Below are 110,670 nucleotides of genomic sequence, written 5' to 3'. Positions count from 1 at the left end.
TCGAGCCGGTCGAGCACCCGGTCCAGGTTGTCCGGGGGCAGCGCGACCACCCGGTAGAGGCCCTGACCGTCGCCGGTCCAGTAGGGCAGGTCGTCGAGCGCTGCCTCGATCGCGTCCGGGTCCAGGGTGGGTGTGGTGGTGGAGGCGCCCACCAGGCCACCGCCGGCCTCCGGCGGGTTGAGCAGGTCCCGCAACCCGTCGGGTACGTGCAACGACTCGACCAGGTCGCCGTCCTGTGCGGCGAGCGCGGCGATCGTCGCCTCCGCCTGGTATCGAGCCTGCTCGGGGGTGTTGCCGCTGATCCGGCCCACCTCGGCCAGGAAGCCGGGCAGGTCACGGTGCCGCTCGATGCCGTCCACGGGCAGCACGTCGTGCAGCGAGTTCGGGACCGCGGCGAGCAGTCGTTGCCGCTCGGCGGCCTCCAGAGCGAAGGCCAGAACCAGCACTGTCGCCTCCGCGCCGACCTTGGCCGTCTGGAAGTCCACGCCCGCCCGGCGCCCCACCTCACCGACCAGGTCCTGGTAGCCCACGCTGCTCACTCCGGCCGCACCGACCGGCGGGGACGGTTGCGGCCTCGGATTGTCGGCGCTGCCGACCTGCGGTGGTGCCGGCCCGCCGCGCGTACTGTCCGGCTTGTGCGGCCCGGCCGGCGGTGGGCCGGCCCGCTTGCCCTGGTCGAGGCTCGTGAGCTGCTTGGAAGCGCTCAGGCTGGCACCGATCTCGCTGGGCTGGCGATTCTGTTCGCGGGCCTGCCGGGCCAGCGCCCGACGCCGCTGGTTGTCGCCCTCCATCTGCTTGCGCATGGTGGCACCCCTTCCGCTGGGGATCGTGGCTGTGCCAGTCGCCTTCCCGCCGCCCCGGGAGCCGAAACGGGCGCCGCCGGGCCGGGTCGGCCCGGTGTCCGCGACGCTTCATCCGGCGGGGGTGAGGGGCGCTCACCCACCCGGCCCGCATGCTCAGGTCAGGACCGAAGTTCTTCCGAGGTACGCGGAAGGAAGGTCGTCATGAAGCAGATCGTCGAGATCGTCCCCGCCCGCCGCGGCTGGTATGCCCGCTGGCAGCTCACACCGGAGGTCACCAGGTGTTACCCGGTGAGCCTGTGGGCGCTGCTGGAGGAGGCCGACGGGACCGGCCGTGAGGTCATCGGGATGGACTGCATCGGCCAGTGGCCCGGCGCGGACGACAACGAGGCGGGTGGGCAGTTCGTCCGCTACCTGTATCAGACGCCCGATTCGGGGGAGCCCGAGGACGTCGATCCGCCCCCGACCGGCGAGCTGCGCGAGGACGGGCCCCGGCTCCAGCCGATGACGACACCCTAGACATTCCTCCGGCCCCCGACCCCAGGTCCCAGGGTCGGGGGCCACCCCGGCTGGCCAGGCTCCGGACGACGCCGTCGAATCGCCGGTCGCCGGTCGCCGGTCGCCGGTCGTCGCCCGGAGGCGGCTCCGGATCAGCCGATGGCGCGCACGTCGTCGGCGGCGTGCTCCGTGGTCAGCAACTCGGTCAGGCCGGTGCGGTCCAGCATCCGTTGCAGGTGCGGGCGGGCCCCGGTCAGCCGGATCGCCCCGGCGGCGCGATACACCACCAGCAACGCGCTGAGCCCGGAGGAGTCGCAAAGACTGACACCGGTCAGGTCGATGAGCACCTGCTGGTCGTCGCGCAGGTCGGCGGCCACGGCGATCAGCTCGGGCGCGGAGGCGTAGTCGAGCTCGCCGGTCAGCCGCAGTCGGACGTGCCCGGCATCGAGCCGGGTTGTCTCGATCGTCAACAGCTGGTCGGACATCCCACCATGGTCCCAGCCGGGCGGACGAACGCAAATCGGGGGCCGACAACACTTCCGCCCGCCCCCGCCCCCGCCCCCGCCCAGGTGCTGGTGACGGTGCCTCGGCAGCCGCGCTGGGATGCCGCTTTCCGTCTACCGGCGTAGGCTGGCCGCAGAGTTTTGACCATAGACGCCGGTTCCGGTACGGGTTCGGGTGGATGACAAGGAGTGAGGCTCAGCTGGTGACTGCTTCCGACGTCAGGGACTGGGACCCGGGCGACGGACGGCTCTCCACGCCGAGCACACCCCGCTCTGCGGCGTGGCCCGCCGACCGGTCGCCCCACCCCGGCGCGGCACAGCCGCCCCACCCCGGCGCGGCCCTGCCGCCCCACCCCGGCGCGGCCCTGCCGCCCCACCCCGGCGCGGCCCTGCCGCCCCACCCCGGCGCGGCGCAGCCGCCGATGGACCTCGCGCGTGATGCGGCCGCGCCCGACTGGTTCGAGGTCGTCGAGCACCTCCGTGAGGGCCTGGTGGTCTGCGACGCCGACGGCGTCGTGCGGCACGTCAGTCCGGTGGCCGAGCGGCTGCTACCCGGCGTACGGCCCGGCGAGCTGCTCAGCGCGGCCGGCGTGCCCGGCCTGAGCGCGGGCAACCCCGGCGGCTTCACCTATCGCGGGCGTCGACTGACCGCCCGCCCGGTGGCGCTCTCCGACGGCCGCTGCTGCTGGTACGTCCAGGACGTCACCGACAGCGTCCGCCGCGCCGACGCGCTGCTCGCCGAGCGGGCCCGCTCGACCTTCCTGGCCGTGGTCGGCGACAAGCTGGGCAATCCGCTGCACCCCGACCGGGCCGCCGCGGCGGTCGTCCGACTCGCCGTACCGACCCTGGCCGAGGTGGCCGTCCTGGTCCTCGCACCGCGTGCCGGTCGGGCCCGCTGGTGGCGGGCCACGCGCACCGACGACGAGGCACCGCCGGTGGAGCACGGGGTGCTGCCCGGCGGCGACCTGCCCGGCGCCGTCGCCGACGGGCTGACCGGGGTCGAGCCGCACGCGGTGGACTGGCTGGTCGAGCAGGCGGTCGACGCCGGCTGGCTGCCCGAGTCCGCCGAGATCGGCACCGCCGCACGGGTCGTCCCGCTGCCGGGCCGGGACGCACCGGTCGGCGTGCTGCTTGTCGCCCGTCGCGCCTCCGGCTCGTACGACGAGGCCGACGTGGAGCTGGTCCGCGCGTTCGCGGCCCGTGCCGGCGCGGCGCTGACGACAGCTCTGCTCTACCGCGACCAGACCGAGGTGGCCGACACCCTCCAGGCCAGCCTGTTGCCGGTCGAGCCGGCCGAAGCCGCGGGCGTGCAGTGGGGCACCGCGTACCGGCCCGCGCAGGCGGGACTGCGCATCGGGGGTGACTTCTACGGCTCGCACCGGCTCGCCGACGGTGGCTCGGTGTTCTTCCTCGGCGACGTCTCGGGCAAGGGGGTCGAGGCGGCCGTCTTCACCGGCCAGTTGCGCCAGTGCCTACAGGCGCTGCACCGGCTGGAGTCGCACCCCGGGCGGCTGCTGCGGCTGCTCAACGACGCGTTGCTGGAGACCACCCAGGCGCACGGCCAGGGTCGCTTCGCCACCATCGTGCTCGGCGTGGCCCGTCCACAGCGCGACGGGGGCCTCACCCTCACCATGGCCGGCGGTGGGCATCTGCCACCGCTGGTGCTGCGGGCCTCCGGTGCGGTGGAGTCGGTGCCGCTGCGCGGCATGCTGATCGGGGTGGTGCCGGACCCGCGCGTCGGCGAGGTGACCGTGCGGCTGGCACCGGGGGAGACCTGCCTGCTCTACAGCGACGGGGTGACCGAGGCCCGTGGTGGCCGGCGCGGCGACGAGCAGTTCGGCACCGAACGGTTGGTCGCCGCCGTGACCGACTGTCAACGGATGCCGGCCCCAGCCCTGGCCGAGCGGGTCGAGCAGGTCACCTGCGACTGGTTGGCGCAGGGCGACCACGACGACATCGCGGTGCTGGCGCTGCGGGCGACCGGCCCGGGTGGGCGCGCGTCGCGGCACCTGCACTCGGTGCCCGTCTCGCCCGGCGCCGACCAGCGCGGCGAGGTCGACGCGACAGCCACTCCGACGGCCAACGACCCGGGCGACGCGTGACCGCCGCCCCGGCCCGCGGCGACAGGCGCGGCGAGGTCGACGTGACCGCCGCCCCGACCGCCATCGAGCCGAGCGACGCGTACCTCGGCTACCTGGACCACCTCGCCGACGCCGACGAGGACGCCGCGATCGATCTGGCGATCGGCCTGCTCGACGCGCGCGTACCGGCGGAGCGGGTGTTGCTCGACCTGGTCGCGCCCGCCCAGGCCGAGGTGGGTGAGCGGTGGGCGCGCAACGAGTGGAGCGTCGCGCAGGAGCACGCGGCCACCCACATCAGCGAACGGGTGGTGGCGGCGGTGGCCGCGCACGTCAACCCGCGCCCGACCGGCGGTCGGGTCGTGGTCGCGTGCATGGACGGCGAGTGGCATGCGCTGCCGCCCCGGCTGGTGGCCGAGGTGCTGCGGTTGCGCGGCTGGCAGGTGACGTTCCTGGGTGCCAGCGTGCCCGCGGCGCACCTCGTGTCGTACCTGCACCGTTACGACGCGCACGCGGTCGCGTTGGCGTGCGCGCTGCCGATGCGCCTGCCGTACGCCCACCGCATGATCGAGGCCTGCCGCCGCTCGGACGTGCCGGTGGTGGTCGGTGGGCGCGGGTTCGGCACGGACGGCCGGTGGGCGCGTCGGCTCGGCGTGGCCTGGGCACCGGACGCGCCCTCGGCCGCTGAGTTGATCGCCGACGAGCGGGCGTTGCGGGGGGTGCCGCCGGCTCGGTTGGCCCACCTGGCCGACGACGAGTACGCCAGCCTGGTGCGGCGTCGTGCCGAGCTGATCGACAGCGCGTTGGCCGACCTGCGGGAGCGGGTTCCGGTGGCGCGCACGTACACGGCCAGCCAGCTCGACGCCACGGTCAGCGACCTGGGTCACGTCGTGGATTTCCTGGCCGCGGCGGTCTACGTCGACGACGCCTCGTTGTTCACCGAGTTCGTCGAGTGGCTGTCGGAGATCCTGCGTAGTCGGGGTGTGCCGGCGGGGGCCGCGGCCCGCCCGCTGGAGCACTACGCCGTCGCGCTCCGCGACTTTCCCCGGGCGGGGCACGTGCTGGCAGCCGGCCGCGCCGCGCTGTCCGACGCCGGCCGCTGAGCGTCCACCCGTCGACGCCGGTGTCGATCACCGCGCCCTGCGGTTCGCGGGGCGACCCTGCTTATACTTGCCGCACCGCAAATGTCCCACCCGCGGGTGGAGCGAGGGGGAGAACGGTGACGTTCAGCGTCAGCTACGTCGAAAGCGACGGCGGTGGCGCCTGCCTGCGTCTGGCGGGCGAGCTGGACATGAGCACGGCCCCCCAGTTGACCGCCGCGATCGACAGCCTCACGGCCGACGGCGAGTCCCGGGTGCTGCTCGACCTCACCGACCTGACGTTCTGCGATTCCACCGGGATGGCGGTGTTCGTCCGGGGGGACAATCGGGCGGCGGCCGACGGTGGCTGGCTTCGGCTCGTCGGTGCCAACGGCCGCGTCGAGCGGGTGTTGCGGATGACCGGCCTGGCCGACGTGTTGCGCTACGAACCGGAATCGGTCGACCCCGCGTCCCGCAGCGCCCCCTGATGGGCTAGATTTCCCCGCCAACGCGGTGACCGTCAGGTCCCGTCCCCGCCGACCCGAAGCAGGTAGTGATGGGCGTAGACAGCCCGCAGCCGGTACGCATCCTGGTGGTCGACGACGACCCGGGCGACGTCCTGATGATCGAGGAGGCGTTGGCGGATTCCGACGTCGAGAAGGTCATCGACGTGGTCAGCGACGGCGAGGAGGCGATGGAGTTCCTGCGCGCCGAGGGCCGCCACGAGGACGCCCGCCGGCCGGACGTGATCCTGCTGGACCTGAACATGCCCCGGATGGACGGCCGGCAGGTGCTCGGCGCGGTCAAGCAGGACGAGGACCTGCGGACCATCCCGATCGTGGTGTTGACCACCTCCAACGCCGACACCGACATCGTCGGCAGCTACACGCTGCAGGCCAACGCGTACGTCACCAAGCCGATCGACCTGGACGACTTCAACGACGTGGTCCGTCGCATCGACGAGTTCTTCGGTCGGGTGGTCGTGCTGCCCAAGCGCGCCTGACGCGAGCCCTCGCACGCGCATGCTGAACATTTTTCCCGAACCCCCTCGGCCGTCGCGGTCGCGGCCGAGGATCCAGGTGGGGAAGTAACAGCAGCTGCCTGGGGGGCGACAGTATGAGGTTCTCCGTCGTTGAGACCGGTTACGACACGCGGCAGGTGGATTCGTGCCTGGACGAGTTGGGGATCCGGTTGTCCCGGCTCGCGGCGCGTGCCGAGGGCGCCGCCGAGGCCTCCCGTGAGTGGGACGAGATCCGGCAGGAGGCGGCCTGGCTCAGCGGGCTCCTGCAACGGCTCGACCTCGGCGGCACCGCCGGCACCCGGCACCTCGGCGACGCCGCCGGCACCCGGCAACTCGGCGACACCGCCGGCACCCGGCACCTCGGCGACGTCGTGCCGCGCGAGGCCGCCGAGATCCTGGCCCAGGCCCGCGCCGAGCTGGACGAGGCCCGCGCGGAGGCACGACTGGTGCGGGAACGGGCGTACGAGGAGGCCGTGCGGGCCCGGCGCGACTTCGAGGCGGCGCTGTACCTCCGGCGGCGGCGCGAGGCCCGGGTGGACGAGATCCTCGCTCAGGTGACGCCGGATCAGGTGCCCGCCGACACCCCGACCGCCGCTGCCGGCGTACCGGGGAGCCGGGTGGTGGCCGGCGGGCTGGATCCGGGCGCGGAACCGCCGTCCGGCCGTCGCTGAGAGAACGAGCCTCAGGTGAGCGCCGCCGCGACGGTGGCCGCCCGATCCTCGTGCTGGGCGTACGCGTCGGGGTAGGCGGAGATCTGCACGGCCTGGGCGGCGGCGGTGACGCTCATGTCCTGCCAGCCCGGGATCTCGTTCAGCGCGCTGTAGAAGGCCCGCGCGGCGTACGACGGGCGCATCAGCTCGGCCACCGTGCCCCAGCCGCTGCTGGGCCGCTGCTGGAACAACCCGAGCGAGTCGTGGTCGGAGCCGCTGCCCTGGTTCGGGTAGTCGGCCGACTCGGGGAGGACGTCGCTGGCCAGGTTGTAGAGGTTGCTCTCCTGCATGGCGGTGGCCAGTGCCACCACCAGGGCGCGGCGCGGCATCTTCATGCCCAGGCCGACGTCCACGATGATCTTCGCGTTGTCCATCTGTGCCTGGTCGAGGCCGGCGACCGGTCGGGGTCGGCGGGGCTTGACCGGCTTCTTGGGCGCCTTGCGGGCGACGGTCGGCGCGGGGGTGGGCGGCGCCGTCGGGCTGGGGAGGATCCGCGCGGGGGCGAGGTCACGGTCCAGCGAGCGGGAGGCGCGTTCGTCGGCGATGGCGGCCCGGTCGGCCACCGCCTCGGCGAGCGGCTCCACCGTGCGGGTCGGGTCGTCGTCGTTGCCCCGGGCGGTGGCGACCGCGACGAGGCTGAGGCAGCAGGTGACACCGGTGGCCAGGGCCACCCGGACCGGGGTCGAGCCCAGCAGGGACCGCCGGGGCGGTTCGGGGACGCGGTGACGGCCAATCGTCCGTTCGGTTGATGCGGCGTCGCCGGAAGGGGTGGTCGGGCGCGCGTCGGTCAGCTTCTGGTCGGCGGGGTCGTCGGGATGCACCTGACGAGGCTAGAGAAGCGACCGCCCGATGCCATCGGCCCTTACGGTGGCATGCGCCACAATTTGCCCCGATCGTGGCGACTTCAAGCACCAAAAGCGGAGCAGCACCCGCAACCCTCGCCGATCGGACCAGACGGTTATTCCCGATTTGCCGGTCAGTTGCGGTCGGGCATTCGCGCCTGCCGTCGAGAATCCAGCCGCGCCCGCCGGATCCACCGATTGCCCGATGTCGACTCCACCGAAAGGTCAGCACCGCCTCACGCGGTCGCATGATCGTGCTCGATCCTGGAAAGAGGGGCCGCAACGACGAACGATGCCACGACAACCAGGATCGAGCACGATCATGAGGCAGGGCGGCCGAGTGGGGCCGGGGCGTCGGCGAGCGGTGGATCTCAGTGTCGGCCGTTCTCCGCGGGCGTGACAGTGAGTCGATGCCGGCTGGCGTCGCCGCTGGAGAACGGCCAGAGCCGGTCGGCGTACTCGACCAGGTCGGCCAGTTGGTCTCGGCTCAGACCGGCCGAGGAGATCGAGGCGTGCACGTCGGCCCGGTACCGGCCGTCGTCGTCGCGCCCCAGCTTCGCCTCCGCCCGCACCTGCACGGTGTGCGCCTCGTCGGTGATCTCCCCGGCCGCCTCCACCGCCGCGTGGTGCAGGCAGGACGCGAAGGCGGCGGCCAGCAACTGCTCTGGTCTCAGCCCCGTGCAGTGCGCCGCCAGCGGCGAGGCCAGCGGGGTGGAGAGCCCTCCGTCGTCGGTGCGTACGTGACCGCCCTCGGCGGTCGCTGTGGCCTCACGCAGCCAGGAACTCTGATCCGGCATCGCGTTCTCCCGTCGCTCACCGGCTCGGCTACCCGGCCGCCGCCCGCCGAAACGCCGTCGAGCCCATCGTCAGCGCCCGGAGGCCCCGTTCGGCTCGTCGAGCAGGGCCACCGCCTCGGTCACCTCGGCCGCCGCCCGTTCGGTCCACGGCGACGTCGGGGTCGTCCGGCGGGGCGCCGGGATCGTCATCGGGACGTACACCCGGGCGTCCACGGCCTCGGCCAACAGCAGTGCCGCGACCATGCTGGTCGGGCGCTGGGCGGGATCGTCGGCCAGGCAGGAGTGGCACAACTCGGCCACCTCCGGCGGGAGCCCGTCGATCTCGGGCAGCGGGCTCGGCGGCTGCTCACGGCGTACGCCGAGCAGTTCGGTGGTGGTGGCCGCGTGGTACGGCAGGCGGGCGGTGAGGCAGTAGTAGAGCAGCACACCGAGGGCGTACATGTCGGCGGCGGGGGTGGCCGGCGCCCGCTGCAACTGCTCGGGCGCCAGGTAGGCCGGGGTGCCCAGCACCATGCCGGTCGGGGTCGGATCGGGTGCGCCGGCGGGGACGGCGATGCCGAAGTCGAGCACCTTCACGCCCGACGGGGTGAGCATGACGTTCGCGGGTTTGACGTCGCGGTGCACGATGCCCTCGGCGTGCGCGGCGGCCAGCGCCGCGGCGACCTCCGCGCAGACCCGCACCGAGATCCGCCAGTCCAGTGGCCCGGCCCGCAGGTGCGCGGCGAGCGTCTCGCCCTCGGCCAGCTCCATCACGATGTAGGGCACCGCCCGCCCCGGCCAGGTCGAGGCGGTGCCGAAGTCGTGCACGCTCGCCACGTTCGGGTGCACCAGGCGGGCGGCCGACCGGGCCTCCGCGCGGATCCGGTCCACCGGGCCGCCCTGACTGTGCCGGCCGTCCTGGTCGTCCGGACCGGGCAGGATGAGCTTCACCGCGACCGGCCGGTCCAGCACCTGGTCGTGCGCCCGCCACACCTCGGACATGCCACCCACGCCGATACGCTGCTCGAGCTGATACCGCCCGTCCAGTGTGCGCATCGACCACTCCTCGCCCTCACTCCGCCGACGGCGGGTGCTCCGACCGCGGTACCCGGCCGCCAAGCTGGGCAAACCGACAGCGCACCGGCCCGGCGCACCTCGCTGCGGCGCGACGACGGGTGCGGTAACTTGCGAGCCAGAGCCGGTGTCACCGATTGTGCCGGCACGGTCACCCGAGGGGGCGCCGCGATGAGCGAGGTCACCGTGCGCTTCGTCGGCGGTCCCGCGGACGGCCTGGTCCGGCTGCTGCCGGCCGGGTCGGACGGCGCCCCGCCACAGCGGTGGATCATGCGGCACCCGGACGGCACCGGTCCGGTGCAGCCCGGCCCCGACCACCTCTACGAACGCGACAGGCCCGACGACGCGGGCGGTTGGAGCATGCGGTTCGTGCGCACCGACGCGTCCGGGGTGTCCGAGTGACCACGAGGCGGGGCTGACCGGTGGTGTCGTCGGCATCGCGTCGGGCCGGCCACACAGCTGGCACACAGCTCCCGCAGGGGCGTGGCACAGACGTCACGGCCACGATGGGGGCCATGGTCACCAACGGGCAGGTCGCGCCGAGCCGGATCGAGTTGCGTCGCCCCGACGGCGAACCCGTCCGGGTGCTGGTCGTCGACGACGAGGCGACGCTCACCGATCTGCTGTCGATGGCGCTGCGCTACGAGGGCTGGCAGGTGCGCAGCGCCGGCGACGGCATGGCGGCGTTGAGCGCCGCCCGACAGTTCCAGCCGGACGCCGTGGTCCTCGACGTGATGCTGCCCGACCTGGACGGCTTCCAGGTGCTGCGCCGGCTGCGCGAGTACGCCCCGACCGTGCCGGTGCTCTTCCTGACCGCCCGCGACGCCGTGGAGGAACGCATCGCCGGCCTGACCGTCGGCGGCGACGACTACGTGACCAAGCCGTTCAGCCTGGAGGAGGTGATCGCCCGGCTGCGCGCGCTGCTGCGCCGCTCCGGCTTCGCCGTCGCCGCCCGGGAGGACGCCGTCCTCACCGTCGGTGACCTCAGCCTCGACGAGGACAGCCACGAGGTGCGCCGCTCCGGCCACCTGGTCACCCTCACCGCCACCGAGTTCGAGCTGCTGCGCTACCTGATGCGCAACCCGCGCCGGGTGCTCAGCAAGGCGCAGATCCTCGATCGGGTGTGGCACTACGACTTCGGTGGCCAGGCCAACGTGGTGGAGCTGTACATCTCGTACCTGCGTAAGAAGATCGACGCCGGTCGGGCGCCGATGATCCACACGCTGCGCGGTGCGGGCTATGTCCTCAAACCCGCCGAGTAGCCGCCGCCCGCTGCGCGCCGCCCGCCGGTGGCTGGCCGGCCGCTCGCTGCGTACCCGACTGGTGTTCGCCCTGGTCGCGCTGCTGGCGGTGGTCAGCGTCGCCATCGGTGGCCTCACCACCGTGGCGCTGCGGCACGTCCTGATCGACCGGCTCGACGCGGAGCTGGCGCCCGCCACGGTCATGCGGGGTGACCGTCCGGGACGGCCGGCCTTCCCGGGCGGCGGACCGGCCATCCCCGCCGGCTCTCCGTCCGGCACGGTGGTCGCCGAGATCGTCGACGGTCGGGTGACGAGCGCACGGACCCTGACCAAGAGCCCGTCCAGCGACGATCCGTTCCCCGACGAGCAGACCGTTCCCGTCGCGGAGGTCGCCACCCTGGCGGACCTGCCGATCGGCGTCGAACCGCGCACCGTCGACCTCGGCGTCCGCGGCGACTACCGGGCCGTGGCCCGGCAGTACTGGGACGGCAGGGTACGCGTCGTCGCCGTCCCACTGGCCGGCGTGCGGGAGACCGTCCGGCGACAACTCGCCGCCCAGGCCGGGGTGGCCGCCGTCGGGCTGCTGATCGCGGGTGCCGTCGGCGCGCTGATCGTGCGGGCCACGCTGCGCCCACTCAACCGGGTGGCCGCCACCGCCACCCGGGTCACCGAGCTGCCCCTGGACCGCGGCGAGGTGGCGCTCGCCGTCCGGGTCCCGGCCGTGGACACCGATGCGCGCACCGAGGTCGGCCAGGTCGGCGCCGCGCTCAACCGGATGCTGGAGCACGTCGCCGACGCGCTGTCCGCGCGGCAGGCCAGCGAGACCCGGGTACGCCAGTTCGTCGCCGACGCCAGCCACGAGCTGCGCACGCCCCTCGCGGCGATCCGCGGCTACGCGGAGCTGGCCCGCCGTGGCCGCGACGAGGTGCCCGCCGACGTGGCGCACGCGCTGCGGCGGGTGGAGTCGGAGAGCACCCGGATGACCAGCCTCGTCGACGACCTGCTGCTGCTGGCCCGCCTCGACACCGGCCGGCCGCTCGCGGTCGACCCGGTCGACCTGACCGCCCTGCTGGTGGACGCGGTCAGTGACGCGCACGTCGCCGGCCCCGACCACCACTGGCGGCTCGCTCTGCCCGAGGTGGCGATCCGGGTGCCCGGCGACGCCGCGCGGCTGCACCAGGTGGTGGCGAACCTGCTGGGTAACGCCCGGGTGCACACCCCGCCCGGCAGCACCGTCGTCACCACACTGGCCGTCGACGCCGACAGCGCCGTGCTCACGGTCGCCGACGACGGGCCCGGGGTGCCGGCCCCGTTGCGACCGGAGGTGTTCGAACGGTTCGCCCGGGGCGACAGCTCCCGGTCTCGCGAGCACGGCAGCACCGGGCTGGGCCTGGCGATCGTCGCGGCGGTGGTGGAGGCCCACCACGGCACCGTCACAGTGGACAGTCGCCCCGGCCGGACCGTGTTCACCGTCCGGCTGCCCCATCCCAGCGCCGACGCGTAGTCGGCGTACGGACCCGCCCGGAGGGTCAGCCGCGCAGCACCTCGGCGAGGACCTCGACGACGCGTCGGGTGTGGCGTCCGTCGGGGTCCTCGTCGGTGTTCAGGTCGGTCACGCTCATCCCCAGCAGCCGGTCGGCGCGGGCCAGTGGGGTGACCAGCGCGATCAGGTCCGCCCAGCGGGGCCCGTCCGGCTCCGGGTAGGTCACCGCCGGCAGGTCGCGCGGGTCCACCACGTCCAGGTCGAGGTGCAGCCACGCCGGGCCGTCCCCGTCGGCGGCCAGGCCCGCCCCGACCGCCCCCGCGCCGCGACGCAGCAGCTCCGCGGCGGGCACCTGGTGGATCGCCGGGTCGATCCGGGCCGCCTCGACAGTGCTGCTCTCGTCGGTGGGCGGGCGGTGCCCGAGCAGGTGTACGCGGCTCGGGTCGAGCAACGCGCCGTCGGAGGAGATGGCGGCGGGGCCGTGCCCGGTGACCACCGCGAGGTCCATGTCGGCGGCCTCGCCGGTCGGTGAGGTCACGCCGTCGAGGAAGTCCGGGTGCGCGTCGACGAACCACAGCACGGTCGCCGCGGGCAGGGCCGGGCAGATGCCGGGCAGGATCGCGCAGTCCCCGCCGAGCACCAGCGGCCGGCGGCCGTCGGCGAGCACCGCGGCGACCCGTGCGGTGATGGCCGCGCCCGCCCGGCGCAGGCCGGCGGCACCGATCACCCCGCTCGCCGGATCGCGGACCGGGTCGCGCAACCACGCCTCGTCGACCCGCCCACCGTCGTCGGCGGCGAGCGCGTCCAGCAGGCCCGCCCGGCGCAGCGCGTCGGGCGCCCGTTGCTCGCCGCGCCCGGCTCCGGAGGAGTCCAACGGCGCGTCCACCACCACCCAGCGCACGTCCGCAGCGTACCGGCGGGGTGGGTCTCCCGGTCGCATTCTGTGGCGAGGCTGGGAGTCCACGAATGTGCCCGCGACGCGGATGGCGATCAGCGTACGGTGAGAGACAAGTCCGGCTATCTAGGTCAAAAGCCTCATTGGTGTACGCCTGGGACCGGGGTCAGGACGGGCGAGGGCAAGGAGCGATCGGTGAGACATCTGGCCTACCTGGACGCGGGATCCGGCAGTCTGATCGTGCAGGCGGTCGTCGGCGGGGTGGCCGGCGCCGCGGTCGCCGCCAAGCTCTACTGGCGACGCCTCGTCGACCGGGTCCGCCGGCAACCGACCGACCAGCGGTGAGCGGGCCGACGATGGCGATCTCACCCACCGAGGTACGGCCCGAGCCGGCCTCCTTCCGCGACCCGGCCAACCGCGTCTTCCACGTCGGCGACGAGGTGCTGCGCGGGCTGGACCCCCGGGCCGCCGAGCACTGGCGGGCCCTGGCCGGCAGCACGTTCTTCCCGGCCCTGGTCGCCGCGCGCAAGGTCTGCGCCACCGAGGACGCCCCGTCGACACTGGTGCCCGCCACGACCGGAGCCGGGTGGGCCGCCGTGCTGCGCCACGAGCGCATCCCGTTCGTCTCCCACCCGTACGAGTGGTCGTTCACCATGCTGCGCGACGCCGCCCTGCTGCACCTGGAGATCCTGCGCGCCGCGCTCACCGACGGCTTCACCACCAAGGACGGCTCGGCGTACAACCTGCAGTGGCGTGGCGCCGAGCCGGTCTTCATCGACATCGGCTCCTTCGAGCCGGCCCGCGACGGTGAGCCGTGGGCCGGCTACCGGCAGTTCTGCCAGACCGTGCTCTACCCGCTGATGCTCACCGCCCATCTGGGCGTCGACTTCCAACCGTGGCTGCGCGCCCGGGTCGACGGCATCGAGGCCGACGAACTCCGGCCGCTGTTCGGCGGGGTCCGCCGGCTGCGCCCCGGTGTGCTGACCCACCTGCACCTGCACGGCGCCATGCAGCAACGCAACGCCGCCGCCAGCACCACAGACGTCCGCGACCAACTGCGGGCCGCCGGCTTCTCCCGGGAGTTGCTGTTGGCCACCGTACGCGGCATGCAGAAACTGGTCCGCAAGCTGGACCACCGCCCGGCCGAGAGCCACTGGTCGGACTACCAGCGCACCTGCGGCTACTCGGCCCGGGAGCGGGTGGCGAAGGAGCAGTTCGTCGCCACCGCGGTGGCCGCCGGCACCCGCCCCCGCCTGGTGCTCGACCTCGGCGCCAACGACGGCCGGTACTCCCGCCTGGCCGTCGGGCACGCCGACTACGTGGTCGCCGTCGAGCAGGACCCGGCCGTGGTCGACGAGTTGTACCGCAAACTGCGCGCCGAGGGCCAGCGCCGGATCCTGCCGCTGGTGCTGGACCTGGCCGACCCGTCGCCCGGCGGAGGCTGGCGGGGCGTCGAGCGGGCCGGCTTCGCCGAGCGGGCCCGCGCCGACGTGGTGCTCGCCCTGGCCGTGGTGCACCACCTGGCGATCGGGCGCAACGTGCCGCTGTCGGAGGTCGTCGACTGGCTGGCCGGGCTGACCGTGCCCGGCGGGGCGCTGGTGGTGGAGTTCGTCGGGCCGGAGGACCCGATGGCGGAGCGGCTGCTGGCCAACAAGCCCGCCGGCCTCTTCCCGGACTACCGGCGCGACACCTTCGAGGCGTTGCTCGCCGCCCGGGGCCGGATCACCGACCGACTGGAACTGCCCTCGGGCACCCGCACGCTCTACCGGACGGTGATGGGTGGCTGACCGGCCGGGCTCGGTCTCCGGGCGGTCAGACCGGGGCTGGCGGGACGAGCTGGGCCGACTGCTGGAAATCGTCGCGCTGGTCGGGCTCGTCGTCACCCAGCCACTGCTGGACGTGCTCGGCCGCAGCCCCGACTTCTTCCTCTTCCACCGCGCCGACCCGGCCCAGATCCTGCTGCTGACCGCCCTGGTGGCGGTGCTGCCCACGACCGCGGTGGCCCTGCTCGGCGCGCTCGGTCGACTGGCCGGCCGGACCGCCCGCGCCCACATCCACACCGGGCTGGTCGGGCTGCTGCTCGCCGCCCTCGCCGTGCAGGTGGGCCGACACGTGACGCCGCTTCGGGGCGTACCCCTGCTGGTGGTGGCTCTGGCGGTCGGTGCCGGCGGGGCGGTCGCACACCGGCGGTGGCGGGCGCCGCGCCGGGCGCTGCGACTGGCCGCCGCCGGGCCGGTGGCGTTCGTGGCGCTGTTCCTGCTCGTCTCACCCACCTCGGCGGTGGTGCTGCCGCGCGGCGACGGCGGCGCGGCCGGCACCGCGCAGGGCGCCGGCGTGCACCCGCCGGTGGTCATGCTGATCCTCGACGAACTGCCGCTGGTCAGCCTGCTCGGTGCCGACGGGCGGATCGACGCGACGAGATACCCGCACTTCGCCGAGTTGGCCGGGGCCTCGACCTGGTACCGCAACGCCACCGGGGTCAGCGGCTGGACACCCAACGCGCTGCCCGCGATGCTCACCGGCCGCTATCCGGCGCGGCAGGTCGCCCCGCACTACTCGCAGTACCCGGACAACATCTTCACCGCCTTCGGCGGCCTGTACGACATCCGCGCCGAGGAGACCATCACCCGGCTGTGCCCGCCCAGCCGCTGCGAACAACCGGTCGCCCCCGAACAGGGGCTCGGCGTGCTGGTCCGGGAGACCGGCAAGCTGCTCGGCCGGGTCGCCGGGCCCACGGAGAGCGCTGTCGACCCGGAGGACTCCTACCGTGAACAGACCCGGGCCGAGGCCGGTCTGGACGCCGCCGAGCCGGTGCCGGCCGACCCGAAGTTCCGCTGGGACAGCCTGGACGACAACCAACCGGCCCGGTTCACCCGCTTCCTGGCCGGGCTGCAGCCGACGACCCGGCCCACCCTGCACTTCCTGCACCTGCTGATGCCGCACTCGCCGTGGACGTACCTGCCGTCCGGCGCACGCTACGACGCACCCGAGGACCTGCCCAACGACGGCGCCGGGTGGATCGACCTGGCCCGGCAACGCCACCTCGCCCAACTCGGCTACACCGACCGGCTGATCGGCGAGACCCTGCGCACGCTGCGCGCCAGCGGCCTCTACGACCAGGCGCTCGTCGTGGTGACCGCCGACCACGGGGTGAGCTTCCGGCCCGGGGCGCAGGGCCGGGGCCTGGACTCGCTCAAGGCCGCCGCCGGTGAGGTCGCCTGGGTGCCGACGTTCGTCAAGGAGCCCGGGCAGCAGGCCGGCCGGGTGGACGACCGCAACTGGGAACACGTCGACCTGCTGCCGACCGTGGCCGACGAGGCCAACATCCGGCTGCCCTGGCAGGTCGACGGGCGTTCCGCCCGGCAGGCCCCCCGCACCGACGGTACGAAACACTTCTACGACCGCCCAGGCGTTCCGGTCACCTTCCCCGGTGGGGTGCCCGCCGCACCGCCACCGCCGACACCGCACCCCCTGGTCGGCACCGAGGTGCGCGCCGGCCCGGCCGGAGGCAACGCCCGGGTGGCCGACCTGGCCGCGTTCACGGCCACCGACCCGGACACCGGCACCCTCCCGGCGCTGGTCTGGGGGGACGTCCCGGACCGGATCCCGGACGGCACACTGCTGGCGGTCGCCGTCAACGGCCGCATCGGGGCCGTCGTACCGGCGGTGCCGGCCGACCCCGGCGGACGCCGGTTCGCCGCGCTGCTCACCGACGACAGGCTGTTCCACGCCGGCAACAACCAGCTCGACGTCTTCCAGGTCACGACGGACGGTACGCTGCGGCGCCTCGCGCTGTCCTGAGTCGGTGCCTCGGGGTCCGGTCCGGCGTGGCTCCCGGGTCCGGTCCGGTCGTGTCCCGGCTGGCGGGACGTCGGGTTTCCCGGCGGCCCGGTCGGGAATCGGGTGACGCATACCTCACCGCCGAACCACGGCGGGCGTTGTCCCCAGAGCCGCAATTACGGTAGAAGCGAAGGCAATTCAACGTAGATCTGCCGGCGAAGCGAGGAACCACATGACGGAAGTCAAGCTCGATCACCCCGGTGGGCAGCTGTCGATGCCGGTGCACCCAGCGGTCGAGGGCCCCGCCGGCATCGGGGTGAGCAAGCTGCTCAAGGAAACCGGGATGACGACGTACGACCCCGGTTTCGTCAACACCGCGGCCGCCTCATCGGCGATCACCTACATCGACGGCGACGCGGGGATCCTGCGTTACCGGGGATACCCGATCGAGCAGCTGGCCGAGAAGTCCTCCTTCCTGGAGGTCTCCTACCTGCTCATCTACGGTGAGCTGCCGACCGAGCAGCAGCTGGCCGAGTTCAGCGAGTGGATTCGGCGGCACTCGCTGCTGCACGAGGAGATGCGTCGCTTCTTCGACGGCTTCCCCCGTGACGCCCACCCGATGGCGGTGCTGTCGTCCGCGGTCAGCGCCCTGTCCACCTTCTACCAGGACAGCCTGGACCCGTTCGACTCCGAGCACGTGGAGATCTCCACGGTCCGGCTGATGGCGAAGGTGCCGACCATCGCCTCGTACGCCTACAAGAAGTCCATCGGGCAGCCGCTGCTCTACCCGGACAACTCCCTGGGGTACGTGGACAACCTGCTGCGGATGACGTTCGGCGTGCCGGCGGAGCCGTACGAGGTCGACCCGGTGATGTCGAAGGTGCTGGACATGCTGTTCGTCCTGCACGCCGACCACGAGCAGAACTGCTCCACGTCGACGGTCCGCCTGGTCGGCTCCAGCAACGCCAACCTGTTCGCCTCGGTCTCCGCCGGCGTGAACGCGCTGTTCGGCCCGCTGCACGGCGGCGCCAACCAGGCGGTGCTGGAGATGCTCCAGCAGATCCACGCCGGCGACGGCGACGTCCGCTCCTTCGTCCGCAAGGTCAAGAACAAGGAGGACGGCGTCAAGCTGATGGGCTTCGGCCACCGGGTCTACAAGAACTACGACCCGCGGGCGGCGATCGTCAAGAAGGCCGCGCAGGACGTGCTGGGCCGGATGGCCAAGCCGGACCCGCTGCTGGACATCGCCATGGAGCTGGAGGAGATCGCCCTCGCCGACGACTTCTTCGTCTCCCGTCGCCTCTACCCGAACGTGGACTTCTACACCGGCCTGATCTACAAGGCCATGGGCTTCCCGACGAAGATGTTCACGGTGCTCTTCGCGCTCGGCCGGCTCCCCGGCTGGATCGCCCAGTGGCGCGAGATGATCGGCGACCCGGAGACCAAGATCGGCCGTCCCCGGCAGGTCTACGTCGGTGCCCCCGAGCGGGACTACGTCCCCTTCGCCGAGCGCTGACCGTTCGTCCCCAGCACCACCGCAGGCCGTCGACCCCTCCGGGTCGGCGGCCTGCCGCCTTCCCGCGCGGTCTGGCGCATTTCCGCGCGGTCTGGGAGTTGATCAACTCGGTTTTCAGAAAGCCGGGGTGTCCGGGTGCGGTGGATGGCCCGACTTCCTGAAAGCCGAGTCGATCACGCCGCGGCCCGCTGGTTGGCGGGCCCCAGGTGACACGCCAGGCCCCCGACGGACAGGTGCGGCAGCGCGCTCGGGCGTGACCACTGCGCGGTCACCTCCGGGCGGCGGATCAGCTCCAGAGCGATCGAGGCGGCAACCGGAAAGGCGGAATCCAGGGCGTCGACAGAACGAGACATCCGCACATCCTGGCAGGCGCCGGCCGGTCCGCGCCGGACAGCGAGGCACTGACGGACCCGGCCGGCCCGCGCCGGGCACCGGCTTGATCGACTCGGGTTTCAGGAAGTCGGGGGGTCCTCAGCACCGGGACACCCCGACTTCAAGAAAACCGAGTCGATCAAGGAAAATCAGCGTGCGGCGTGGGGCGTGCAGCTCGGGTTAGCGCAGGCCGGCGGCGGCGAGCAGGTTGCCCTCGGGTAGCGCCGGGAGGGCGCGGCCCTGGGACATGCGCTGCTCGGCGCGTTGGGCGGTGAACGCGGCGTCGGTGGCGATGGCGGCGGCGTAGCTGGCGGCGGTGCGCTGGGCGATCGCCGTCCAGCCGTACTGGTCGTGGACCATGCGGCGGGCGCGGCGGGCCAGCACGCGGGAGCGGTCGGGGTCGGACAGCAGCGCGTCGACGGCGTCGGCGAGCCCGTCGGGGTCGTGCGGGCGGAAGGTCATCCCGGTCACGCCCGGCTCGACGATCTCGGCGAGGCCACCGGTGGCGGCGACGGCGAGGGGTGCGCCGGCCGCCGCGCCCTCCAGGGCGACCATGCCGAACGGCTCGTAGATGCTCGGCACGGCGAAGCAGTCGGACGCGGCCATCAGCGCCGGCAGGTCGGTGCCGCCGAGGAAGCCGGGCATGGTGACCATGCCGCCGAGGCCGCGGCGGTGCACCTCGGCCTCCAGTTCGGCGCGGTACGGGCCGTCGCCGGCGATCACGGCACGCAGGCCCGGGTGCCGCTCGCGCAGTCGGGGCAGTGCGGCGATCAGGTGCTGGACGCCCTTCTCGTACACGAGGCGGCCGGCGAAGGTGACCAGCGGGCCGTTACCGGCGAACCGGGCGCGGGCGGCGGCCACCGCGCGGGCGGGCACCCGCCAGCGGTGCGGCTCGACGCCGTTGGCGACCACGTCGACCCGGGCGGCCGGTACGCCGAACAGGGCGTTGACCTCGTCGCGCATGTAGCCGGAGCAGACGATCACCCGGCCGGACTCGCTGGTGAGCCACTGCTCGATGCCGTGGATGGTGCGGTTCATCTCGTCGGGTAGCCAGCCCTGGTGTCGCCCGGCCTCGGTGGCGTGCATGGTGGTGACCAGGGGCAGGTCCAGGTGCTCGGCCAGGGAGACGGCGGTGTGGGCGACGAGCCAGTCGTGGGCGTGGATGACGTCGTACGAGCCGGCTTGGGTGGCGCGTAGGGCGGTGCGGGTGAGGGTGTGGTTGAAGGCCATGGTCCAGGCCAGCAGGGAGCTGGTGGCGAGGGGGAAGGCGACCGGGTCTTCGGGGGCGCGCAGGATGCGGACGCCGTCGGCGTACTCCTCCATGGGTGCGCCGTCGGTGTGGCGGGTGACGACGGTGACCTCGTGGCCGGCGGCGGCGAGGGCGACGGAGAGGGCGTGTACGTGGCGGCCGAGGCCGCCGACGAGCACCGGCGGGTACTCCCAGGACAGCATCAGGATGCGCTGGGTCTGCGGGGGCACCCCGGGACCGGGCTGCGCCGGCACGGTCGTGCCGGGCTGCGCGGAGAGACCAGGCAGACCGGGCTGGGTCGGGAGCGGGGACCGGGAGGTCAGGGTGGGCCGGTGGGCCCGGTCCAAGGTGGCTGTGTGCTGCTCGTCGACCCGCAGTGTCACATCAATCTCCGTCCATGCATGGTGATACGCCGACGTCAGTGGCGGCGGAGTGAGGTGTAAGGGGTGGCGGAGGGCCTGGCGGAACGCGCGTGAACGCTTGTCCCCGGTCAAGGAAAGTGCATCGGGCCCGAGAACGCACCTCGAAAAGGGTCATCGTGACGGAGGACACCTGAGGGTGTTGCCCGCATCAGACGGGTCGTTTTCGCACACCGCCTGAAAGGATGGATTGGCGCTGCCGGGCGGGGGGCAATAGCTGCGTGCGCGCGGGCATGCGTCGGCCGGTGCGGGCACAACCATGGTCTAAGGAGCAACATGCAGGTCTGGCCGGGCGAGCGGTATCCCCTGGGCGCCACCTACGACGGGATGGGCACCAACTTCGCCATCTTCTCCGAGGTGGCCGACAGGATCGAGCTGTGCCTCTTCGACGAGTGGGACACCGGCGCGGAGCGCCGCGTCGAGCTGCGTGAGGTGGACGCCTACGTGTGGCACGCGTACCTGCCGGGCATCGAGCCGGGGCAGCGCTACGGCTACCGGGTGTACGGCCCGTACGACCAGGCCAACGGGCTGCGCTGTAACCCGCACAAGCTGCTGCTCGACCCGTACGCGAAGGCCATCGACGGTGACGTGCAGTGGGACCCGGCGGTCTACGACTACGACCTGAACGAGCCGGAGAAGATGTCGGAGACGGACTCGGCGCCGTTCATGCCGAAGTCGGTGGTGGTCAACCCGTACTTCGACTGGGGCAACGACAAGCCACCGCGCACCCCTTACCACCACTCGGTGATCTACGAGGCGCACGTGCGCGGGCTGACCATGCGCCACCCGGACATCCCGGAGGAGCTGCGCGGCACGTACGCGGCCATCGCCTCCCCGCCGATGATCGACTATCTGACCCAGCTCGGGGTGACCGCGATCGAGCTGATGCCGGTGCACCAGTTCATCCACGACAACCGCCTGGTCGACCTGGGGCTGCGCAACTACTGGGGTTACAACACCATCGGGTTCTTCGCCCCGCACCACGGCTACTCGGCGCTGGGCCGCACCGGCCAGCAGGTGCAGGAGTTCCGGGGCATGGTCAAGGCGCTGCACGCGGCCGGCATCGAGGTCATCCTCGACGTGGTCTACAACCACACCGCCGAGGGCAACCACCTCGGCCCGACGTTGAGCTTCAAGGGCGTGGACGCGCCCAGCTACTACCGGCTCAGCGAGGAGGACCGCCGCTACTTCGTCGACTACACCGGCACCGGCAACAGCCTCAACGTGCGCAGCCCACACTCCCTGCAACTGATCATGGATTCGCTGCGCTACTGGGTGACCGAGATGCACGTCGACGGTTTCCGCTTCGACCTGGCCGCCACCCTGGCCCGCGAGTTCTACGAGGTGGACCGGCTGTCCACGTTCTTCGAGGTGGTGCAGCAGGACCCGGTGGTCAGTCAGGTGAAGCTGATCGCCGAGCCGTGGGACGTCGGCCCCGGCGGCTACCAGGTGGGCAACTTCCCGCCACTGTGGACGGAGTGGAACGGAAAGTACCGCGACACGGTACGAGACTTCTGGCGCGGCGAGCCCGCCACCCTGGCCGAGTTCGCGTCGCGGATCTCCGGCTCGGCCGACCTCTACCAGGACGACGGCCGCCGCCCGTTCCACAGCATCAACTTCGTCACCGTGCACGACGGGTTCACGCTCAACGACCTGGTGTCGTACAACGACAAGCACAACGAGGCCAACGGCGAGGACAACCGCGACGGCGAGAGCCACAACCGCTCCTGGAACTGCGGCGTCGAGGGCGACACCGACGACGAGGCGGTGCTCGCCCTGCGGGCCAAGCAGCGGCGCAACTTCCTGGCCACGCTGATGCTGTCGCAGGGCGTCCCGATGATCGGCCACGGCGACGAGCTGGGCCGCACCCAGCACGGCAACAACAACGTCTACTGCCAGGACAGCGAGCTGGCCTGGGTCGACTGGGACAACGTCGACGAGCAGTTACTGGAGTTCGTCCAGACGCTCACCGCGTTCCGCAAACGACACCAGGCGTTCCGCCGCCGCCGCTTCTTCACCGGCCTGAAGGTGAACGGGCGCGGCACCGACGAGCCGCTGCCCGACCTGGCCTGGCACACCCCGGACGGGCGGGAGATGACCGGCGAGGACTGGGGCAACGACTTCGGCCGCTCGGTGGCGCTGTTCGTCAACGGCGAGGGCATCCGCGAACGCGGCCAGTACGGCCAGAAACACCACGACGCGTCGTTCCTGCTCTGCTTCAACGCCCACGACGCGCCACTGGACTTCACCATGCCCGGTTCCGAGTACGGCCAGAAGTGGGAACGGGTGATCAGCACGGCCGAACCCGAACCGGGCGACGCCACCGTGATCAGCGCGGGCGGCACCCTCCGGGTGCCGGACCGGTCCCTCGTGGTGCTGGAGAGGACGATCTGACATGCCGGCCACCCCTCCGAAGGCCACCTACCGCGTCCAGGTCCGCCCCGGCTTCGACCTGGACGCCACCGCCGCGATCGTCGACTACCTCGCCGACCTCGGCGTCAGCCACCTCTACACCGCCCCGCTGCTGGCCGCCACCCCCGGTTCGCAGCACGGCTACGACGTGGTCGACCACCGGGCGGTCAACCCGGAGCTGGGCGGTGAGGCCGCCCGGCAGCGACTGCTGGCCGCGCTGCGGGCCCAGCAGCTCGGCCTGGTCGTCGACATCGTGCCCAACCACGCCGGGGTCGGCGTCCCACCGGCCAACCCCGCCTGGTGGGACGTGCTGCGCCGGGGGCGCGACTCGTCGTACGCCGACTGGTTCGACATCGACTGGGACCGGGGCCGGCTGCTGCTGCCGGTGCTCGCCGACGACCCGGCCGCCCTGGACGACCTCAAGGTGGTCGACGACGAGCTGCGCTACCACGAGCACCGCTTCCCGATCGCCGACGGCACCGGCGACGGCACCGCGCGGGAGGTGCACGACCGGCAGCGCTACGAGCTGGTCTCCTGGCGTCGGGGTGACACCGAGCTGACGTACCGCCGGTTCTTCGCCATCGCGGGCCTTGCCGGTCTGCGCGTGGAGGACCCGGCGGTGTTCGCCGCCACCCACGAGCTGATCCTGCGCTGGGCCGCCGCCGGGGAGGTCGACGGCATCCGCGTCGACCACCCCGACGGGCTGCGCGACCCGGCCGGCTACCTGACCCGGTTGCGGGCCGCCGCACCGGACGCCTGGCTCGTGGTGGAGAAGATCCTGGAGTACGGCGAGGAGCTGCCGGACTGGCCGGTGGACGGCACCACCGGCTACGAGGCCCTGGCCGCCGTGAACGGCCTCTTCGTCGACACCGACGCCGAGGGCGACTTCACGGTGCTGGACACCCGACTGACCGGGCGGCGCACCACGTGGGAAAACCTCACCCACACCACCAAACTCGCCGCCGCCACCGGGCTCCTCGCCGCCGAGCTGACCCGGCTCGCCGCGCTCGCCCCCGAGGTGCCCACTGAGCGGGCCCGCGCGGCGCTCGCCGAGCTGGCCGCCGCGTTCGCCGTCTACCGCGGCTACCCGCCGCACGGCGCCCGGCACCTCGCCGCCGCCCGCTCCGAGGCCGGCCGCCGCCGCCCCGACCTGGCCGGCGCCCTGGACGCGGTCACCCGCCGACTGCGTAACCCCGACGACGAGCTGGCCCGACGCTTCCCGCAGCTCACCGGCGCGGTGATGGCCAAGGGCGTGGAGGACACCGCCTTCTACCGGTGGACCCGCTTCGTGGCCCTCAACGAGGTCGGCGGCAGCCCCGCCCACTTCGGGGTGCCGCCGGCGGAGTTCCACCGCTTCGCCGGCGCCCAGCAGGTCCGCTGGCCCGCCAGCATGACCACCGTCTCCACCCACGACACCAAACGCGGCGAGGACGTCCGCGCCCGCCTCGCCGTGCTCAGCGAGTTGCCGGGCCGCTGGGCCGAGCAGGTCAAAACCTGGATGGAGTACGCGCCGCTGCCCGACCCGGCGTTCGCCCACCTGCTCTGGCAGACCGCCGTCGGCGCGTGGCCGATCGAACGGGAACGGCTGCACGCGTACGCCGAGAAAGCCGCCCGGGAGGCCGCGGCCTCGACCAGTTGGGCGGACCCGGACCCGGCCTTCGAACAGGCCATGCACGCGGTCATCGACCGCATGTACGACGACCCGAGCCTGCACGACGAGCTGACCGAACTCGCCGCCGCCATCACCCCCGCCGGCTGGTGCAACTCCCTCGGGCAGAAGCTCGTGCAACTCACCATGCCCGGTGTGCCGGACACCTACCAGGGCACCGAGCTGTGGGACAACTCCCTCGTCGACCCGGACAATCGGCGCCCGGTCGACTTCGACGTACGCCGAGAACTGCTGGCACGCCTCGACGGCGGCTGGCGTCCCCCGATCGACACCGACGGAGCGGCGAAGCTGCTCGTCGTGTCGCGGACCCTGCGGTTGCGGCGGGCGCACCCGGAGCTGTTCACCGGCTACCGGCCGGTGCCGGCCCATGGGCCGCAGGGCCGGCACGCGGTGGCGTTCGACCGGGGTGGCGCGATCACCGTCGCCACCCGCCTGCCGCTGGGCCTGGCACGCGCCGGTGGCTGGTGCAACACCGCACTGTCGCTTCCCGTTAACGAGGTTAAGGACCTGTTCACCGGTCGGGTCTACAGTGGCGGGGAGACACCTCTGGACGATCTTCTGTCCGACTATCCCGTCGCACTGCTGGCCCCTCCCACCGCTGCCGTGGAGGCTGCGTCATGACCGAATTCTCCGTGTGGGCCCCGGACGCCACCCGCGTGCGACTGCGCCTGACCGGCGACACCGACCACGAGATGCGCGCCGCCGCCGACGGCTGGTGGCGCGTCGACGTGCCCGACGCCGGCCTCGACTACTCCTTTCTGCTGAACGACGACGACACCCCACTGCCCGACCCCCGCTCCCCGTGGCAGCCTGCTGGTGTGCACGGACCCAGCCGCCGCTACGACCACTCGGCCTTCGCGTGGTCCGACACCTCGTGGACCGGCCGGCAACTGCCCGGCAGCATCCTCTACGAGCTGCACATCGGCACCTTCACCCCGGACGGCACCTTCGACGCGGCCATCGACCGCCTCGACCACCTGGTGTCACTCGGCGTCGACCTGATCGAGCTGCTCCCGGTCAACGCCTTCAACGGCGAACACAACTGGGGGTACGACGGCGTCTGCTGGTACGCCCCCCACCAGCCCTACGGCGGCCCCGACGGCCTGAAACGGTTCGTCGACGCCGCGCACGCCAAGGGGTTGGGGGTGATCCTCGACGTCGTCTACAACCATTTCGGGCCCTCCGGGGCCTACGCGCCGCAGTTCGGGCCCTACCTGGCCGAGCAGAGCAACAGTTGGGGCCGCTCGATCAACCTGGACGGCCCGCACTCCGACGAGGTACGCCGCTACATCATCGACAGCGTGCTCATGTGGCTGCGGGACTACCACGTCGACGGGTTGCGGCTCGACGCCGTGCACGCGTTGCCCGACTCGCGGGCGGTGCCCATCCTGGAAGAGCTGGCGGTTGCCGTCGAGTCGCTGTCGACGCATCTCGGGCGGCCGTTGTCGCTCATCGCCGAGTCCGACCTCAACGACCCGCGGCTCATCACGCCTCGGGAGGCTGGCGGGTTCGGGCTGCACGCGCAGTGGAACGACGACGCGCACCACGCGCTGCACACGTTGCTGACGGGGGAGCGGCAGGGGTACTACGGGGACTTCGGCTCCCTCGAAACGCTGTCCGACGTGTTGACGGGTGGGTTCTTCCACGCTGGCACCTTCTCCAGCTTCCGCAACCGGCACCATGGGCGGCCTGTTGACCCTCGGGTGCCTGGGCACCGGTTCGTGGCCTACTTGCAGAACCATGATCAGATCGGGAACCGGGCTGCCGGGGATCGGATCTCTGCCTCGCTGTCGCCTTCGTTGCTGCGGGTTGGGGCCACGTTGCTGTTGACCGCGCCGTTCACTCCCATGCTGTTCATGGGGGAGGAGTGGGCTGCTTCTACGCCGTGGCAGTTCTTTACCTCGCACCCGGAGCCGGAGTTGGCTTCTGCGGTGCGGACCGGGCGGCGGCGGGAGTTCGCGTCGCACGGGTGGCCGGAGGGGGACGTGCCGGACCCGCAGGACCCGGAGACGTTCACGCGGTCGCGGTTGGACTGGGCGGAGCTGGACAAGCCTGAGCATGCTTCGATGCTGGCGTTTTACCAGCGGTTGATTGGGCTGCGGCGGTCTCGCCCTGACCTGTCGGATCCTCGGTTGCAGGCGGTTTCGGTGCAGCATGGGGACCAGTTTTTGGTGATGCGGCGGGGGGACACGCTTGTGGTGGCGAACCTCGCGGGGCGGGGGCAGGGGGTTAGCCTGCCTGGGGTGGCTCGGCGGGTGTTGCTGGCTACGGGGGAGGGGGTCACGGTGATGCGGGACCGGATCCAGTTGCCTGCGGAGACTGCGGCGATCGTGGCGCTTTAGCTTGCCCATGGCGAAGCTCGGCTCATCTCGGAGACGCTGCCTTCGTAAGAAACGATCATGAACCTAATTCTGAATCATCAACGAGGCGACTCGGTTCCCCCCGAAAGCGCTACAGAGATTGAAAGGCTGACGTCTCTCGACGTGTCTGCGTGATCTGCGTCGATGGTTTGGGTAGGTCGGGGTGATGAGGTATCCGGCTGGTGGTGGCATGAACGCGGCAGCCCGGGTCCGGCGTGAGAAGGTTCGGGTCCAGGCCGCGACGATGTTCGAAGAGTCCAAACCGACGACGCAGATCGCTTCTGAGCTGCGGGTTTCCGAGAAGTCTGTCCGTGAGTGGCGACGTAAGTGGGTAGCTGGTGGAGCCCAAGCTTTGGCGTCGGCCGGGTCGGGTGGTTCGGATTGCAAGCTCTCCGCTGACCAGCAGGAAGAACTCGCGGAGATGCTCGATGACGGTCCTCTGGCCCACGGCTGGGAGGACGCCCGCTGGACCCTGGCCCGTGTCGCCGAGGTCATCGATCGCCGCTTCGCGGTCAACTACACGCTGCGTGGGGTGTCCTATCTGCTGCACCGCATGGGCTACAGCCAGCAGGTCCCGACCCGCCGGGCGGTCGAACGTGACCCCGAGGCGATCGCGAGTTGGCATCGTAGGCGGTGGCCGTCGGTAAGAGGTTAGCCGCGGCGCGGGGCGCCTGGATCTGCTTCCAGGACGAGGCAGGCCAGGTCCTGCGACCGCCGGTGGCCAAGACGTGGGCCCGGCGTGGACACACGCCCGTCGTCGAGGTCTGCGGCAAGGGCTCCGGTCGGGTCTCCATCGCCGGTCTGGTCTGCCTCAAGCCCGGACAGCGCGGCCGGTTGATGTGGCGAACCCGGCTGCACCGCGGTCGCGCCGGGGAGCGTGGCAGTTTCAGCGAGGACGACTACATCGTCTTCCTCGACCAGGCCCACCAACGCCTACACGCACCGATACTGCTGATCTGGGACAACCTGAACACCCACGTCAGCCACCGCATGCACGCCCTGATCACCGCCCGACCGTGGCTAACCGTGAGCCGGTTACCCGCCTACGCCCCGGACCTCAACCCCACCGAAGGCGTCTGGCGCTGGATGAAACGAGGCCTGACCAACACCGCCGCCCGCAGCGTCGACCACCTCGCGCAACTGATCAAACGTCGACTACGCGCGTGTCAGCAACAGACCGATCTCCTCGCCGGCTTCCTCGCCAGCACCGGCATGACCCTCGAACCAGAAACACCGAGATAACCCGAACCCTGGCCTTTCAACCTCTGTAGCCCTCACCTTGTGACCTAACAAATTCTGGTCGAGGATTCTCTGCCTCCCCTTGGGTCGCTGGCGGCGGTAACCTGTCGCGTCGGAGTGTTGTTGAGTTACCTTTGACATATTCCGTATCCCGATTAGAGGTTATGCGGGTAAGCGCCACCCCTTCTAGGAGTAATTGTCTGAGCTGTTCAACCATCTCATGCAATTCGTATCCCGGTTCAGTGTCGCTTGGCCACCATTCATATACCACGGAAGAGAAGGCGAGCACCCATGCCCCGAGGGGGGCGTTCGGGGTCAAGTGATATGCGCGATTGCCAGCTTCAGTGATAGACGCCAATGCCCTCCGGTCCGCGTCAAGTGGAGACCAGGAGCCGATGTCATCCAAATCGTTTACACGATTCGCGATTCGTCTGAAGTGCTCCTGGATATTCCTCCGAAGTCGGAGCTCAGCGGATCGCGTACCTATTTTTCTGGCGGCTTCTTCCGTTGCAGGAAGGGGAGTAGTGGAAGTCTGGATACCATCGCGGATTGGAGATATCGCAGAATCTAATTGGCGTATATTTATTATTGCACCGTCGAAACTTGAGCCTTTAATCATTGCAAGGCTTAAGTCGCAGCCTGCGAGGTTGGCTCCGTCGAAATTCGCCGCTTCCAGATTCGCCCGCTGAAGGCGAGCTCCCTTAAGGTCCGCCTCGGTGAGCTGGGCGCCGAGGAGGCTGCACCCTTCCATGCGAGCTTTCATTAAGCCTGCCCGGTGGAGTTTGGCACCATGGAGATCGGCATTATCAAGGCGTACCTGGAGAAGGTTGGCCCAAGAGAGTTCGGCGGCGAATAGTGATGCTCCCTGGAGCCGAGCCCGAGACAGGATAGCACCTTCAAGATTCGCCCCAAAAAGCTGACTTTTTTGCAGGTTGGCTCCCAGTAAGTTCGACCTCTCCAGGTTAGCTTTTGATAGGTCAACTTCGGACAGGATGGCCATACTGAAAGAGCAGTTCTTCAACTGTGCTCCGAACAAGTTTGCGCCCGTCAAGTTTGCATTCGAAAAATCTGCGCCATCTAACCGCGCTCCAGTCAAGTCGGCACCACGCAAGTGAGTTGCGGAGAAATTTAGACGCCTCTCTTCAACTCTCATTGGACGGCGTCCCATAACAGTAAGGGCGGCCTGAATATCAGACGTAACCTTCCTATTGCCATCCGCAGCTTCAGGTAGTCTGGCGGTCTCGCGTATGAACGTGGAGAGTATTTCCACAACGGTTTGATGGTCGCGAGGGGACTCCCGCATGAGATGGTCAAGGGCGTGGATAGCCCCGAGACGTTCAGTAAGTTGTCCGGACGCAAGGTGGGCGATCGACTTTGTGTAGCGGTCTGTCTGCTGTCCTCGCCTGGTCAGGTAGTACGTGCTGCCGGTGAAGATGAGGCCGATAAGCGCTACCGAGCCGGCTGCTGCAGCCAGGAATGTTTGCCGTGTACTGTTTAGGGCGGCTGCCCGATCCTTGCTGCCTGGCGTTGCAGTGTCGGATATCGGACCTAGGAGTAGTAGTAGCGCCAGGATCACCATTAGGGAGGCGGAGCTGATTACGATTGCGGCTCTTCCGCCACTCAGCCAGCGATGCATCCTGGAAGCCTGACTGGATAGATCGAGGCATGCAAGGACCTTTAAGAAGTTTTCTGTGCGCGATCTAGGCGGCCCGCGTCGGGGGCCACTCGCTGCCGAACCTAGGCCAGGCCAGGCCATGGCCTGGCGCCGCGCCTCTGGCCGTCGGCTGCCAGCGCCGTCGGTGTTAGCCCGCCGACGGGTGCGGCGCACTAAGGACTTCTGCCACATGGGTTACCGGCAATTTCAGGGGTAGCCATGTATCAGTTGGCAGGGAGACTCAGTGTCGAGCAGGGGTGACCGATGGCCACGAGGGCGAGGGATGCCGTCGGCCGCGCCTGTGCAGATGCTATGCGCCGTATGTGATGCGCTCCTGCGTTTGTCTCAATATGCGAAGACGTCGGGCCAACCGCCAACCTCGAGTCGTACGCGGGACGGGATGAAATCCACGCATCGATCGAAAAGTTCTTTAAGCCCTGCCGACTTCAGATTTTCGCTTAAGTCGTCCAATAACTGAAGAAGATACTCTACATCTGTCGCGGCGTAAGCAATCTGATCGGCAGTCAGTTCCGGCGTTAACCAATCGGTCAGTCGTTGGTCCTTGCTGATCCAAACTCCAAGCCGTTGTTGCAAGAGATTCTGGAGTGAGTGGAGCTTGTTTTCCGCATCAGGGTTGAGGATTTTCGATGCGATCTTGGTGCAGGAGATGTTTCTTGGTGTGACACCCCAATGGCTCGCAATGAACCTCAAGTCAAACATCGCATGGTGAAACACCTTTTGAATTCGAGCATCTTCTAATAGTAGGCAGAGTTGGCGAGGAGCGTTGCCTTGAACCTGAAGGATCACAGAGCCAACCTCCGGTGCGAAGATCTGCACTGTGCCAATGCGGTGCTCAAGTGGGTTCAGGCCTGAAGTCTCGATATCGCATGCGAACCTGCCGGCTCCTGTGATCTTTTGGCAAATCCACTCGTCCAGGTCTTGTTTAGTAATGTAAGTCGCCACAGTCATTGTTCCGTTCCTCTCGTTGCCTGAGTAACTGTCGCTGGGTTTCGTAGTGCTGGACTTACTGGCCTGCTCTCGTCGCGAATCGCTCGCAGTTCGTCGTAAACGAACTGAAAGAGCGAACCACCTGATTCGCACATTATGGTAGGAAGAATAGGCGATCTGCCTTTATTGTGTTTATACATCGACATGATGGCGCGGTTGTCGAAGCGGTAGAAGGTGTAGACCCGGTCGCCCGGCCAGAAAAAGACTTCAACTGAAGCGCCCCCCGAGACGCGCAATTCTTCAAAACCTTCTTTAGTAGCCCATATGCGGCGTCGAAGCTCCTCGGGCTCTGTGCCAAACCTGTTTGAAAGCGTGACCATAGTGGGGGCATCTTCAGGATCCGCCAAATATATACGTATACGACCCTTCGAGCGCGCGGCCACCTTCTGCAGCCTGGCGAGATTCATATTGCGCCAGGTTTGCGCGTAAGCCGCAAATATGTCCAATTTTTCGACCCCTTTAAAGCACTGTTCCCAGGCGGCATCATCGAAAAATTGGGTACTGATTCGCTTAAGTCCAGAGGCTTCAATCTCGGCCGAGATGCGCATGTCCTCGAGTACCTCTTGGGCGAAGGCTCGCTTGCCTACGAGCTCCCATAGGGTTGAAAGCAAGGAGGAGACGATGAGAAGGCCGCCGAGTTGCTCCATGAGTGTGCGGAGGCTCTGGTTGCTGCGCCAAAAAGACGTTTCCTCTCCTCCGAGGTAGAGGCAGTAAACCCCGAGGAGGAAAACGGTGCCGGCGGCAAGTGCGAACTTTTGGGTAGTCAACGTCCGATATGGCTTCTCGCGCGCTTCCTTGGCCACAGGTGCCTCCGTCATGGCTTCAGGCTATGTGGGGGGTGAGACAAGTTACTCTGTCGATGGCTTGGATCGACGTCCGCGACACGCCGAGCGGCTGATTGCCGACAGTTGCTTGACACCTTCGGTCCTCATCAGAGTTCTGGGATCGAAGCAGGAGTGATTGACCTGCAACAGTGCAGACAGTGGCAGCTATGCCGGACCGGCACCAGGACGACTGCCACCAGCCCGTGGCGGGGGGCGGGCTTGAAGTACGCAGCAGAGGGGTTTTATCTAGGCGAGCCGGTGAGGCAGAATCGGTGATGCTCTCACTGATGGAGGTAGCAGCGGTGGCGGATCCGGCACAATTTGATCATGACCGCCTCGGTCACCTGCTGTCTGATCGACTTCTCAAGGTTCCACGGTTCCAGCGCAGCTACGCGTGGGACGGGAGCAACGTAGAGGAATTCATCGATGACTTAGAGTCTGCCCGCAACGCAGGAAACTCATACTTCATGGGCACCATCGTCTTGGCTGAGGATGCCGAGGATCCAACTCGGCAGCTCATTGTTGACGGGCAGCAGCGCCTCACGACGACGGCGGTGCTCTTGGCCGCAATCCGTGACAGGTTGCGGGATGTTGGTCGTGAAGATCTAGCTGATTCGGTGGATCAAAAGTATCTTCAGGCGTTTGAACTCGACCAAGAGGAGCGGGTTACTCGTTTGGTCCCCAATCCGGTCGATGTTGTCACCTATGAAAGCATGCTCGGCGGAAAATTGGACACGGCCCAAAGCGTGGCTCTCGTTCGGAGCTACGAATTGTGCCGCAGATACACCGAACGAGTTGCGCCCACGGCAACGCAATATCGCGAGCTTGTGAATATTGTTACCCAGCTCGACAAGGACGTCCAAGTTCTACTTGCCGTAGCAGCGAACGTCTCGGAGGCGTATGTCATTTTTGAAACGCTGAACGATCGGGGAGCTGACCTAACGACGGCGGATTTGTTGAAGAACTATCTCTTTAGTCAAGCCGGTGCCTATTTGGCTGCGGTTGAAGGAGCTTGGTCGAGAATCAGTGGTCGCTTCGACCGGCCGGATGATTTGGTCAAGTTCATCCGCCACGACTATTCTTCAAGAAATGGCAAAGCAACAAACAGGCAACTCTACAAGTCGCTTCAGCGCAACATAGGTTCAGGACCTCGCCGTGTGCTGGACTATCTTACTCGGCTTGAAAAGTCGCTGGACGTCTATTTGGCCCTCCGGGATCCCGACCATCCGCGCTGGCAGGCTCTGAGCTTCGATGTCCGAGACTCGCTACTCGCCTATAGAAGGTTTGGCTTCGAATCCAGTATGCCGCTACTGCTAGCCGCTGCGGACTTGTGGAGCGACGAGCGGGCTGGTCGTCTGATCAATAAAGTTGCCGCTTGGTCCGTGCGCGCGGTTGTCGCCGGCAGGCTCGGTGGAGGCCAAGCGGAAGAGGCGTTCTGTGAAGGAGCTCTCGCCGTCGCTACGGGCCAAGCGCAGACGCAGGATAAGGTGCGGGACAAGTTGACTCGAATTATCCCAGACGACACAGATTTTGCTCAGGCATTTCTTAACTATGGGGCGATCACCTCGACTCGGGCTAAGTATCTTTTGGCATGTTTGGAGCGCCAACTTGTTGCGAGTCAGGGAGGCGGCACCGAGGCACTCCCCGATTGGAGTAGTAAAGCGGTAACAATTGAGCACATCTGTGCTCGATCTTCGAGCCGGGACGTCTTCGACTCGGATCAAGACTATGACAGGTTTCGGGCAACACGAGACAGCCTCCAGAATCTAACCTTGATTGAGCGGACGATAAACCGCGGCTTGGACGACAAGCCTTTCGTGGAGAAAAGGGAAACGTATCTTCGGTCCCGTTTCGCTCTAACCCGTGAGCTCGGCCAAGTCGATGAGTGGTCTATCACGAATGCTGATTCCCGTGGACGCGCGCTCGCACGACTCGCCGTAAGTGCATGGCAGATGTGAGGCTGGCACCTTAGGAGTGTGGATTATGGCCAGAAAGCCTGACACCATCGGTGCCAGGATCAGATACTGGCGGATGCGCCGTGGCGGCATGACTCAGGCCGTCCTCGCGGGGCTCGCTGGCGTCACCCAGTCGTACGTGTCGCAGGTCGAGTCGGGTCGTAAGACCATCGACCGTCGCTCCACCCTGGTAGCTCTCGCTGCCGCACTCCAGGTCACGGTGGCCGATCTGCTCGGCCAGGGCACCGAGTCTGGTGATCCGGCCCGCGAGAGCGCCGCCGAATGGGTGCCGGCGATCTGGTCGGCCCTGATCGAGACCGAGGATGGCGAGCGACGTCCGTCGACCTACACGACGGAACGCCTGACGGCCGAGATTGCCCGCGCCGAGCAGCTCCGCACCTCGTGCAACTACCCGGCAATGGCTCGTATGCTTCCCAGCCTCCTGCTCGAAGCCGCCGCCGTGGGCGGCACCGTGCTCGTCCAGGTCGCCTACCAAGCCGCCACCTGCCTACGAAACCTCGGCTACCGCCACCTGGCCCTCAATGCCGCCCGGCTCGCCGGGGCGGTCGCCGAAGACGCCGAAGACCCGGCGTGGATCGCGGCGGCTCGCTTCGCCTACGCCCAGAGCCTGCCGATCGAGTCGGCCTCAGTCGCGGCCCGCGCCGCCGACCGATCACTGACCGAGCTGCAAGCTGACGCCGCCGACGAGCGGGTACGACAGATGCTCGGACAGCTCCACCTTTCGGCCGCGTTGACGTCGACGGTCAGCGGTCGACTGGACGTAGCTCGCGATCACCTGGCCGAAGCAGCCCGCGAGGCGGCAACGCTCGGGGATCCGGTCGACGGGGCCGGCTTCAACGGCTGTGGGTTCGGGCCGACCAACGTTGGGCTCTGGGAGATGTCCATCGCCGCCGAGCAGGGCGAGTCCGGCCGTGTCATTGAGCTGTCGCGGACGGTCCGACCGCAGGTGCTCGCAGCGTCGATCCGCCAGCAGTCCTACTGGCTCGACCTCGGTCGCGCCCTGGCGGATGGCGGTCGCCGAGACGTTGAGGCCCTCACCGCATTCGTGCAGGCCGAGCAAGCAGCACCGATCCCGTTCGCTATCAACCCTCTCGCCCGCGATGCCGTGGTGACGCTGGCGCAGCGCGCCCAGCGCCGAGCCATCCCCGACGAGCTGCGCTTGCTCGCCGGCCGTATCGGCATCAACCTGGCTGCATAACGGGAAGCTGGCACACGTTCGGCCGTTCAGCCCTGCATCCCGATTGGGAGCTGCGCGCCGGCTGATGAGGTCTGACGGGGTGCGGCCTTTGGCATAACCCGAGGATGGCTGAGAGGCAGAGGCACGCCGTGGCACTCAGCGTCACCGATGCGGTGCTCTGCGGGTGTAGCGTCCAACCGGGCGGGGGTAGCGGGTTCAATGCCAATTCGGTCCTCTAACCGGGAGTAGGCATGGTGACGAAGCCGAACACCATCGGTGCCAGGATCCGGTACTGGCGAATGCGTCGTGGCGGCATGACTCAGGCCGTCCTCGCTGGGCTCGCTGGCGTCACCCAGTCCTACGTGTCGCAGGTCGAGTCCGGCCGTAAGATCATCGACCGCCGGTCCACCCTGGTCGCTCTCGCTGCCGCACTCCAGGTCACGGTGGCCGATCTGCTCGGTCAGGGCACGGAGTCCGGCGATCCGGCCCGCGAGAGCGCCGCCGCGTGCGTACCGGCCGTCTGGTCGGCGCTGATCGAGATCGAGGACGGCGAGCGCCGCCCGTCGACCTACACAGCGGATCAACTGGCGGCCGAGATCGCCCGCGCCGACCAGCTCCGCAATTCGTGCCACTACCCAGCGATGGCCCGCGTGCTCCCAACTCTGCTGCTGGAAGCCGCTGCCGTGGGCGGCACCGCGCTCGCTCAGGTCGCCTACCTGGCCTCCACCTGTCTCCGGCACCTCGGCTACCGCCACCTGGCCCTCAACGCCTCCCGGATATCCGTATCGGCTGCCGAGGACGCCGAAGATCGCGCCTGGATCGGCGCATCCCGGTTCGTCTACGCGCAGAGCCTGCCGATCGAGTCCGCCCGCCTGGCGGCCAGGGCCGCTGACCGCTCGCTGGCGGAGCTTCAAGGAGACGCCTCCGACGTCCGGGTGCGGCAGACGCTTGGTCAGCTTCACCTCATGGCAGCGCTGGCCTCGACCGTGGACGCTCGCCCGGACGTTGCCCGCGACCACCTCGCCGAGGCCGCACGCGAGGCGGCGAGTCTGGGAGATCCGGCCGACGGCGGTGGCTTCAACGGCTGCTGCTTTGGGCCAACCAATGTGGGGCTCTGGAAGATGTCCATCGCGGCCGAGCAGGGCGAGTACGGGAAGATAATCGAGCTGTCCCGGACGATCCGACCGCAGGTGCTCAAGGCATCCAATCGCCAACTGTCGTACTGGCTCGACATTGGGCGAGCGCTTGCGGACGGCGGTCGTCGGGACTCCGAGGCCCTCGCCGCATTCATCCGGGCCGAACAGGCCGCGCCAATCCCGTTCGCCATCAACCCGCTCGCCCGCGACGCCGTGGTGACGCTGGCGCAGCGCGCCCAGCGCCGAGCCATCCCCGACGAGCTGCGCTTGCTCGCCGGCCGCATCGGCTGCGTCGACGTTTTCCTCATGCCCAGAGGTCGTCCGGCGCTGGGCTTCCGCGCATCGGCGCCACCTCGCCAGCCCATCAGCGTCGTCCCCCGCAGGCGGGGCTCCCGTACGTGACCGAGCGCATCCTGCGCGGGTCCCTGCCGTTCCCGCACGTGTTGGGGCTTGCCAGGACGGTCCGTGTCTCGACGCTCTGCGGCCGGTCTTCCCGCATCCGCGCGATCTTTTGTCCCTGTCTGTCTACACCGCGTTAAAGCGGGCCGAATAGAGGGACGCTCACGACGGTTAGAGCGCGATGGTGGCTCACCTAAGCGACCCCACCCTGTCGCGAGTACCGTCTATGACTGCAGGATTGCCGACCGTAGCATCACCCTGCGGGCCTGTGAGAGCTAGGAGTGCCGTGATGCCCCCTCGCGCAAGCACAATCGTTGATCCACGCTTCGCGGTTGAGCTGCGTCGACTCCGGGAGGCTCGGGGTATCTCCCTCCGGCAACTCGCCGCCGCTGTCAATCATGGTAAGAGCCTCGTTCACCAGTTAGAAGCAGGACAGACGAAGCCGACGGTAGACGTGGCGGTCCGGCTCGACGACGCCCTGCAAGCGAACGGCGCTTTGGCGGCATTGGTCATTGATGCTCCCGACGGCGGCGACCGCCTGGCGTACGTGCGGGTGCGTCCTCGCAGGGTTGATCGTGCGGCCGCGGATGCTCTTTCCGACCTTCTCGGTGGCTACCGCCGGCTGGAGGACGCCGTAGGGTCAGGCCCGATCATGGGGCCGGTCCGTACCCATCTCAGCACCGTGACCGACTTGCTGCGGGAGGCCCCACAGGACTTGCTTCCCCGGATTGTCGATGTCGCTGGGCAGTGGGCGCAGTTCGTAGGCTGGTTGAGCATTGCGCGGGGTGAGGTGCGCGCTGCCACAGTGTGGAACGCGAGGGCTCTGCAATGGGCCACCGAGGCCGGCAACACAGATCTGATCGCCACCGTGCTGTCCTTCCAGGGGCACCATGCCGAGTTGCGCCACGACCTCCCGACCATGATTGAGCTGTCGCGGGAGTCGCGGCGGGACGAGACCGTGAACACGGCCCTACGCGCCTACTGCGCAGGGCAGGAGGCCAGAGGTCTTGCCATGGCCGGTGCTGCCGCCACGGACGTGCTCGCGCGTTTGTCCGAGGCGTCCGACCTTTCAGCTCAATCGGTGGAGGAACCACTGTCCCCTTGGGGCTACTGGTACACACCATCGTTCTTCGCCGTCCAGCAGGGGAGCGTCTGGCGGTATCTCGGTGCTGCGGACAGCCGTGCGAACGATCGCGCGCTGGAACTGCTGACGGCCGGTGTCGCCGGCGTCAGCGAGGAGGCCGGCGGTGCGGAGTGGCACGGTCGGAACCTGGTGCATCTCGCCGTCGCGCAGGCGCAGGCTGGCGACACGGCAGCGGCTCGCGAGACCCTGTCGACGGCAGACTCCATCGCGCTTGCCGTAGCGTCCCGAGAACTTGCCCGCGAAGTGGCCGAGGCCGTGCACCACCTTCGACTGTCCGCTATGCCATAACGGACGCGTTTCGCCTGGTCTGCCACGGATCGTCGCTTAGATGATGACGGTGGGTGACGGCGTTGGTAACTGTTCCGAGACAACGTCGCGCCCACTGTCGACGGAGGTGGCATGCAGGGCGACGAATCGGGGAGCAAGGGTGAGCAGTCCGAGGCGGCCGAGCGGGAGGCTGCCAAACAGCGCCTCCTCGCCCAGGCCGAGGCGGACCGCGTACCCGTAAACGACACGACCCGCGCGGTCCCGGACCGGCGGTGGCGGCGTGACCAACGATGACCTCCCGATCGGTCGTCGCGTGGCCCGCTGGCGGGTGCGGCGGTCGATGACGCAGCAGATGCTCGCCGACCGGCTGCGCAGGTCGAAGAGTTGGGTGGACAAGGTGGAGCGGGGCGTGCGCGCCCTGGACCGGTACTCGGTGATCCAGGAACTGGCCCACGTCCTCCGGGTCGACCCGGAGGTGCTGCTCGGCCAGCAGCCGAGCACCCCGGCGGGCACGCCGGACGGGGTGGACGACATCCGGGCCGCGCTCGCCCGCTACGACATCCCGCAGGCCCCGGCGCAGACGCCGGAGGAACTGCGAAGGCAGATCGGGTACGCCTGGTTGTCCTACCAGCACGCGCACTACGGGCAGTTGGTGCGGGTGTTGCCGGGTCTGCTCGACGCCGTCCAGGGCGTGCGGTCGGCGGAGCTGCTGGTGCCGGCGTACCGGATCACCTCGTCGCTGCTGGTCAAGCTCGGCGAGGCCGACCTGGCCTGGCTGGCCGCCGACCGCGCGATGGCCACTGCGGCCGACGACCCGGCGCTCGCGGCGACGGCGGCCATCTCGGTCAGCCAGGCGCTCCGCGCCGCCGGCCGCGACCGCCTGGCGCTGGCCGCGTCCCTCGCCGCCGCGACCCGTGTCCGGCCGCAGCGGTCGGCGGGGGAGTGGGCGGTGGGTGGGACGTTGCTGGTGCAGGCCGCTCTTGCCGCCGCTGGCAGCGGCGACCACCACCGCGCCGGGGAGCTGACCGACCGGGCCGCGGGCGTTGCCGCACACCTTCGGGGGTACGACGACACGTACCGCACCAGCTTCGGGCCGATCGCCGTCGACCTGGCTCGGGTGGTGGTGGCGGCGCAACGGGGTGACGCCGACGAGGCGCTGCACGGGCACTCGGGCGTGGTGCGGCGGGAGACGTGGCGGCGGTTGCCGGCCGAGCATCGGGGCGCGTACCTGGTCGACGTCGCGCGGGCGTACCTCCAGGTTGGTGACCTGCGCTCGGCTGCCCGCGCCCTGGTGGACGCGGACAGTGTCGCGCCGGCTGAGGTTCGGTGCCGGCCTCTGGCGCGTACCGTGATCGCCGAGGTTGCCCGCGCGCAGCCGGCGCCGGCCGGCGTGGCGCGACTGGCGGCGCTTGTTGGCCTCACCCGCTGACTGGACTGTCTTGACCCGGGACGGACGACCGGCCTCGGCGTCCACTCATCTTGCATCGTCGAAACGGTTTCCGCGCATTGCCAGTTTCTGCGGATGGCCGCAACAGACTGATGTCTGCCTTCAGTAACCGTTCGGACAGCAGGTGACAGTCGATAGAGGACACAAGGTGCGGTTTCTGTGTGCGATAAGGGCGACATGACGGCCCGAATAGTTGACTCCGGATTTCACCTGAACTCCTTACGGTGATCATCCCGCTGTCGACTTTCGAGGATCTGCATGAGCATCGGCATCGAGGCACCCGAGAACGAGCTGTCCATCCCAATCGAGTACGTACCCGGTGTGCGCGGCCACGCAGTCCTGGCTGTCGGCCCCGACAGCGCAGGTAGCGACGCCTTGGCGGTGTGGCGTCTCGGCCCGACCGGACTGGCCGGCGGAGCATGGGTAGTCCCGTTCGACGAAATCGATCGGGACCCAGAGCAATTCCGCCGAATCATGTGGAACGTGCAAGACCGATGCCTGATCGACTGGGACCGTCAGACGCCCGTCGCGGTGCTGGCGAGGATCGCCGACGTCGTCCCGGCCGAGCTGCTCTCCAGGCTTGCGGAAACCATCCTCAGCATCCCTGAGCTGCTCGAAGAAATCAGCACACATCGGTCCACCTACTCCACTGCTGTGGAGCAGCACCGAGCGCGCGTCAAATCGAAAATCGCGCCGCTCGCTTGGGCCACACCGATGCCGGACCAGGAACACCTCGGCGCCTGGGCGATCAAGGACCGGTTCGCCTCGGCCTCACCGGTCGCGGCGACGGCGCTGGCGGTGACTGCCGCAGTCGCACGAACCGCCCAGCTGTGGCAGGACACCGAGCAGGCGCGCTACCGCCGCACCTACTTGCGATCGCTGGGTGAACCGCAACCGCTGCCGCCGCTGTGGTTGGCGCAGCTGCGCAAAGCCGCCCGTAGCAACTCCTCGGCATAGGTGTAGGAGGCCCACCCATGTACGCAGTTATCGACCTTGAAACCACCGGCCTCCGTACCAGTTGGCACGATCGGATCGTCGAAGTGGCCGTCGTGCACCTTGATGAGAACGGTCGGACCACCGACGAATGGTGCAGTCTGGTCAACCCGAACCGTGACCTCGGGCCACAGCACATCCACGGCATCACGGCCGCGGAGGCGCGGACCGCACCGGGCTTTGACCAGGTTGCCGGGCACCTCGCCAGCCTGCTGCGCGGCCGAGTCCTGGTCGCACACAATCTGAACTTCGACGCCCGGTTCCTGCATGCCGAATACCAGCGTGTTGGCATCAGCGCGCCGATCCGCCAGGCACCCGGCCTCTGCACCATGCAGCTGGCCTCGCATTTCCTACCGTCAGCCAGTCGCAGTCTCGGTGACTGCTGTCGCCTCGCCGGACTGCCGCCCCACCAAGCGCACTCGGCCCTGCACGACGCCCGCGCCTCCGCGCAACTGCTGAGCTACTACCTCCGAGCAACCGGTAGCCCGCCCCCGTGGGCTGCCACCGCAACCGCAGCTGCCGGGCTCCGGTGGCCCACGATCTCCACCAGCTCCGTTGTGGCCGTCCAGCGCCGCAGAGCGGGCCAACGGCAACAGCACTTCCTCGCGCGGCTGGTCGACCGCCTGCCCCGGTTGCGCGAGCTTGAAGGCGATGCCTACCTGGCCCTGCTCGATCAGGTGCTCCTCGACCGGCACATCTCGGCGACAGAAGCTGACGCGCTCGTCGCCACAGCGGAGACCCTCGGACTCGCCCGCGTCGACGTGGACCACCTGCACCGAGGCTACTTGGCGAGCCTTGCGGGCATGGCGCTCGAAGACGGCGTCCTGACCACAGCCGAACGGCACGACCTGGACGAGGTGGCCGAACTGCTCGGCCTGCACCGATCAGATGTCGAGAAGGCGCTGGCCGTCGCAGCTACCGATATTCCAGGACAGCGCCGCCCCAACGAGTGGCGGCTACAAGCGGGTGATCGGGTTGTCTTCACCGGTGCCATGGATCCACCACGCAGCGAGTGGCAGGAGGGGGCACGAGCGGCGGGCCTCGCCGTCGGTGACAACGTCACCAAGAAGACGCGGCTTCTCGTCGCCGCGGACCCGGACACCATGTCAGGTAAGGCCGTGGTGGCTCGCAAGTACGGCATCCCGATCGTGCACCCCGCCGCGTACCAGAACATGCTGGCCGGGCTCGCCGTCAGCGCATTTTAGAGCGTGGAGGGACGATGCCTTCGGTAGATCAGTTTGACCATCACGGCACGAAGCCAGCGATTACCAGGGATTTCGTCCTGTACTGGAGTGATCGATACCAGGTGAGGCCGCTGGAGACCGACGTGCTCGATGTGGTTGGGCCGGCTGTCGCCAAGCGGGGGTACTACAACCGCAGTGACCTACGGCAAGTGGTCCTCTGGAAGAGCCCACGGTCGACCACGTATATCGAACGCAACAGCGACAGCGATATCGAGGACCTGACGCGCATGGCACTTGCAGCACCAGAGCGCCTGCGCCACCGGATTCTCTGCCTGCTCGACGGTGTCGGTGTGCCGATCGCGAGCGCGCTCCTCATGGCCTGCGAACCATCGGCCTTCACCGTTACCGACTTCCGGGCGATCGAGACGCTACGAGCCCACGGCGAGTTGAGCCAGCAGCCGAACTACATGTCCTACCTGCAGGTATGCACGGATCTAGCCAAACGCGCAAACACCGACCTGCGGACCTTGGACAGGGCTCTGTGGCAGTGGAGCAAGGAGCAAGGCAAGGCGGCGCCGGGCAGCCGTGACTAGGTGCTCCCGCCGCTACCGATCCCCGCGAGAAGGCTGCGAACTGCCCCGGCATGGGGATCTCCGAGGGGATCGAGGATCTGTAGTGCCTGCTGCCAGCAGCGCTGTGCGTCTTCGTGCTGGCCGGTGGCGTGGTGAGTGTCGCCGAGGGCTGCCAGGGTGAGCCCTTCGCAACGTCGGTCGTCGAACCTGCGGAACAGTTCCAGGGCATGCGTGTGCCGCTCCAGGGCCTCGTCGAGCCGGCCGACCTGTTGATACGCCAAGCCGAGGGGAAAGGAGGCCCAGGCGACGCTCCAGTGATCGTCGATGCTGCCGAGGATGTCAACGGCCTGCTGGTAGTAGGCAATAGCCGTGTCGAGGTCTCCGCGTGTGCGGTGCCCGTTGCCGAGGCTGAGCAACGACATGCCCTCGCCACGGGTGATGCCGTGGCGGCGAAAGACCTCTCTCGCCTGGCCATAGAGGTCCATGGCCTCGTCCGTCTGCCCAAGCTCCTCATGGATGAGGCCGAGTCCACGCAGGCAAAATCCTTCCACCCAGTGGTCGTCGACGTCACGGCTTGCGGCGACGCCTTGGTGATAGCAGTTGAGCGCGGTCTCGCGCTGCCCCATGCGCCAGTAGGCGTCGCCCAGGCAGCGGAGGTTGGCAGCCTCGCCGAGGCGCGATCCTGCGGAGCGCGCCGCACGTAGGCCGGTGAGGTGGATGTGGCGCCAGTCGGCCCAGTAGGACTTGAGCTCGAAGAAGCCGTCGCTGACCACCGGCAACTGCCAGGCGATGTCGAGTTCTCCCAGATCGTCGGCCTGCCGAACGGTGTCCAGAAGGTTCAGCCGCTCCCGCTCGAACCATGCCATCGCCTCGGCCACCGTGCGCGGAGGAGCGAGGGCGACTCCGCTCTCGGCTGCGGGCAGAGCGACGGCATGCGAGTGCGGGAGAATAACCTTGCGGCCTTCTTCGGCCATCCACAGGTACCAGGAGTAGACGCGGCGTCGCGACTGTCGCTGTTGTTCGGGCGTCTCCTCGGCCTGTGCTCGTTCGAGCGCATAGGCGCGGAGCAGGTCGTGGAACAGGTATCGGTCGCGGCTGGAGTTCTCCACGAGGTGCGCGGCGGTGAGCTGGTCAAGCAGATTGCGGGCTCGGGCCAGATCCACGCCAATGAGGGCTGCCGCTGCTGCCGCCGAGATGTCGGAGCCGGCGTGTAACCCGAGGAGTCGAAAGAACCGCGCCGTGTCGGCGGGCAGCGTCTGGTAGGACCAGGAAAAGACCGCCCGCACGTCGGAAAGCTCGTCATCGTCGACCGCGAGGGCGTCGAGCTGATGCTCGGCGAGGGCGAGGTCTGCCACGAACTCCGCGAGGGTGGCGTGGGGAGAGTTGGCGATGCGTTCCCCGATGATCCGCAGGGCAAGGGGGAGGTAGGCGCAGCGGCGAGCGAGTTCAGCGGCGGCCTGTGGCTCCGCGCTGACGCGGCCCCCGCCGATGCTGTCGCTGAGCAGCGCTATTGCTTCTTCGGGAGTCAGGACGTCCAGAGTCATCCGCGATGCTCCTTCCCGTGCCACCAGACCGGACAGTCGGCTGCGACTGGTGACGATCGCCATGCAGGTCGGCGTGGCCGGGAGTAGTGGCCGGACCTGACCGACGGTTGACACATTGTCCACCACGATCAGGACGCGCTTGCCGTTCAGGACGGACCTGAAGAGGGCGGCACGTCCGTCAGTGTCCGTGGGGATCTGCTCCGCCGGCACGTGCAGGGCGCGGAGGAACGTGTCCAGCGCCTGGCCGACGTCGAGGGCTGGTCCAGGGCCGTAGCCGCGCATGTCGACGTAGAGGTCGCCATCGGTGAACCACCGGCGTGCGCGGTGAGCCCAATGGACCGCCAGCGCTGTCTTGCCCACACCGGGTGCGCCCGCGATGGTGGCCACGGTCATTGGTCGGAGGCCCGCAGCCATCGGTTCGTCGTCGGTGGGCAGCGCCGCGTCCAACCGAGTGAGGGTTTGCTTGCGGTTGACGAAGCGGGTGGCGTCGAGGGGAAGTTGACGCGGCGGCTTGAGTCCGTCACGCTGCCGCCCCGGCTGCGAGCGGCGGGTCATGGCACGTTGATCTGGAGCTGGTCTGCGATCGTCCGGTAGGGGACAGAAGCGGAGACGGCCGCATCACGCCACAGGTTGGCCTGCACGATCTGCTCCGGCTTGCTGATCAACTCGCCGGAGACGAAGCGCCCACCCTCGTCGTAGTACATGGCCACCAGCCGCGCTGAGTCGAACAACCAGTAGTCGTAGTGCGGCAGTGCGACCGGCCAGTCATCGCCGGGAACCACGATGAGGCGGACGTCCTCGCCCGCCTTCACCGTGTGCTCGTAAGCCCATCCACACTCGAACCGCACATAATCGGATAGCGGCTCGGCGACGACATGGACCCGGTGCATGCGCTTGCCCACCGACACCGCGGCCCGCACGGTCTCGCACCATCCTGCGATCCCGGGAAACTCGCCGCGGGTCTGACCCGCCAGGAAGCGCGCGAACTCATCCTGCTCGTACGACACGTCGTACCGTTGAAGCGTCTCCAGCCGGTAAGCCGTGTAACGGAAGTCGCGAAACAGTTGGTTGAACTCGTCGTCATCGAGAGACGTGAACGACCGGGTCAACGCGCGATCACCGCTGCTCGGACTCGCGGTAGCGCTCAATGGCACCGAGCAGGACCTCGGCGGGAAGCCGCACTGCGCCCTCACCAGGAAGAACGTTCTCTAGCTCGCCGAGGGTGGCCTCGTCAATGAGGTTCCCTTGAACGACAAGCTCCCCACTCTCGCCCAGGTAGACCGTGGGGCACCCGTTGCCACCCGAGCCAGGATCCTTATAGAGCTTGGTCAGCTTCATCACGACCTCCATCACAGAGACAGACGGCTGGCAAATGCTGTCGGTCAGGAGAGTAGTGCTTAGCGTAGTGACCCAACAAGCCGATACCTTGTTCCTGATCTTGGCGACTCGGGGGCGCGTACCTCGTCGACGTCGCGCGGGCGTACCTCCAGGTTGGTGACCTGCGCGGGGCTGCCCGCGCCCTGGTGGACGCGGACAGTGTCGCGCCGGCTGAGGTTCGGTGCCGGCCTCTGGCGCGTACCGTGATCGCCGAGGTTGCCCGCGCGCAGCCGGCGCCGGCCGGCGTGGCGCGACTGGCGACGCTTGTCGGCCTCACCCGCTGACCGGCCGGCTGCTCCGGCCCGGGACGATGGTGCGTGGCTACGCCGGGGCGTCAGGATGCGTGGTCCTGACCCGATGCCCGGCATCGCGATCAGGACCGCAGCCCGGGGCCTGCTGGACCGGCGACGGGTCAAGCCCGCCGCGGGCTCACAGAATCGTTGTCAGCACACCTCCGTCGACGCGTACCGCCGATCCGTTGATTGCGGACGCTACGGGACTGGCGAGGAAGGTCACGGTGTTCGCGATCTCGCTCGGTTCGATGAAGCGTCCCAGTAGGGAGGTCTGGTTGGCGCCGATGATCGCCACCTTCAGGTCATCTTCGAGGAGGGACTGGGCATCGGCCAGCGACCTGACCGTTTCGGCGACGCCGGTGGAATAGGTGGGGCCGCCCAGCACCGAGTTGACGGTCACCGCAGTGCCCTTCGTCAGCTTCGCCAGGCCGTTGCCCACTGCGAGCATCGCCGTCTTGGACGTGCCGTAGTGGATCATGTCGGCGGGAATGTTGACGCCCGACTCGCTGCTCACGAACACGATCCGGCCCCACCCCCGGTCGAGCATTGCCGGCATGAGGTGCCGCGCGAGCCGGACCCCGCTGAGCACGTTCACCTCGAAGTAGCGCCGCCACTCCTCGTCGGAAATGAGGTCGAAAGGCTTGAGCTCGAAGAGCCCGACGTTGTTGATGAGAATGTCAACGCTGGGCAGTTCGTCGCACAGCCTGTCGACGTCATCGACAACCGAGAAGTCCGCCTGGATACCGGTGACGGATACGCCGGGCGCCTCCCGACGCAACACGTCGACAGCCTCGGCCAGCTTTGCCGGGTCGCGGCCGTTGAGGACCACGTTGACACCCTCGCCGGCCAGGGCCTTCGCGGTGGCGTAACCGATGCCTTGACTGGATCCGCTGATGAATGCGGTCTTGCCGCTGAGCTGCAGGTCCACGTGCTGTTCTCCTCGTGAGTGGTCGCCGGTCGGTGCACCTGCCGGACGTTGGCAGGCGTTCCTCTCGACCTTGCCGCAGACCGATGAGCATCTGATGAGCACCGCGTCAGTGGCCGACGCTGGTCGGACCGTTGGCACCTGCGGCCACGGCCGATTGGCCTGACTGCGCGGAAAGTCCCGTCTCGGGGTTGCTGAGCCGGCCGTACCGGTCCGTGGCGTTGCCCACCCACAACCGGGCGCTCCGCACGGCGGCTGCCGATCACATTGTGGGTTGGAGCCGTGGTGCACGACGACGGTTTGGCCGGATCGATCATCGCTCGTCCGCCATCGCCCCAGGATCACCTCGTCGCTGGATCAGGCGGTGTGGTGCTGGCCACTGACCGGAGGGGTGATGGCGCGCTGGACGGTGGGAGCTGTCTGGTCCGGTCTCTTGCGCGGCGCTGTGTGTGGCTCACGTCTTCGAGGGCTTGGCGTTGCGCCGGGCTGAGGCGGTCCGGTCTGGTGGTGATGGTGTAGGCCTGGGGCTCGATGGTCCGCAGGACGAGCGGATCGGCGATGGCGGGGTGACGTTGAATCGCCTCCAGGGCGGCGGTGAGGCGGTCCCGGGGCCAGTCGAGCGCGGTGGCCAGTGTGGTGAGAATGAGCGGTCGACCGGCGTGCACGAGCGCGGCGAGCACGGTCAGCGAGTCATGAACGGCGGGCTCGGCGAGCATGCTGCCGCTCATCTGCTGGCTGAGGTGGGCGAAGAACTGGCCCATCTTGCCCAGCCGGACTCCGGCGGTCGTGTCGGCGCCGAAGATTTCGACGCCCTGCTGCGCGGCCAGGGCGATCTCGCCGTGTGCGCTGGTGTCGGACTGCCATGCCCGGAGCCAGACATCGTCGTCGATGACGTACCGCTCCCGGCGACCACCGGGGTCCAGTCGGCGCACCACCAGGTCCATGGCTTCCAGGTATCCGATGGATTTGGACACCGACGCCGGACTGACCTGTAACCGGTGCACCAGCTCGACTGCCGTCAGGCCGCTGGCGTCGGCGGCGAGCAGGCAGACGAACACCCGGGCAGTCATCCGGGGTAGTCCGGTGGCGGCCAACAGGGTTGCGAACTGGTCCACGAAGCCCCGCACCACCTCGGTGGTCTGCTTGTCGGTCGTCGCCCCGGACGGTCGGGGCCTGCGCCGGCGAGCACGGTGGCCGGCGGCCTGCTGGGCGTGTTCAGACAGGTAGGCGCCGGGCGTGCCATTGCGTGCGACCTCCCGGCTGATCGTGGACGTCGGCCGGCCCAGCCGGCGGCCGATCTCGGCGTACCCGAGTCCGTCGGCCAGCCACGCCGCGATCCGGCTGCGGTCCTCCTGGGTCAGCCTGGCTCCGGGCATCTGCCCCCCCTCCTTGCGTTCAATCACAGTACATTGCAACGGCTTCACTGGGTTAGTTGCGTTCACTTACAAGCCTGTTGCAACTCCTTGCCTCTGACCTAGGTTTTAAGCGTCCGTCCTGTTGACCACACATGAAACGCAACGTAGCTTTTCCGCATGCTGAAAGGGAGGGCAATGGTGGTGCACGTGCTGGCCGTATCGACGGTCTCGGACAACAGCAAGTTCTGGAGTGGCCTGAAGAAGGGGCACGCCGCGCTCCCCAGGGGCGCCACGTGGAAGGTGGCGGTGGCGAGCAAGGACGGGGCGAAGGCGGTCAACATCATCACCCACGACTCCATCGACGGCGTGCGGGAATTCTTCGAGACGCACGCGGGCGCCTACGCCACGACGGAGTACTTCGAAGCGGACGCGGCGAACGCGGTGGGGCTCCCGCGATGACGCTCGATGTGCCGCGGATCCGGACTCGGGTCGCCGAACTCCTGTCGGAGTACGGCATCCCGAGCGCCGCGATCGGCGTGCTCCACGACGGGAAGGTCGTCGAGTTCGCGGTCGGGGTCAGGAACGTGGAAACCGGGGAAGCCGCGACGATCGACACCGTCTACCAGTGCGGCTCCATGACCAAGACGTGGACCGCGCTGGCGTTCATGCAACTCGTCGACGAGGGGAAGGTCGACCTGGACGAGCCGGTTCGGACCTACCTGCCCGGCTTCCGGGTGGCCGATCCCGAGGCAAGTGCCACGATCACCCCGCGTCACCTGCTCTACCACGCCGACGGGGTCGAAGAGGCGTACGGCGATCCCGGCGAGGACGACGACGTCTACGAGCGCATGGTCGCCACCATCGCCGACGCGCCCCAGGTCTTCCCGCTGGGCCACACCCACGGCTACAGCGCGGCCCTGGGATACGCGATCCTCGCCCGGATCCTGGAGGTACTCGACGGCAAACGCTGGGACGACATCATGCGCGATCGTCTCTTCGATCCCATGGGTCTGACCAGCACGAGCAGTTGGCGCGAGCAGGTGGACGAAACCCGGGCCGCGACCGGGCACCTGGTCCGCTCACTGGACGACGGCCCGATCGTCACGCCGGTGGACTACCTGCCGCGCGCCTTCGGCCCCGGCGGCAACATCACCTCGACGGTCCCGGATGTACTCACGATGGCGCATGTCCTGCTCAACGAGGGCGTAGCGCCGAACGGGAAGCGCATTGTCTCGGCCGAAAGCATGCAGGAGATGATGCGTTCGCGAGTCCCCGTACCCGATCCGTACCTGTTCGGGCCGGCATGGGCACTCGGCCTCATCGTCTGTGACTGGCACGGTGAAACCGTCTACGCCACCGACGGCAGTACGATCGGGCAGAACGCCCGGCTCCGGATCCTGCCCGACTCGAACACCGCGATCGCGATGCTGACCAACGGCGGACCACGAGAAAGCCTCTACCGCACGGTGTTCAACGAGATCCTGGTCGACCTCGGCACGGTCACCATCCCAGACCTGCCCACACCGGACCCAACGCTGCACCTCGACCTGTCCAGGTATGAGGGCGTCTACGAGCGACCCGGCACCCGATTCGAAGTGTCCACCGACAGCGGAACGCTCTGTCTCACCCTGGTCCTCGACCCGATGCAGGCGGAGTTCCTCCAGAAACCAGAACGCATCAGCTACGCACTCCAGCCGGTGAGCGAGACACACTTCCTGATGCCACCGGCGGACCCGTTGGAGGACCCCCAGACGGTCGCGATCTACGACTTCACCGACGGCGCAGCCCGATACCTCCACACCAACTGCCGGGTACACCCACGTTCAGGTTGACGCGCTGACAACGACGAAGCGCCCATCCTCGTCGTGGTACACGGCCACCAGCCGCGCCGAGTCGAACAACCAGTAGTCGTAGTGCGGCGATGCGACCGGCCAGTCATCGCCGAGACGTGAACGACCGGGTCAACGCGCGATCACCGCTTGCTCGGACTCGCGGTAGCGCCGGTTGAGGTTCGGTGCCGGTCGTTGGGGCGTACCGTGATCGCCGACGTTGATTGCGCGCAGCCGGCGCCGGCCGGCGTGGCGCGGCTGGCGGCGCGTGTCGCGCCTTACCCGGTGACTTGCCGGTTGCTCCGGTCCACGACGACGGCGGGTGGTCACGCCGGGGCGGCAACTATCGGTCGGCTTCGACCTCGGTGCGGTAGACGGTCAAGCCGCGGCGCTGATAGTTGCGCAGGGCGTTCGGATGGTCCAGTGAGCTGGTGTGCAGCCACACCCGGCGTACCGCCGGAGAGTCCACGGCCGCAGGTCGTCGGCGTTGTCCATCTCCAGGTAGGTGACCAGGCGGGGCGGGGTTTCCGGGCAGGTGAGATCCGGGCATGTACGTCGGCACTGCTGGAGGGGAGACGGCAATGCTGGTAACGGGTTATCTCGGCGCGGTGCTCATCGGTGCCCTCGTCGGCCTGCTCGGCCGGCTCATCCTGCCGGGAAGGCAGCGGATCGGCGTCTTCGCCACGTTCGTCATCGGCGTCGGCTCGGCGGTGCTGGGCACCGTGGTCGCCAGGGCACTCGACATCGACGACGGCGCCAGCGTGAAGGTGTGGGTGCTGCGCTGGGACTGGGTGGTGCTCGCGATCCAGGTCGGCGTCGCGATCGTCGTCGTGGCCCTGGCGAACATGCTCACCTTCACCCGGCTCGCCGGCGGCGACGACAAGCCTCGTCGGCGGGCCCGTCGCAGCCAGGCCAAGGGCTGAAGCACCTCACGACCGGAGCACGTCAGGTGCCCAGCCTGGCCAGGATCTCCCGGGCCATGGCCTGTTGGGGATCGCGGCGGCCGGTGCCGTCGAGCAGGTGGAGGGCGCGGGTGAGGTCGGCACGGGCCTCGGCGACGAATCCCAGTTCGGCTCGGGCTCTGCCCAACTCGAAGTAGAGGTCGCCCATCATGATCGACTCACCTCGTTCGAGCACGACAGGCAACGCCCGTTCGGCCGCCTCCAGCGCCTGCGCCCAGTGGCCGTTGAGGTTGTGTGCCTCGGCCAGGCCGCTCAGGGCACCGGCGCGGGCGCCCAGGTCCGCCCGGGCCGACACCGGGCGATGGTCCATTTCGACGAGTGCCTGCTGAAACTCGTCGATGGCCTCGTCGGGACGACCCATGATGATCAGCGCGAATCCGATGCCCTGGAAGATCTGTAGGTAACCGTCGTGGTCACCGGCCCGGTCGGCCAGGTCACGGGCCTCGCGAAGGGCCCACACCGACTCGTCGAGCCGGCCGATGCGCCGCCAGGCCGCCGCGGCGAACTGCAGTGCCCAGCCCTGTCCCTCCAGGTCACCGATCGCCTCGGCCATCCGGTAGGCCTCCATCGCCACCTCGGCGCCCTCCTCGGCACGGTCGGCGCCATAGATCGCCGCCCACGCGAAGCCGTTCATCTGGGCGATGTGACTGCGCCGGTCGGGCAGCGCGGCCGCAGCCGTGCGCGCCAGCCCGTACACCTCGTACCATCCGAGCCACAGGACGCTTGAGTCGGAGTACCAGTGGACGGCGTCAGCGACACGGACGACCAGCTCATGCCGGCCGTCCTCGGCTGCGACGCGGAGGGCGGCGAGCCAGTTGTCGGTCTCCGCCATCAGCCAGGCACCGGCCTCCTCCAAGGTGGCCAACGGCACCAGGCCGTCCCAGTCATCGGGCAACGCGCCGTACGCGGGTTCGTACCAACGCCCGGCGACGATCACGGTCTCCAGCAACCAGTCGGTCATCCGCCGGGCGGTCGCCGTGCGGGTGGCCGGGGGTTCCTCGGCCGACAGCCGTTGCCCGGCGTAGAGCCGGATCAGGTCGTGGAACCGATACCTGTCGACGCCCTCGGCCTGCAGCAGACCCAACTCGACAAGCTCATCGAGCCGCTCTTCGGCCTCGAACACGCCGGTCTCGGTCAGCACGGCCGCCAACGGGGCCGCGAAGTCGACACCCGGCACGTGGGCGAGCCGACGAAACAGCAAGGCCGCCGGGTCCGACAGCTGGGCGTGCGACAGCGCGAACGCGGCAGCCACCCCGGTGTCACCGGCGGTCAGAGCCGCGAGCCGGCGGTCCGCGTCGCCGAGTCGGTCCACCAGGTGGTCGATGGTCCACTGCGGACGCGCGGCAAGGCGGGTGCCCGCGATCCGCAGCGCCAGCGGCATGTGGCCACACAGCCCCGACACCAACTCGACCTGTGCGACCGCGGTCGGGTCCGCGGCCTGCGTGGCGATCGCCGCCAACAGGCTGGCCGACTCGGCCACGGCCAACGGCGGCAGCCCGACCCGCACGACGCCCTCCAGACCGCCGAGTGTCCGGCGGCTCGTCACGACGACCAGGCACCGTCCCCCGGCCGGGAACAACATCCGTGCCTGCGTCTCCGAACCGACGTTGTCGAGGACCAGCAGGCAGGGCAGATCCCGCAGCACCGCCCGTAGCTGCGCCGACCGCTCGTCATCGGTGTGTGCGATCTGGCCGGGACTGACGTCCAGCGCCCGCAGCAGCCGACGAAGAGCCTCACCGACCGGCAGCGGTACGGCGTCCGTGCCACGTAGGTCCAGGAACATCGCGCCGCCCGGAAAGCTGTCCCGCAACTCCTCGGCCACCCTTACCGCGAAGGCGGTCTTACCCAACCCGGGCGGTCCGTGCACCACCAACACCGGCGGCGGACCGTCACCGGTGACAGCCCGCCCGGCGGTGGCCCGGGCGATGGCCAGCTCGGCTTCTCGGCCCACGAAGTCGCCGACCCCGCGCGGCAACTCGCACAGCCGTGGTCGCCCGGCGGCACTGGGCGAGCGGGCCGCCCGGACGACCGCCACCAACCCGGCGCGGCCCTCGTCGTCCAGGCCCAGGCCATCGGCCAGGGCGGTGAGTGTCCTGGCCTGCGGAGTACGGCTGTGCCCGCGCTCCATGTCGCTGATCGCGCGAGCGCTGACCCCGGACGTCTCGGCGAGTGCCTCGATGGTGAGAGCCGCCGCCCGGCGCAACGCCCGTAGATGCTCACCGAATGACAGCACAGGCTCGGTCATCTCGAGATGATAGGTGCCGTGGATGGCGGTTTCGTGTCCCCTGGAATGTCCGCCTCGGTGGTCGCGATCGGCCGCTGCCCGCGTACCTCGATGGTTGTCCTTCCCGGGGTCGCGCCGGCACGCCCCGACCAGCGGCCGGACGCGGTGGGTGCAGCCTCGGGAGGCTGTTACCGCACCCTCTCCGGGGGCCGTCCCCGCAGACGCCGCCTACTCGCAGAAGACCCGTACGGTGGCATCGGGTGAATCCACCTCCACGGTCACCTCGTCGAGGTGCTCCACGAGCGCCTCCAGTTGCTCGGGCTTGAGCTGCGTCAGGTCGATCGGCACACCCGAGTCGCTGAGCGAGGCATTGGCCTTGACCAGGGCCTGCGGCGGGATCAGCGCCGCCAGCCGTACGCCAGCGCGCAGCAGTTGCAGTGGCACCCGCACGTTGACCCGCGACGGCTCGCCGTTGTCGGTGGCGTCCACCATCACCCGCAGGTACTTCACCTTGCCCTTCGGGCGGGCGTCGTGACTCGCCGTCGCCGGTGCCTGGTCCCGTTCGAGTGCGGCGATGAGCTGCTCCGCCTCGTCGGCGGTGATCTTGCCGGCGGCCAGCATGTCGAGGATGTCCTTGCGTTGTTCGGTCATGGGGACCTCTCCTATCGGATAGCCACGAGCACGGCCGTGTGGCCCTGCGCGATGTCGAAGCGGGCGCCGGGCAGCGCGGAGATGACACGCCAGGCGGCGCCCAGTGCCCGCACCACACCGACGCGGAACACGACGCAGGCCACGATCGCCGCCAGCACGACCAGGACCACGACCGGCAGGAGCACGAGCGCCACGGGGAGCACCGGAACCCAGACGCGGATGGGCCGGCGGTCCGGGCGGTCGACCCGGACGGTCACCAGCTGCGGCATCACGTCCGGCCGTCCAGCTCGGCCAATGCCTGCTGGGCGGTGATCTCACCGCGGCGCAATCTGTCGACGATGTCGGCCCGCGAGGGCGCCGGGTCGGTCTCGACGAAGTCGAGCAGCTGCGTGATCCGGTTGAGTCGTGACTTGATCGTCGGGTAGCTCACCCCGAAGATGCGTTCCATCTCCTTGATCGAACCGTGGCAGCGCACGAACGCCGTGACGAAGACCTGGTCATCGACGTTGAGCTGAGCCAGTTGCGGTGGCTCGAACTCGCCCTCGATCGCGACGCCGTTGCTCGCCAGGCGCACCCGCTCGACGACGAACGGTTGCCCTCGCGTCAGGCTGGTGAGGTCCTGCCAATCCATCGCCTGATCTGCCATACCTGAATTTGTAGCTCAAGAATCCTCAACTTCCAAGAGGTTGATCTTAACTTTCTTGAAATGTCGCCCATGGTGAGCGGCGGAACGCCCGGCAGTACGATCCGGAGATGGGCAGGTTTCTTGCGCTCTTCAACGGCGCGGCTGGTGCGGCCGACAAGGTCGACCTCAGCGAACAGCGGCAGACCGAGTTTCTCCACGCGTGGGCGGCCTGGGCGCAGGCCAACGAGAAGGCCATCGTCGACCCCGGTGCTCCCCTGAACGCGAAGAAGCTCATCACGGCACGGGGCGTCGAGGACTTCACCGACGCCCTGACCGCGTACACCATTGTGGAAGCGGACTCGCACGACGAGGCGGTTCAGATCCTCGCCGGGCACCCGCACCTGGGGTTGTTCGCCGGAAACTCGATCGCGGTCCTGGAGTGTCCGCCGCCGCCCGGCTGAGGTTCGGTGCCGACGTTGCCGGTGGCCCCCGTCAGGTGTGGGCGTGCGGGGCCGGGCTCTCGGTGAGCTGCCACCGGTCGCCGTGACCCGTGGCGATCACGATCGCCTCGATCACCCGCCGGGCCGCTGCGGGATCGTCGACGAAGCTGAGGGCGGCGTCGAGGCCGACCGGCGGCCCACCGGCGAGGCTCGCGGCCACGGCGACCAACTGCCGGTCCCGGTCCGGCACGTCGGCGGCCGCCGCGAACTCGACCACCGCCGCCCAGTCGGTGACCTGCCCCATCCGCACGATGTCGCCCATGTCCCACGGCAGATCCAGGATCCCCACGAGGTCACCGAAGCCCGGCTGGTCCGGGACCGCGGTGAAGGTCAGCAGATGTACGGCGGCCCGCCGGCCGAGCGAGGCTCCGGTGGCGATGTCGGTACGCAGGACGCCGCGAATCTCCTCGCCGGTGAACCCGGAGGCGACCTCCGGCCGGGGAGTCCTCCGGTGCAGCAGCGGGGCCGTATCCGGGTCGGTCAGCAACTCCGCCACCCGCAGGCACTGCGCGCACGGGGGCAACGCGGCGACGTCCACGCGACTGTCACTGCGATACATCTCGTAGGCGATGTCGATCGCCCACTGGTCACTGCCCCAGACCGGACGCTCCGGCGTCGAACACAGCGTGAGACCCGTCTGGCCGCCATCCCCGTCGGCCTCGTCGTCGAGATCCACGGACAGGTGCTGGAGCGTGCCGTCCGTACATGGTCGAGGTGTCATTGGCTCCTCCTCGCCACTGGATGCTGCACCGGTCACCCCGTGACAACGAAGCATATCCATGCCCCGCAACCGCCCGCCCGCACGAGCCCCGGCCCGACTCGTCGACTCACTCGACCGGGATCTTGTCGGCGCCGATTCGTCGGATGCGGTCGGTGCCCCACGCGCCCAGCGGGGCCAGCGCGGCGTTGAGGGAGACACCGTCGTCGGTCAGCGAGTATTCGACCTTCGGTGGCACCTCGCGATATACCTCACGGTGCACGAGCCCGTCCTCCTCCATCTCGCGCAGATGTTGGATCAGCATCTTCTCGCTGACGCCCACGAGGCCCCGCCGCAGCTCGGCGAACCGACGAACCCCGTAGTGGTGCAGCTCCCAGAGGATCAGCGACTTCCACTTGCCGCTGACGACGTCCATCGCCGCGTCGATGCCACAGAAATATGGTCCGCTTCGCGCTGTCGTCGCCATCAGCCCTCCAGGATGGACTTACCAGAAGGTAAGTACCGCACAACATTGTCGGTACTGGTCAACTCTATCGGCAGCCGAAAGGATTTCCTCGACCGACATCACGAGGGGATCAGAGACATGGACACACGGCACGACCTTCCGGTGAGCGTCCTCGGGCTGGGGGCGATGGGCAGCGCCCTGGCGGCTGCCCTGGTGGAGGCCGGCTACCCGACAACGGTCTGGAACCGATCGGCCGACAGAGCGAGCGCACTCGTCGCCCAGGGCGCGATCCCGGCCCGCACAGCCGCCGAGGCGATCCGCGCCGGCCAACTGGTCGTCGTCTGCCTGTTGGACCACGCGTCGGTCCACGAGGTGCTCGACCCGCTGGCCGGGGACCTGGCCGGTCGGACCCTGGTCAACGTGACGACGACGACGCCGGAGCAGGCGCGCGAGTTGGCCACCTGGGCCGCCGACGCCGGCGTGACGTACCTCGACGGCGGCATCATGGCCGTCCCCGCCATGATCGGCCAGCCCGGCTCGTCGATCCTCTACAGCGGGTCCGCCGACGCGTTCGACACGTACCGGCCGCTGCTCGACCGGTGGGGGACCAGCACCTACTTCGGCGCGGACCCCGGCCTGGCGTCGCTGTACGACCTGGCCCTGCTCGCCGGCATGTACGTCATGTTCGCCGGGTTCTTCCACGGCGTCGCCATGGTCGCGCCGTCCGGCGTGAGCGCCAAGGAGTTCGCCGCGCTTGCCGCACCCTGGCTGTCCGCCATGACCGGTGCCTTCCCGAGGTTCGCGACGGTCGTCGACGGGGGCGACTACACCGTGCCGGGGCAGCAGAGCCTGGAGTTCTCCGATCTCGGCGACATCCTCACCGCCAGCCGCGACCAGGGCATCAGCACGGATGTGGTCGCCATGGTGCAACGCCTCATCCGCCACCAGGTCGACGCCGGCCACGGCCAGGAGGGCTTCGCGCGGATCGTCCGCAGCATCCAGCAGCCCGGGTGACGCGCGGCGGCGGCACCCGGTGCCGCCACGCGCCATCGCTGGACGCTGCGCTGACCGTACCGTCTCGGCCATGTCTGACTTCCGCGGCGACACCTCAGGTGTCTCGACGCTCCGGGCCGCACTGACGGTCGTCCTGGTTGGAATCCTGGCGACCGGTATCGGCGTCCCCTTCATCTGGGACGACCGAGGCTCACCGCGGGAAGTGACCACGACGGGCACCTTGACCGGTTCCCATCCCTCGGCCCGGCACGAGAAGCGCAAGGGGACGTGGTACGAGGTCCAGTTGTGGGTGACCCGAGGTGGTCTGGAGTTTCTGCCGGCGGCGGGCGGGCTGGCGCTCACCCTGGGCGCGCTTCGAGTCGTCATCCGCGAGCTGCTCAAGCGGCGCCGCCGACGGCAGGCCCTTGCCCGCACGTAATTGGGTGGAGCGCCACTCGCGGAAGTGCGGTGATAGCGGGAATCGTCCCGAGCGAATTGATCATGTCGTACTCGTCGATTAGTGTCCGCGTCCGTGAATCACTCTCGAATTGCTTCCGTGCTGTTGATCCTTGCCGCTACCACCGCGCTGACCGCTTGCGGTGACGCGGAACCGGCGACGAACGCCGGTTCGACGCCGCCTGCCAGCACGTCCGCCGCCACCTCAGCGGCGGCCTCCCCAACTGCCGCACCGGCATCGCCAGCCGCGGCCGGCGCCACGAGCGACAAGGAGATCTGCACGTCGTTAAAGAATGCCAGCGACGAGATGAAGGCCGAGCTGTTGAAAGTCGCCATGGCTGGTGAGCCGAGCGCGGCGGACCTCAAGAAGATCCTGACCGAGTTGGGCACGAAGGTTACTGCCCTGACCGCGGCCGGCGGAGACGGCAAGGTGGCCACGGCCCTCAAGCCGTTCGGCGCCGAGGCGGCCAAGGCCGCGGCGGCCGCCGACCCGGGGTCCGCCGCCGACAACCCGGCCTTCCTGAAGGCCGGCAAGGACGTCAGCGCCGCGTGCAAGGCGGCCGGAGTCAGTGTGACCCTCTGATCACGATGGTCTCGGTGTTGGTGCGGTAGACGGGGATCGTGGTGGTCGGCACTGTTTCTGGCGACGGCCACCACGATGCTGCTGAGCAGAGCGGCGTCGCCGCCGTTCCTCGTGGAGCCGTTCGAGGTGAGCCAGCCGGCGGCGGTTCGCACGCTGCTCGGCGGTGACGCCCGCGCGTCGCTCAGCGAGCTGGCGACCCGCGACCTGAGCGCCGACTGACGGCTGAACCAGCGCCGGAGTCAGCGTGACCTCTCAGCGCTGTTGCGTGAGATGCGGGTCGTGGTGGTCGGCGGTGGCGACATGCCGGCCTGTCGTGTTTCTGGTGACGGCCACCATGACGATGGTGCTGAGCAGCGCGGCGACGGGGGCGAGGGCCAGACCGTGACGGACGCCGTTCGCCACCACCAGACCGGTGACCGCCGACCCGGCGGCGCTGCCGACGGTGAACGCGGTGGCGACCCAGGCGAACGCCTCGGCCACGGTGCCCGGCGCCGCGAGCTGATCCACCAGGAGGAAGATGGCGGTCAGCGCCGGTGGTAGGGCCAGACCGCTGACCGCCAGCAACACCGCCATCAGGGTGGGGCGCGGTGTCAGCAGCAGTGGCACGAAGCCGAGGGTCAGCCCGGCGGTGAGCAGCGGCAGCCGCCATGCTCCGGCGGGCCGGGCCCGGGTGTAGAGCAGGCCGCCGGTCAGGGCGCCGGTTGCCTGCGCGGCGAGCAGCCAGCCGGCCAGGTGCCGGTCGCCGGCCTCCTCCGCGTAGGCGGTGACCGCCACCGCGATGCCGCCGACCGCCATCCCCGTGCCGACCACCCCGACCAGCAGGGCCGCGAACCGGGGCACCCGCAGCGGACCGGCCCAGTGCCGTGCCGCCGCAACCCCCCGCCAGGCCCGCACGGCGGGAGCGCGGACGAACGCGGCGGTCCCGGCGAGCTGGAGCAGCGCGGCCACGACCAACCCGGCGACCGGCCCGCCGAGCGCCACCGCGAGGAGCGTCGTGAGCGGGCCCACCACGAAAATCACCTCCTGTACGGCGACATCCAGCGCGTACGCGGCCGGCACCGCCGCCGGGGGCAGCAGATCCGGCCACAGCGAGCGAAGGCACGCCTCCAGCGGGGGAGCGCCGAGCCCGGCGACCACGGCACCGACGGCGGCACCTGTCGCGCCGAAGGCACCGGTGGCCACGAAGCCGAACCCGACACCGGACATGACCGCCGAGATGAGCAGCACCGGTGGCTGACGCCAACGGTCCACCGCTCGGGCGAGCAGCGGCGTTCCCACCGCCACCCCGGCGGTGTACGCGGCGACGAGCAACCCGGCCGTGGCCAGGCTGAACGACTCCCGCGCGAACAGCAGGAGGGCGAGCGGCCCGGAGGCCGACGGCAGCCGACCCACCTGGGCGGCGAGCAGGACCCAGAGCACCTGCGGGGCACGCAGGACCACCCGGATACCGGATGAAGACATGAGACATCGCTCCCGGCGCGATGGAAGGAATCGAACGGACCCACGGGCAACTGCCGGCGCGGATCAGGGAGCGAAGTCGGACCGTTCGTGGTCGTTGCCGTACAACGGCAGCGGAGGCGTGATCCACCGGGCGTACGAAGCCGCGACCGCCTCCACCGGAACCACGAACTGACCGTATCGCACGGCATCGGTCCGCGGGGGGCCCGCCCTGCTCGTCAGAGCTGCGCGACGGCCGTCATCCGCGTGCCCGCCGCCCGGCGAGCACATCGCGGATGGCGAGCACGACGAGCGAGAGCGGGATGAACACCCAGAGCTGAAGGACTGTGTACCGGCGCAACTCCCCGTCGATGGACGCGCCGGCCAGTTCGGCGTCCAGGGCGCCGGGGCGCATCAGCGCGATCGCGTACGCGGACAGCGGGGCGTAGTTGAGGCCCGCACCGGTCAGCCACAGCCCCAGTGCTCGGCTGCCGGGGCCGCGCGTCGACGCCAGCAGCCAGACACCCCACGTCACCATGACGACCACGCCGACGAGGAACTCGGCCAGGATGACCCAGCGTCGACGGGTGGTGCCCCGGCTGCCGTACATGTCGATGGCCGCCAGGCGACGAACGTTCACCGCACCGATGGTGCCACCGCGGCGCAACGGCCGGAGCCGGGCCGGCAGAGCACCGACCCCGGTGATGAGTTTTCGCGCCCGCGCCCGTCATACCCAGGGACGTGACGAGACGGAAGGATGACGTGATGAGTGCGGACACGCGGCTGGACGGGTTGGGCGAGGTCGACGAGCTGACGTTCGCGGGGTTGGCGGATCGGCACCGGCGGGAGCTGCACGTGCACTGCTACCGGATGCTCGGGTCGTTCGAGGACGCCGAGGACGCGGTGCAGGAGACGTTGCTGCGGGCGTGGCGACGGCGGGAGACCTTCGAGGGACGGTCGTCGTTGCGGGCCTGGCTGTACCGGATCGCCACGAACGTCTCCCTGGACCTGCTCGCCAAGCACCGCCCGGAGCCCGCGACCGGGGGTGAGGTGCGATGGCTGCAGCCGTACCCGGATCGGTTGCTCGACGAGGTGCCGGCGGGTGGCGCGGACGAGCCGGAGGCGCTCGCCGTCGCGCGGGAGACGATCGAGTTGGCGTACGTGGTCGCGGTGCAACACCTCGCGCCGCGCCCCCGCGCCGCGCTGATCCTGCGTGACGTGCTCGGGTGGCCGGCGAAGGACGTCGCGGATCTTCTCGGGGACTCCGTCAACTCGGTGAACAGCGCGTTGCAGCGGGCCCGTGCCGGGATGCGGGAGCACCTGCCGGCCGAGCGGCAGGACTGGACCGGTGGGGAGGGCGACGCCGGTACGCGGGAGTTGGTGCGCCGCTTCACCGACGCCGCCGTGGCCACGGACATCGACGTGCTCGCCGCGATGCTGCGCGACGACGTCCGCTGCTCGATGCCGCCCACCCCGGGCCTGTCCGTCGGGCGCGACGCGGTGGTGAGGAGTTGGGTAGAGGACGGGTTCGAGGGCATGCGGGGCCTGCGCGGGGTCCCGACCTCGGTGAACCGGCAGCCGGCCGTCGCGTTCTACCTGTGGCGCGCCGACGAGGGCGCGTACCTGCCGTTGACGATCGACGTCCTGCGCGTCACCGGCGGTGCGATCACCGAGATCGTCACGTTCCACGACGACCAGTTCCCGCGGCTCGGGCTGCCCGAGCGTCTGCCGGCCGACGGCACCGAGTAGGCACACGCGGCCTCCGCGCCCGGACGGCCGGTCAACGATCCCCGCACCGGCACGACGCGGCCACGACCGGCAGCCGTCAGAGGTGGGCGACGACCACCCTGGTGGCCTGCGCGAGAAGGGCGTCGTCGGGGGTGGCGCCCTTCGTGGCGCGGCTGGACAGCACGGCGAGCACGATCGGGGCCCGGTCGGGCGGCCAGAGCACGGCGATGTCGTTGCGGGTGCCGTACCCTCCGGTCCCGGTCTTGTCGCCGACCACCCAGCCGGCGGGCACGCCCGCGCGGATCAGCGCCGCCCCGGTGGTGTTGTCGCGCAGCCAGCCGCGCAGGACGTCGCGGTCCGCGGGTGTCAGGGCATCCCCCAGGGTGTACGCGCGCAGGTCACCCGCAACGACCCTACGGTGGTGACCGCCGGAGGTCGTCAGCTGTGCGGGCCTGCGCTGATCGACTCGGGTTCCTGAAAGTCGGGGCGTCCCGGTAGCGCGGACACCCCGGTTTCCTGAAAGCCGAGTCGATCATGGCGTTCTCGCTGGCCGGGGGCGGATGGCTGCGGACCGGGGCCTCAGTTGCCGAGGTTGACCTGAGCCCGGTGGTGATCGCCCTTCTCGATGAGGTCGACGAACCCGAGCGCGTAGTCCGCGGCGGAGATCGCGCCGCCGTCCTCGGGCGCGACCGCGACATCGTCGCCGAGTCGGTAACGGCCGAGTCGCTCGCTGGGCATCCATGCGCCGAACCTGAGCGCCGGGCTCACGAAGACCCAGTCGAGCGTCGCGGGCGTGGCCGGAAGGTCCTCGATGATGAGCGCCGCCCCGGCGCGGATCTCGTCGTGGAGTTCCGCCGGGACGTGGCTGAGGTCGGCGACGAAGCGGTCCGCCCCGGGCGCGGGGCGCAGCGACGAGTAGCCGCCGACGACGAACAGGGGCACGCCGGCGGCGTCGGCCAGACGGGCGACGGCCCGGTAGACGTCGCGGAAGGCGCCGGCCAGTGGGCCGCGTGGGGCGAGTGCGGCCACGACGACGTCCGCGCCCTCGACGGCCGCCGCGAGGGTTGCCTCGTCGGTGGCGTCGCCGTGGCGGTAGGTCACGTCCGGGACGGGCGTCGTGGGGGCCGAGCGGCTCAGCGAGGTGACCTGGTGACCACGAGCGGCGGCCTCCGCGACGATTGCCGAACCGGCATAGCCGGTGCCGCCGATGACGGTGATGCGAGACACGAGGTGCCCTTCCAGGAGATGGGGTGGCGTCGGGCGACGCACTGCGATTACCGTACGAGTGCAACTCTCCAACGGGAAGAAGGCACTTTGTGGTAACCACCCCCGGGGCTGAGTCGGTGCTGCGGGGCAGCCCCTATCGCGCGGACTGCCCGACTCGCCACATCCTGGATCGCATCGGCGACCGTTGGACGGTGCTCGTCGTGGGCGCCCTCTGGGACGGCAGTGTCCGTTTCTCCGAGGTACGCCGACGCGTCGAGGGCGTCTCGCAGAAGATGCTCACCCAGACCCTGCGCGGGCTCGAACGCGACGGTCTCGTGCGCCGCACCGTCTACCCGGAGGTGCCGGTCCGCGTGGAGTACACGCTCACCGAGGCGGGCCGCACCCTGCGTGGGCCGCTGCGCGCGCTGGAGGAATGGTCGATCACCCACCTCGGCGACGTGTCGGCGGCGCAGGAGGCCTACGACCGCGCGAATCGGCCCGCGTCGGACTCAACGGCCAGCGACTACTGACACAGGGTCTGTGTCAAAGCCCCTGGCCGGCCTGCGGCGGGCCCAGACGACGACCGGCCGCGTTGGAGATTCGTCCGGATACAACACCGGTATCCGGACGAATCTCCGCCTTGCCGGATCGCCGCCTGGACTCCGCCTCGGCTCGACCGAGGGCTTTGACACAGACCCTAGAGTCACGGGCATGCGGATCCGGATCGACGGCAGCGACCTCCCCGGGCGACGCACCGGTGCGCAGGCCGACGCGCTGCGGCTCGGCAACGTGCACGTGGGGATCCAGCGCAAGGCCGACGTGGTCGATCAGGTGCCGGCCGACGCGGCGACGGCGACCTGGGGCTTCGAGGTGTCCAGCCGGGAGGTCGACGGCATGCTCGACGTCGGTGGTCCGTGGGTGCACGGGCGTCCCGGTGCACGCTTTCTCTATCTGAGCTGGGGCGCGGTGGGCGCGGACGGATTCGCGACGTTCCGCCGAGCGAAGCTGATGTTCACCGACATCCCGACCGCCCTGCTGCGCGCCGCGCACGAGGGCAGCGGGGTCCTGGTCGGCCGGGTCGGCCTGACCGACGCGAACGGCGGCCCGGTGTGCGCTCGGGTCCACCCTCCGGCCATCGCCTGGACGGTGGAGTAACCGCCCGGCCGCTGTGGCTAACTGCCGAAGTCGACGCCGCCGAGGGGCACGCGGCGGTGCGCGGCGAGGCGTTCGGCCTGCGCGGTGACGGCCGTACGCGTGGCGGCGGACAACCGGTGCCAGGGCTGGACGGCGACCGTGAACGTCCGGCCGGACTTGCGGGGACGCCAGGTGCCGACCAGGTCGCCGTCGACCAGGACGGCACCGGGACGACCCAGCGTCGGCCACAACTCCTTCGCCCGAGCGGCGTCCGGCACCAGCGTCGCCCGGTCCTTGGCCTGCAGGAACAGGTCGAACGGGCCGAGCAGCCGGGTCCCCGCGCCAGCGGCCGAGGCCAGGGCCTGCTCGTCGGCGGCCAGCAGCGAGCGCACCTCGCCGTCGACCGGCACCTCGATCACGTCGTCGGGCCAGCGCGCCTGCACGTCCTTCACCGGGGCGTCGAGATAGTCGGCGACGTGTTTCGGGGTGGCCGGGCCGAGCAGACGAAGGTAGGCGCGGATGAGGTCGAATCGGTCGCCCGGAGCGGCCGCCTTCCGGAACCCGGCGATGCGCCGCAGGACCGGCGGTGAGGTGTCGAGCTGCAACTCCAGTCCGGCCCGCGCGGCGGCGAGCCGGAACGGCATCTCGTAGACGTGCGTCGCGTCGCACGGCCGGCAGAACCGCAGGTACGGCTCGGGCAGCACCGTGGCCAGGCGGCCGGAGACCTCTCCCTTGACCGTCGGTGTGGTGACGACGGCCCGCATCCGGGCGGCCACCTCGTCCAGGGCCGCGAGGTTGCCGATGCCGGCGGCCTTCAACGGCTTGGACGCGTCGTAGATGCGCTTGCCCGCGTCGGCGTCGGAGAAGGGTTCGACCGCCGCCACCACCTTCGCCACATCGGCCCGGCGGTAGAGGTGGGGTGCGCCGCGCACGGTCCACAACAGGATCACCTCCCGGTCGGACAGGGTCGTCACGTCGACCCCGCGTACCGCGAGCGCCCACCGGGCGCCGTCCGGGCCGGTGTTCTGCACACCGAGGTCCAGGACGGCGGTGTCGGCGAGCGTCCCATGGTCCCGGTCGAGCTGTTGGACCCGGACGCGGAAGTTCATCACCTGACGCCGATCAACCATGGCTGCACCCTAAGGCCCTTTTCAGAACTGGCCGGCCTGCGGCGGGCCCAGGCACGCGGCGTCCACCCGGCGGCATTCCCGCGTACGGGGAGGCGGTTCCCTCCGCAGGGGGATTCGTGGGTCACGCCGGTCCGGGCAGGGTGATCTCGGAAATGCCGACACCCACCGCCGACTACGGGGGAACGCCGTGACTCGACCAGCACCTGTGCAGACCAGGCCCGCCACCGCGGTTACGCCGCCGCCGCCCTGGGCGCGCCGGGCCGGGCACGTGGCGTGGATCGCGCCCGTGCTGGGGTTCATCCCGCTGCACGTGCCATGGCTCCTCGGTGTCCCGCTGTTCGCCAATGCCGAGCCGTTCGAGGAGTGGTACCACGGTCGCGGGCCCGGCGTCGGTGACCACCCGGTCGAGGGCTTCCTGGGCATGCCGGCCGGCGCGTTCTATCTGGGCCTGCTGTGCGTCCTCGCCGGCCTCGGCGGCGTCCTGGCGTTGGGGCTCATCAGCGAGTGGGGCGTGACCTTCCCCCGCTGGGTGCCGTGGCTGCGCGGACGTCGGGTGCCACCGTGGGTGCCGCTGACGCCGACGGTGCTGGGCTCCGCCCTGATGATCGGTTACTCGGCGACCCTGCCGTGGCAGTTCGCCGCCGATCTGTCGAAGTCCAGCGAGCAGGACATCTTCACCCCGACCGGTGTCCTGATCGGCCTTCCGCTGCTGCTGGCGTGGGCGATCGCGTTGCCGCTGGCGGGCTGGTCCTACTACCGGCGTACCCGGCTGCCGCGCTGACGGGACCGCCAGCCGGCACGGCCGCGACCGGCGGCGCCGGCCGGTGTCAGCCGTCGACCGGCCGGCGTCAGCGCGCGTACGGCCCGCAGGCGGGTGCGGCCGTCAGGCCACCAGCGCGCAGCCGACGGTGCTGGGTCTTCCGCGATGAGGAACCAAGCGTGGTGTGACGGTCGGTAGGAGACGCGAACGGCTCCCTCGCCCAGGCGAGGGAGCCGTTCGGCGAACGGGGTGGTCAGCCGCCGGCGAACGTGACCTCGGTGCCGCACTTGGCGTTCTGGTTGAGGCAGGACTTCACCAGGGCGCCGAGGCGTGCCGGCTCCCAGGCGTTCATGAAGTCGCCGTGCATGGACGACGGTTTGCCGGAGGAGAGCGTGAGGCCGTCCCCGCCCAGCGAATGGTAGTTGACCATGAAGGACAGGTCCGGCACGGCCACCGGGTACTTGCCGGTGCAGACACCGTTGACCGGGTCGCCCATGTGCGACTTGTGGTCGGGTGAGTCGATGTTCTTGCCGTCCCAGCAGTCCTTGAACACCAGTTGGAAGATCAGGTTGCCGCCCGGGGCGCAGACCGGCCAGTTGCCGTCGGCGCTGCGGCCGATCTCGGCGCTGCCGGCGCACCAGAACTGGTTGCTACCGGCGTTCTTCGGGGTGTCCACCTGCCGCTTGGCGTCGCCTTCGACGACCCGCAGGCCCGGGGGGAAGGGCTTCACGGTGGACGGGTCCTTGACCCGCGAGCCGTAGTAGACACGCATGCTCTTGATCGGGACCGGCTGACCGTCCTTGCGCAACTCCGGGGTCCAGTAGGCGCTGTTGTCACCCGGGGCGTTGCAGTTGGTCGTCGCGGAGAGCAGCTTGTCGGTCGTGGTGAAGGCGTCGATCTTCGGACCGAAGAAGGTGTGCATGTGCGAGGCGCCCGGCAGGGCGGGCACGACGATCGGGTCGTCCGGTGCCGAGTTGGCGACCTCGCAGTCGGTGTGGAACTCGGGAACCCGAGTGGTTCCCGGCGTCACCGCCTTCGGGGTGAGGGAGTCGAAGGCGGCCAGCTCCCTGCTCCACCGGGCCTGGTCGACCGGGACCCAGCCGGCCGCCGGCGCGCCCGGCGGGACGGACGTGGAGGCGGACGCCGACGGGGTGGGCTTCGGCGTGGGCGAGGCGGTGGGTGTCGCCGAGGCGCTCGGCGACGGGCCTGCCGCGGGGCCGAACGTGAACCAGTTCAGGTTCACGAAGTCCGACGGCGAGGTGCTCTTCATGACGGCGAAGACGGTCTGCGGGCCGGCTGGTACGCCGGACGCCTTCGCCGTGACCGTCGTCCACTTCTGCCAGCCGCCGGTCTGCGCGATCGGGAAGGTGGCGAGCAGTTGACCGTCCGGCGCGGCGAGGTGCAGCTCGACCGTGCCGCCGGTGGCGTTGTGCGAGGAGACCCGGGCCGTGAGGTCGGCGCCGGTGATCGACACGCCGTCGTAGCGCAGCCAGTCTCCGCTGGCCAGCCAGCCGACATTCCGTCCGCCGTCGGCGTCGCCGGTGCCCTCGGTCTGCGCCCCGGAGTGGGCCGCGAAGGCCTCGGCCTGGACCCGGCCGGGCACGGCGACCTCTTCGGCCTGGGCGCCGGCGATGTAGATGCCGCTGGCGCCCAGCGCGGCCACGACGGCGGCGGCGAGCGAGATGCGGGTGCGGCGGCGACGCTTTCGCGCCCGGTCCGCCGGTGCGACATGCGCGGGGGGAGTCCGCATTACCAGTGTTTTCCTTTGCGTCGGCGACAAATCTTTTGACGAAAGGAATTATGGGTACGCCGAGGACTGACTACAACTTGCGGACGAAGAATTAAGGAGAGTGGCCGGTAAGTCTCCTGGTCACCGTCCGGTCCGGGCCAGATGACAGTTTTTCGGCCGTGCAACCTTAAGTCTTCGTTAACTGTATGGGGTGCTGGCGCGCGTGTCCCCGGCGATTGGGTGATTACAGTTTCTGGAGATAAATCTTGCTCCGATTGTCAACGTTGGTCGGGGCGGTGGCGGGCGAAGGCGTCGGCCTTGCCCCAGCGGCCGGGAACGTCCAGCAGCGCGACCCGTCCGAAGGCGGAGGGCAGCGCGGGATCCACGGCCAGGTGGTCCTCGTGCGGGTTGAGGCCCAGCATGGTACGGATCAGCAGCATCGACGCCCCGCTGGACCATGCCTGCGGGCTGCCGGCGGTGGGATACCGGACCGGGTAGCGGGTGGTGTTGCGGTCGAACCCGCCGAACGCCTCGGGGAGCCGGCCCTGGAAGTAGGTCGCGGCGGACAGGATGCTCTCGGCGATGCGGGCCGCCTCGCTGGCGAACCCGTAGCGGCGCAGGCCCCAGGCGATGAACGAGTTGTCGAACGGCCAGACCGTGCCGTTGTGGTAGCCGAGGGGGTTGTAGCGGCGTTGGCCCTCGGCGAAGGTCCGCACACCCCACCCGGAGAACAGCGCCCGACCCATCAGGTGGTCGACGACCTGCGGTGCCCGCTCCGGCGGCACGATGCCGCTCCACAGCAGGTGCCCGATGTTGGACGACAGGCTGTCGACGGGGGTGCCGTCGTGGTCGAGCGCCAGGGCGTAGTAGCCGCGGTCGGCCAGCCAGAAGTCCCGGTTGAACCGGTCGTACAGCGCCGCCGCCTCCCGCTCCAGCCGGTCGGCGAAATCCGGGTCACCCCAGACGGTACGGGCCAGCCGGGCCCCCCGGATCTTGGCGTCGTAGGCGTACCCCTGGGTCTCGCAGGTGGCCCTCGGGAAGCCCGGCATTCTTCCGTCGGCGTAGGAGATGCTGTCCCAGGAGTCCTTCCAGCACTGGTTCTCCAGGCCGGTGACGTGGTTGCGTCGCTCGTACCAGATGTAGCCGGTGGAGGTCAGGTCCGCGTAGTTGTCGATCCACGCCAGGGCGGCGCGAGCCTCCTGCTCCAACTCCCTGACCAGTGCGGTGTCGCCGCTCCACCGTTCGTACTCGTCGAGCAGCACCACGAACAGCGGCGACGCGTCCACCGTGCCGTAGTAGGGGGAGTGCGGTTGTTCCTCGAACGCCGCCGACTCGCCGTAGCGCAGCTCGTGCAGGATCCGGCCGGGGTCCTCCTCCAGCACGTCGTCGGTGCGGGCACCCTGGAGCGAGGCGAGGATCCGCAGCGTCGGCGGGGTCAACGACGGGGTGACGGGCAGGGTCTGCAGGCAGGTCAGCAGGCTGTCGCGGCCGAACAGGGTCATGAACCAGGGCAACCCGGCGGCCGGCACGGTCGCACCGCTGAGCGAGAGCGGGGCGAAGCGCAGGGCCGCCAGGTCCACCAGGCTGCGGTGGTACACCTGCTGGAGCGCGGCGCTCTCGGTGTCCAGGGTCGGGGCCGCCGCGACCCAGGCCCGCAGGCTGGTGGGCAGGGTGGAGTCGTCGGGCCGCAGAGCCCGCAGCGCGGAGCGCAGGTCGACGCCGTCCGGGCGCAGCGCCAACATGGCGACCTGCAGCCGCGTCGACCACTGTTCGCCGGGGGCCAGTCGGATCGTGAACCGCAGGCCGTCCGGGTCGAACTCGGCGGGCTCACTCGCCGACACGACGACCTCACGTCGGTAGGTGCCGCGCCGGTAGCCCAGGCGCAACTCGTCCGGGCCCACGTGGGTGTACCTGGTGCCGGTCTTGTCACCGATGTCGAACTTGATCTCGAAGATGTCGGCGAAGTCGGCGGCCACCTCCAGCCGGATGTCGAGGTCCATGTCCCGTTCGCCGTAGTTGAAGATCGTCAGCGATTCGGTCAGATCCGGGCCGATGCTCCTGCGCCGGATGGCCGACACGTCGGCCTGCACGTAGTCGACAGCCGCGCCCGGCACCACGAAGAACGTCACCTCGTAGTACTGGCTGTCGTCCACCGACAGTGCGGTCATGCACTCGCCGTTGACGAACAGCATCCAGCGGGACAGGAAGCGGGTGTCCGCGGCGAACAGCCCGACCGGTGTGGCGGGGGACGACTCCACATCGCCGCTGGCGTCGGACACCATGAAGGTGTTCCCGTCGATGCACGACACGGTGCCCGGGATGTCCCTCATCTGTCACGTCCCACTGGCCTGGTCACCGCTCTGCAGCGGCCCGGGCTCCCGCGGGAACAGCCGCCCGATCCGCAGGGCCAGACCGAGGTCCCCGTCGACCATGATCTCGCCCCGGGTGATCGCCGCCAGGCCGTTCACCTCACCGCGCGCCATCGCCTCCGCGACCTGTGCGGACACCATGATGACTGTGGTGGCGGGGTCGGCGCTCCTGGTCACCCGCATCCGACCGTGATCGATCACCAGGAGCCACTGCTCCAGCTGAGCGCCGTCACGGATGTCGAACCGCACGCTCCCGCACACCTTGTCGAACCGCGGATCCTGGCCGGCGACCGTCAACCGTTCGAAGAACGCACTGGTCGCCGTCATCCCACCTCCCCGGGCGCTGGTAGAAGCGCATGCCGGCTACCCGGTGCGGCTCGGTGTTAACTCCGGGCGGCACTCCTTCTTCGGGGTTCGAGCGCGAAAAGGGCTCCAGGTGGTCGCCTCATCACGCCGCTACCGGAGGTCGAAGTCCGCCACGACCGGCGCGCGTCGGACCCGTACGGGGGTCGCGGTGTCGAAGTCGGCCGCGTCCCGGTGCCACACCGGCGGGGCGTACGCGCAGTCGCAGCGCAGCTTCACCCGCTGCCCGGGGAGCAGGCGCAGGGTGTAGCCGTCGCCCACGTCCGCCACACCGGCCAGGTCCCCGGTGGCCGCGTCGAACGCGAGCACCTGGGCGTAGGTGAGCAGCTCGTCCACGCGTACCGCGCCGCTGACGAGCGTGCCGGCGGGCAGCGCCTGGTCCAGGGCGACCGTCTGGTGGGCACGCACCCGCACCGACCGCGCCTGCTGCCGACTGCCCACCCCACCGGACCACACGGTCGCCAGCCCGCTCGCCGCGAACTGCACAGGCCAGTCGTACGGCCCGAGGCCGGTGATCGTGTACCGGCCGTTCTCGTCGGTGGTCGGGCCGTGGTCGTCGTACTTCGGGTGCGTCACGTACGGCACCACCATGGCCAGCGCACGATAGACCGGAGCGCCGGTCGCCGCGTCGGTCACCACTCCGACGATGGTGCCCGGCGGGTCGAGCCGGATGGTCGGCGCGCTGGTCACCACGCCGGGCCGCACCTGAATCACCTGTGCCCGCGCGCGTTCACCGGTGCCGCCGTGCCGGCCGACCCACTGCAAGCCGTGCGCCGTCGAGTCGTAGGGGCTCACCAGCAGCCGGTACCTCCCCGGGGCGACGTCGGAGGCCACCAGGACGCCCTGCTCGTCGGCGCAACCCCCGTGCCGTCCGAGCTGGTCCTCACCGATGCCGACCGCCGACAACGCGGCGGCGTCCACCGGGAGGAGCGCGGCGCAGGCCCGGGGCACCGGTGCGCCGGTCGTCGCGTCCCGCACGACGGTGCGGACGACGCCGGGCGCGGGCGTCGCCGACCCGGGGGTACGCGCGGCAGCCGGCGCGGCGGCCTGCACGACGAGCAGTGCGGCGGCGACGGTGGCGGTCAGGTGGCGCAGGAGAGCCCGACTCATGGGGGTGTCCTTCCGGCGGCGCGGCGGGTTGGGCCGAAGGTAACGGGCTCGGGTGATCCAACTCGGTCAGTGTCGCGATGTTGACCGGCGCCGTAGGCGTTCACGCCCTCGCTGCCGCATTGGACGTTCTGCCCCGAACCTGGCGCATGCGGCACGTCCACCACATAGCGTCACGGGGGCGGAACCACCACCACGGCCGCTCCGCCGGCTGTCACGTCCACCGGAAGGGACCAGGCATGACCCGGATCGACACCGTGCTCCTGCCCGAGCTGGACGGGCCGGTGCCGGCGACGCTGCCGAGCACCCTGGGCCTGCTGAGCCTGGCGCTGGGCGTGGGCGCCCTGGCCGCGCCCGGACCCCTGGCGCGACTGACCGGGGTGGACGACTCCCCGTCCGCGCGGGCCGTGCTGCCGGCCGTCGGCCTCCGGGAGGTGGGCAGCGCCGCCGGCCTGCTCAGCGGGCGCCGCCCCGCCAACTGGGCCTGGAGCCGGGTGGCCGGCGACGCCATGGACCTGACCCTGCTCGGGCGGGTCCTCGCCGACCGCGACGGTGAACGCCGCCGCCGGGTCGCGCTGAGCACCCTCGCGGTCGCCGGCATCACCGCCGTCGACGTGCTCTGCGCCGTACGGATCGGGCGGGCCCAACGGGCCCGGGCCCGGATGATCCGGATGGAGATCGCCGTGACCGTCAACCGTTCACCCGCCGAGGCGTACCGGTTCTGGCGGGACATGGAGAACCTGCCCCGGTTCATGGCACACCTGGAGTCCGTACGCGCCGACGACCTGCGCCGCTCGCACTGGATCGCCCGTGGCCCGGCCGGTCACCGCGTCGAGTGGGACGCCGAGATCATCGACGACCAACCGAACAGGTCGATCACCTGGCGTTCGCTGCCGGGCACCCGGGTGCCCAACGCCGGGCGGGTCCGGTTCGTGCCCGCACCCGGTGACCGGGGCACCGAGGTCCGGGTCGAGCTGCGGTACGCGCCGCCGGCCGGCGCGCTCGGGCGGGTGGTGGCGAAGCTCTTCGGCGAGGAGCCCGAGCAGCAGGTCCGTGACGACCTGCGCCGCTTCAAGCAGGTGCTGGAGACCGGCGAGGTGGTCCGCTCCGACGGCAGCCCCAACGGCATCTCCGTACGCCAGCAGGCCATGCAGCGTCCCGCCCAGCCGCTGCCCGCGTCGCGCCGCTGACCGCCCACGCATCCGAAAGGGACCGAGAATGAAGGCCACCGCCTGGATGGGCACCGACAGCGTCAAGGTGATCGACGTGCCCGACCCGAAGATCATGAACGCCCGGGACGCGATAGTCCGGATCAGCACCACCGCGATCTGCGGCTCGGACCTGCACCTCTACCACGGCTACATCCCCGCGATGCGCAGGGGCGACATCCTCGGCCACGAGTTCATGGGCGAGGTGGTCGAGGTCGGTCCGCAGGTGCGCAACCTCAAGCCCGGTGACCGGGTGGTGGTGCCCTTCCCGATCGCCTGCGGGCACTGCTCGTCCTGCCAGCGTGGCCTCTACTCGGTCTGCGAGAACTCCAACCCGAACGCCGGCATCGCCGAGAAGATCATGGGCCACTCGCCGGGCGGCATCTTCGGCTACTCCCACCTGCTCGGCGGCTACGCCGGCGGTCAGGCCGAGTACGCCCGCGTGCCGTTCGCCGACATCGGCCCGCTCAAGGTGCCCGACGAGGTCCGCGACGACCAGGCGGTCATGCTCGCCGACGTGTTCCCGACCGGCTACATGGGCGCCGAGATGTGCGACATCAAACCCGGCCAGGTGATCGCGGTCTGGGGTGCCGGGCCGGTGGGGCTGTTCGCCGCGGCCAGCGCCCGGCTGCTCGGCGCGGAGCGGGTGATCGTCATCGACCGGTTCGCGTACCGGTTGCGGCTGGCCGAGGAGCACATCGGCGCCGAGACGATCAACTACGAGCAGGCGGACGTGTTGGACACCCTGAACGAGATGACCGCCGGCCGAGGGCCCGACGCGTGCATCGACGCGGTCGGTCTGGAAGGCCACCACGGCAACGCCGCCATGTACGCCTACGACCGGGCGAAGCAGGTCGCCCGGGTCGAGACGGAGCGGCCGTTCGCCCTGCGCCAGGCGATCCTCGCCTGCCGCTCGGGTGGGGTGGTCTCGGTCGTCGGCGCGTACGGCGGCTTCGTCGACAAGTTCCCGATGGGCGCGTTCATGAACCGCTCACTGGTCATGCGGACCGGTCAGTGCCACGTCCAGCGCTACACCCGGCCGCTGCTGGAGCGCATCCAACGCGGCGAGATCGACCCGAGCTTCATCGTCAGCCACCGGATGCCGCTGCGCGACGCCCCGAAGGGTTACAAGATCTTCCAGAAGAAGCAGGACGAGTGTACGAAGGTGCTGCTCACGGTCTGACCGACGGCGCCTCCCCGCTGCCGGGACGACCGCGGTGATCAACTCGGTTTTCCTGATGTCGGGGCATCGGGGCGGCGGGGACACCCCGACGCCAATGAACCCGTGATGATCAAGCCGCCGGGCGCCGGTCGGTGCCGGCTGCGGGTTGGCGGCTAACGTATTGCCATGGATCACGGTGGCGTCTCGGCGCCTGTGACGGCCGATCTCACCGTTCGGCTGCGGCCGGTCGCCGAGCCCGACCTGGCGATGTTCCGCCGCTTGCGCACGGAGCCGGGCCTGATCGGGCTGGACTGGGCCGGCTTCCTGGACGCCGGGGAGCCGGCCCGCCGGTTCGCGCTCGACGGCTACCTCGGCGAGGACGACGGGCGGCTCATCGTCGAGGCGGAGCAGGAGCGGGCGGCCGCTGGCCTCGTCAGCTACACCTCCGGGCGTTACGCTGGGCGGGCGTCGTACTGGGAGATCGGCATCGTTCTGCTGCCGCCCTGGCGCGGGCGGGGGATCGGCTGGCGGGCGCAGGCGTTGCTCTGCGACTACCTGTTCCAGCACACGCCGGCACAGCGCATCCAGGCTGGCACCCACCCGGAGAACATCGCCGAGCAGCGGGCGCTGGAGAAGGCCGGCTTCCAGTTGGAGGGCGTCGTGCGGGCCAGCGAGTTTCGGGCCGGCCGGTGGCGCGACGCCTACCTCTACAGCCGGCTGCGCGACGACCCGTCCCCCTGGGACGCGGCGACGGGAGGCTAGCGCGCGCGGACCCCCGGCTCCACCGTCAGGGTGCCCGCCTCGGCATCGATCGTGGCCCGCGCGCCGAGCGGGACGGTGAGCTGCCCGTTGCCATGCCCCAGCCGTAGCCCGCCCAGGACCGGCACGCCAAGGTCGTACAGGCGGTCCTTCAGCACCGCCGCCGCGTCCCACTCGCCGGGTTCGCCGACGCTGTTGGTGATCTGGCCGATGACCACCCCGGCAACCCTGGACAACACGCCCACCCGGCGCAGTTCGGTCAGCATCATGTCGATGCTGTACGGGGCCTCGTCGACGTCCTCGAAGAACAGGATGGCGTCGTCGAACTTCGGGATGTCACCCGCACCCAGAGAGGTGGAGAGCAGGGTGAGGCAGCCACCGAGTAGGGGGCCCGACGCGCGCCCCGGCACCAGCACGGGCGCCGCCGTCTCGGCCGGGTCCCGGACGATCGTCACGGGTGCGGTGGTCATCACCGCCCGGCGAAGCGCCTCGGCCGAATCAGGGCCGGTGCGGCTGTCGCTCCAGTTGACCATCGGACCGTAGAAGGTGACCAGGCCCGTCTCGCGCCAGAGCTTGCCGTGGATGCTGGTGATGTCGCTGAAACCGACGACCACCCGGGGATCCCGGCGAACGCCGGACACGTCGATGCGATCGACGATCCGCTGGGTGCCGTAACCGCCACGGGCGGCGAAGACCGCACGGATCCCCGGGTCGTTGAGCGCGGCGTTGAGGTCGGCCAGCCGCTGCGCGTCGGTGCCGGCCAGATAGCCGTACGTGGCGAAGACGTGCGTGCCCAGCTCGACCTCCAGGCCCCAGCTTCGCAGGATCTCGATGCCGCGGGCCATGTTCGTGGGGTCGGGAGTGCTGCCGGGCGACACGACCCGGACCCGATCGCCGGGCGCCAGCGCCGGAGCCCGCAGCGCGCGCTTCGCACCAGCCGGCGCGGCCTGCGCGGGCCCGGTCTCCAACCCGCCGGCGAGCACCGCGCCACCGGCCGCCGCCGCTCCCATCCGCAGCATGTGTCGACGGGACAGGGGCACCCGCGCGGGCCCTCGGGTCGAAGCTGGGTCTGGTCCGGACGTGGCCATCGGCATCCCCTCGTCTGACGATGTGCGAGCCGCCACAGCCTACGACAGGCATCGACGCCAGGCGGGGTCCACAGCGGACGGTCCTCACTCGACCGGTGCGCCGTGCCCGGCGGGCTTCCCGCACGGCCCGACCCGGCTGCACGGGCGACCCGGGTGCCGTGACTGGCGGGTTTCGTGCGGCCCGGGCCGCCGATGGCGGGAAGTCCGGATCCGCACGTGACCCCGTTTGTGGCAGGTGAGCCTGGGAACTCGCCCCGTTCGTCGGCAGGCAGGCCAGACGGCAGGTCGAGGAAACCGAAGGAGCGGAGCATGGAGTACGAGCAGATGATCGCCACGGTACGACAGCGAGCTGGCCTCGGTGAGAACGAGGCCGTGCGGTCCGTGCAGGCAGTCCTGTCGGTGCTCGGCGAACGGCTCGCCGGACAGGAGGCCGACCACCTGGCGGCACAGCTACCCGAGCGGCTGAACGGGTCGGTCACCCGCAATCCGCAGGGCCGCCGGTGGGACGTCGGCGAGTTCCTGAAGAACGTGGGGGACCGCGAACAGGTCGCGAACGCCGACCAGGTGCGTCAACACGCCCAGGCGGTGCTGCGTACCGTCGCCGAGGCGCTCGACGACGACGAGCGACAGGACCTGCTCGCCCAGCTGCCCGGCGGCATCATCGACCTCTTCGGTGTGCCCACCCCGCGCGGCTGAGCCCCGCGCCAGTCGGGCCACCGGGGGTGCTCACGGGATCGGCCACTCGTGCACCGGCCGGTTGCTGTGCATCAGGTCCACGTAGTGGCGGACCACCTCCCGCAGCGCCGCCGGCCGGTCCAGGTGGTCGGCCGACTCCAGTCGGTGCAGCGTCTCCACCTGCCAGCTCGCGCCGTTGCGGCTGGTCAGGCAACGCTGCTCGATGATGCCGAGCAGCCGGTCGCGTTCGCCCGGGTCGAGCCCCCACCGGTCCAGACCGTGGTGTGCCATCGGCAGCAGCCTGCGCAGCACCAGCTCGGTGACGGGCAGATAGCCGAGGCCGGGCCAGAAGACCTGTGCGTCGATGCCGTGCCGGGCGCAGTTGGTGAAGTTTTCCTCGGCGGCGCTGAACGACATCTGCGACCACAGTGGCCGGTCGGATTCGGCAAGCGCACGGACCAGCCCGAAGTAGAAGGCACCGTTGGCGATGGTGTCCAGCACGGTCGGGCCGGCGGGCAGCACCCGGTTCTCCACCCGAAGATGCGGACGACCACGGGACACGTCGTACACCGGGCGGTTCCACCGGTAGACGGTGCCGTTGTGCAGGCGCAGCTCGGCGAGATTGGGCACCTCACCGGCCGCGAGGGTCTGCGTCGGGTCCTCCGGGTCGCAGACCGGCAACAGCGCCGGGAAGTAGCGCACGTTCTCCTCGAACAGGTCGAACACGCTGGTGATCCAGCGTTCGCCGAACCAGACTCTGGGGCGTACCCCCTGGGCCTTGATCTCTTCCGACCGGGTGTCGGTGGCCTGCTGGAACAGCGGGATGCGGGTCTCGCGCCACAGCTCCCGGCCGAAGAACAGCGGCGAGTTCGCACCGACGGCGACCTGGATGCCGGCGATCGCCTGGGCGGCGTTCCAGTAGTCGGCGAACTGGGCCGGGCTGACCTGCAGATGAAACTGGGTGCTGGTGCAGGCCGCCTCCGGGGTGATCGTGTCGGCGGTGACCGCCAGGCGTTCCACCCCGCTGATGGCGATCGGCAGGTCCTCACCGCGCGCCGCGAAGATCTGCTCGTTGAGCAGTTTGTAGCGGGGGTTGGCCGAGAGCGTCTCGGCGGTCAGGTGCTCGGGGCGCAGCGTCGGCAGGATCCCGATCATGACCATGTGGGCGCCGATCGCCCGCGCCTTCACCTCGGCGGCGTTCAGGCTGGCCCGCACGTACTCCTCGAAGTCGGCGGTGCCGGTGCCGGTCAGTCGCCGCGGCGGCACGTTGATCTCCACGTTGAACTGGCCCAACTCGGTCTGGAAGCTCTCATCGGCGATGGCCGCCAGCACGTCGGCGTTGCGCATCGCCGGATTCGACGCCTCGTCGACCAGGTTCAGCTCGATCTCCACGCCGGTCATCGGCCGGTCGACGTCGAAACGCGACTCGCGCAGCATCTCGGCGAAGACATCCAGGCAGCGGCGGACCTTGTCGCGATAGCGGGCCCGATCTTCTCGACTGAAGGTCCGTACGCCGACGTCCTCGCCCATCGTCACCACCCTGTCACCGCTGGTTCCCCCTAACCTCGCACGTCCTCGTCGGGCGGGGGAACGCCCAATGGACCTCTTCTACCCAGCTGACCACCCTGATAGCCCAGTCACACCGTCCCGATAGCATTGCCGGTCGAGAGGTGGTGGGGTGCGGATGCGCGAGAAGGTGACCCGGCTGTTCGTCGCGGCGGCGATCGCCGAGGCCTGCTCCTGGCTGGCCCTGCTGGTCGGCATGCTCGTCAAGTACGGCCCGCCCGGCAACGAGCTGGGAGTCAAGATCTTCGGGCCGATCCACGGCGGCCTGTTCATCGCGTACGTCGTGTTGACGCTGGCCGTGGCCCGGCTGCACCGGTGGAGCCTGCTGGCCACGGCGGTCGCCCTGGTCAGTGCCGTGCCGCCGTTCGCCACCCTGGCCTACGAGCGCTGGGCCCGCCGCCGGGGGATGCTCGGCGCCGACCGCCAACCGGCCCGCGAGCCCGCCCCGGTCGGCTGACCCGGCGACCGGCCCGCGAGCCCGCCCTTCCGGTCGGCTGAGCCGGCGACCGGCCCGGGAGCCCGCCCTTCCGGTCGGCTGAGCCGCCGTCCGGTCGGGGGAGACTGCCTGAGCGGTCAGGTGAGTGCGGAGCAGGCCGCGACACCGGCGAGCAGCAGCGCGCCCAGGAACGCCTGCAACAGCAGCGGCGGCCCGAGGTGCGACCAGAGCGTCGCGGTACGCGGGGTGAGCAACTGCCCGGTGGTGAGGTTGACGATCCGCTCGATGCGCGGCGGCAGCTCCGGGTCGCGCTGCGGGCGCAGGGTGAGCTGCACCTGGTCCGCCGGGTGCAGGGCGCTCTGCGGCAGGTGCCCGTGCAACTCCACCTCGCAGAGTTGGCCGGCGGTGTTGCGCAGACGCACCGGGACGACCAGGTATTCCGGGCCCTTCTTCAGCTCCTTCCACCGTCGGCGGGTGCCGCCACCGCCGAAGGAGAACAGCGCGCGCAGCAGCAGGGCGGGCAGCCGGGCGAACGCCGCCGCGGCGAGCACCGCCACCAGCACCGGCTGGCCGACGCGTATCTCGCGGGTGTAGCCGTCGAGCAGGCGGATCAGCCGCCCGGTGACGATCCTTTCGGTCGGATGCACGATCCGTCGGGTTTCGAGTCCGCTGTCCATTCCCACCACCGAGAGTCCGCTTGTGTGCACAGATCGTATCGACGTCCTGAGTTGAACGACGTGAATGAAACCTGGTCACGGGCTCACGGCTGCGAGGTGACATCCCCGGCGACCCGGGTAAGCGGGGGGCCGAGCTGGAAAGGGGTCGAGCATGCAGCTGTCCTTCCTGCGCCCGCTCTACGACCGTCCCGGGCCGTGGTGCTCGGTGTACCTGGACGCCTCCGCCGACACGGAGGACGCCCATCCCGCGCTGGACCTGCGCTGGCGTGCCCTGGAACGTCGCCTGACCGAACAGGGCGCGGACGAGGCGAGCATCGCCGCGTTGGACCGGGTGATCCGTGGACACGACCCGATGGTCGGCGACTACGGCCTCGCGGTCTTCGCCAGTCACGGTCGGGTGGTGCTCTCCGAGTACCTGTCCGCGCCACCACTGCGCGACCTGGCCAGTTTCGCGCCGCTGCCACACGTGATGCCGCTGCTCGCCCAACGCGGCGAACAGGTGGCCTGGGTACGTGTGGTCGCCGACCGGCTCGGCGCCGACGCGATGGCGGTCAGCGCCGGCGGGGTGCCCCGGCGGGCGCACGTCGCCGGGCGCGACGAGTTCCCGCTGCGGCGGACGAAGCCCGGCGGCTGGTCCCAGTCGCGCTACCAGCGGGCGGCCATGGAGGCGTGGCACCAGAACGCCGGCGACGTCACCGCGGCCACCGTGCAGCTGGCCGACCAGGTCGGCGCGGACGTGGTGGTGGTCGCCGGTGACGTCCGCGCCACCGGAATGATCGCCGCCCAGATGCCGGAGCGCTGGCAGGACCTGGTGGTCCGCACCGATGCCGGGTCGCGGGCCGGGGGCGCCGACCAGACGATGCTCGACGACCTCACCGTGCAGACCATCGCGGAGATCGCCGACCAGCGGATCAGCGCCGCGCTGGACAGGTTCGGCGTGCAGGAGGACGTGGGCGGTGGCCTCGACGCGGTCGTCTCGGCCCTGCAACGCAACCAGGTGGACACCATGCTGATCGTGGACGATCCGTCGGCCGACGGTGAGCTGTGGATCGGCGCGCAACCCACCGAGATCGCCGTCGACCCGGGGCAGTTGGCCGCCATGTCGGTGGCCGACCCGCAACGGGTACGCGCCGACGCGGCGCTGGTCCGCGCGCTCGTCGGCACCGACGCGGCACTGACCGTGCTGGGCGCGGACGAGGCACCCGACCTCATCGACGGGGTGGGCGCGGTGCTGCGCTACGTCGACCCCAGCACACCGGGGCGCGGCAATGGCTGAGCGCCGGGTGGCAGATCTCGTGGTGGAACGACTCCTGGCCTGGCGGGTGCCCCGCGCCTTCGGCTACCCGGGCGAGGCGATCACCCCGCTGATCGAGGCGTTGGACCGCTCCGGCGGCGAGCCGGCGTTCGTGCCGGCCCGGCACGAGGAGACCGCCTCGTTCATGGCCACCGGGCACGCCAAGTTCACCGGCGGCATCGGGGTCTGTCTCGCCACCCAGGGGCCCAGCGCCGTGCAGCTGCTCAACGGCCTCTACGACGCCAAGCTGGACAGCAAGCCGGTGGTGGCGATCGTCGGGGAGGACATCTCCGGGCCGCTCGGCGCCGCGCACCAGGAGATCGGGTTGAGTCGGCTCTTCGGCGACGTGTGCAACCAGTTCGTCCGCTACGGGCGCAACCCCGAGGACGTGGCAGCCCTGCTGGACCAGGCGTTCCGGACGGCGGCGGCGACCCGCAGCCCGACCTGTGTCGTGCTGCCCCGGCAGTTGCAGGAAACCCTGGTGCCCGACGTGCAGACGTACGCCGCCGGGGTGGTCTCGGCCACCCCCGGTGAGCCGCTGGCCCGGGTGCTGCCGCACGAGGCGGACCTCGACGCGGCCGCGCAACTGCTCGGTGGCGGTCAGCGCGTCGCGATCCTGGTGGGCCAGGGCGGGCGGGACGCGGCCGCCGAGATCATCGAGGTGGCCGACCGGCTCGGTGCCGGGGTGGCCACGTCACTGCTGGGCAAGCCGGTGCTCGACGAGCGGTTGCCGTTTCACACCGGCGTGCTCGGCGAGGTCGGCACCGCGGCCGCGGCCGAGCTGATGGGCGGCTGCGACACCCTATTGATGGTCGGCACCAACGACCCGTGGACCGGCTACTTTCCGATGCCGGAGCAGGCCCGCACCGTGCAGATCGACATCGACGGCCGGCGGATCGGCACCCGCTACCCGGCCGACGTGCCGCTGGTCGGCGACGCCGCCGAGACGCTGCGGGCGTTGCTGACCCGGCTGCGCGGTCGACCCGAACAGCGGTGGCGCGCCACCGTGGAAAGCTCCGTGGACCGGTGGCGGGAGGTCGCCGCCGAACGGGTGGCCGCGTCCGCCGACCCGGTCAACCCGCAGCTCGTACTCCAGGAGTTGTCCGCCCGCCTGCCGGGCACCGCGGCGGTCGCGGTCGACGTCGGTTCGGTCCTCTACTGGTACGCCCGGCACCTCGTGCTGCCGCCCGGGGTGAACGCGCAGCTCTGCGGCACTCTCGGTTCGATGGGCTGCGCGCTGCCGTACGCGGTGGCCGCCAAGCTCGCCGCCCCCGACCAGCCGGTGATCGCGCTGCTGGGCGACGGGGCGATGCAGCTCAACGGGCTCGCCGAGCTGATCACCGTGTCGCACCACTGGCAGAGTTGGCGTGACCCTCGGCTGGTGGTGCTGGTGCTCAACAACCGCGACCACAGCGGCACGGGTGGCGGGCGGCAGCCGTCGTCCGACCCGGGCAACCGCCGCCCCGACGTGCCGTACGCCGGTTGGGCCCGCCTGCTCGGGCTGCACGGTGTGCGGGTGGACCGCCCGGAGTTGGTCGGCGCGGCCTGGGACGAGGCCCTCGCCGCGGACCGTCCCTGCGTACTGGAGGCGGTTGTCGACCCGGCGGTGTCGCTGGCGCCGCCGGAGCCGGCGTTCGCGGACCTGCGTGGCCTGTACGCCGACGGCGCTCCGGCCCGCAAGGTCCGCGAGCAGGTGGAGGTCACCGCGAACGCCGAAGACCTCGTTTAGCTGCCCTCGGCCAGGGCATCAGTAGCGGCCCGACGACGCTGGAGGTCCCATGTCCGAGCAGGTTGACCGCCGCTACGGTCCCGCGACACTGCCACGATCGCGCGGCCCGCTCTCCGCCGCGGTGCTCGACGCTCTCCGGCGCCCGCCGCACGACCTGCCGGCTGGTCTCGGCGCCGACCTCGATCCGGCCGACCCGATCACGGACGAGGACCTTCAGCTCACCCTGTTCCTCTGCTACGAGCTGCACTACCGGGGCTGGCACGGGGTGGACGAGGCGTGGGAGTGGCAGCCGACGCTGCTCGCGTTGCGCGCCGAAGCCGAACGGCCCTTCGAGGCGGCGCTGCGCCGGCTGGTCGGCGCACCGTCGGTGCCGGCCGCCGGGGTGGCCGCCGGCCTGGCCGCGCTGGTCGCCGCCGACGACGGGCCGCCGCTGGCCGCGACGCTGCAACGACGCGCCGACCTCAGCCAGTTCCGCGAGTTCGTCGCCCACCGCTCGGTCTACCACCTGCGCGAGGCGGACCCGCACAGCTGGGCCCTGCCCCGCCTCGGTGGGCCGGCCAAGGCCGCGCTCGTGGAGATCCAGACCGACGAGTACGGCAACGGCCGGCTGGACCGGATGCACGCCGAGTTGTTCCGGTGCACCCTCGAACGGCTCGGGCTGGACACCTCCTACGGCGCCCACCTGGACGCGGCGCCCGCGGTGACCCTGGCGACGAACAACCTGATGTCGCTGTTCGGGCTGCACCGGCGGTGGCGCGGTGCGCTGCTCGGGCACCTGGCCGCGTTCGAGATGACCTCCTCGCTGCCGAACCGTCGCTACGGCAACGGGCTGCGCCGGCTCGGCCTCGACGAGGTGGCCACCCGCTTCTACGACGAGCACGTCGAGGCCGACGCGGTGCACGAGCAGATCGCCGCGCACGACATGTGCGGCGGCCTGGTCCGCGCCGAACCGGCCCTCGCCCCCGACGTGCTCTTCGGCGCGACGGCCGGGCTCGCGGTGGACCGGCTGTTCGCCGCGCACCTGCTGGACAGTTGGGCCGCCGGCCGCAGTTCGCTGCGGACACCCACCCCGCCGGCCCCGCCGCCCAAGGTCCCGCTTGTCGCGCTGCCCGCGGTGGCCCCGCCGGCCCCGCCCGCGCTCGTCTGATTCGCCGGCTGAAAGGGTAGGGCTGGCCTCTATCCGAGCGGGGTGCCACCAGGATCGAACGCGGTCGAGAAACCACGAAAAATGCTCTCCATGACTGTGCAGAATGATCTCGGCACCACTCCGAAATTGTCTCGGTTCCGCCGGGCCGCCTTTGCCGTTGTCCTGCCCGTCGCCGTAGTCGGCGCGGTCGCCGGGTGCGGTGATTCGGCGGCGCCGAAAACCGCGCCCGCGATCGGCTCGGCAGCTCCGACTCCCGCTGCCTCGGCCAACGCGGCCGAGCCAGCAAACTCTGCCCCTGCGGCCGGCCAGCACATGATCAGCAACAACGGGCATCGACTCGCGTTCTATGTCACCCCCGGACACTCACCGGCCATCGTGTTGGACTCCGGTGGCGGCGAGGATCACACACAGTGGAAAGACATCGTCCCGCAGCTGTCGAAGGCGACCGGGTCGCAGATCATCACCTACGACCGGGCGGGGCTGGGCAACAGTGACGAGGTGAAGGGCCCCTGGGACGGCCAGGCCGCAGCCGCTGACCTGCAGGCCGGTCTGCGCGCGCTCGGCGCAACCCGCAATGTGGTCCTCGTGTCCCACTCGCAGGCGGGGGAAGTTGCCACCTACTTCGCCCGCGCCAACCCGGGCGTGCTGTCCGGGGCGGTGCTCGTCGACGCCAACGTGCCGCAGTTCTTCACCGACAGCGAAATTCAGCGCCTCATCGCGGTTACCACGCCGCAGATCGAAGCGCTCAAGAAGCAGCCCTCGACGAAGGCGAACCGGCAGCTCATCGCCACGTCCGAGAACTTCGGTCCCACCCATCGGGCGTATCACAAGGTCTCCTGGCCAGACAGCGTCCCGGTCACCTACATCGCGTCGGAGAAGACGCCGTTCGACGGATCCCCGCAGGACGCCCAACGCTGGCGCGACGCGGCAGCCGCGTTCGTCAAGGCCGGGCCCCGACGCACACTCGTCACCGCCAGGGGAAGCTCACACGAGATCCCGCAGGACAACCCCCAAATCGTCATCGACGAGATCGAAAAGATGGCCGCCGCTCACAGCTGAACCGTCCCAACTCCGATATGATCTGCCCCCGGATCAGAGGGTATCCGCAGACAGCGCCAATGGCCCGATTCGAAATCGTGCAAGTCGCTTGATGGGCATTATCGGAGAGCCCTCATTTCGGCTACCGGACGTCGTCGGGTCGACGGGCCTCCATTGCAGAGCAAAGGGGGCGTGCCTCTGGGTGCGGCCCGTCCGGTCCGCGTCCCCCACCTCGCCGCGCGACGCGGCGAGGTGGGGGACGCGGTGACGTGGGGTCAGCCCTCGCGGGTGGTGCCGGCCCGGAAGTTGATCGCTTTGTGGGTGCCGTCGCAGAACGGCTTGAGTGCCGACTTGCCGCACCGGCACAACGCCACCGTGCCCCGCCGCGCGTCGATGTGCTCACCATCCGGCGTGACGAGCGCGAAGTCGCCGCGGACCAGCAGCGGTCCGTCCTCGTACGGGGTGATCGTGGCGGCGGCTGATTCGCTGGTGTCGTCGGTGCGCATGGCCCCGGAAGTGCCCGTCCTGGGGCCGACGAAACCGGGCCGTCCGGCGAGGTCGACTCGACCCGCTCCCGCCGTCCTCGGCCGATCGTCGCCGAACGGCGGTGATGACCGGCGCACCCCGCTGACCAGCGGAATGTGCTGCCGGGTGGGTGATGCCCCGTTTGAACCCCATCGGGACGGGAAGCCGGGCCGCGTGGTGAGCGAAAGAGGCAAGGTGGGGCCGGTGCACAAGGTGCACAAGGGGCTCACGGCCGATGGCGCCGGTCTCGCCGGCGACCGGGTCGTGGCCGCGGGCAGCGCCGCCCGGGTGTTGGTCGCCGCCACCGCCCGGGCCCTGCGTGGCGTGGACTGCGCCGACCTCGGGCACACCGGGCCGACGTCGCGGTTCCCGGGCGCCCCGGAGCCGGTACGCCGCGCCGCGGTCACCCGCGCCGCCGGTCGGGTCGCGCTCACCGTGGACCAGACCGACGAGGTGGACGCCGCCCGGGTGGCCCGCTGGTTCGTCGACCAGTACCCCCGCCGGCGCTACCCCGGGGTGCTGATCGGCTCACCGCACGGCGCGGCGGCACACCTCGCGGTCGCTCTCGGCGTGCCGTGGTTGCCGGCCGGCTTCGAGATGACCGTGCACTGGCCCGACGGCGCGGTGGACCGTCCGGCGGAGGCACTGGAGCACGGTGCGGCACTCGCCGTGCGGCTGCTCGCCGGCAACGCCGACCTGCACCTGCGCCAGGTGCACTGCCCGGCCAGCCGGGGCCCGCTGACCGGGGCCACCGTGTCGCTGACCGCCGCGTGGACGGCCCTACCGGCCGCGTACGCGCAGTTTCTGGCCGACCGACTGGTCCCGGGTGCCCCGGTGCTGCTGGTTCGCGACGCGCGTACCTGGCCGGTGCTGGAACGCGGCGCCGGCCACAGCTTCCAGGTCGGCTGCCCGGCCAGCGGACTGGACCCGGTCGACTTCCACCCGGACAGCCACGCGCTGCGGCAGGTGCTGCGCGCCGCCGGCGGTGACGCGGCCCGCTGGGAGCCACCGGGGGTGTCCGTCCCGTCGGGTCACGCCGAGCACGGCGTCGACCCGGACTTCGAGCCGGCTGTGCGGGACTGGGCCGCACGGCACGAGCACCCGCTGCACCGGGTGCTGGTGCCCCGGCCGGCGGCGCTGAGCGCGGGCGTGGCCGACCTGTACCGGCGGTGGCTGCGCGCCGCCGGCAAGACCGGTGACCGGTTGGTGGTGGAGTGCGGCCGGCTGCTCGACCCGTGGCAGGTGGTGCGGGCGGGGCTGGTGCCGTACTGGTGTGAGAACGCCACCCGGCGCAGCGTCGACGAGGCCGAGTGGTGGTTGGCCGGCAGCGAGGCGTTCAGCTCGGTGGACGTGCTGCCCGAGCCGCCCGGGATGCGGTCACCGGCCCTGGCCGGGCTGCCGCAGTGGCTGGCGGTGGCCGGCTTCGGGCGGCGGCGTCGAGCGTTGGACCGCACCACCGCCCGCGGCTACCCGGTCACCTCGGTGCCCACCCGTCGGGCCACCGAGGTGCTGCGTGCCCAGCCGTACGACCTGCCCGCGCCGCCTCCGCTGGGGGCCGCCGAGGCGTTGGCCGTGCTCCGGGACAGCGGCGGCCACCAGGGGTTGTTGGTCTCCTGAGGCGGAGCACGCCGAAACTTCCTCGCGAACCCGGGGTCCCGTGATTGAGTACCTACGGAGCGGGAACATCGCTGGCTGCGACGGCCTGATTGCGCTGCGTAGAGGCGGTGTCGCCCGCTGGCATCCCAGTCACTGACCCACTTTTCCGGCCCGGTGCGTGGCTCGACCACGCGCACGACCGGTTTCCCGATCCGGGCGGGGGACCTTCCTGAGGGAGGCGCGGATGTTCGGACAGACGAGCACGACCACGACCACACCACCACCCACCGAGCGTGGTCTGGAGGACCTCGACGCGGCGGCACTGGCGTACGCGGCCCGGATCGCCGGGCTCCCACCGGAGCGGCGGGGGGAGGCCCGCGACGACCTGGTGCGCTTCGCGCTGCCGTTCGCCGGGCGGCTGGCCCGCCGGTACCGGGGGCGTGGGGAGCCGCTGGAGGACCTGGAGCAGGTCGCCCGGTTGGGGCTGGTCAACGCCGTCGACCGGTATGACCCGGAGCGGGGCTCGTTCACCGCGTACGCCGCGATCACCATCGTGGGCGAGATCAAACGGCATTTCCGGGACCGCACCTGGGGCGTGCACGTGCCCCGCCGGCTGCGGGACCTGATCCTCGAGGTCGGCCAGGCCACCGCGGCACTGACCAGCGAACTGTCCCGGGCGCCGTCGGTGGCCGAGTTGTCGGCCCGTCTGGAGACGCCGGAGGAGGAGATCCTCGCCGCGCTGGAGTCGGCGGCCGGCTACAGCCCGGCCTCGCTCAACGCCCCGGTGGGCGGTGAGAGCTCCGCGGAGTTCGGTGACCTGGTCGGCGAGTCGGACAACGACCTGGAGTCGGTCGACGACCGGGTCACGGTGAGCGGTCTGCTGCACCGACTGCCCTGGCGCGAGCGGCGCATCCTGGCGATGCGCTTCTACGGCAACCAGACCCAGGCCGAGATCGCCGCCCGGTTCGGCATCTCGCAGATGCACGTGTCCCGGCTGCTGTCGCGGGCGCTGACCTGGCTGCGTCAGGCGATGCTCGCCGACGCGCCGCCACCCTGGCAGAACGGTGCCGCCGAACCCGACCCGGGCAAGACCCGGATCTCGGTGAAGCAGAACGGCGACCGGGTGGTGGTCGAGGTCGGCGGCGAGATCGACCGCGACGGCGCGGACCAGCTGCGCCGGGCCATGCTGGAGGCGGTCACCGGCCAGCCCAGCGAGGTGGTCGTCGACCTGGTCGGCGCGGGTGGGTTCGACGCCGGTGGGATCGCCGCGCTGATGGCGGGGCGGGACGCGGCCGAGCGGACCGGCGTGCCGCTGCGACTGACCCGGGTCCAGCCCGCGGTACGCCGCTCGCTCACCGCCGCCGGCCTGGCACCCGCCCGGGACTGAGCCATCGCCCGCCCGGGACCGAGCACGCGACGAGGGCCGACACCATCGGGTGTCGGCCCTTTCGGCGTACGCCGATCAGTGCTCCTCGGGGTTGCCCTCACTGTGCGGGTGCCGCCAGCGTTCGTGCGGCCTCGGCGCGTCCTCGGCGTCCTCGGGCGCGTCGCTCTGCTCGAAGCTCGGCCGGCGGACGCCCTCGGGCTCCGGCACATCCACCGGCCGGGCACCCGAGCGTGGTGCCGGCTGGTAGTCGGTCGCGTCCCGGGCGCCGTGCGCGCCCTCGGCGGCCGGTGACTCCGGGGTGTGGTGTTCCAACCGCAGCTCCTCGGTGAAGTGCTGCGGCGGCTTGGTGGTGCGCTGCGGCAGGTCCCGGCCCAGATCGGCGACGAGTGGGCCGTACTTCAGGTCGAAGGCGGGGCGCTCGGAGCGGATCCGGGGCATCCGGTCGAAGTTGCGCAGCGGCGGCGGGCAACTGGTGGCCCATTCGAGGGAGTTGCCGAAGCCCCACGGGTCGTCCACCGTCACCACCGCGCCGTACCGCCAGGACTTCCAGGCGTTGTAGATGAAGAACAGCGTGGACAGGCCGAGGATGAACGCGAAGATGCTGGAGACGGTGTTGAGCGCGGTGAATCCGTCGCTGGGCAGGTAGTCGGCGTACCGCCGGGGCATGCCCTCGGCACCCAGCCAGTGGTGCACCAGGAAGGTGCCGTGGAAGCCGATGAACATGGTCCAGAAGTGCGCCTTGCCGAGCCGCTCGTCGAGCAGTCGCCCGGTCATCTTGGGCCACCAGAAGTAGTAGCCGCCGAAGAGGGCGAAGACCACCGTGCCGAACACCACGTAGTGGAAGTGCGCCACCACGAAGTAGCTGTCGTGGGTGTGCCAGTCGACCGGCGGGCTGGCCAGCAGCACCCCGGTGAGGCCGCCGAGCAGGAACGTGACCAGGAAGCCGATGGCGAACAGCATCGGCGTCTCGAAGGTGAGCTGCCCCTTCCACATGGTGCCGATCCAGTTGAAGAACTTCACGCCGGTGGGCACGGCGATCAGGTAGCTCAGGATGCTGAAGAACGGCAGCAGCACCTGGCCGGTGGCGAACATGTGGTGCGCCCAGACCGTCATGGACAACACGGTGATCGCGACGGTGGCCAGCACGATCCCGGTGTAGCCGAACAGCGGCTTGCGGGAGAAGACCGGGATGATCTCGGTGATGATGCCGAAGAACGGCAACGCGATGATGTACACCTCGGGGTGACCGAAGAACCAGAACAGGTGTTGCCAGAGCATCGGGCCGCCGGTGACCGCGTCGTACACGTGCGCGTTGAGCAGACGGTCGGCGGACAGCGCCAGGAGCGCGGCGGCCAGCAGCGGGAAGACCAGGATCACCAGCACGCTGGTGAACAGCATGTTCCAGGTGAAGATCGGCATCCGGAACATGGTCATGCCGGGCGCGCGCAGGGTGAGGATCGTGGTGATCAGGTTGACCGCGCCGAGGATGGTGCCGAGCCCGGAGACCACCAGGCCGAGCACCCACATGTTCGCGCCCACCCCGGGGGAGTTCTCGACGCTGCTCAGCGGGGTGTAGGCGGTCCAGCCGAAGTCGGCCGACCCCTGCGGGGTGAGGAAGCCGCCGACCACCATCAGCCCGCCGAACAGGTAGAGCCAGTAGGCCAGCGCGTTGAGCCGGGGGAACGACACGTCCGGTGCGCCGATCTGGATCGGCACGATGAAGTTGGCGAACCCGAACGCCGCCGGCGTGGCGAACAGCAGCAGCATCACCGCGCCGTGCGAGGTGAAGAGCTGGTTGTACTGCTCGGAGGAGAGGAACTGCAACCCCGGGCGGGCCAACTCGGCGCGCATCAGCATCGCCTGCAACCCCGCCAGCAGGAAGAACCCGAAGGAGGTCAGCAGGTACAGCAGGCCGATCTGTTTGTGGTCGGTCGTCGCGAGAAACCTGATCAACGAGCTGCCGGGGACCGGTGCTCGTACCGCTCCGGGGAACCCCCCGAAGCGGGCCGGTGCCAGGATCGCCGGGCCCCGATCGCGACCGGGTTCCGTGGTTACCCGCTTGGGCATGGCTGCTCACCCCGTCGTGACGGCAGAAAGGACGGGCGTGCCTACCCGACCTTCCCACCATGTAACCAGGCCAGAGCGGTAATTTCGGTCAGATCGCCGGTACCGGTGCAGGCACCCCGAACACTCACGTTGCCGGCAGCATCGCCCAGACGGCCTTACCCTGACCGGCCGGCACGCTGCCCCAGCGCTGGGTCAGCTCGCGTACCAGCAGCAGACCCCGCCCACCCTCGGCGCGCAGGTCCGTTTCGCCGGGCCGGGCCTGGGCGCGGCTGCCGTCCACCACCGCCAGGTGCAGGTAGGGCCGGCGCAGGGTCACCGTCACCTGCATCGGTGTGCCGGCGTGTCGGACCACGTTGCCGACCAGTTCGCTGAGCACCAGCGCGGCCGGGCCGGACGCGTCGGGGATATTCCACCGCGCGCACGCGTCGGTGACCAACTCCCGGGCGCGCCGGCAGGCCCCGGCCACCGGCTCCAGCCGGGCCCGCATCCGCAACGTGGACATCGCGCCGGCCACCCGGGTCGCTTCGGCGCAGTCCGGAGACACCGGGACCACCCGGCAGGTGGTTGTCTCGGTCAGCCAGCGCGCGGCGACCGGCGAGGGGGAGCAGAGCAGCACCGGTACGGCCGGCCACTCCTCGGCCCGGCGGGCGGTCGCGGCGAACACCGACAGCGCCAGCCGGTCCCGGACGTCGACCTCGGTCAGATCGACCACCAGCGCCTCGGTCTGTTCGACGAGAGCGTCGTTGAGCGCCTCGTGCACCGACCGCATGGTGCCCAGGTCCAGTACGCCGCGGAGCCGGACGACCGCCACCGGTGCCGTGGAGCGCACGTCGCAGGTGATCCGGCTGGACATCTCGGGCCCTCGATTCGCTACTGGGTCGGGATCTGCCAACTACCCGAGCCCCTGCCGCGCCAAACCGGGGCCGGCGGCGAGGCGACACAGGTCACGGTCCGCGATGGCAGGGTCACCGACGGGTACGCCCGGTCAGGACACCCAGGGCGATCATGCCCAGGCCGAGGCCCAGGTGCAGCCAGCCGTCCGCGTCGTTGACCGGCAGAAAGTTCGCCCCGGTGTCGTGGTCCGCCGCCAGCCCGTAGAGCCACAACACCAGGTAGACGGCACCGCCGCCGATCAGGAACGTCCGGGCGCCCCGGACCGTGCGGGCCAGCACCAGACCGGCCACCCCGAACGCCAGGTGCACCAGGTTGTGCAGCACCGACACCTGGAAGACGCCGAACAGGTACGCCCCCGAACCGTGCCCGGCGAACCGCAGGGCGTCCGTGCCGCTGGTGATCCCCGGCACGAAACCGAGCGCGCCGATCAGCAGGAACAGCACCCCCACCGAGGCCGCCGCACGGCGTACCGGCGGCTTGCCGTCGGCCGGGTTGGGGCGCGCTCGGGAGTGCGCCATCGGTCCGACCATCACCGGCTCCTCGCTGCGCGGCGGGCATGAGGCTGCGGGGCTACCCGCTGCCGCCACCCCCAAACCGCCACGCCGCGCCGCCGGTCAGGCCGGGAGCAGCCTCGGCTCGCTGGCCAGGTGCCGGACCCGCTCGTACAGCTCCAGGTAACGCTGCGCCATCACCGCGGGAGTGAACCGCTGCGCGGCCACCCGCCGGCACTCGTCGGGGTCGAGCAACTCGGCTCCGAGTACGAGGTCAGCCAACTCCTCCTCGTCGGTGGTGAGCAGGCCGGTGCGGCCGTGCTCGATCAGCTCCGGCAGGCAGCCCCGGGCGGTGGCCACCACCGGCGTGCCCAGGGCCAGCGACTCCACGACCGCCGTCCCGCCCGGCTCCTCCCAGCGCAGCGGGAACAGCGACGCACGGGCGCCGGCGAGCAGGTCGTCGCGCTCCTGACCGGCCACGGTGCCGATCCAGCGCACCAGGTCGCCATCGACGTGCGGCGCCACCTCGTCGAGGAAGAACCGCACGTCCGGGTTCTGCCGGGCCTCGTCGCCGGCCGCGGCGAGATCGGCCGGCCGATGGTACGGGCCCACCGGGCCCGCCAGCACCAGCGGAAGACCGACGCGATGCGCGAGACGGGCGCCCACGTCCTGCCCCTTGCCCGGGTTGATCCGACCCAGGATCAGCAGGTGCCCGCCCTTGGCCGGCATCGGCCGCCGGTCGGCGTCGACGGCGAGCGGCGTGGACAGGTGCACGTGCCCCACCGAGTGCTCCCGCAACGCCAGTGGGGCTCGGGCCAGCTGCGACGCGGAGACACCGTTGACCCGGACCCGGTCGCCGCCGTCCAGACCGCCGTAGAGCGCCGGGTGCTTGGCCAGGTCCCAGTGCAGGGTGTGCAGGGTCGGCGGACCGGCCGGGCCCATCGCGGCGAGAGTGGCCAGCCCGACCGCCTCCACGTGGTCGTGCACCAGGTCGATGTCGTCGCGGGCGTGCAGCTCACGGACCACCCCGGCCAGGTGCGCCTGGGCGATCCCGCAGACCTGGTTGTACGGCCGCTGCAGGGCGGCGAACTGCCCGTCGGCGAAGACCGACATCTGTTCGTCCACCGGCAGGGTGCTGCTGCCCACCGAGGCGAGCACCACGCGTACACCGAGTCGCCGCAGCTCCGGCACCAGCGTGGCGATCACGTTCTCGATACCGCCGTAACCGGGCGGCGGCACGGACAGCCACGGGCCGGCGTTCATCAGCACGGTGAGGCTCATCGGGCCCGTACCTCACTCCTCGCGCTCACGCGGCGGCCACCCGGCGGCGGGGCACCCGGTGACGCAGCTCGGCCAGCGGCGGGCGTTCCTCGATGGACACGTCGCTGACCACGATCTCGCGGTCGAGGTTGGGCAGCGTGTCGGAACCGCCCCGACGGAACTGGGTCAGCAACGCCTCGGGAGTCAGCCCGGGGGCCGCCCACCCGCGCCGCTGCAACCGGGACCAGGCGGTCAACATGATCTGGGCGGACATCCGGCCGAGGGCCGCCGTGTCCTGGTGGCGGTGCTTGCGCTCGCCGAGGTCGACCTGCGCCATCGCGTCCAGGCCGACCAGGTCGAGCAGATCGATCATCATGGCCGTCTCCACCCCGTACCCGGAGACGAACGGCACCTGGGCCAGCACGTCCCGGCGGCCCGCGTACTCACCGGCGAGCGGCTGCACGAAGCCGGCCAGCTCGGGCCAGAACAGGTTGAGCAGGGGTCGAGCCATCAGCTCGGTCACCCGGCCCCCGCCGTCCTGCTCCACGCTGGCGGCGCCCACCAGGGGTCGGTGGTAGAAGCCCTTGACGAAATCGACCGAGGGGTCGGTGAGCAGCGGACCGAGCAGCCCGCTCACGAAGTGCGGGCGAAACTCCCGCAGGTCGGCATCGATGAACGCCACCACGTCACCCTCGGCGGCGGCCAACCCGGCCCAGAGCGCGTCGCCCTTACCGGTCAGCCGGGGCAGCCCACGGGTCATCGCGTCCTGGCTGACCACCTCCGCCCCGGCGGCGCTCGCCACCTGGGCGGTGCGGTCGGTTGACCGGGAATCCACCACGATCAGCTCATCGACCAGGGCGACCCGGTCCATCAGATGCTCCCGGATGGTCGACACGATCGCGCCGACGGTGGCCTCCTCGTTGCGGGCCGGCAGCACCACACTGACCCGGGTCGATCCCTTGGCCCGCAACAGTCGACGTGCCGGCCAGTCACCGGCCGACGTCGTCCGGTACGTGGCCCATGCCTCCACCACCGGTGACACGCTCGTTGTCAGATCCCGCACGGGCACCCCTCCGTTCGTGCGTGGAAAAACCGAATTTGGTTGTTCCCATCCGCCAGCACGCTCTAACCGCTTTCTTGGCAACAGCTTGATCACAAGGGTGACGCTTGCGCGTTCCCGGGGGATGAACGTTTGATTGCGCACACCCCAGGGGACTGCTCCCATCGCAAGAGAAACGTCGGTAAAGGGGTGTCGGATGCGTGTGTGCCGGGTGGGTCTGGTCGGAGCCGGTGGGGTGGCACAACGCCACGCCCGGGTGTTGGCCTCGTTCGACGACGTCGAGGTGGTCGCCGTCACCGACGTCACACCGGAGGCGGCGTCCGCGCTGGCCGCCCAGCACGGCGGGCGATCCTGCGCCGACGTCGCCGAACTGCTGGCCACCGGCCCGGACGCGGTCTACGTCTGCGTGCCGCCGTTCGCGCACGGCCCGGCCGAGGAGGCCGTGCTCGCCGCCGGCGTGCCGATGTTCGTGGAGAAGCCCGTCGCGGTCGACCTGCACACCGCCGAACGGATCGCCGACCTGGTCGCCCGCAGCGGGCTGCGCACCGCCGTCGGCCACCACTGGCGTTACCTGACGGTGCTCGACGAGGCCCGCGAGTTGCTCGCCGACCGTCCGGTGCGGATGGTCAGCGGCGTCTGGCTGGACAAGGTGCCCCCGGTGGCGTGGTGGTCGCGGCGGGACCGCTCCGGCGGCCCGGTGGTCGAGCAGGCCGCCCACGTGCTGGACCTGATCCGGGTGCTGGCCGGGGAGGTCACCGAGGTCACCGCGTACGGCAACGGCACACCGCCGCCGGTCGACGGCGCCGACATCGACTCGGTGACCACCGCCGCCCTGCGCTTCGCCGACGGCGCGGTCGGCACGCTCAGCGCCGCCTGCGTGCTCGGCTGGAAGCACCGCGCCGGTGTGGAGATCCTCGCCGACGGGCTGGCCCTCGCGCTCACCGAGGACGGCCTGACGATCCGCGACGCCGACGGTGAACGACACATCCCCGCCGACCCGGAAGCCGCCCGGGTGGCGGTGGACCGCGCCTTCGTCGACGCCGTACGCGGCATCGGCGACGACGTCCGTGTCCCGTACGCCGAGGCCCTCGCGACCCAACGACTGGCCCTCGCGGTGGCCGACTCGGCCCGCACCGGTGCGAGCGTGCGGCTCGGCACCCCCACCGCGCCGGCGATGCTCAGCGCGGGGGTGACAGTCGATGCGTGACAAGGTCGTGGTCGTCACCGGCCCCGGCCGGGTGGAACTGGAGGAGCAGGACGTCGCCCCGCTGCGCCCCGGCACGTTCCGGGTCGAGACGCTGTTCAGCGGCGTCTCGGCCGGCACCGAGCTGAGCTACGTCAAGGGCACCAACCCCTACCTGAACGTCACCTGGAACGCCGACCTGGGGCTGTTCCAGCCGGGCGCGGCGAGCACTCCGTACCCGGTGACCCGCCTGGGTTACATGCAGGTCGGCCGGGTCGTGGAGAGCGAGACCCCGGCCGTCGCGGTGGGCACGGTCGGTGCGATGACGTACGGGCACCGCACCGGCTGGCTGGCCGACCCGGTCGCCGAGCGGTTCGTGCCGCTGCCCGACGACCTGGATCCGCTGCTCGGCGTCTACGTGGCGCACATGGGCCCGATCTGCGCCAACGGTCTGCTGCACGCCGCCGCCGACCTGCACGGCGTCGACGTCCGCACGCTCGGCGACGGCGTACGCGGCCGCCGGGTCGCCGTGGTCGGCGCGGGCGTGGTGGCGCTGCTGACGGCGCTGTTCGCCCAGCGCAACGGCGCTGCCTCGGTGGTGGTGCTCGACCCCACCCCGCAGCGCCGCCACGTCGCCGAGGCGCTCGGCCTGGAAACCCTCGACCCGGACGCGGACGATCCGGCGGTCGTGCTCAAGACCCGCTGGGCGCACACCGCCGGCGACCGGGGCGCCGACGTGGTGTTCCAGTGCCGCGGGCAGGCGTGGGCGTTGCAGCTCGCGCTGCGGCTGCTGCGGCCCCAGGGCACCGTCATCGACCTCGCCTTCTACCAGGGCGGCGCGGACGCGGTCCGGCTCGGTGAGGAGTTCCACCACAACGGCCTGTCGCTGCGCTGCGCGCAGATCGGCCGGGTGCCGCGCGGGCTCGCCCCCACCTGGGACCGCGAGCGGCTCTCCGCGGAAACCGTCGACCTGCTCCGGACCTACGGGGACGTGATCCGCAAGCACGTCGTCTCGGCGGTGGTGCCGTTCGACGAGGCGCCCACCCTGCTCACCGACCTGGCCGAGCGTCGCCGCCAGGAGCTGCAGGTGGTGCTGGCCACCTGATCCGCCGCACCGGAGCACGCCCGCCGGGGTGACGGGGCGGACTACCGTTCCCGGCATGAGCACCTCGACGCGCGGGTCGGCCGGCGGCACCTCGGCGGACGGGTCGGCCGGCGGCCCCTCGACGGGCCGGCCGGCCGGCGGCACCGCGGGCCGGCCGGTCGGTCTCGGTGCGCTGCTGCCGTACCTGCGGGAGCACACCGGCACCCTGGTCGTGGTGGGCGTGTTGTCGCTGGTCGGCGCGGCGGCGTCGCTGGCGCAGCCGCTGCTCACCCGGTCGGTGCTCGACCGGATCGGCGCCGATGACCCGGTGGCCGACCTGGTGGCGGTGCTGGTGGCCCTCGTGGTGCTCGGCGCGGCGATCGGTGGGCTCCGCGACTACCTGCTGCAACGCACCGCCGAGGGGTTGGTGCTGGGCACCCGGCGCCGGCTCGCCGGGCACCTGCTGCGGCTGCCCATCGCCGAGTACGACCGCCGGCGTACCGGTGACCTGCTCTCCCGGGTCGGCTCGGACACCACCCTGTTGCGAGCGGTCGTCACCTCCGGGCTCTTCGAGACGGTCACCGGGGCGGTGACGGTGGTCGGCGCCGGCACCGCCATGGTGCTGCTCGACCCGCTGCTGTTCGGCGTCACCCTGCTCGGGGTGGCGTTGGGGCTGGGCTTCGCCGCCACCTTCGCCCGCCGGGTCCGGGCTCTGGCCCGAGCCGCCCAGGAGCGGATCGGCGAGATGACCTCGGCGGTGGAACGGGTCATCTCGGCGGCCCGGACCATCCGGGCCAGCCGCGCCGAGACCCGGGAGACGCAGACCGTCACCGGCAGCGCGCGGCAGGCGTACGAGGCGGGGCTGCGGGTGGCCCGGGTGCAGTCACTCGTCGGCCCGATCGGCTCGATCACCGTGCAGGGCGCGTTCCTGCTGGTGCTGGGCATCGGCGGGGCGCGGGTCGCCGCCGGGGCGATCTCCGTCGGTGACCTGGTCGCCTTCGTCATGTACCTGTTCCTCCTGGCGCTGCCGCTGGGTCAGGTGCTGCGGGCGTACACCCAGTTGCAGTCCGGTCTGGGTGCTCTCCAGCGGATCGAGGAGATCCTCGCCGTGCCCGCCGAGGGCGCGGACGACCCGCCGGCGCCCGCCGCCGCGCCGACGACCCCGCGCCGGCCCGCCCCGATGATCGAGTTCGACCGGGTGAGCTTCGACTACCCCGGCGGTGAGCCGGTGCTGCACGAGGTCAGCTTCGCCGTGCCCGCCGGGACGCGTACCGCGTTGGTCGGCCCCTCCGGCGCCGGCAAGTCGACGCTGCTCGCCCTGGTCGAGCGCTTCTACGAGGTGAGCGCGGGAGCGATCCGCATCGACGGCCACGACGTGCGGGCCGTGCCCCGCGACGTGCTGCGGGCCCGGCTCGGCTACGTCGAGCAGGAGGCCCCGGTGCTGGCCGGCACGCTGCGGGAGAACCTGCTGATCACCACTCCGGACGCCACCGACGACCGGCTGCGCGAGGTCCTCGACGAGGTCAACCTGGGCCACCTCGTTCAGCGCACCCCGCAGGGCCTGGACGTGCAGGTGGGCGAGGGTGGGGTGCTGCTCTCCGGGGGTGAGCGGCAGCGGCTGGCCATCGCCCGCGCGCTGCTGGCCGGCCCGCCGGTGCTGCTGCTGGACGAGCCGACCAGCAACCTCGACTCGCGCAACGAGGCCGCGCTGCGCCGTGCCATCGACGCGGTGGCCGTCCGCCGCACCCTGTTGATCGTGGCGCACCGGCTCGCCACAGTTGTCGACGCCGACCAGATCGTCGTCCTCGACGGCGGCCGGGTGGTGGCCGTCGGCACCCACACCGAGTTGACCGCCACCGACCCGCTCTACCGGGAGCTCGCCAGCCACCAACTGCTGGTCGGCTGACCGTCGCCGTTCGCGGTCGACCTGCTCCCTCCGTCGGGGGTCGGCCTGCTCAGTCCGCTCGGTGTCGACTTGCCGGCGGCCGGGCCGCGCAAGCCGGCCGGAATCGCGTACCGTTGCCGCTCATGGGTGTGTCGCAACGGTTCAAGAGCAAGTTCCGGCGCTTCCTCCAGCGCCCCGGCTCGACCGTGGATCTTGCTCCGCTGGAGAAGCTGCTGCCGGCGATCGAGGCGCGTGCGGACGATCTCGCCGCGCTCGACGACGCCGAGTTGACCGAGGCCGCGGGTGCCGCCGTCGGCTACGAGGAGATCTGCGCCGTCGGCCGCGAGGCCGCCCGCCGTGGCCTGGACCAGCGGCCGTACGACGTGCAGCTGATCGGCGCGATGTCGCTGCTCTCCGGCAAGGTCGCCGAGATGGCCACCGGTGAGGGCAAGACGCTGACCGCCACGATCGCGGCGTACGGGCACGTCCGGCTCGGCAACGGGCCGGTGCACGTGCTCACCATCAACGACTACCTGGCCCGCCGCGACGCCCAGTGGATGGAGCCGGTCTACACCCTGCTCGGCCTGACCGTCGGCTGGGTCAACGAGGCCTCCACCCCGCTGGAGCGGCGCGAGGCGTACGCCTGCGACGTCACCTACGTCTCGGTGAGCGAGGCGGGCTTCGACTACCTGCGCGACCAACTGGTCACCGACGTGGCCGACCGGGTGCAGCCCGAGCTGGCCACCGCGATCGTCGACGAGGCCGACTCGATCATGATCGACGAGGCGCGGGTGCCGATGGTCCTCGCCGGCGCCGTGCCGGGCGAGCAGGATCCGGTGCACGCCGCCGCCGCGCTGGTCCGCGGCTTGCGCAAGGGCAAGCACTACACGGTCGCCGAGGACGGGCGCAGCGTGGCGTTCACGTCCGCCGGCCTGGCCGCCGTCGAGGCCAAGCTCGGCATCGACCTGTACGACGAGGAGCACGTCACGCAGCTCTCCGCGGTGCACGTGGCGTTGCACGCGCACGCCCTGCTCAACCGTGACGTGGATTACATCGTGCGGGACGGCTCGGTCGAGTTGGTCGACGAGATGCGCGGCCGGGTGGCCCAGCGCCGCCGCTGGCCGGACGGGCTCCAGGCGGCGGTCGAGGCCAAGGAGGGCCTGGACGCCACCGCCGAGGGTGAGGTGCTCGGCACGATCGCCGTGCAGGCGTACATTGCGCTCTACCCGAAGGTCTGCGGGATGACCGCCACCGCGGTGCTGGTCGGTGACCAGCTGCGGGAGTTCTTCGGCCTCGAGGTCGCGGTGATCCCACCGAACACCCCGTGCATCCGCGAGGACGAGCCGGACCGGATCTACGCCACCCGGGCCGAGCGGGACGAGGCGCTGATCGACGAGATCCAGCGCTGGCACGCCAAGGGGCGGCCGATGCTGATCGGCACGCTGGACGTCAAGGAGTCCGAGGGGCTGGCCGCCGGGCTCAACGCCGCCGGGGTGCCCTGCGTGGTGCTCAACGCCAAGAACGACGACGAGGAAGCGGCGATCATCGCCGAGGCCGGCGCGTACGGCGCGGTGACCGTCTCCACCCAGATGGCCGGCCGGGGCGTCGACATCCGGCTCGGCGGCAGCGACCAGAGCGACCAGGAGCGCGTCGCCGAGCTGGGCGGCCTCTACGTGATCGGCAGCGGCCGGCACGACAGCCGTCGGGTGGACGACCAGCTGCGCGGCCGGGCCGGCCGGCAGGGCGACCCGGGTGGCTCCGTCTTCCTCGTCAGCCTGGAGGACGACCTGGTCGTCCGGCACGCCGCCGACTCGGTGCCGCCGTCGCCACGGATGAACGCCGACGGCCTGGTCACCGACGAGCAGGTGGACTACGCGGTGGAGCACGCCCAGCGGGTCGCCGAGGGCGTCAACCACGAGATCCACCGCAACACCTGGCGCTACAGCGTGGTGATCGAGCAGCAGCGCAAGGCTCTCGCCGCCCGCCGGGAGCGGCTGCTGACCAGCGACGTGGCCGCGGTGATGCTGCTGGAGAAGGCACCGGAGAAGGCCAGCGAGATGGACGAGGACCTGCTCGCCCGGGTGGCCCGGTCGATCGCGCTCTACCACCTGGACCGGCTGTGGGCCGAGCACCTGGCCGAGCTGTCGGAGGTCCGGGAGGGCGTGCACCTGCGCGCACTGGGCCGGCTCGACCCGCTGGACGAGTTCCACCGGGCCGCCGTGCCGGCGTTCAACGACCTGGTCCCGGAGATCGAGGCCCGCACCCTCGCCACCTTCAACGAGACCGAATTCGATGAGGACTGGCAGCCCGACGACGGCACCCTGGTCCGGCCCACCGCCACCTGGACGTACCTGGTGCACGACAACCCGTTCGGTTCCGAGCTCGACCGGTTGATCGCGTCGATCGGTCGACGACTCAGCGGCGCCTCGCGCTGACCCTGGCAAGATCAGGGCCCCTGTCGCCGTGCGTCCACGGCGGCAGGGGCCCTGATTGCGCCGTTTCGACCCGGGTCACGCAGGGTAGTAGGGCTGGTCGGTTACGTCGGGAGAGAGCAGACGATGACACAGGTGACGATGCCCGCTGGGCAGGCGCGAGGGTGCACGGAGGCTGCGGACCGGTGAACCTCGACACGCGGGAGCCGGTGGCGCAGAGTCTCGGCGTCCTGGAAACCGCCGCACTGTTGCGGGAGTTGACCGCCGGCCTGATCGCGCTGACCGATTTTGATGAGGCACTGCTGGCGCTGGTCCGGGTCACCCGGGACGCGGTGGCCGGGGTGCGCTGGTGCGGGTTCACCGCCCTGCGCGCCGGCGAACCGGCCGGCGTGGCCGCCTCCGACGAGCGGCTGGCCGGCCTGGACGACCTGCGACACGGTCCGGACTCGCCGGCGATGAGCGCCATCCACCGCCGCGAGATGATCCTCGCCGCCGACCTGGCCGGTGAGCCCCGCTGGCCGGTCTGGACGGCACGCGCCCGCGACCTCGGCGTACACGGGGTGATCTCCGCGCCGGTCGACATCGACGACCAGGTGATCGGGGCGATCAACCTCTACGCCGGTTCCCCGGACGTACTGACCCCACAGCACCAGCTGACCGCGATGCTGCTCGCCGAACATGCCGGCCTGCTGCTGGCCGCCGTCCGCGACCGCAACCGGCAACTCGTGCTCGCCGGCGTTCGGGACGCCTCGCTGCTGAACGACGGTGTGGTGGGCCAGGCCGTCGGCGTGATCATGACCCAGCGCGGCTGCCCGCCCGCCGAGGCCCTCGAGGTGCTGCGTACCGCCGCGTCGTCGCTGGACATCCCGCTCCGGGAGGTGGCCGAGCGGCTGGTCCGGACGGTCTCCCGCCAGCGCGACACCTGAGCACCGGCCGGTCGGGCCGCTCGGGCCGGTGGGGCCGCTCGGGCCGCTCGGGCCGCTGGCCGCTTGGGCCGCCCGGGCCGTCGGGCCGTTGGCCGGCCGTTGATCGACTCGGGTTTCCTGAAGTCGGGGTGTCCGGGGCTCGTGGATGACCCGGTTTTCTGAAAACCGAGTCGATCACCCGGCCTGGTGCCCGTTCTCCCCGCTGGTGAGGAGTCGGGCGGCGTCGTTTCACGGTGACCGGGCTGGGGTAGCACTCTGGGTCAGGTGAGGTGCGCCGACCCGGGGGAGGATCCATGCAGAGCCGGCTGCGCGTGCAGGGCCACCCCATCCAACCGATGCTCGTGACGTTCCCGCTCGGGCTCTTCGTCAGCACGGCCGTCTTCGATCTCACCGATGTCCTCGGCGGGCCAGCCTTCCTGGGAGAGGTCGGCTACTGGACGGCCGTCGCCGCCCTCGTCGCCGCCGCCCTGACCGCGGTGGCCGGGATGGTGGACCTGTGGGACGTGCCGGGTGATCACACCCGCCGCACGGCGATCGCCTTCAACCTGGTGAACACCGTGATGGCCGCCATGTTCCTGCTCACCTGCCTGGTCCGGTCGCACTCCCCGCAGCGCGGCGCGTCCGCCGCGATCCTGATCACCGAGCTGGTCGCCCTGGCCGTCGGTGGGGTCGGCGTGCACCTGGGCGCCCGGCTGATGCGCCAGTTCGACACCGGCCGCGCCGACACCGGCGGCCTGGACACGCTTGCCGGCTCCACGGTGGAGATGTCCCGCCCACGCCCCTGATTCGGAGTGGGGCCGCCGCGCGGAGCCGGGCCGTGTCGGAGCTGGTCACTATCATCCGCGAATGACCTCGCCGCTGGACACACTTCCGAAGATCGGCGCGCCCGCGACGCGTGCCCTGCACGGCGCCGGCTACACCACGCTGCGCCAACTCGCCGGCGTCCCCCGGTCGGAGTTGGCCAAGCTGCACGGCATGGGGCCCAAGGCGCTCGGCATCCTCCAGACCGCCCTCGAAGAGCACAACCTGGGGCTCGGCTGAGGTCTGTCACCGCCAGCCAACACCCGTACCGACCCTCGTCGCCGCCCGGCCGCTCTCCGCGACCGCCAGACGTAGCCCGCGACGGCCGGACCTTCTCCCGCGCAGCCGCCGGGCCTGCCGGCCCCGCCCGGCCCGGCGTGGCCCGGCCCGGCGTGGCCCGGCCCGGCGTGGCCCGGCCCGGCGTGGCCCGGCCCGGCGTGGCCCGGCCCGGCGTGGCCCGGCGTGGCGTGGCCCGGCGTGGCCCGGCGTGGCCCGGCCCGGCGTGGCCCGGCCCGGCGTGGCCCGGCCCGGCCTGGCCTGGCCCGGCGTGGCCCGGCCTGGCCTGGCCGGACCTGGTCCGGTGAGCATGCGCGGTCCGCTGAGTTTTCCCGGTCTGCTGGGCCCGCTCGGCTGGGCAGTAGGCAATTGAGTTGCCGGCCGCGTTGCCGGCCGGCGAGGCTGATCGCCGTGAACGCCATGGATGAGGCCGAGGAGTTGATCGCGCAGGGTGCTGCCGCGCCGGTCGACGGTTGGGGTTTCGGTTGGCTTGCCGGCCGGGCCACCGAGGAGCGTCCACCGTGGGGGTACGCCCGGCTGGTCGCGGACCGGATGGCTCGCGCCGACGCGGCACTGGACGTGGACACCGGCGGTGGGGAGGTGCTCGCCGAGGTGCCGCGTCCACCGAGGCTGCTGGCGGCGACCGAGGGCTGGCCGCCGAACGTGCAGGTTGCCCGGCGGACCCTGCGCCGGGTGGGCGCCACGGTGGTGGCGGTCGCACAGGACGGGCCGTTGCCGTTTCGCGACGCGTCCTTCGATCTGGTGGTCAGTCGGCACCCGGTGCGTACCGACTGGGCGCAGACGGCGCGGGTGTTGCGGCCCGGCGGCACGTTCCTGTCGCAGCAGATCGGGCCGGGCACCATGCGGGAGTTGAGTGCGGCGATTCTCGGTCCGCTGCCGCCGCCGACCCAGCGGCACCCCGAGCACGCGGTTGCCGCTGCCGAGGCCGCCGGGCTGCGGGTGGTCGACCTGCGTCGGGCCACCCTGCGTGCGACCTTCGCCGACGTCGGGGCGGTGGTGTGGTTTCTGCGCAAGGTGATCTGGACGGTGCCCGGTTTCACCGTGGACCGCTACCGCGCACAACTGCACGCCCTGCACACCCGCATAACCCGTGAGGGCCCTTTCGTGGCGCACGCCCAGCGCTTCCTCGTCGAAGCCACCCGCCCCTGACCCCCAAGCGCCGTCGATCATGGAGTTGTGGTGCCGAACAGAAGCCGCGCACCGGGGCAAGTCACCCACCACAACTCCATGATCGACGCCAGGTGGGGGCGGGGGCGGGGGTGGGGTGGGGTCAGTGTTCGTGGGTTTGGTGGTGGGTGGCCAGGATGTCGGCGCCGAAGTCGCTGGCGGGGCGGCGCAGAACGGTGTGCGCGTGGTTGCCGTCGGCGCTTGTGTCGTCGTACTCGATGAGCAGGTCGTCGCCCTGCACCCGGTAGTAGTGCCGCTGGCCGGGCGTCGTCGGGCCGGCCCAGGCGAAGTGCAACTGGCCGGCACCGACGCGCGCCGCCTCCCGCACGGCCAGCTCGGGCGGCAGTCGGTCCAGGTAGACCGCGACCACCTGGTCGAGCAACGCGCGGCCGGTCGGCCCCAGCCGGGCGGCCGACACGCCGAGGGGTTCCAGCGGCCCGTCGACCTGCCCACGGGTGGCGCTGATGATGTCCGCCGGAGCCTTGTCGGCGATGATCGCGGCGCCCCGCTCGGCCGGCCCCAGCGCGTCGAGCAGAGCCCGTGCCAGGTCCTCCTCGACGCCGAGTGGGCGGGAGACCGGGCGGCCCGCGTACCGGACCGCGGCCGGATTGGCGCCGAAGAAGATCGGCGCGGGGGAGACCTGGTCGTCCACCACTGTCATGTTCACCGACAGGTGGTGTCCCTCCAGCCGCCACGCCCAGCGGTCGTCGCGCGCCGGATCGCCGAAGACGGCCATCCAGTAGTCACCGCTGTGCCGCCCACGTTGCCAGTCCTCGGCCCGGTCCAGCACCTCCTCCAGTGAGATGATCGCCATCGCCTGCGCGTACGCCGAGGGGCTGAGCGCGGTGGCCAGTAGTCGGTGCGCGGCCTTGCGGCCGGCGATGTCGAGCTCGGCGAGGCAGACGCCGGGCCGGGGTCGGGGCCGGTACTCCAACCAGCGTCGGGCCGACTCGTCGTCGAACGGGTGCGCGGCGCTCTCGCGGGCGGCGGGGTCGAGCGCGGCCAGCAGCGAGGTGCTGGCGGCGCGCATCTGCTCGGGCAGCGGATCTTCCACCGACCCTGTATACCGGTATGTCGGCGCCGGTGTCAGTCGGCGTGCAACAGCGCCACCATCTCCGGCAGGTCGAAGAACGTCGCGGTCTCCAGGGCCGACGGGTTGCCGTGTGCCGGGTCGGCGCCGGCGGCGAGGAGCGCGCGGACCGCCTCGGTGCTGCTGCGGAAGACCGCGGCGGCCAGCGCGGTCTGGCCGCGGTCGTTGGCCCGGGAGTGGTCGGCGCCGCGATCGAGCAGGGCGGCCACCGTGTCCGGGTGGGCATGGTACGCCGCCAGGATCAGCAGCGTGTCGCCCTTGTCGTTGGTGAGGTTGACGGGCAGGCCGGCGTCGAGCTGCGCGGCCAACTCCTCGGTGGAGCCGGCCCGGGCCAGGTCGAACATCCGGTGCGCGAACGCCAGCGTCTCGGCGTCGAGGTGGTCGGTCACCGGTCCAGGTTAGTCGCCGCGGTCCTGGTAGGTTGCTCGGCCGGCGCGCTGGGGGAGGGTCCGATGGCGGAGACGGTGTACGTGGGCAACGCGGGCGTCGACGGTGCCACCAACGCCGGCTGGCTGCTCGGGCACTTCGCCCCGCCGGGGGAGATCCGGCACAGCACCGACGTCGAGGTGAAGTGGGGCGTGCACCCGCCCGGGCAGGCCCGCTCGCGGTGGGCGACCGGGGAACGGCGTACCACCCTGCTCGTCCTGGTCGAGGGGTGTTTCCGGGTGGAGTTGCCGGACCGGACGGTACGGCTGGCGGCGCCCGGCGACTACGTGGTGTGGGGTCGGGGCGTGGACCACTCCTGGTACGCCGAGCGCGCGTCGGTAGTGCTGACCGTGCGGTGGCCCTCGGTGCCCGGCTACCGGGCGGACCCGCCGGTCCTGCGCTGATCGTCGGGGGTGAGTCGGCGTCCCACCAGGCGGTATTACCTACTAAACCTATAGGCTTTGCCGTCTAGAGTACGAGGGCACCCGCCGAACGACCCGCGAGGAACCGCCATGACGCACCGCCGCCCGGAGCCCGACCTGCTCACCGTCGCCGCCCGGTGGGCCGACCCGGCCGGTTGGCCGGTCGCCCTGTGCTTCGACCCTGCCCAGCGGTGGTACGCGCGCCTCGACGTCGGCGACGACCACGAGGTGTGGGCGCTGAGTTGGCTGCCCGGGCAGGGCACCGACCTGCACGACCACGGTGGCTCCGCCGGAGCGTTCCGCGTCGTCCACGGCACGCTCACCGAGGAGACGGTCAGCGCCGGTCGGCTGCGCCCACGGCTGCTGGCCGCCGGCGTCGGTCGTCGCTTCGGCCCCCGACACGTGCACCAGGTGACCAACCATGGGTCGATGCCGGCGGTCAGCGTGCACGTCTACCGGCCGGCGCTGCTGCGGATGACCCGCTATCACCTCGTCGACGGACGACTGCGGGTCGCCGAGGTCGCCGAGGCCGGCCGGTCCTGGTGAGCGCCCGCCACGCACGATCCACTCCTGTCACTGGAAGGAACCCATGATGCAGCTAACCGCCGAGCACTGTCCGGCCCCCGTGCCGCCGCCGGGCTCTCGGGGCATCGACGAGATCCTGGGCGCCGCGCGCGCCCGCCTCAACCGGCTGGACCCGGAGCGGGCACACCTGGCGTACCGGGCCGGAGCTCTGCTTGTCGACATCCGGCCGGCCGCGCAGCGGGCCGCGCACGGCATGGTGCCGGGCTCGCTCGTGGTCGAGCGCAACGTGTTGGAGTGGCGCTTCGACCCGCGCTGTCCGGCCCGGCTGCCGGAGGCGGTCGACTACGACGTGCCGGTGATGATCCTCTGCCAGGAGGGTTACACCTCGTCGCTGGCCGCCGCCGCCCTGCAGGACATCGGCCTGCACCGGGCCACCGACGTGGCGGGTGGGTTCGCCGCCTGGCGGATCGCCGGTCTGCCGGCCCTCGGCCCGACCCCGCTGCACCGCAGCACCCCTCTCGCGCCCCCGGTCAACACCGGGTGGGCGCGCCACTGACTGTCACGCCCCACCGGGCGTGGCAGGCGTACCGCCACTCAGGAGGCACCATGTCCGTCGTCGCCATCCCCACGCGCCGTCACCCCGGGCTTCGCCCCGCACGGCCGCGCACCGCGCCGACCCTGACCATCACCCTCGACCTCGCCCCCGGGCCGCTGAGCCCGCGGCTGGCCCGGCTCGTGCAACTGCTCGGTGAGTTCGCCGAGTCGGGGGAGGGTGAGCTGCGTACCGTCGAGAACGTCGCGCCGGGGCCGGGACCGGTCCCGAGTCCGGCCAGCGCCGAGCCGTCCGCCGACGCGGACCACGTCGACATCCTGGCCGGCTCGCGGCTGGTCCGCCGCGGCGGCCGGGTCGTCCCGCTGACCCGCATCGAGTACGAGTTGCTGCTGTTCCTGGCCGAGCGGCCACGCCGGGTCTTCACCCGCCTCCAGTTGCTGTCCAGCGTCTGGGGTTACGAGCACGCGGTGGCCCGGACCGTGGACGTGCACGTGCGCCGGCTGCGCGCCAAGCTGGCCGGCTCGGAGTTGGTCACCACTGTCTACGGAGTCGGCTACCGGCTGGCCGACGAGGCGCGGATCAGCGTGGACCACAGCCGCTGAGCGCCGGGCCGGCGGTCGTGCGAACGCCCAGGTGAACCGGACGGGGACCCCCGTAACGGCGCATCTTGTGGGCTCTGCTGTAATCATCTGACCTCACACGCAGAGCGAGCACCTGGCTCCGATGTGTAAGTCAATTGTCACAGTCATGCAACGCGGCCGCCTCTTGACCCTCGCCCGAGCGCCGGGAAACATCGATGAAGCGGCGTCCCGGGCCGTGGGGAGATACCCGGATCAGCCCAAGGAGGACCATGTCGGTCAGCCCTGCCTCGTCGCGCGCCGGATGGCATACGTCCCAACCCTCGGTGCCCGGTCGACCTCCCGGCGGCCAACGTCGCCCGGCGAACACCGCCGCGCCCGTGCTCACCGTGACGCTGTCCATCCCGCTGGCCTCTGAGGAGTCGCTGACTCCGGCGGCACGCCGGCTGCTCGAAGCCGCCCGCGAAATGCTGGAGCGGGGCGAAGGTGTGATCACCGGGGCCGTCCCGGCCGAACGCCGGCCCGACCAGGCACCCACCAACCGGTCGTCGGCCCGGGCGCTCAGCCCGACCATTCCGGCCCTGCACATCCTCGCCTCGTCCCGCTCGGTGCTGCGCGACGACGAGCCACTGCCGCTGACCCGGCTGGAGTTCGACCTGCTGCTGCACCTGGTCGCCCACCCCCGCCGCGTGTTCACCCGGCTGCAACTGCTCAACGCCGTCTGGGGCTACGAGCACGCCGGCGTCCGCACCGTCGACGTGCACGTGCGTCGGTTGCGCGGCAAGGTGGGTGTGGACGTACCGCTGGTCACCACCGTCTACGGCGTGGGCTACCGGCTGGCCGACGACGCCCGGGTCACCATCGACCGCACCGGCTGACCGGCGTCACCGACCCGCCCGGCACGGGGCAGGATGGTCCGGTGCGCATCCGCCCCATCTCGCCCGACCTGCTCGTCGACGAGCTGGCCAGCCGGCTTGCCGACGCCGCGAGCCGCGCCGCGACCGACGCCGCCGGGGCGGCCCGGCTGCGGGTGGCGGTGGACGGCGCTCCCGCCGCCGGCGCCGACGACCTGGCCGCCGCGCTCGTCGACCCCCTACGCGCCCGGGGTCGTCCGGTGCTGCACGTACGCGCCACCGACTTCCTCCGCCCCGCGTCGCTGCGCTTCGAGTTGGGCCGCACCAACCCCGACTCCTTCTACGAGAACTGGGTCGACGAGGCCGGGCTGCGTCGGGAGGTGCTCGACCCGGCCGGTGCGGGCGGCACCGGGCGGCTGCTCCCGTCACTCTGGGACGCCGACGCCGACCGGGCCAGCCGCGCCCGGTACGTACACCTGCCACCCGGGGGTGTCGTCCTGGTCAGCGGCCCACTGCTGCTCGGCGGTGGCCTGCCCTTCGACGTCACCGTCCACCTGCAGCTGTCCCCGGCGGCACTGCGCCGCCGTACCGACCCGGCCCAGGAGTGGGCGCTGCCCGCCTTCGACAGGTACGCCGAGGAGGTCGTTCCGGCGAGCTTCGCCGACGTGGTGGTCCGGGCCGACGACCCCCGCCACCCGGCGCTCGTGGAGGCCAACGGCGACGCCTGACAACAGTCGGGAAACCGTCGGTTTGTTCGGCTCGTCCGGCGGGTACTCGCCCGGCTCACAGAGCGCGGGTGACCGCCCGCGTACCGAACGCGACCGTGACCGGGGCACGACGCCGCCGGCACCCGGTTCCCGTGAGCCACAGGCCCAGGAAAGGCAGGCAGCGATGCTCGTCCACGACACGGTCGGTACCACCCGTCCGCAGGCGGAGATCGACCAGATTCGGCTCTCCCTGCAGGCGCGCTACGACGAGCTGACCGCCGAGTACGACCAGGCCGTGCTCCAGAGCCAGGTGCTGCGGCTGGTGGAGGTCGGCGACACCGCCGGCGACGACCAGGCCGACAGCGGCACCAAGACGGCCGAGCGGGACACCGCGCAGTCGCTGTTGCGTACCATCCTCGACCGCCGCGCCCAGTACGAGCACGCCCTCGGCCGGCTCGCCGAGGGCACCTACGGCTGGTGCGAGGGGTGCTCGGCGGCGATCCCGGTGGAGCGGCTGGAGATCTTCCCGGCCGCCACCACCTGCGTGTCCTGCAAGCAGACCCGTGAACGGCGAGCGGCCTGAGCGACGCCAGCGGTTGCCGGTCGGTCCACAACGCGATGGACTTCACCCATGGGTGACATCCTGGTGGGCACCGCGTCCTGGACCGACCGCACCCTGCTGGACTCGGGGTGGTATCCGCAGACCGCGGACACCCCGGAGAAGCGACTGGCCTACTACGCCCGCCAGTTCCCGCTCGTCGAGGTGGACGCGACCTACTACTCCCCGCCCGCCGAGGCGACCGCGAGGCTGTGGGCCGAGCGCACCCCCGAAGGGTTCACCTTCAACATCAAGGCGTTCAGCCTGCTGACCGGGCACCCGACCCGGGTCAGCGCCCTCTACAAGGACCTGCGACCGGAGACCGACAAGAAGAACGTCTACCCCGACGACCTGCCCGCGCAGGCGTACGAGGAGGTCTGGACGCGGTTCCTGTCCGCCCTGGACCCACTTGTCGAGGCGGGCAAGCTGGGCGCGCTGCTGTTCCAGTTCCCGCCCTGGTTCACCATCAAGCGGGCCAACAAGCAGTACCTGCTGGAGGTGGCGAAGCGCTGCGCGCCGCTACGCGCTGTCTACGAGTTCCGGCACGCCTCCTGGTTCGACGGCGACAACGCCGACGAGACCCTGACCTTCCTGCGCGAGCACGACCTGCCGTACGTCTGCGTGGACATGCCGCAGGGCCACCGCTCGTCGCTGCCCCCGGTGCTGGCCGCCACCGCGGACCTCGCGGTCGTGCGGTTCCACGGGCACAGCGACAAGTGGACAAGCAAGGACATCCACGAGAAGTTCGGCTACCACTACTCCAAGCGGGAGCTGGCCGACTGGGCGCCGAAGCTGCGCGAGCTGGCCGACCAGGCCGGCCAGACCCACGTGCTGATGAACAACTGCTACCGGGACTACGCGCAGACCAACGCGACGACCCTGGCCGGGCTGCTCGGGGCGGACTGACCGTCGGCTCACCCGATCGGGGTGGGGCCGGCTCACCCCGTCCGCCGGCAGGGTGGACACGGTGGGTGCGGCCGGCCGGAGGGTGGCCGCCACCGGAGACGACACGGAGGTGACGGGGATGACGGTACGAGTGGTGACGGATCGACGGCGTGGAGCCGTCCTGCACGTGGTCGGCACACCCGACAACGCCCGGCGCGCCCCGCAGGGCAGCCCGGTGCGGGCCCGCCGTGGCCCGGTCGGGCCGCCGCGTCGCAGCGACGACCGGCGGTGGGACAGCACGGAACGGGGGTCGACCGATGGCTGACGCGATGATCTCAGCGTTCGAATCGTCGTTGGACAAGACGAACCTCATCCTGAAGGACATCGAGAACGCCTACGGCTGGCCGAAGGATCGGCGCAACCAGTCGTACGCGGCGCTGCGCACGGTGCTGCACCTGCTGCGCGACCGGCTGCCGGTGGACGAGAGCGTGGAGTTCGCCCAGCAGTTGCCGGTGCTGGTGCGGGGCATCTACTTCGACGGGTGGGTCCCGTCGGACGTGCCGATCAAACTCAACCGGGACGACTTCCTCTACGAGGTCCGCCAGGGCTTCCCGTACGACGCGGAGGGCGGCCCGGAGCGGGTGACGCAGGTGGTGCTCGACACCCTGCGCCGACACGTCACCCAGGGCGAGTGGCAGGACGTGAAGGACACCATGCCCGCCGACCTGGCCACGATGATGCCCTGACGACCTGACGCGTCCGAGCCCGCCCGACTGTCGTCGGGCGGGCTCAGTCGCCGTCGTCGGGCGGGCTCAGTCGCCGGAGGTGTCCGCCTCGGCGGGGGTCGGCACCCGGGACACCGGATGCCCGGTCCGACGGGCGAGCGCGGCGAACGACACGGCGTCCACGATGGCGGCGCCGCCCGGGTCGTTGTTGAAGTACACGTACGCCGGCTCGTCCGCGCCGAACGCGTCGGCCAGCCGGTGCGCCCAGGACCGCAGCGCGGCACGACCGTACCGGGGCCAGGGTCGGGCCCGGCCCTCGTGCAGCCGCAGGTAGCCGAAGTCGGTGGTGCGCCAGCGTGGGGCCACCGGTCGTCCGAGCCGGTCCGCCCAGACCAGGGCCGCCCGACGCCGTTCCAGCACCGCCCGGGTGGCGGCGGTCCACCAGGACGGGTGCCGCGGCTCCACCGCGACCCGCACCTCGGCGGGAAACAGCCGCAGTGTGGCGTCGAGCGCCTCGACGTCCACCCGCAGGTTCGGTGGCAGCTGCACCAACACCGGGCCGAGCCGGTCACCGAGTGCGGTGGCACGCCCGAGGAACCGCGCCACCGGCTCGGCCGGGTCCCGTAACCGCTTGATGTGGGTGAGATAGCGGCTCATCTTCACCGCGACGCAGAAATCCGCCGGGGTGCGGGCCCGCCAGGCGGCGAAGGTGTCCCGCTCGGGCAGCCGGTAGAAGGCGTTGTTGACCTCCACGGTGGCGAACCCGTCGGCGAAGTGTTCCAGCCACAGCCGCTGTGGCAGCTGCCGCGGATAGAAGCGGCCCCGCCAGTCCCGATACTGCCAACCGGACGTACCGACCAGGATCACCGTCCCATCCTGACACTCTGCGCCGCCGCCCGCGAACCGCCCGTGTCGCCCCGCTTCGACGTCTACGGTGAGGGTTAGAGAAGATCGCGCGTGGGGTACCACCCGCAGCACGACGGACCCCGGCGTACGGCGGGGCGGCACACCCGAGGGAGTACCGATGGCACTCAACGACGACGACATGCAGACCACGGGCGGCGGCGGCCTGGAAGGCCCGGCCGACGGTGGTGCGACCCCCGGTCACCAGGACGGTGGCGCTGACGGTGGCGCGGAGGGCCCGGCCGACGGTGGTGCGACCCCCGGTCACCAGGACGGTGGCGCTGACGGTGGCGCGGAGGGCCCGGCCGACGGTGGTGCGACCCCCGGTCA

Annotated in this window: 114 protein-coding genes and 1 pseudogene (1 of these 115 only partly in view); 70 read left to right on the top strand and 45 right to left on the bottom strand. The window is 70.7% G+C overall.

Going from position 1 to position 110,670, the window contains the following annotated elements; all coding sequences use genetic code 11:
* Positions 1-803: the 5' portion of a DUF2267 domain-containing protein gene (locus ACGFIQ_RS18510; RefSeq protein WP_393245012.1), read on the bottom strand. Its footprint begins 175 nt before the window's first position; the window shows 803 of its 978 coding nt (coding positions 1-803); its start codon is at positions 801-803; the stop codon falls past the left edge of the window.
* Positions 804-1,004: 201 nt separating this feature from the next.
* On the opposite strand from ACGFIQ_RS18510, the gene ACGFIQ_RS18505 reads away from it, so the two are divergent.
* Positions 1,005-1,319: a hypothetical protein gene (locus ACGFIQ_RS18505; protein ID WP_393245010.1), complete on the top strand. Its 315-nt coding sequence runs from the start codon at positions 1,005-1,007 to the stop codon at positions 1,317-1,319.
* A gap of 131 nt (positions 1,320-1,450) precedes the next feature.
* On the opposite strand, the gene ACGFIQ_RS18500 is transcribed toward ACGFIQ_RS18505, so the two are convergent.
* Positions 1,451-1,783: an STAS domain-containing protein gene (locus ACGFIQ_RS18500; protein ID WP_393245008.1), complete on the bottom strand. Its 333-nt coding sequence runs from the start codon at positions 1,781-1,783 to the stop codon at positions 1,451-1,453.
* Between the two features lie 221 nt (positions 1,784-2,004).
* Between ACGFIQ_RS18500 and ACGFIQ_RS18495 the strand changes: the two genes are divergently transcribed.
* The 5 genes from ACGFIQ_RS18495 (at position 2,005) to ACGFIQ_RS18475 (ending at position 6,650) form a co-directional block, all read left to right on the top strand.
* Positions 2,005-3,903, top strand: a complete 1,899-nt coding sequence (locus ACGFIQ_RS18495) for a SpoIIE family protein phosphatase (protein WP_393245006.1) — start codon at positions 2,005-2,007, stop codon at positions 3,901-3,903.
* A 41-nt stretch (positions 3,904-3,944) separates the two neighbouring features.
* Positions 3,945-4,982 carry a B12-binding domain-containing protein gene (locus ACGFIQ_RS18490; protein ID WP_393245452.1) on the top strand — a complete coding sequence of 346 codons (1,038 nt, stop codon included), beginning with the start codon at positions 3,945-3,947 and terminating at the stop codon, positions 4,980-4,982.
* Positions 4,983-5,098: 116 nt separating this feature from the next.
* The gene (locus tag ACGFIQ_RS18485; RefSeq protein ID WP_393245004.1) at positions 5,099-5,446 is read left to right on the top strand and encodes an STAS domain-containing protein; all 348 of its coding nucleotides are present in this window, start codon (positions 5,099-5,101) and stop codon (positions 5,444-5,446) included.
* A 68-nt stretch (positions 5,447-5,514) separates the two neighbouring features.
* Entirely contained in the window at positions 5,515-5,961 is a 447-nt protein-coding gene (locus tag ACGFIQ_RS18480) for a response regulator (RefSeq protein ID WP_393245002.1), read from the top strand.
* 113 nt (positions 5,962-6,074) lie between these two features.
* Entirely contained in the window at positions 6,075-6,650 is a 576-nt protein-coding gene (locus tag ACGFIQ_RS18475) for an ATPase (protein WP_393245000.1), read from the top strand.
* A gap of 11 nt (positions 6,651-6,661) precedes the next feature.
* Here ACGFIQ_RS18475 and ACGFIQ_RS18470 read toward each other — a convergent pair whose 3' ends face one another.
* The 3 genes from ACGFIQ_RS18470 to ACGFIQ_RS18460 all read right to left on the bottom strand — a co-directional run bounded on the left by ACGFIQ_RS18470 (position 6,662) and on the right by ACGFIQ_RS18460 (position 9,363).
* The gene (locus ACGFIQ_RS18470; RefSeq protein WP_393244998.1) at positions 6,662-7,510 is read right to left on the bottom strand and encodes a hypothetical protein; all 849 of its coding nucleotides are present in this window, start codon (positions 7,508-7,510) and stop codon (positions 6,662-6,664) included.
* Positions 7,511-7,902: 392 nt separating this feature from the next.
* Entirely contained in the window at positions 7,903-8,328 is a 426-nt protein-coding gene (locus ACGFIQ_RS18465) for an OsmC family protein (RefSeq protein ID WP_393244996.1), read from the bottom strand.
* 69 nt (positions 8,329-8,397) lie between these two features.
* Positions 8,398-9,363: a serine/threonine-protein kinase gene (locus ACGFIQ_RS18460; protein WP_393244994.1), complete on the bottom strand. Its 966-nt coding sequence runs from the start codon at positions 9,361-9,363 to the stop codon at positions 8,398-8,400.
* A gap of 189 nt (positions 9,364-9,552) precedes the next feature.
* Between ACGFIQ_RS18460 and ACGFIQ_RS18455 the strand changes: the two genes are divergently transcribed.
* From ACGFIQ_RS18455 to ACGFIQ_RS18445, 3 genes are all read left to right on the top strand, one after another.
* Positions 9,553-9,783: a hypothetical protein gene (locus ACGFIQ_RS18455; protein WP_357080393.1), complete on the top strand. Its 231-nt coding sequence runs from the start codon at positions 9,553-9,555 to the stop codon at positions 9,781-9,783.
* A 113-nt stretch (positions 9,784-9,896) separates the two neighbouring features.
* Positions 9,897-10,643, top strand: coding sequence for a response regulator transcription factor (locus ACGFIQ_RS18450; protein WP_393244992.1), 747 nt, complete (start codon positions 9,897-9,899; stop codon positions 10,641-10,643).
* A 31-nt stretch (positions 10,644-10,674) separates the two neighbouring features.
* Positions 10,675-12,126: a sensor histidine kinase gene (locus tag ACGFIQ_RS18445; RefSeq protein ID WP_393245450.1), complete on the top strand. Its 1,452-nt coding sequence runs from the start codon at positions 10,675-10,677 to the stop codon at positions 12,124-12,126.
* 25 nt (positions 12,127-12,151) lie between these two features.
* On the opposite strand, the gene ACGFIQ_RS18440 is transcribed toward ACGFIQ_RS18445, so the two are convergent.
* A complete protein-coding gene (locus ACGFIQ_RS18440) occupies positions 12,152-13,006 on the bottom strand; it encodes an arginase family protein (protein WP_393244990.1) in 855 nt (284 codons plus the stop codon).
* A 189-nt stretch (positions 13,007-13,195) separates the two neighbouring features.
* Here ACGFIQ_RS18440 and ACGFIQ_RS18435 point away from each other — a divergent pair, with 189 nt between their 5' ends.
* From ACGFIQ_RS18435 to ACGFIQ_RS18420, 4 genes are all read left to right on the top strand, one after another.
* A complete protein-coding gene (locus ACGFIQ_RS18435; protein WP_393244988.1) occupies positions 13,196-13,345 on the top strand; it encodes a hypothetical protein in 150 nt (49 codons plus the stop codon).
* A gap of 11 nt (positions 13,346-13,356) precedes the next feature.
* Positions 13,357-14,787, top strand: a complete 1,431-nt coding sequence (locus tag ACGFIQ_RS18430; protein ID WP_393245448.1) for a class I SAM-dependent methyltransferase — start codon at positions 13,357-13,359, stop codon at positions 14,785-14,787.
* Positions 14,780-16,801, top strand: a complete 2,022-nt coding sequence (locus ACGFIQ_RS18425) for a sulfatase-like hydrolase/transferase (RefSeq protein ID WP_393244986.1) — start codon at positions 14,780-14,782, stop codon at positions 16,799-16,801. Before ACGFIQ_RS18430 ends, ACGFIQ_RS18425 begins: the two co-directional genes overlap by 8 nt.
* 211 nt (positions 16,802-17,012) lie before the next feature.
* A complete protein-coding gene (locus tag ACGFIQ_RS18420) occupies positions 17,013-18,296 on the top strand; it encodes a citrate synthase (RefSeq protein ID WP_393244984.1) in 1,284 nt (427 codons plus the stop codon).
* 173 nt (positions 18,297-18,469) lie between these two features.
* On the opposite strand, the gene ACGFIQ_RS18415 is transcribed toward ACGFIQ_RS18420, so the two are convergent.
* Together ACGFIQ_RS18415 and ACGFIQ_RS18410 are read right to left on the bottom strand one after the other, a co-directional pair.
* Entirely contained in the window at positions 18,470-18,649 is a 180-nt protein-coding gene (locus ACGFIQ_RS18415) for a hypothetical protein (protein WP_393244982.1), read from the bottom strand.
* A 199-nt stretch (positions 18,650-18,848) separates the two neighbouring features.
* Positions 18,849-20,120: a glycosyltransferase family 4 protein gene (locus tag ACGFIQ_RS18410; RefSeq protein ID WP_393245446.1), complete on the bottom strand. Its 1,272-nt coding sequence runs from the start codon at positions 20,118-20,120 to the stop codon at positions 18,849-18,851.
* 492 nt (positions 20,121-20,612) lie between these two features.
* Here ACGFIQ_RS18410 and glgX point away from each other — a divergent pair, with 492 nt between their 5' ends.
* The 5 genes from glgX to ACGFIQ_RS18385 all read left to right on the top strand — a co-directional run bounded on the left by glgX (position 20,613) and on the right by ACGFIQ_RS18385 (position 28,019).
* Positions 20,613-22,730, top strand: a complete 2,118-nt coding sequence (glgX, locus tag ACGFIQ_RS18405) for a glycogen debranching protein GlgX (protein WP_393244980.1) — start codon at positions 20,613-20,615, stop codon at positions 22,728-22,730.
* A gap of 1 nt (position 22,731) precedes the next feature.
* Complete coding sequence (treY, locus tag ACGFIQ_RS18400; protein ID WP_393244978.1) at positions 22,732-25,038, top strand: malto-oligosyltrehalose synthase; 2,307 nt, start codon at positions 22,732-22,734, stop codon at positions 25,036-25,038.
* Entirely contained in the window at positions 25,035-26,759 is a 1,725-nt protein-coding gene (treZ, locus tag ACGFIQ_RS18395; protein WP_393244977.1) for a malto-oligosyltrehalose trehalohydrolase, read from the top strand. The genes treY and treZ overlap by 4 nt, the downstream gene beginning before the upstream one ends.
* Positions 26,760-26,967: 208 nt before the next feature.
* Complete coding sequence (locus tag ACGFIQ_RS18390; protein ID WP_393244975.1) at positions 26,968-27,432, top strand: winged helix-turn-helix domain-containing protein; 465 nt, start codon at positions 26,968-26,970, stop codon at positions 27,430-27,432.
* On the top strand, positions 27,411-28,019 hold the full coding sequence (locus ACGFIQ_RS18385; protein WP_393244973.1) for a transposase: 609 nt from the start codon (positions 27,411-27,413) through the stop codon (positions 28,017-28,019). Before ACGFIQ_RS18390 ends, ACGFIQ_RS18385 begins: the two co-directional genes overlap by 22 nt.
* 16 nt (positions 28,020-28,035) lie before the next feature.
* Here ACGFIQ_RS18385 and ACGFIQ_RS18380 read toward each other — a convergent pair whose 3' ends face one another.
* The 3 genes from ACGFIQ_RS18380 to ACGFIQ_RS18370 form a co-directional block, all read right to left on the bottom strand.
* Complete coding sequence (locus tag ACGFIQ_RS18380; protein ID WP_393245444.1) at positions 28,036-29,169, bottom strand: pentapeptide repeat-containing protein; 1,134 nt, start codon at positions 29,167-29,169, stop codon at positions 28,036-28,038.
* Positions 29,170-30,015: 846 nt separating this feature from the next.
* The gene (locus ACGFIQ_RS18375; RefSeq protein ID WP_393244971.1) at positions 30,016-30,639 is read right to left on the bottom strand and encodes a ribonuclease D; all 624 of its coding nucleotides are present in this window, start codon (positions 30,637-30,639) and stop codon (positions 30,016-30,018) included.
* Entirely contained in the window at positions 30,636-31,496 is an 861-nt protein-coding gene (locus ACGFIQ_RS18370; protein ID WP_393244969.1) for a hypothetical protein, read from the bottom strand. Before ACGFIQ_RS18370 ends, ACGFIQ_RS18375 begins: the two co-directional genes overlap by 4 nt.
* A 281-nt stretch (positions 31,497-31,777) precedes the next feature.
* Here ACGFIQ_RS18370 and ACGFIQ_RS18365 point away from each other — a divergent pair, with 281 nt between their 5' ends.
* From ACGFIQ_RS18365 to ACGFIQ_RS18325, 9 genes are all read left to right on the top strand, one after another.
* The gene (locus ACGFIQ_RS18365; RefSeq protein ID WP_393244967.1) at positions 31,778-33,460 is read left to right on the top strand and encodes a DUF262 domain-containing protein; all 1,683 of its coding nucleotides are present in this window, start codon (positions 31,778-31,780) and stop codon (positions 33,458-33,460) included.
* Positions 33,461-33,485: 25 nt separating this feature from the next.
* Positions 33,486-34,676 carry a helix-turn-helix domain-containing protein gene (locus tag ACGFIQ_RS18360; protein WP_393245441.1) on the top strand — a complete coding sequence of 397 codons (1,191 nt, stop codon included), beginning with the start codon at positions 33,486-33,488 and terminating at the stop codon, positions 34,674-34,676.
* A gap of 230 nt (positions 34,677-34,906) precedes the next feature.
* Positions 34,907-36,193, top strand: a complete 1,287-nt coding sequence (locus ACGFIQ_RS18355; RefSeq protein WP_393244965.1) for a helix-turn-helix domain-containing protein — start codon at positions 34,907-34,909, stop codon at positions 36,191-36,193.
* A 286-nt stretch (positions 36,194-36,479) separates the two neighbouring features.
* Positions 36,480-37,622, top strand: coding sequence for a multiprotein-bridging factor 1 family protein (locus ACGFIQ_RS18350; RefSeq protein ID WP_393244963.1), 1,143 nt, complete (start codon positions 36,480-36,482; stop codon positions 37,620-37,622).
* Between the two features lie 111 nt (positions 37,623-37,733).
* A complete protein-coding gene (locus tag ACGFIQ_RS18345; protein WP_393244961.1) occupies positions 37,734-37,895 on the top strand; it encodes a hypothetical protein in 162 nt (53 codons plus the stop codon).
* Positions 37,882-39,030, top strand: a complete 1,149-nt coding sequence (locus tag ACGFIQ_RS18340) for a helix-turn-helix domain-containing protein (RefSeq protein WP_393244959.1) — start codon at positions 37,882-37,884, stop codon at positions 39,028-39,030. The genes ACGFIQ_RS18345 and ACGFIQ_RS18340 overlap by 14 nt, the downstream gene beginning before the upstream one ends.
* Before the next feature lie 276 nt (positions 39,031-39,306).
* Entirely contained in the window at positions 39,307-40,005 is a 699-nt protein-coding gene (locus ACGFIQ_RS18335; protein WP_393244957.1) for a DUF6218 family protein, read from the top strand.
* Positions 40,006-40,022: 17 nt separating this feature from the next.
* Entirely contained in the window at positions 40,023-41,246 is a 1,224-nt protein-coding gene (locus ACGFIQ_RS18330; RefSeq protein WP_393244955.1) for an exonuclease domain-containing protein, read from the top strand.
* Between the two features lie 14 nt (positions 41,247-41,260).
* Complete coding sequence (locus ACGFIQ_RS18325) at positions 41,261-41,818, top strand: hypothetical protein (protein WP_393244953.1); 558 nt, start codon at positions 41,261-41,263, stop codon at positions 41,816-41,818.
* On the opposite strand, the gene ACGFIQ_RS18320 is transcribed toward ACGFIQ_RS18325, so the two are convergent.
* The 5 genes from ACGFIQ_RS18320 to ACGFIQ_RS18300 form a co-directional block, all read right to left on the bottom strand.
* Positions 41,815-43,896 (bottom strand): ATP-binding protein, encoded by a 2,082-nt coding sequence (locus tag ACGFIQ_RS18320; RefSeq protein ID WP_393244951.1) that lies wholly within the window; start codon positions 43,894-43,896, stop codon positions 41,815-41,817. The genes ACGFIQ_RS18325 and ACGFIQ_RS18320 overlap by 4 nt on opposite strands.
* A complete protein-coding gene (locus tag ACGFIQ_RS18315; RefSeq protein WP_393244949.1) occupies positions 43,893-44,450 on the bottom strand; it encodes a DUF6879 family protein in 558 nt (185 codons plus the stop codon). The genes ACGFIQ_RS18320 and ACGFIQ_RS18315 overlap by 4 nt, the downstream gene beginning before the upstream one ends.
* 7 nt (positions 44,451-44,457) lie before the next feature.
* Positions 44,458-44,679, bottom strand: coding sequence for a hypothetical protein (locus ACGFIQ_RS18310; RefSeq protein ID WP_393244947.1), 222 nt, complete (start codon positions 44,677-44,679; stop codon positions 44,458-44,460).
* A gap of 468 nt (positions 44,680-45,147) precedes the next feature.
* A complete protein-coding gene (locus ACGFIQ_RS18305) occupies positions 45,148-45,939 on the bottom strand; it encodes an SDR family NAD(P)-dependent oxidoreductase (protein ID WP_393244946.1) in 792 nt (263 codons plus the stop codon).
* Between the two features lie 338 nt (positions 45,940-46,277).
* Positions 46,278-47,312, bottom strand: a complete 1,035-nt coding sequence (locus ACGFIQ_RS18300; RefSeq protein WP_393244944.1) for a helix-turn-helix domain-containing protein — start codon at positions 47,310-47,312, stop codon at positions 46,278-46,280.
* Positions 47,313-47,468: 156 nt separating this feature from the next.
* Here ACGFIQ_RS18300 and ACGFIQ_RS18295 point away from each other — a divergent pair, with 156 nt between their 5' ends.
* On the top strand, positions 47,469-47,750 hold the full coding sequence (locus tag ACGFIQ_RS18295) for a hypothetical protein (protein WP_393244942.1): 282 nt from the start codon (positions 47,469-47,471) through the stop codon (positions 47,748-47,750).
* Entirely contained in the window at positions 47,747-49,123 is a 1,377-nt protein-coding gene (locus ACGFIQ_RS18290; RefSeq protein WP_393244940.1) for a serine hydrolase domain-containing protein, read from the top strand. Before ACGFIQ_RS18295 ends, ACGFIQ_RS18290 begins: the two co-directional genes overlap by 4 nt.
* Before the next feature lie 340 nt (positions 49,124-49,463).
* Here the strand turns inward: ACGFIQ_RS18290 and ACGFIQ_RS18285 are convergent, their stop codons facing one another.
* Positions 49,464-49,589 carry a hypothetical protein gene (locus tag ACGFIQ_RS18285; protein WP_393244938.1) on the bottom strand — a complete coding sequence of 42 codons (126 nt, stop codon included), beginning with the start codon at positions 49,587-49,589 and terminating at the stop codon, positions 49,464-49,466.
* 112 nt (positions 49,590-49,701) lie between these two features.
* On the opposite strand from ACGFIQ_RS18285, the gene ACGFIQ_RS18280 reads away from it, so the two are divergent.
* Positions 49,702-50,043 (top strand): GlsB/YeaQ/YmgE family stress response membrane protein, encoded by a 342-nt coding sequence (locus tag ACGFIQ_RS18280; RefSeq protein ID WP_393244936.1) that lies wholly within the window; start codon positions 49,702-49,704, stop codon positions 50,041-50,043.
* Positions 50,044-50,065: 22 nt separating this feature from the next.
* Here ACGFIQ_RS18280 and ACGFIQ_RS18275 read toward each other — a convergent pair whose 3' ends face one another.
* From ACGFIQ_RS18275 to ACGFIQ_RS18260, 4 genes are all read right to left on the bottom strand, one after another.
* Entirely contained in the window at positions 50,066-52,327 is a 2,262-nt protein-coding gene (locus ACGFIQ_RS18275) for a helix-turn-helix domain-containing protein (protein ID WP_393244934.1), read from the bottom strand.
* 207 nt (positions 52,328-52,534) lie between these two features.
* Positions 52,535-52,957, bottom strand: a complete 423-nt coding sequence (locus ACGFIQ_RS18270; protein WP_393244932.1) for a hypothetical protein — start codon at positions 52,955-52,957, stop codon at positions 52,535-52,537.
* Between the two features lie 11 nt (positions 52,958-52,968).
* Positions 52,969-53,226, bottom strand: a complete 258-nt coding sequence (locus tag ACGFIQ_RS18265; protein ID WP_393244930.1) for a hypothetical protein — start codon at positions 53,224-53,226, stop codon at positions 52,969-52,971.
* The gene (locus tag ACGFIQ_RS18260) at positions 53,226-53,603 is read right to left on the bottom strand and encodes a DUF2089 domain-containing protein (RefSeq protein WP_393244928.1); all 378 of its coding nucleotides are present in this window, start codon (positions 53,601-53,603) and stop codon (positions 53,226-53,228) included. The genes ACGFIQ_RS18265 and ACGFIQ_RS18260 overlap by 1 nt, the downstream gene beginning before the upstream one ends.
* Positions 53,604-53,710: 107 nt before the next feature.
* On the opposite strand from ACGFIQ_RS18260, the gene ACGFIQ_RS18255 reads away from it, so the two are divergent.
* Positions 53,711-54,043: a hypothetical protein gene (locus ACGFIQ_RS18255; protein WP_393244926.1), complete on the top strand. Its 333-nt coding sequence runs from the start codon at positions 53,711-53,713 to the stop codon at positions 54,041-54,043.
* Positions 54,044-54,074: 31 nt separating this feature from the next.
* Here the strand turns inward: ACGFIQ_RS18255 and ACGFIQ_RS18250 are convergent, their stop codons facing one another.
* Entirely contained in the window at positions 54,075-54,803 is a 729-nt protein-coding gene (locus ACGFIQ_RS18250) for a hypothetical protein (protein WP_393244924.1), read from the bottom strand.
* 106 nt (positions 54,804-54,909) lie between these two features.
* Positions 54,910-55,266 (bottom strand): winged helix-turn-helix transcriptional regulator, encoded by a 357-nt coding sequence (locus tag ACGFIQ_RS18245; RefSeq protein ID WP_393244922.1) that lies wholly within the window; start codon positions 55,264-55,266, stop codon positions 54,910-54,912.
* A 117-nt stretch (positions 55,267-55,383) separates the two neighbouring features.
* On the opposite strand from ACGFIQ_RS18245, the gene ACGFIQ_RS18240 reads away from it, so the two are divergent.
* Both ACGFIQ_RS18240 and ACGFIQ_RS18235 read left to right on the top strand, forming a co-directional pair.
* Positions 55,384-56,259, top strand: a complete 876-nt coding sequence (locus ACGFIQ_RS18240; protein ID WP_393244920.1) for an NAD(P)-dependent oxidoreductase — start codon at positions 55,384-55,386, stop codon at positions 56,257-56,259.
* A gap of 70 nt (positions 56,260-56,329) precedes the next feature.
* Positions 56,330-56,677: a hypothetical protein gene (locus ACGFIQ_RS18235; protein WP_393244918.1), complete on the top strand. Its 348-nt coding sequence runs from the start codon at positions 56,330-56,332 to the stop codon at positions 56,675-56,677.
* Between the two features lie 98 nt (positions 56,678-56,775).
* On the opposite strand, the gene ACGFIQ_RS18230 is transcribed toward ACGFIQ_RS18235, so the two are convergent.
* Positions 56,776-57,030 carry a hypothetical protein gene (locus ACGFIQ_RS18230; protein ID WP_393244916.1) on the bottom strand — a complete coding sequence of 85 codons (255 nt, stop codon included), beginning with the start codon at positions 57,028-57,030 and terminating at the stop codon, positions 56,776-56,778.
* Here ACGFIQ_RS18230 and ACGFIQ_RS18225 point away from each other — a divergent pair.
* Together ACGFIQ_RS18225 and ACGFIQ_RS18220 are read left to right on the top strand one after the other, a co-directional pair.
* Complete coding sequence (locus tag ACGFIQ_RS18225; RefSeq protein ID WP_393244914.1) at positions 57,029-57,277, top strand: hypothetical protein; 249 nt, start codon at positions 57,029-57,031, stop codon at positions 57,275-57,277. The two genes, ACGFIQ_RS18230 and ACGFIQ_RS18225, sit on opposite strands and share 2 nt — an antisense overlap.
* A gap of 75 nt (positions 57,278-57,352) precedes the next feature.
* Positions 57,353-57,496 carry a hypothetical protein gene (locus tag ACGFIQ_RS18220; RefSeq protein WP_393244912.1) on the top strand — a complete coding sequence of 48 codons (144 nt, stop codon included), beginning with the start codon at positions 57,353-57,355 and terminating at the stop codon, positions 57,494-57,496.
* 33 nt (positions 57,497-57,529) lie between these two features.
* On the opposite strand, the gene ACGFIQ_RS18215 is transcribed toward ACGFIQ_RS18220, so the two are convergent.
* Together ACGFIQ_RS18215 and ACGFIQ_RS18210 are read right to left on the bottom strand one after the other, a co-directional pair.
* Complete coding sequence (locus tag ACGFIQ_RS18215; protein WP_393244910.1) at positions 57,530-58,738, bottom strand: MFS transporter; 1,209 nt, start codon at positions 58,736-58,738, stop codon at positions 57,530-57,532.
* A 235-nt stretch (positions 58,739-58,973) separates the two neighbouring features.
* Positions 58,974-59,354 (bottom strand): hypothetical protein, encoded by a 381-nt coding sequence (locus ACGFIQ_RS18210; RefSeq protein WP_393244908.1) that lies wholly within the window; start codon positions 59,352-59,354, stop codon positions 58,974-58,976.
* Between the two features lie 125 nt (positions 59,355-59,479).
* Here ACGFIQ_RS18210 and ACGFIQ_RS18205 point away from each other — a divergent pair, with 125 nt between their 5' ends.
* Positions 59,480-60,463 (top strand): RNA polymerase subunit sigma-70, encoded by a 984-nt coding sequence (locus tag ACGFIQ_RS18205; protein ID WP_393244906.1) that lies wholly within the window; start codon positions 59,480-59,482, stop codon positions 60,461-60,463.
* Positions 60,464-60,539: 76 nt separating this feature from the next.
* Here ACGFIQ_RS18205 and ACGFIQ_RS18200 read toward each other — a convergent pair.
* Positions 60,540-60,848, bottom strand: a pseudogene (locus ACGFIQ_RS18200) (serine hydrolase); the annotation flags it as partial.
* Positions 60,849-61,021: 173 nt separating this feature from the next.
* Positions 61,022-61,669 (bottom strand): NAD(P)-dependent oxidoreductase, encoded by a 648-nt coding sequence (locus tag ACGFIQ_RS18195; RefSeq protein ID WP_393244904.1) that lies wholly within the window; start codon positions 61,667-61,669, stop codon positions 61,022-61,024.
* Positions 61,670-61,758: 89 nt separating this feature from the next.
* Between ACGFIQ_RS18195 and ACGFIQ_RS18190 the strand changes: the two genes are divergently transcribed.
* Both ACGFIQ_RS18190 and ACGFIQ_RS18185 read left to right on the top strand, forming a co-directional pair.
* Positions 61,759-62,178, top strand: coding sequence for a winged helix-turn-helix transcriptional regulator (locus tag ACGFIQ_RS18190; RefSeq protein ID WP_393244902.1), 420 nt, complete (start codon positions 61,759-61,761; stop codon positions 62,176-62,178).
* A 181-nt stretch (positions 62,179-62,359) separates the two neighbouring features.
* Complete coding sequence (locus tag ACGFIQ_RS18185; protein ID WP_393244900.1) at positions 62,360-62,803, top strand: DUF5990 family protein; 444 nt, start codon at positions 62,360-62,362, stop codon at positions 62,801-62,803.
* 17 nt (positions 62,804-62,820) lie between these two features.
* Here ACGFIQ_RS18185 and ACGFIQ_RS18180 read toward each other — a convergent pair whose 3' ends face one another.
* Complete coding sequence (locus ACGFIQ_RS18180) at positions 62,821-63,912, bottom strand: winged helix DNA-binding domain-containing protein (RefSeq protein WP_393244898.1); 1,092 nt, start codon at positions 63,910-63,912, stop codon at positions 62,821-62,823.
* A gap of 205 nt (positions 63,913-64,117) precedes the next feature.
* Between ACGFIQ_RS18180 and ACGFIQ_RS18175 the strand changes: the two genes are divergently transcribed.
* Positions 64,118-64,693, top strand: a complete 576-nt coding sequence (locus ACGFIQ_RS18175) for a hypothetical protein (RefSeq protein WP_393244896.1) — start codon at positions 64,118-64,120, stop codon at positions 64,691-64,693.
* Between the two features lie 232 nt (positions 64,694-64,925).
* Here ACGFIQ_RS18175 and ACGFIQ_RS18170 read toward each other — a convergent pair whose 3' ends face one another.
* The 4 genes from ACGFIQ_RS18170 to ACGFIQ_RS18155 all read right to left on the bottom strand — a co-directional run bounded on the left by ACGFIQ_RS18170 (position 64,926) and on the right by ACGFIQ_RS18155 (position 70,243).
* Positions 64,926-66,422 (bottom strand): DUF1996 domain-containing protein, encoded by a 1,497-nt coding sequence (locus tag ACGFIQ_RS18170; protein WP_393244894.1) that lies wholly within the window; start codon positions 66,420-66,422, stop codon positions 64,926-64,928.
* A 257-nt stretch (positions 66,423-66,679) separates the two neighbouring features.
* Positions 66,680-68,722, bottom strand: a complete 2,043-nt coding sequence (locus ACGFIQ_RS18165) for a glycogen debranching N-terminal domain-containing protein (RefSeq protein WP_393245439.1) — start codon at positions 68,720-68,722, stop codon at positions 66,680-66,682.
* A gap of 12 nt (positions 68,723-68,734) precedes the next feature.
* The gene (locus ACGFIQ_RS18160) at positions 68,735-69,097 is read right to left on the bottom strand and encodes an SCP2 sterol-binding domain-containing protein (RefSeq protein WP_393244892.1); all 363 of its coding nucleotides are present in this window, start codon (positions 69,095-69,097) and stop codon (positions 68,735-68,737) included.
* A 129-nt stretch (positions 69,098-69,226) separates the two neighbouring features.
* On the bottom strand, positions 69,227-70,243 hold the full coding sequence (locus ACGFIQ_RS18155) for a carboxypeptidase-like regulatory domain-containing protein (RefSeq protein WP_393244890.1): 1,017 nt from the start codon (positions 70,241-70,243) through the stop codon (positions 69,227-69,229).
* Between the two features lie 236 nt (positions 70,244-70,479).
* Between ACGFIQ_RS18155 and ACGFIQ_RS18150 the strand changes: the two genes are divergently transcribed.
* The 3 genes from ACGFIQ_RS18150 to ACGFIQ_RS18140 all read left to right on the top strand — a co-directional run bounded on the left by ACGFIQ_RS18150 (position 70,480) and on the right by ACGFIQ_RS18140 (position 73,372).
* The gene (locus ACGFIQ_RS18150; protein WP_393244888.1) at positions 70,480-71,430 is read left to right on the top strand and encodes an SRPBCC family protein; all 951 of its coding nucleotides are present in this window, start codon (positions 70,480-70,482) and stop codon (positions 71,428-71,430) included.
* A gap of 28 nt (positions 71,431-71,458) precedes the next feature.
* The gene (locus tag ACGFIQ_RS18145; protein ID WP_357074284.1) at positions 71,459-72,631 is read left to right on the top strand and encodes a zinc-dependent alcohol dehydrogenase; all 1,173 of its coding nucleotides are present in this window, start codon (positions 71,459-71,461) and stop codon (positions 72,629-72,631) included.
* 165 nt (positions 72,632-72,796) lie between these two features.
* The gene (locus ACGFIQ_RS18140) at positions 72,797-73,372 is read left to right on the top strand and encodes a GNAT family N-acetyltransferase (protein ID WP_393244885.1); all 576 of its coding nucleotides are present in this window, start codon (positions 72,797-72,799) and stop codon (positions 73,370-73,372) included.
* Here the strand turns inward: ACGFIQ_RS18140 and ACGFIQ_RS18135 are convergent.
* Positions 73,369-74,388, bottom strand: a complete 1,020-nt coding sequence (locus ACGFIQ_RS18135; RefSeq protein ID WP_393244883.1) for an LD-carboxypeptidase — start codon at positions 74,386-74,388, stop codon at positions 73,369-73,371. The genes ACGFIQ_RS18140 and ACGFIQ_RS18135 overlap by 4 nt on opposite strands.
* Before the next feature lie 378 nt (positions 74,389-74,766).
* On the opposite strand from ACGFIQ_RS18135, the gene ACGFIQ_RS18130 reads away from it, so the two are divergent.
* Positions 74,767-75,153, top strand: coding sequence for a DUF2267 domain-containing protein (locus ACGFIQ_RS18130; RefSeq protein WP_393244881.1), 387 nt, complete (start codon positions 74,767-74,769; stop codon positions 75,151-75,153).
* Positions 75,154-75,183: 30 nt separating this feature from the next.
* On the opposite strand, the gene ACGFIQ_RS18125 is transcribed toward ACGFIQ_RS18130, so the two are convergent.
* A complete protein-coding gene (locus ACGFIQ_RS18125) occupies positions 75,184-76,662 on the bottom strand; it encodes a glutamate--cysteine ligase (RefSeq protein ID WP_393244879.1) in 1,479 nt (492 codons plus the stop codon).
* Between the two features lie 154 nt (positions 76,663-76,816).
* On the opposite strand from ACGFIQ_RS18125, the gene ACGFIQ_RS18120 reads away from it, so the two are divergent.
* Complete coding sequence (locus ACGFIQ_RS18120) at positions 76,817-77,155, top strand: DUF3817 domain-containing protein (RefSeq protein WP_393244877.1); 339 nt, start codon at positions 76,817-76,819, stop codon at positions 77,153-77,155.
* Between the two features lie 116 nt (positions 77,156-77,271).
* Here the strand turns inward: ACGFIQ_RS18120 and ACGFIQ_RS18115 are convergent, their stop codons facing one another.
* Positions 77,272-77,820, bottom strand: coding sequence for a hypothetical protein (locus ACGFIQ_RS18115; protein ID WP_393245437.1), 549 nt, complete (start codon positions 77,818-77,820; stop codon positions 77,272-77,274).
* 142 nt (positions 77,821-77,962) lie between these two features.
* Here ACGFIQ_RS18115 and ACGFIQ_RS18110 point away from each other — a divergent pair, with 142 nt between their 5' ends.
* From ACGFIQ_RS18110 to ACGFIQ_RS18095, 4 genes are all read left to right on the top strand, one after another.
* On the top strand, positions 77,963-79,087 hold the full coding sequence (locus tag ACGFIQ_RS18110) for a Vms1/Ankzf1 family peptidyl-tRNA hydrolase (protein ID WP_393244875.1): 1,125 nt from the start codon (positions 77,963-77,965) through the stop codon (positions 79,085-79,087).
* A gap of 7 nt (positions 79,088-79,094) precedes the next feature.
* Positions 79,095-80,834 (top strand): thiamine pyrophosphate-binding protein, encoded by a 1,740-nt coding sequence (locus ACGFIQ_RS18105; RefSeq protein WP_393244873.1) that lies wholly within the window; start codon positions 79,095-79,097, stop codon positions 80,832-80,834.
* Positions 80,835-80,883: 49 nt separating this feature from the next.
* A complete protein-coding gene (locus ACGFIQ_RS18100; protein WP_393244872.1) occupies positions 80,884-81,981 on the top strand; it encodes an iron-containing redox enzyme family protein in 1,098 nt (365 codons plus the stop codon).
* A gap of 90 nt (positions 81,982-82,071) precedes the next feature.
* Positions 82,072-83,040 carry an alpha/beta fold hydrolase gene (locus tag ACGFIQ_RS18095; RefSeq protein ID WP_393244870.1) on the top strand — a complete coding sequence of 323 codons (969 nt, stop codon included), beginning with the start codon at positions 82,072-82,074 and terminating at the stop codon, positions 83,038-83,040.
* A 254-nt stretch (positions 83,041-83,294) separates the two neighbouring features.
* Here the strand turns inward: ACGFIQ_RS18095 and ACGFIQ_RS18090 are convergent, their stop codons facing one another.
* Entirely contained in the window at positions 83,295-83,525 is a 231-nt protein-coding gene (locus ACGFIQ_RS18090; RefSeq protein ID WP_357524679.1) for a CDGSH iron-sulfur domain-containing protein, read from the bottom strand.
* A 193-nt stretch (positions 83,526-83,718) separates the two neighbouring features.
* Here ACGFIQ_RS18090 and ACGFIQ_RS18085 point away from each other — a divergent pair, with 193 nt between their 5' ends.
* Both ACGFIQ_RS18085 and ACGFIQ_RS18080 read left to right on the top strand, forming a co-directional pair.
* Positions 83,719-85,161, top strand: coding sequence for a hypothetical protein (locus ACGFIQ_RS18085; RefSeq protein WP_393244868.1), 1,443 nt, complete (start codon positions 83,719-83,721; stop codon positions 85,159-85,161).
* A gap of 223 nt (positions 85,162-85,384) precedes the next feature.
* Positions 85,385-86,527, top strand: a complete 1,143-nt coding sequence (locus tag ACGFIQ_RS18080) for a SigB/SigF/SigG family RNA polymerase sigma factor (protein ID WP_393244866.1) — start codon at positions 85,385-85,387, stop codon at positions 86,525-86,527.
* Positions 86,528-86,602: 75 nt separating this feature from the next.
* On the opposite strand, the gene ctaD is transcribed toward ACGFIQ_RS18080, so the two are convergent.
* From ctaD to ACGFIQ_RS18055, 5 genes are all read right to left on the bottom strand, one after another.
* Positions 86,603-88,594: a cytochrome c oxidase subunit I gene (gene ctaD, locus ACGFIQ_RS18075; RefSeq protein WP_393244864.1), complete on the bottom strand. Its 1,992-nt coding sequence runs from the start codon at positions 88,592-88,594 to the stop codon at positions 86,603-86,605.
* Positions 88,595-88,718: 124 nt separating this feature from the next.
* Positions 88,719-89,447 (bottom strand): STAS domain-containing protein, encoded by a 729-nt coding sequence (locus ACGFIQ_RS18070; RefSeq protein WP_393244862.1) that lies wholly within the window; start codon positions 89,445-89,447, stop codon positions 88,719-88,721.
* A gap of 112 nt (positions 89,448-89,559) precedes the next feature.
* Positions 89,560-90,018, bottom strand: coding sequence for a DUF4383 domain-containing protein (locus ACGFIQ_RS18065; RefSeq protein ID WP_393244860.1), 459 nt, complete (start codon positions 90,016-90,018; stop codon positions 89,560-89,562).
* Positions 90,019-90,102: 84 nt separating this feature from the next.
* Positions 90,103-91,260 (bottom strand): glycosyltransferase, encoded by a 1,158-nt coding sequence (locus ACGFIQ_RS18060; protein ID WP_393244858.1) that lies wholly within the window; start codon positions 91,258-91,260, stop codon positions 90,103-90,105.
* Between the two features lie 25 nt (positions 91,261-91,285).
* On the bottom strand, positions 91,286-92,269 hold the full coding sequence (locus ACGFIQ_RS18055; protein ID WP_393245435.1) for a glucosyl-3-phosphoglycerate synthase: 984 nt from the start codon (positions 92,267-92,269) through the stop codon (positions 91,286-91,288).
* A 226-nt stretch (positions 92,270-92,495) separates the two neighbouring features.
* Between ACGFIQ_RS18055 and ACGFIQ_RS18050 the strand changes: the two genes are divergently transcribed.
* The 9 genes from ACGFIQ_RS18050 to ACGFIQ_RS18010 all read left to right on the top strand — a co-directional run bounded on the left by ACGFIQ_RS18050 (position 92,496) and on the right by ACGFIQ_RS18010 (position 102,056).
* Positions 92,496-93,506, top strand: a complete 1,011-nt coding sequence (locus tag ACGFIQ_RS18050; protein ID WP_393244856.1) for a Gfo/Idh/MocA family protein — start codon at positions 92,496-92,498, stop codon at positions 93,504-93,506.
* A complete protein-coding gene (locus tag ACGFIQ_RS18045; RefSeq protein WP_393244854.1) occupies positions 93,499-94,587 on the top strand; it encodes a zinc-binding dehydrogenase in 1,089 nt (362 codons plus the stop codon). Before ACGFIQ_RS18050 ends, ACGFIQ_RS18045 begins: the two co-directional genes overlap by 8 nt.
* A 55-nt stretch (positions 94,588-94,642) precedes the next feature.
* Positions 94,643-96,472: an ABC transporter ATP-binding protein gene (locus ACGFIQ_RS18040; protein WP_393244852.1), complete on the top strand. Its 1,830-nt coding sequence runs from the start codon at positions 94,643-94,645 to the stop codon at positions 96,470-96,472.
* Positions 96,473-96,594: 122 nt separating this feature from the next.
* Positions 96,595-98,886, top strand: a complete 2,292-nt coding sequence (secA2, locus tag ACGFIQ_RS18035) for an accessory Sec system translocase SecA2 (RefSeq protein WP_393244850.1) — start codon at positions 96,595-96,597, stop codon at positions 98,884-98,886.
* Positions 98,887-99,068: 182 nt separating this feature from the next.
* Positions 99,069-99,809, top strand: a complete 741-nt coding sequence (locus ACGFIQ_RS18030) for a GAF and ANTAR domain-containing protein (RefSeq protein ID WP_393244848.1) — start codon at positions 99,069-99,071, stop codon at positions 99,807-99,809.
* A 293-nt stretch (positions 99,810-100,102) separates the two neighbouring features.
* On the top strand, positions 100,103-100,594 hold the full coding sequence (locus tag ACGFIQ_RS18025) for a DUF2231 domain-containing protein (RefSeq protein WP_393244846.1): 492 nt from the start codon (positions 100,103-100,105) through the stop codon (positions 100,592-100,594).
* Positions 100,595-100,655: 61 nt separating this feature from the next.
* A complete protein-coding gene (locus tag ACGFIQ_RS18020) occupies positions 100,656-100,850 on the top strand; it encodes a DNA-binding protein (RefSeq protein ID WP_393244844.1) in 195 nt (64 codons plus the stop codon).
* 137 nt (positions 100,851-100,987) lie between these two features.
* Positions 100,988-101,194: a hypothetical protein gene (locus tag ACGFIQ_RS18015; RefSeq protein WP_393244842.1), complete on the top strand. Its 207-nt coding sequence runs from the start codon at positions 100,988-100,990 to the stop codon at positions 101,192-101,194.
* Positions 101,195-101,306: 112 nt separating this feature from the next.
* Positions 101,307-102,056 carry a class I SAM-dependent methyltransferase gene (locus ACGFIQ_RS18010; protein ID WP_393245433.1) on the top strand — a complete coding sequence of 250 codons (750 nt, stop codon included), beginning with the start codon at positions 101,307-101,309 and terminating at the stop codon, positions 102,054-102,056.
* A gap of 121 nt (positions 102,057-102,177) precedes the next feature.
* Here the strand turns inward: ACGFIQ_RS18010 and ACGFIQ_RS18005 are convergent, their stop codons facing one another.
* Both ACGFIQ_RS18005 and ACGFIQ_RS18000 read right to left on the bottom strand, forming a co-directional pair.
* Complete coding sequence (locus tag ACGFIQ_RS18005; RefSeq protein WP_393244840.1) at positions 102,178-103,128, bottom strand: DUF3500 domain-containing protein; 951 nt, start codon at positions 103,126-103,128, stop codon at positions 102,178-102,180.
* A 32-nt stretch (positions 103,129-103,160) separates the two neighbouring features.
* Entirely contained in the window at positions 103,161-103,553 is a 393-nt protein-coding gene (locus ACGFIQ_RS18000) for an ankyrin repeat domain-containing protein (protein ID WP_393244838.1), read from the bottom strand.
* 63 nt (positions 103,554-103,616) lie between these two features.
* Between ACGFIQ_RS18000 and ACGFIQ_RS17995 the strand changes: the two genes are divergently transcribed.
* The 10 genes from ACGFIQ_RS17995 (at position 103,617) to ACGFIQ_RS17950 (ending at position 109,458) form a co-directional block, all read left to right on the top strand.
* On the top strand, positions 103,617-103,994 hold the full coding sequence (locus ACGFIQ_RS17995) for a signal peptidase I (protein ID WP_393244836.1): 378 nt from the start codon (positions 103,617-103,619) through the stop codon (positions 103,992-103,994).
* Between the two features lie 108 nt (positions 103,995-104,102).
* Complete coding sequence (locus tag ACGFIQ_RS17990; protein WP_393244834.1) at positions 104,103-104,558, top strand: cysteine dioxygenase; 456 nt, start codon at positions 104,103-104,105, stop codon at positions 104,556-104,558.
* Positions 104,559-104,601: 43 nt separating this feature from the next.
* Positions 104,602-105,093 carry a rhodanese-like domain-containing protein gene (locus ACGFIQ_RS17985; RefSeq protein ID WP_393244832.1) on the top strand — a complete coding sequence of 164 codons (492 nt, stop codon included), beginning with the start codon at positions 104,602-104,604 and terminating at the stop codon, positions 105,091-105,093.
* A 50-nt stretch (positions 105,094-105,143) separates the two neighbouring features.
* Entirely contained in the window at positions 105,144-105,692 is a 549-nt protein-coding gene (locus tag ACGFIQ_RS17980; protein WP_393244830.1) for a winged helix-turn-helix domain-containing protein, read from the top strand.
* A gap of 248 nt (positions 105,693-105,940) precedes the next feature.
* Positions 105,941-106,546, top strand: coding sequence for a winged helix-turn-helix domain-containing protein (locus ACGFIQ_RS17975; protein WP_393244828.1), 606 nt, complete (start codon positions 105,941-105,943; stop codon positions 106,544-106,546).
* A gap of 41 nt (positions 106,547-106,587) precedes the next feature.
* A complete protein-coding gene (locus ACGFIQ_RS17970) occupies positions 106,588-107,250 on the top strand; it encodes a uridine kinase (RefSeq protein WP_393244826.1) in 663 nt (220 codons plus the stop codon).
* 163 nt (positions 107,251-107,413) lie between these two features.
* The gene (locus ACGFIQ_RS17965; protein ID WP_357074189.1) at positions 107,414-107,812 is read left to right on the top strand and encodes a TraR/DksA C4-type zinc finger protein; all 399 of its coding nucleotides are present in this window, start codon (positions 107,414-107,416) and stop codon (positions 107,810-107,812) included.
* A gap of 48 nt (positions 107,813-107,860) precedes the next feature.
* The gene (locus ACGFIQ_RS17960; protein WP_393244824.1) at positions 107,861-108,733 is read left to right on the top strand and encodes a DUF72 domain-containing protein; all 873 of its coding nucleotides are present in this window, start codon (positions 107,861-107,863) and stop codon (positions 108,731-108,733) included.
* Positions 108,734-108,851: 118 nt separating this feature from the next.
* Entirely contained in the window at positions 108,852-109,037 is a 186-nt protein-coding gene (locus ACGFIQ_RS17955) for a hypothetical protein (protein ID WP_357074184.1), read from the top strand.
* Positions 109,030-109,458, top strand: a complete 429-nt coding sequence (locus ACGFIQ_RS17950; RefSeq protein ID WP_355029128.1) for a DUF2267 domain-containing protein — start codon at positions 109,030-109,032, stop codon at positions 109,456-109,458. The genes ACGFIQ_RS17955 and ACGFIQ_RS17950 overlap by 8 nt, the downstream gene beginning before the upstream one ends.
* Before the next feature lie 66 nt (positions 109,459-109,524).
* On the opposite strand, the gene ACGFIQ_RS17945 is transcribed toward ACGFIQ_RS17950, so the two are convergent.
* Positions 109,525-110,304, bottom strand: a complete 780-nt coding sequence (locus ACGFIQ_RS17945; RefSeq protein WP_393244821.1) for a DUF72 domain-containing protein — start codon at positions 110,302-110,304, stop codon at positions 109,525-109,527.
* A gap of 157 nt (positions 110,305-110,461) precedes the next feature.
* Between ACGFIQ_RS17945 and ACGFIQ_RS17940 the strand changes: the two genes are divergently transcribed.
* Positions 110,462-110,670 (top strand): hypothetical protein (locus ACGFIQ_RS17940; RefSeq protein WP_393244818.1); only part of this gene is annotated, 209 nt, incomplete at its 3' end.

This window comes from Micromonospora sp. NPDC048898 (assembly GCF_043198035.1).
Taxonomy (GTDB): Bacteria; Actinomycetota; Actinomycetes; order Mycobacteriales; family Micromonosporaceae; genus Micromonospora.
This window is presented reverse-complemented; position numbering and strand designations above follow the sequence as displayed.

Coding starts and splice junctions, on each gene's coding strand:
- ACGFIQ_RS18505 (WP_393245010.1), top strand. CDS start 1,005: ATGAAGCAGATCGTCGAGATCGTCCCCGCCCGCCGCGGCTGGTATGCC.
- ACGFIQ_RS18500 (WP_393245008.1), bottom strand. CDS start 1,783: ATGTCCGACCAGCTGTTGACGATCGAGACAACCCGGCTCGATGCCGGG.
- ACGFIQ_RS18480 (WP_393245002.1), top strand. CDS start 5,515: ATGGGCGTAGACAGCCCGCAGCCGGTACGCATCCTGGTGGTCGACGAC.
- ACGFIQ_RS18475 (WP_393245000.1), top strand. CDS start 6,075: ATGAGGTTCTCCGTCGTTGAGACCGGTTACGACACGCGGCAGGTGGAT.
- ACGFIQ_RS18465 (WP_393244996.1), bottom strand. CDS start 8,328: ATGCCGGATCAGAGTTCCTGGCTGCGTGAGGCCACAGCGACCGCCGAG.
- ACGFIQ_RS18460 (WP_393244994.1), bottom strand. CDS start 9,363: ATGCGCACACTGGACGGGCGGTATCAGCTCGAGCAGCGTATCGGCGTG.
- ACGFIQ_RS18455 (WP_357080393.1), top strand. CDS start 9,553: ATGAGCGAGGTCACCGTGCGCTTCGTCGGCGGTCCCGCGGACGGCCTG.
- ACGFIQ_RS18450 (WP_393244992.1), top strand. CDS start 9,897: ATGGTCACCAACGGGCAGGTCGCGCCGAGCCGGATCGAGTTGCGTCGC.
- ACGFIQ_RS18430 (WP_393245448.1), top strand. CDS start 13,357: ATGGCGATCTCACCCACCGAGGTACGGCCCGAGCCGGCCTCCTTCCGC.
- ACGFIQ_RS18420 (WP_393244984.1), top strand. CDS start 17,013: ATGACGGAAGTCAAGCTCGATCACCCCGGTGGGCAGCTGTCGATGCCG.
- ACGFIQ_RS18415 (WP_393244982.1), bottom strand. CDS start 18,649: ATGTCTCGTTCTGTCGACGCCCTGGATTCCGCCTTTCCGGTTGCCGCC.
- ACGFIQ_RS18410 (WP_393245446.1), bottom strand. CDS start 20,120: ATGCTGTCCTGGGAGTACCCGCCGGTGCTCGTCGGCGGCCTCGGCCGC.
- glgX (WP_393244980.1), top strand. CDS start 20,613: ATGCAGGTCTGGCCGGGCGAGCGGTATCCCCTGGGCGCCACCTACGAC.
- treY (WP_393244978.1), top strand. CDS start 22,732: ATGCCGGCCACCCCTCCGAAGGCCACCTACCGCGTCCAGGTCCGCCCC.
- treZ (WP_393244977.1), top strand. CDS start 25,035: ATGACCGAATTCTCCGTGTGGGCCCCGGACGCCACCCGCGTGCGACTG.
- ACGFIQ_RS18390 (WP_393244975.1), top strand. CDS start 26,968: ATGAACGCGGCAGCCCGGGTCCGGCGTGAGAAGGTTCGGGTCCAGGCC.
- ACGFIQ_RS18380 (WP_393245444.1), bottom strand. CDS start 29,169: ATGAGAGTTGAAGAGAGGCGTCTAAATTTCTCCGCAACTCACTTGCGT.
- ACGFIQ_RS18375 (WP_393244971.1), bottom strand. CDS start 30,639: ATGACTGTGGCGACTTACATTACTAAACAAGACCTGGACGAGTGGATT.
- ACGFIQ_RS18370 (WP_393244969.1), bottom strand. CDS start 31,496: ATGACGGAGGCACCTGTGGCCAAGGAAGCGCGCGAGAAGCCATATCGG.
- ACGFIQ_RS18365 (WP_393244967.1), top strand. CDS start 31,778: ATGCTCTCACTGATGGAGGTAGCAGCGGTGGCGGATCCGGCACAATTT.
- ACGFIQ_RS18360 (WP_393245441.1), top strand. CDS start 33,486: ATGGCCAGAAAGCCTGACACCATCGGTGCCAGGATCAGATACTGGCGG.
- ACGFIQ_RS18355 (WP_393244965.1), top strand. CDS start 34,907: ATGGTGACGAAGCCGAACACCATCGGTGCCAGGATCCGGTACTGGCGA.
- ACGFIQ_RS18350 (WP_393244963.1), top strand. CDS start 36,480: ATGCCCCCTCGCGCAAGCACAATCGTTGATCCACGCTTCGCGGTTGAG.
- ACGFIQ_RS18345 (WP_393244961.1), top strand. CDS start 37,734: ATGCAGGGCGACGAATCGGGGAGCAAGGGTGAGCAGTCCGAGGCGGCC.
- ACGFIQ_RS18335 (WP_393244957.1), top strand. CDS start 39,307: ATGAGCATCGGCATCGAGGCACCCGAGAACGAGCTGTCCATCCCAATC.
- ACGFIQ_RS18330 (WP_393244955.1), top strand. CDS start 40,023: ATGTACGCAGTTATCGACCTTGAAACCACCGGCCTCCGTACCAGTTGG.
- ACGFIQ_RS18325 (WP_393244953.1), top strand. CDS start 41,261: ATGCCTTCGGTAGATCAGTTTGACCATCACGGCACGAAGCCAGCGATT.
- ACGFIQ_RS18320 (WP_393244951.1), bottom strand. CDS start 43,896: ATGACCCGCCGCTCGCAGCCGGGGCGGCAGCGTGACGGACTCAAGCCG.
- ACGFIQ_RS18310 (WP_393244947.1), bottom strand. CDS start 44,679: ATGAAGCTGACCAAGCTCTATAAGGATCCTGGCTCGGGTGGCAACGGG.
- ACGFIQ_RS18300 (WP_393244944.1), bottom strand. CDS start 47,312: ATGCCCGGAGCCAGGCTGACCCAGGAGGACCGCAGCCGGATCGCGGCG.
- ACGFIQ_RS18295 (WP_393244942.1), top strand. CDS start 47,469: ATGCTGAAAGGGAGGGCAATGGTGGTGCACGTGCTGGCCGTATCGACG.
- ACGFIQ_RS18290 (WP_393244940.1), top strand. CDS start 47,747: ATGACGCTCGATGTGCCGCGGATCCGGACTCGGGTCGCCGAACTCCTG.
- ACGFIQ_RS18280 (WP_393244936.1), top strand. CDS start 49,702: ATGCTGGTAACGGGTTATCTCGGCGCGGTGCTCATCGGTGCCCTCGTC.
- ACGFIQ_RS18275 (WP_393244934.1), bottom strand. CDS start 52,327: ATGACCGAGCCTGTGCTGTCATTCGGTGAGCATCTACGGGCGTTGCGC.
- ACGFIQ_RS18270 (WP_393244932.1), bottom strand. CDS start 52,957: ATGACCGAACAACGCAAGGACATCCTCGACATGCTGGCCGCCGGCAAG.
- ACGFIQ_RS18265 (WP_393244930.1), bottom strand. CDS start 53,226: ATGCCGCAGCTGGTGACCGTCCGGGTCGACCGCCCGGACCGCCGGCCC.
- ACGFIQ_RS18260 (WP_393244928.1), bottom strand. CDS start 53,603: ATGGCAGATCAGGCGATGGATTGGCAGGACCTCACCAGCCTGACGCGA.
- ACGFIQ_RS18255 (WP_393244926.1), top strand. CDS start 53,711: ATGGGCAGGTTTCTTGCGCTCTTCAACGGCGCGGCTGGTGCGGCCGAC.
- ACGFIQ_RS18250 (WP_393244924.1), bottom strand. CDS start 54,803: ATGACACCTCGACCATGTACGGACGGCACGCTCCAGCACCTGTCCGTG.
- ACGFIQ_RS18245 (WP_393244922.1), bottom strand. CDS start 55,266: ATGGCGACGACAGCGCGAAGCGGACCATATTTCTGTGGCATCGACGCG.
- ACGFIQ_RS18240 (WP_393244920.1), top strand. CDS start 55,384: ATGGACACACGGCACGACCTTCCGGTGAGCGTCCTCGGGCTGGGGGCG.
- ACGFIQ_RS18235 (WP_393244918.1), top strand. CDS start 56,330: ATGTCTGACTTCCGCGGCGACACCTCAGGTGTCTCGACGCTCCGGGCC.
- ACGFIQ_RS18225 (WP_393244914.1), top strand. CDS start 57,029: ATGGCTGGTGAGCCGAGCGCGGCGGACCTCAAGAAGATCCTGACCGAG.
- ACGFIQ_RS18230 (WP_393244916.1), bottom strand. CDS start 57,030: ATGGCGACTTTCAACAGCTCGGCCTTCATCTCGTCGCTGGCATTCTTT.
- ACGFIQ_RS18220 (WP_393244912.1), top strand. CDS start 57,353: ATGCTGCTGAGCAGAGCGGCGTCGCCGCCGTTCCTCGTGGAGCCGTTC.
- ACGFIQ_RS18215 (WP_393244910.1), bottom strand. CDS start 58,738: ATGTCTTCATCCGGTATCCGGGTGGTCCTGCGTGCCCCGCAGGTGCTC.
- ACGFIQ_RS18205 (WP_393244906.1), top strand. CDS start 59,480: ATGAGTGCGGACACGCGGCTGGACGGGTTGGGCGAGGTCGACGAGCTG.
- ACGFIQ_RS18185 (WP_393244900.1), top strand. CDS start 62,360: ATGCGGATCCGGATCGACGGCAGCGACCTCCCCGGGCGACGCACCGGT.
- ACGFIQ_RS18180 (WP_393244898.1), bottom strand. CDS start 63,912: ATGGTTGATCGGCGTCAGGTGATGAACTTCCGCGTCCGGGTCCAACAG.
- ACGFIQ_RS18170 (WP_393244894.1), bottom strand. CDS start 66,422: ATGCGGACTCCCCCCGCGCATGTCGCACCGGCGGACCGGGCGCGAAAG.
- ACGFIQ_RS18160 (WP_393244892.1), bottom strand. CDS start 69,097: ATGACGGCGACCAGTGCGTTCTTCGAACGGTTGACGGTCGCCGGCCAG.
- ACGFIQ_RS18155 (WP_393244890.1), bottom strand. CDS start 70,243: ATGAGTCGGGCTCTCCTGCGCCACCTGACCGCCACCGTCGCCGCCGCA.
- ACGFIQ_RS18150 (WP_393244888.1), top strand. CDS start 70,480: ATGACCCGGATCGACACCGTGCTCCTGCCCGAGCTGGACGGGCCGGTG.
- ACGFIQ_RS18145 (WP_357074284.1), top strand. CDS start 71,459: ATGAAGGCCACCGCCTGGATGGGCACCGACAGCGTCAAGGTGATCGAC.
- ACGFIQ_RS18140 (WP_393244885.1), top strand. CDS start 72,797: ATGGATCACGGTGGCGTCTCGGCGCCTGTGACGGCCGATCTCACCGTT.
- ACGFIQ_RS18135 (WP_393244883.1), bottom strand. CDS start 74,388: ATGCTGCGGATGGGAGCGGCGGCGGCCGGTGGCGCGGTGCTCGCCGGC.
- ACGFIQ_RS18130 (WP_393244881.1), top strand. CDS start 74,767: ATGGAGTACGAGCAGATGATCGCCACGGTACGACAGCGAGCTGGCCTC.
- ACGFIQ_RS18125 (WP_393244879.1), bottom strand. CDS start 76,662: ATGGGCGAGGACGTCGGCGTACGGACCTTCAGTCGAGAAGATCGGGCC.
- ACGFIQ_RS18120 (WP_393244877.1), top strand. CDS start 76,817: ATGCGCGAGAAGGTGACCCGGCTGTTCGTCGCGGCGGCGATCGCCGAG.
- ACGFIQ_RS18110 (WP_393244875.1), top strand. CDS start 77,963: ATGCAGCTGTCCTTCCTGCGCCCGCTCTACGACCGTCCCGGGCCGTGG.
- ACGFIQ_RS18100 (WP_393244872.1), top strand. CDS start 80,884: ATGTCCGAGCAGGTTGACCGCCGCTACGGTCCCGCGACACTGCCACGA.
- ACGFIQ_RS18095 (WP_393244870.1), top strand. CDS start 82,072: ATGACTGTGCAGAATGATCTCGGCACCACTCCGAAATTGTCTCGGTTC.
- ACGFIQ_RS18090 (WP_357524679.1), bottom strand. CDS start 83,525: ATGCGCACCGACGACACCAGCGAATCAGCCGCCGCCACGATCACCCCG.
- ACGFIQ_RS18080 (WP_393244866.1), top strand. CDS start 85,385: ATGTTCGGACAGACGAGCACGACCACGACCACACCACCACCCACCGAG.
- ctaD (WP_393244864.1), bottom strand. CDS start 88,594: ATGCCCAAGCGGGTAACCACGGAACCCGGTCGCGATCGGGGCCCGGCG.
- ACGFIQ_RS18070 (WP_393244862.1), bottom strand. CDS start 89,447: ATGTCCAGCCGGATCACCTGCGACGTGCGCTCCACGGCACCGGTGGCG.
- ACGFIQ_RS18065 (WP_393244860.1), bottom strand. CDS start 90,018: ATGGTCGGACCGATGGCGCACTCCCGAGCGCGCCCCAACCCGGCCGAC.
- ACGFIQ_RS18060 (WP_393244858.1), bottom strand. CDS start 91,260: ATGAGCCTCACCGTGCTGATGAACGCCGGCCCGTGGCTGTCCGTGCCG.
- ACGFIQ_RS18050 (WP_393244856.1), top strand. CDS start 92,496: ATGCGTGTGTGCCGGGTGGGTCTGGTCGGAGCCGGTGGGGTGGCACAA.
- ACGFIQ_RS18045 (WP_393244854.1), top strand. CDS start 93,499: ATGCGTGACAAGGTCGTGGTCGTCACCGGCCCCGGCCGGGTGGAACTG.
- ACGFIQ_RS18040 (WP_393244852.1), top strand. CDS start 94,643: ATGAGCACCTCGACGCGCGGGTCGGCCGGCGGCACCTCGGCGGACGGG.
- secA2 (WP_393244850.1), top strand. CDS start 96,595: ATGGGTGTGTCGCAACGGTTCAAGAGCAAGTTCCGGCGCTTCCTCCAG.
- ACGFIQ_RS18025 (WP_393244846.1), top strand. CDS start 100,103: ATGCAGAGCCGGCTGCGCGTGCAGGGCCACCCCATCCAACCGATGCTC.
- ACGFIQ_RS18020 (WP_393244844.1), top strand. CDS start 100,656: ATGACCTCGCCGCTGGACACACTTCCGAAGATCGGCGCGCCCGCGACG.
- ACGFIQ_RS18010 (WP_393245433.1), top strand. CDS start 101,307: ATGGATGAGGCCGAGGAGTTGATCGCGCAGGGTGCTGCCGCGCCGGTC.
- ACGFIQ_RS17995 (WP_393244836.1), top strand. CDS start 103,617: ATGGCGGAGACGGTGTACGTGGGCAACGCGGGCGTCGACGGTGCCACC.
- ACGFIQ_RS17990 (WP_393244834.1), top strand. CDS start 104,103: ATGACGCACCGCCGCCCGGAGCCCGACCTGCTCACCGTCGCCGCCCGG.
- ACGFIQ_RS17985 (WP_393244832.1), top strand. CDS start 104,602: ATGATGCAGCTAACCGCCGAGCACTGTCCGGCCCCCGTGCCGCCGCCG.
- ACGFIQ_RS17980 (WP_393244830.1), top strand. CDS start 105,144: ATGTCCGTCGTCGCCATCCCCACGCGCCGTCACCCCGGGCTTCGCCCC.
- ACGFIQ_RS17975 (WP_393244828.1), top strand. CDS start 105,941: ATGTCGGTCAGCCCTGCCTCGTCGCGCGCCGGATGGCATACGTCCCAA.
- ACGFIQ_RS17965 (WP_357074189.1), top strand. CDS start 107,414: ATGCTCGTCCACGACACGGTCGGTACCACCCGTCCGCAGGCGGAGATC.
- ACGFIQ_RS17960 (WP_393244824.1), top strand. CDS start 107,861: ATGGGTGACATCCTGGTGGGCACCGCGTCCTGGACCGACCGCACCCTG.
- ACGFIQ_RS17955 (WP_357074184.1), top strand. CDS start 108,852: ATGACGGTACGAGTGGTGACGGATCGACGGCGTGGAGCCGTCCTGCAC.
- ACGFIQ_RS17950 (WP_355029128.1), top strand. CDS start 109,030: ATGGCTGACGCGATGATCTCAGCGTTCGAATCGTCGTTGGACAAGACG.